We start from the raw sequence: 115,343 nt of genomic DNA, 5'->3' as shown, positions 1-115,343 counted from the left end.
TGTTCCTGTGGGCGATGGCGACCTTCGCCACCGTGCCGGGCTTGCAGATTAACGTGGTGCGCCACGGCAAAGATGCGCCTAATCTGGTCTCTACGCTGAATATCTCCGCCTTCAACGTCGGCAATGCGCTCGGCGCGTGGGTCGGTGGCGCGGTGATCGAGAAAGGTTACGGCCTGACGTCGGTGCCGGTTGCCGCTGCTGCGCTCGCCGCGGTCGGACTGGTGATCTGCCTGATCACCTTCCGCAAAGCGGGCGCGCAGGGCGAAGCGGTCAACGCTTAAGCCAGCCGCTCGGCAATACGTTGTGGAAACGCTGCCACGTGCCGTTGCAGGTGGTCGCAGAAGTGATCGACCAGCGCCGAAGCCGGTCGATGCTGCGGCCGCACCAGACTGACGGTGAAGGGCACGGCAATACTGAAGCGACGCATCACCACACCGCTGTCGGCGTAATCCAGCGCCGTCAGCGGATTCACAATCGAAATCCCCACGCCCGCGCGCACCATCGCGCACACTGACGCCGCGCTGTGCGTCTCCAGCACCAGACGACGCTCCACATTCTGCTCATGAAACAGGGAATCCAGCAGCTGGCGATAGCTATCGCTGCGCGACAGGCTGACGTAGTTTTCACCGTGGAAATCCTGCGGCGTCAGCACCTCGCGCTGACACAGCGGATGCTGTGGCGGCAGCACGCACACTTCGTCACAGGTCAGCAGCGGCAAGCGTTCGGTGCCCGCCGGTGCGTGTTGGGTTTCGGTCAGGCCGAGATCGTAACGCTGTGCCGACAGCCACTCTTCCAGCAACGGCGACTCCTGCGGAATGATATTCAGGCTGACCTGCGGATAGCGCTGAAGAAAGGGCTGCAGCAGCGGCGGCAACAGCGACTGCGAAAACACGGGCAGGCAGGCGATCGACAATTCACCCTGACGAAACTGACGCAATCCTTCGGCGGCATCCATGATGCGATCTAGCCCGTACCACGAGCGCTGCACCTCTTCGTACAGCCGCAAGCCCTGCACCGTGGGCTGCAGGCGGCCGCGCACCCGTTCGAACAGCTGCAGGCCGAGCTGCTGCTCGAGGCGCGCCAGTTCGCGGCTCACCGTAGGCTGCGAAGTGTGCAGCAGCGTCGCGGCCTGCGTCAGGTTGCCGCTGGTCATCACCGCGTGAAAAATTTCGATATGTCGCCAGTTAATTTTTGCCATTGTCTCCTCCAGATAACTCATATCATATTTGTATAGACGTCGCTAAAACAGATATTTTTCTGAATTGATGCGCTGTGGCTAAATAGCCTCAATGACACAGGAGAATTGACATGCCACGCCCACTCAACAACACCGAAACCGCGTTAACTGCCGCCAACTTACTGCCGCTGGCGCAGCGTTATGCCGGCCCATTCTGGGCTTATGATGCGGCGATTATTCAGCAGCGCATTGCGCAGCTCGGCGCCTTCGACGTGGTGCGTTTTGCGCAAAAAGCCTGCTCCAACATCCACATTTTGCGTCTGATGCGCGCGGCGGGTGTCAAAGTCGATTCGGTGTCGCTGGGTGAAATCGAGCGTGCCATTGCCGCCGGTTATCAGCCGGGCGGCGAAGATATTGTCTTCACCGCCGATGTGTTCGATCAGCCAACCCTGACGCGTATCGCCGAGCTGAACGTGCCGGTTAATGCCGGTTCGGTGGATATGCTGCATCAACTGGGCGAGCTGTCACCGGGCCACGCGGTGTGGCTGCGCATCAATCCGGGTTTTGGTCACGGTCACAGCCAGAAAACCAACACCGGCGGTGAGAACAGTAAACACGGCATCTGGCACAGCGATCTGCCGCTGGCGCTGGCGGCGATTCAGCAGCACGGCCTGCGTCTGGTCGGCCTGCATATGCACATCGGTTCCGGCGTGGATTATGGCCATCTGCAGCAGGTGTGTGACGCGATGGTCGATCAGGTGGTGGCGTTTGGGCAGGATTTGGAAGCGATTTCTGCCGGTGGCGGTTTGTCGATTCCGTATCGTTTTGACGAGGAAGCCATTGATACCCAGCACTATTACGGCTTGTGGAACGGCGCGCGCGAGCGTATCGCTGCGCACCTCGGTCACCCGGTGAAACTGGAGATTGAGCCAGGCCGCTTCCTGGTTGCTGAATCGGGCGTGCTGGTGTCACAGGTACGCGCGGTAAAAGAGATGGGCAGCCGTCACTTTGTGCTGGTCGATGCCGGTTTCAGCGATTTGATGCGTCCGTCAATGTACGGCAGCTATCACCACATTTCCTTGCTGCCGGTCGATGGCCGCGCGCTGGGCGACGCCACCGTGGAGAGCGTGGTGGCCGGTCCGCTGTGTGAATCGGGCGACGTGTTCACGCAGCTCGAAGGTGGCAAAGTGGAAACCCGTGCGCTGCCTGTGGCGCAGGTCGGCGATTATCTGGTGTTCCACGATACCGGCGCGTATGGCGCGTCGATGTCGTCGAACTACAACAGCCGTCCACTGATTCCGGAAGTGCTGTTCGAGAATGGCGCGGCGCGTGAAATTCGTCGTGCGCAGACCATTCAGGAGCTGCTGGCGCTGGAGCTGATTTGATGAAGATCGTCGCGCTCAGCGAGGTGCCGCATCACGCCACGCAGATCACCGACTGGCTGTGGCAGGCGTTTGGTGACGGTACGTCGCGTGAGTTTTACCACAGCATTGTGCGCAGCAGCCTCAACGGCGCCGACTTTCCGGTGACCTTCGTAGCGCTCGACGGCGACATACCGCTCGGCACGGTGGGATTCTGGCGCTGCGATTTGATCAGCCGTCAGGATCTCACGCCGTGGGTGGCGGCGCTGTTTGTTGAGGAGTCCGCGCGCGGCAAGGGATTGAGCAAAGCGCTGCAGCAGCATGTGATCGATTTCGCGCAGCAGCGCGGTCATGACAAGCTGTGGTTATGGTCCACCTTTGGCGGCTATTACGAACGTTTTGGCTGGCAGTATCAGTGCGACGCGCTGGAGTTTCCGGATGTGCGGGTGAAGGTGTATTCGCGGGATTTGTGATGGGTGCGCTTTGTCCCTCATCCCAGCCTTCTCCCGCAAGCGGGAGAAGGAGCCGCCCGAGCAAGCTGTAAATCCGAGGTTCACTCCACCTAATCATTCCCTCTCCCGCTTGCGGGAGAGGGTTAGGGTGAGGGAAAGCGCGCACCAGGATTTAACCCGGCCCACTCACCGAATGCCGTCTTACCAGCGTGGGGCTAAACATATTGGTCACTTCCGGCATCTCGCTGCCATTGGCTAACGCCAGCGCCAGTTGCGCGGCCTGTTGTGCCATGGTGACAATCGGATAACGCACCGTCGTCAAACGCGGGCGCACATAGCGCGACACCAGCACATCATCGAAGCCAATCAGCGACATCTCTTCCGGCACGCGAATGCCGTTATCACTCAGCACCGCCAGCGCACCGGCGGCCATCGAATCGTTGTAACAGGCCACCGCCGTGAACTGCTTGCCGCGTCCCATCAATTCGGTCATCGCCTGCTCGCCGCCCACTTCGTCCGGTTCGCCCCACGCCACCAAACGGTCATTACACGGCAAACCGTGCTCTTTCAGCGCGTCGTAATAGCCTTGCAGACGATCTTCGGCATCGGAAATGGTGTGCGTGGAGCAGATAAAGGCGATTTGCGTATGGCCTTGCTGAATCAGATGACGCGTTGCCAGCCAGGCGCCGTAGCGGTCATCCAGCGCGATGCAGCGATGTTCAAAGCCTTTCAGCAGGCGATTCAGCAGCACCATGCCCGGCACCTGCTTCATCAGCATCTCTAAATCGTCGTCGGGGATTTTCTTGGCGTGCACCACTAAGGCGGCGCAGCGATGGCGCATCAGTTGCTCAATCGCCTGACGCTCTTTTTGCTCATTGTGGTAACCGTTACCAATCAGCAAAAAGTTGCCGGTCTGGCCCGCAACTTCATCCACCGCTTTGACCATCGCGCCAAAAAACGGATCGGAAACATCGCCCACCACTAAACCTAGGGTTTCGGTGGATTGCTGCGCCAGGGCGCGTGCGTTGGCGTTCGGGTGATACTGCAACTGCTCCATTGCCGCCGTAACGGCGAGGCGAGAACTCTCGCTGGCTTTGGGCGAATTATTGATGACGCGGGAGACGGTCGCAACCGACACCCCAGCCATTCGGGCAACATCCTTAATGGTAGCCATGCGATTATCGACATCCGGGAAAACGTTTACACATGCCACCAGTGTTACGGAAAACCCACCCTGTAGCAACCCGGCAGAATGCCAGCGCTGTCGCAAAAGCACGGAAAATCAGGCGCTCACAGCCGCGCTTTAGCTCGGTTACAGGCTCATGTTATGCTGCCAGACATAATCACACCTGCCTGCCGGACCAAAAACCATGAAAACTCGCGTGCCACACCTGGCGCACTGGGGCGCATTCACTGCCGTCACCGAAAACGATCGCCTGATTGGCTGTGAACCCTTCTTCGCCGATGCCGATCCCTCGCCGATGCTCAACACCATTCCTGAACTGGTCTATTCGGATAAGCGTATTCGCCAGCCGATGGTGCGCCGTTCATGGTTGAAGTCGCGCGAGAACAGCGATCGCACCTTGCGCGGTCGGGAAGATTTCGTGGCGGTGGATTGGGATACCGCGCTGGATTTGGTGGCGGAAGAGAATCGCCGCGTGCGCGATCGCTACGGCGCAGCGGGCATTTTCAACGGCTCTTACGGCTGGTCATCGGCGGGACGCGTCAACCACGCGCGCACGCTGATTCGTCGCTTCTATTTTCAGGGCGGCGGCGGCGTCGATCAGCAAGGTAACTACAGCTGGGGCGCGGCGCAGTTCTTCCTGCCGTACGTGATTGGCACCTACATGCCGCTCACCGGCCGCGTCACCGACTGGCCGGAAGTGGTGCAACACGCCGACATCTTTATCGCCTTCGGCGGCCTGGCGCTGAAAAACGCGCAGGTGGCGTCCGGCGGCGCAGGGCAGCACAGCCTAAAACCAGCGCTGGAGCAGCTCAGTGCCAAAGGCACGCCAATCATTAACATCAGCCCAATGCGCGATGACTGCCCGGCGTTCGTCAATGCCGAGTGGATTCCGATTCGCCCGAACACCGACGTGGCGCTGATGCTGGCGCTGGGTTTTGAGATCACCAGGCGTAACGCGCTGGATGAAAGCTTCCTCGCCAGCCACTGCACCGGCTGGCCGCAGCTGCGCGGCTATCTGCTTGGTGAAAGCGATGGCATCGCCAAAACGCCTGAGTGGGCCAGCAGCATTACCGGCATTCCGGCGGCTCGCATTGCTTTGCTGGCGCAGCAGCTGATCGGCAAACGCAGCTTTATTACCTGCTCCTATTCGGTACAGCGCGCCCATCGCGGCGAGCAGCCGTACTGGATGATGATTGCGCTGTCGTCAATGCTCGGTCAGCCAGGCTTGCCGGGCGGCGGTTTCTCCTTTGGTCATGGCTCGATGAACAGCGTCGGCAATCCGCGTCAGGATGGCCCGGCACCCATGATGAGCACCGGCCCGAATCCGGGCAATTTGTCGATTCCGGTGGCGCGCATCAGCGACATGCTGCTCAATCCCGGCCAGGCGTACGCATTCCAGGGTGAAACCCAGCACTATCCGGATATCCATTTGGTGCACTGGGCGGGCGGCAATCCGTTCCATCATCATCAGCAGCTCAATCGTCTGGTGGAAGGCTGGCAGCGCCCGGATACCGTGATTGTGCAGGATATCGTCTGGACGCCGGCGGCGCAGATGGCGGATATCGTGTTGCCCGCGACCACCACGCTGGAGCGCAACGACATCGGCGGATCGTCGCGCGATCGCTTCGTGCTGGCGATGCATCAGGCGATCAAGCCGCAGCATCAGGCGCGCAATGATTTCGACATCTTCGCTGATATCGCCGATCGCCTCGGCTATCGTGATGTGTTCACCGAAGGGCGCAATGAGATGCAGTGGATTGAGCATCTGTATCAGCAGTGCGCGGTAGCGCATGCGCGCCGCGATATTCCGTTCCCGGAGTTCGGGGAATTCTGGGAGCGCGGTTTTGTCGAGATTCCCGAAGGCGGCAAGCCGTTCGTGTTTATGGATGATTTCCGCGCTAACCCAGAAACGCATCCGATTCAAACCGCCAGCGGTAAGATTGAGCTGTTCAGCCAGACTATCGCCGATTATCAGCTGGAGGATTTCGCCGGACATCCCGAGTGGCGCGAGCCGCAAGAGTGGCTGGGCGCGCCGCTTAGCGCGCAGTTCCCGCTGCATATGATCTCGATTCAGCCATCCGATCGACTGCACAGCCAGATGGATGCCACCGCCACGGTGCAAGCCAACAAAACCGCCGGACATGAAACGCTGTATATGCATCCGCAGGATGCGGCAACGCGTGATATTCAGGATGGCGATGAGATTGAGGTGAGCAACGCGCGCGGGCGCATGCTGGCAGGGGTGCGCCTGACCGACGGCTTAACGCCGGGCGTGGTGATCATCGCTACCGGCGCCTGGTTCGATCCTGGATTTGGTCGCGCCTGGCAGCCGTGGGATCGCGCCGGCAACCCGAATGTCCTGACATTGGATATCGGCACCTCGTCGTTAACGCAGGGTCCTAACGCCATGAGTTGCCTGGTGGAAATCAAAAAACATCTGATGTGAATGGGCAACGAATAATCTCATCGCTGGTTACATTTTGCCGGTAACTGTTGCGTTTAGGCGATGGTTTCCCAGCGTGCCACCTTGCTACAGTCAGGGTCCCAGAGGTATTGATGGGTGAACATCAAAAAGTTTTCTTGATTACACCGACCTGCGCAGATGCGCAGGTTTTTTTTTGCTTAACGAATCGAAACACAGTTTTCCTGTCAACTCGCTTTACGTTTCTTTATAACTGCAAGCAATAAGCTTCAGATTCACTTACAGCAGCGGATTGCCATGCCTCAAATAAAAAAATTTCTGGGAAAAGACCAGATAAAAGCGCCCTTTAACCCGTTTCGTTTTCGCCTGATCTGCCTTGGCGTGTTCTGCTGTCTGGTGCTGTTGCTGATTTGCGTCGGTGACCTGCAGTTGATCAAACATCCGATGCTGGAGCACGAAGCCGATCAGCGCTCGCTGCGTACCGTGACGCTGCCGACCAACCGCGGCACCTTGCTGGATCGCGACGGCCAGGCATTAGCGCTGAGCGTTCCGGCGCGTGACATCATCGCCGATCCAATGCGCGTGCTGGAGGCAAATCCCGATTTCACCAGCGCCAAATGGGCTTATCTGGCGGCCGCGCTCAATCAGCGTCCGGAAGATCTGCGCGCGGCCATCACCGCCAACCCGAAAAAACGCTTCCTCTATCTGGGCCGCAAAATCGAACTCGGCATCGCCAAAGATATCGCCGAGCTGAAACTCAAAGGTATCAGCTCGGTGTATAACGACAGCCGCTTCTATCCAATGAGTGAAGCAGCTGCGCCGCTGATTGGCATTGTAGGGGCCGACAGCAACGGCCTGAACGGCATCGAGAAGGGCTTCGACCATGTGCTGCAGGGCGATCCGGGCAAAGAAGTTTATCGTCAGGATGGTGAAGGCAACATCATTGCGATGATCGATTACCAGCCGCCACAGCAGCCGCCAACCGTGCAGCTCAGTATCGATAAGTTCGACCAATTCACGCTCTACAGCAAACTGCGCGACGGCGTGCTGCTTAACAAAGCGGATTCGGGTGCGGCGGTATTGGTGAAAATCGATACCGGCGAGATTCTGGCGATGGCCTCTTATCCGTCGTTCAACCCGAACAACTATGAAAATGCCACGCCGGCGCAGATGCGTAACTCGGCGATCAACGACAGCTACGAACCCGGCTCCACGGTGAAACCGCTGGTGGTGATGGAAGGGCTGGAGCGCCATCTGGTGCGCGCCGATTCGGTGATCGATACCACGCCGTACAGCGTCAACGGCCACTTAATTCGCGACGTTGGCCACTGGCCACGCCTCACCATGACCGGCATTTTGCAGAAATCGAGTGACATCGGCGTCTCGCACATTGCGCTGGCGATGCCCGCTGAAGCGCTGGTTAATACCTATCAGGCGTTTGGCCTGGGTAAACCTACCGGGCTGGGATTGACCGGTGAGAGCGTGGGTTACTTCCCGCTGCACCGCGAGCGCTGGGCTGATATCGAACGCGCCACTTTCGCCTTTGGCTACGGCCTGCGCGTCACGCCGCTGCAGATTGCGCGTGAATACGCCACGCTCGGTTCGTACGGCGTTTATCGTCCACTGTCGATCACCAAAGTGACGCCGCCGGTGTTAGGCAAACAGGTGGCGAATCCGCAGGTGGTGCAAACCGTGGTGCATATGCTGGAGAGCGACGTACTGCCGGGCGGCACCGGGGTAAGAGCGGCGGTGCCGGGTTATCGTCTGGCGACCAAAACCGGTACCGCAGAGAAGATGGGCACCAGCGGCAAGTACGATGGCGGTTATATCAACTACACCGCCGGCATCGCGCCCGCCAGCCATCCGGAAGTGGCGCTGGTGGTGATGATCAACCATCCCACCGCGGGCGATCACTTTGGTGGCTCGGTGGCAGCACCGATCTTCGGCAACATCATGGGCCCGGTACTCAAGCACATGAACGTGGCACCAGATGCGATCTACAGTAAACCTTCTTCAGACAAATCTTAGTTAAATCAAAAGTGTAAGTGAGGTGTGGAGAATATTCACACCTCGTTTCACTTCCCCAAACACCGTTGCTTTTTGCACCTGTCTTTCACCAGCTCATCGGTGCGAGTATGGAGATCCCAGAGGTATTGATGGGTGTGAAACAAACTGCTTTGGTAGTACCCTGTTATTACACCGACCCACGCAGATGCGTGGGTTTTTTTTGCCTGTAATTTAGCTCCGAACTGATCATCTTAATTACTCACTGCCCGTAATTTGTTCTTTTCTTTTTTAAAAGCCATGCGAAGATTGTGCCTTAAGGTTTTTCACAGGATTCAAACGAATCGGTGCCGCCTTACATCACAGGATGAACGACAGCTAAGGATGCGTTATGAAATTCTCCTATCCCATCAGAAACCTCAATGGCAGTGAATTCCAATCACATGATGAGGTGATGAGCCTTATTGCCAGTGAACCGCATGGATCCTGGGCTATTGGTGCCAACGGCTTCTGGCATGGCGGAATACATATCAGCGATGTCTCCCAGCCATTTTCGGCACTCATACCAGATGCACAGAACAGTGAAGATCCTGTGCCGCTGCAATTCATGACTGATGGCACAATCGTTGCCTATCGCTTAAATGACACCTACCCAACAGCGCGGCATTGCGGCACGACGCTTTGTCATAGTTCTTCGTTTGTGTTGGTGAAATCGCTTTGCAAACCAAATCCGGATAGAGAAGAAACCTGGTTAGAATTCTATTGCCTGTACATGCATCTTGCTGCACTCAACGATTATCCCTCATCGCAGTGTTACAAAGTTGCTGCTGATCGCCGTGGTATCACACTGCGGCGTTTCAAAAAGGGGCATTTTGGCGTGCCTGAAGGTGACGAAGCTAAAAGGCAATACGCGCTTTATCCTGCGCCACCAAGAAGCGGTCAGGTCATTAATGATGGCGACCGGATTGTAGTCTCACGGCAAGGTCGGTTTTATCTTCACAAGAATGGAAAAAGCGAACTTAATACTTTCGGCCTTGCCAGGTTGCTGAAGGCTGGCAAGCCGGGCAAAGAACAGTTTTGGGTAACATTAGATCCTGAGCTGCTGGAGCCTGATGGGGAGATGTATGATCTTATGCCAGACTGGATGGCAATTGCCGCCGATAAGGGCATCTCTAATGATGTAATAATTACGGATGAAGGTGATAAATGGAAAGTCAACGCCGGGACGCCATTAGGATTTATGGGCCTTACCGAAAGGCCAGATACGACTGAGTTAGTTAAAAAGGAATGGTTCATTCATTTGGAATGCCTGAGTGTTGATAGCAGAATGCCTCGCTTTCTTTCTAATCCAGGCCGCGTTCAAACCGATAAGCGTATGCTCAGAGCCGCAAAGGGTGAGCTGATTTATCTTCGAGATGATTTCCGTGAAACACCTGAATTTAGAGAGACGGGCGTTCCGCTAGGAGCACAGCAATTTTTGTCGCGTGATTCAGCCGTACCTCTCCTCGATGATGCCGAACGCTGGTGGTATAACGTCAGCGGTTCAGGCTGGTTGCCACAAGATAAGGTTTTAATAACGGAACAATTCGATCTTTTGAGCCAGGGTTTCACTCCACTTGAAGAAACCAGCAATAATGACATCTCAGAAACATTTAGAGAGCGTTGGATTACAACGGCGCTGGAGCTGATTGCCAGTAATGCCGAGCAACAAAACGATATGAAATTCAGTTTTGTTTTTGATAACTATCGCAGACTTATTGCTAAATTAGAGAATCCTCAATTCCATGGTGTTAATGAAGTGCGTGACGCTTTGCGTATTCGTCACTCGCTAGTACGTGATGTAATTAATCGATTGATAATCCGACATCACTGTGAATGGTTTGGTGGAATATCAAGTGGTCGTTGGAATGGTTTCTATAAGGATCTGGATAGGTTCGATAAGAAATATTGCGAAAAATGGCAATCCGATATGGAGTGGATGAGCCAGGTTGAGCCGTTTGATCAGGATGAACCAATATGGCATTTTCATCCCATCGAGTTTCTGAAAGCCATAAGTTTTTCGCGAATTACGCTTGAAGAAGCCAGGGTTCGGGCATTTATGCGAATGCTCAGAGTTGGGGAAGGTACTGTTGGTGAGGTCGGATATGAAACCCTATTTGGCGGGCAATCATTCATAAAAGATTACAATAAGGATTTTAGCGGTCATCCGCAAGTATCAATAACCCGAGGGAGTCTGACATCGTCAGCGGCGGGAGCTTATCAGGTTATGGGATATACATGGAATGATAAGCAGATGGTATCAGTCAGAAATAAGCATTCAATAAAAGACTTCAGCCCATCGTCACAGGATAAATTCTGCGTCATGCTTTTTAAGTACAAAAGAAAAGGGACTTTGAAAAGCATCATGGATGGAGATATTGATGGTGCGCTTGAAAAACTGAGCTATGAGTGGGCAAGTCTCCCACCAGGAAGGTATGGGCAACCGGCTAAAACTCAAAAAGAAGCTTTGTCATTGTATGAAAACTATCTTCTGGAAGAGTTGAAGGGGAAGTCAGACTTGCATATGGAATTAGGATATATTTTAAAATTACAGGATGAATTATGATTAAACTACTCGCTTCTATTCTTATGATTTTTGCCTTTCAAGTAGAGGCTGAGCTACCAAATGGTATTTGGTCTACAGAGTGTGGAGCAAGTGATGCATTTGACCTTAAGATCTCCAATTCTCCTTCAGATTTGGTCGTTAATGACAATCAAATCGTAGTGCAGTACGCATCCTTAATGGTTTTAGAAAATAAGGTGGATCTCTACTTTATCAAGCCTATCGACTTGGGACGTGGTGGAATGTCCATTAACTGGAGCAATGTCAGCGGAAAAATGAAAATTGCAGAGCTAACATTTTCTGGTGACAGCGGTGTCCTTAACTGGAATGGGTTTTATAACATCAGCGATAAGAAATATTTTTGGGTGGATGATCCCGACTTTGTTCAGAATTATTCTGAACATGGAGTCATCAAATTAAAACGCTGCTCGCAATAAGTTACTAATAATTCACTAACTCGCTGATGGTATTAGCGGGTTAGTTTCTTTCATTTTTTTAATCTAAAATTTAAGTAATATCTGTGGATGGATTGCCAATGATCTGGAATTATCTCACCAAAACTCATATTGTGTTTATTATAACGTTAACCTTTTCATCTGTGGTGTTTTGTGCTGTTACATTGCCTTCTTTATCATCCTTTCATACCCAAGATGTATATAGAAGCTCGGTGGTCCACAAAGAAGATATTGAAAACATGGCACCAAATTTTTCTCACGCATACATAAATGCTAATAAAGTTAACTTTGCAAGCCATTATGTTCTTTTTACCTTTGGCAGCGGTGGCGGTTCGTTGGGATACGGCTTAATCGATGCAATGTCAGGTAAATTAGTGGCAAATGAAATACCATATTATTATGCAGATGAATTAGAACATGATGAGTTTACTATCGACAGCTCATTACTCATCATCAAGGGTAAAGCCCTTGATGATGAAGAACAAACTGTTAAATATTTTGCGATAAACGATGGAGAGTTGAAGCTTCTGGAAACAACAGCAATTGATCCATCCGATCAATGAATTAATAGTAAAATATATTAACTTAATGCCTGCTCTAGTCTTAATTCAGCCTCTTTCTGGATTACTTAATCCGATCAGGGAAAAGGTGTGTGTTTTTTTACCTGTAATTTACTACTGTGCGAACTCGCTCACACCTCTTGTCTGAGTCTTAACACTTCCCCGGCAACATAAAAATATCGGGTTGTGTAACCTGTAGGTAACGCACCGCGATGTCGCATTCCATGGCGGTTCGCTAGCCCCTTACGGTGTTGGTAGCGCTTTAAGGGGCGATTTTTTATTGCGACTAGTTGAGGCCAACCCGCGATGCCAAAAACCAAAGACCGCACGCCAAAAGGCGAGGGCCGTTCTTCGGCGTTTCAGTTACGTATTCACCCGGAGCTGCACGAGCAGCTGCGCAGTGTGACCGACGACGACAACGTCACGCTGTCGTGCTGGTTAAAAGAGCTGGCGCGCCGCGAGCTGCGCCGCAGAGGCATTGAACCCAAAGGTTAAATCGGTGGTTATTGCGTGCACATAACCGTAGCGGCGCAATTCATTGCGCTCCGTTGACCTTTTTCCCGCTGTTATCTTGCGCAATAAATTGCGCCGCTACGAAAGGTGCGATTCTTTATCCCGCTGATCAATCCCGCAAAACGCTAAAAATCCCAACCCTTTATGGCACGAAAGGTTTACCATTTTCCTTTGGAAAATATATTTTACGCAACCTTAACAACCCCGCTTAACCCGCCTCCCTACAATGGCTTTCAAGTCATTACCTTCGTGACTATTCCCTTCCTATCTTTTAGAGAACAACTATGCGCCTGAAACTTCTTTCTGCCAGCGTGGTGTTTTTACTGGCAGCCTGTGACCAGGGCGGAGCAAAGCCCGCCGCATCCGCCACCCCGCAAGTGGGGGTGGTCAACCTGAAAGCGCAACCCGTTACGCTTGTCAGCCAATTGCCAGGCCGCACCACGGCGGTGAGAACTGCGCAGGTGCGTCCGCAGGTGAGCGGCGTAATTGAAAAAATCCTGTTTACCGAGGGCGGTGAAGTGAAAGCCGGCCAGCCGCTGTATCAAATCGATCCGGCCACCTATAAAGCCGCCTACGACAAAGCCATGGCGACCTGGCAGAACGATGCGATGGTGGTGAAGCGCTATCAGCCGCTGGCCAACGCGCACGCCATCAGCCAGCAAACCTACGACGATGCGGTTGCCGCCGCGCGTGAAGCGCAGGCCGACGTGGAAACCGCCAAAGTGAATCTCGACTACACGCTGGTGAAAGCACCGATTTCCGGCCACATTAGCCGCTCGCTGTACACCGCCGGTGCGCTGGTCACCAACGGGCAAACCGATTATCTCGCCACCATCACTCAGCTTGATCCGATCTATGTCGATGTCAGCGAATCCTCCACCGATCTGCTGCGCCTGCGCCGCGCGCTGGCCGACGGCAAAATCGCCAAAGTGGCCGACAACACCGCCGCCGTGGGCTTGTCGCTGGAAGATAACAGCCAGTACGCCGAGCAGGGCAAGCTGGCGTTCTCGGAAGTGAACGTCGATACCGCCACCGGCACCGTGGTGCTGCGCGCGGTATTCCCGAACCCGAATAACCAACTGCTGCCTGGCATGTACGTGCATGCCAGCTTCCCGCAGGGCATTCAGCAGCAAGGCATTCTGCTGCCGCAAGAGTCGATCATGCATGACACCAAAGGTCAGCCATATGTCTTTGTGGTGAAAAGCGACAACACCATCGAGCAGCGCAGCATCCACACCGGCGAGATGATCAACGGAGAATGGCTGGTCACCTCGGGCCTGCAGCAAGGGGAAAACGTGGTGGTGAACAACCTGCAAAGCGTGCGCAGCGGGGTGAAAGTCACCACCAGCGCCGCCAACACCAACGACACGCCATCCGCCAATGCGGTGAGTCTTTCGATGACTGACGCAGCGGCGCAATAAGGGGGCGGCATGTCGAAGTTTTTTATTGAACGTCCAATCTTCGCCTGGGTTATCGCCATTATCGTGATGCTGGTCGGCGCGATTGCCGCCATCAGTTTGCCGGTCAATCAATATCCCAATATCTCCGCGCCAGCGGTCTCCATCTCGGTGACCTATCCGGGTGCCAGCGCCGAAACCACACAAAACACCGTGGTGCAGGTCATTGAGCAGCAGTTGAATGGCCTGGATGGTTTGCGTTATCTGGAGTCGAGCAGCGCCTCGGACGGCAGCGCGCAGATCATCGCCACCTTTAATCAGGGCATCAATCCCGATATCGCCCAGGTTCAGGTGCAGGATCGCGTGTCGCTAGCGGAGTCGCAGCTGCCCACCGATGTCACGCAGCAAGGTATCCGCATCCGTAAGTACCAGAAAAACTTCATGATGGTCATCGGGCTGATCGCCAAAGACGGCAAGCTGACCAACGGCGATCTGGCCGACATGCTGGTGTCGAAACTGGAAGATCCGATCTCGCGTACGCCGGGCGTCGGCGACTTCATGGTGCTGGGATCCGAATACGCGATGCGCATCTGGCTCGATCCGGCCAAATTGTACAAATACAACCTGATGCCGAGCGATGTCACCACGGCGATTGATAACCAGAACGTGCAGGTGTCGTCCGGTTCACTCGGCGGTTTGCCGACCATTCAGGGCGCAAAAACCCAGGCGACGATCCTCGGCAAAACCCGTTTCACCACCGTGCAGCAGTTTGAGAATGTGCTGCTGAAGGTGAATAGCGACGGCTCGCAGGTGCGGCTGAAAGATGTGGCCAGCGTCGCGCTCGGGCCGCAAAGCTACGGCATCGATGCCACCATGAACGGCAAACCGGCCGCCGGTATCGCGCTGCGTCTGGCAACCGGTGCCAATGAACTGGATACCGCCAAGGCGGTGCGCCAAACCATCGCCGACCTGAAAGATTCGCTGCCGGATAACGTCGAGATTCAGTATCCGTACGACACCTCGCCGGTGGTCAGCGCCTCAATTGAAGAGGTGGTGAAAACGCTGATCGAAGCGGTGGTGCTGGTGTTCTTCGTGATGCTGATCTTCCTGCAAAACCTGCGCGCCACGCTGATCACCACGCTGGTGGTGCCGGTGGTGCTGCTGGGCACTTTTGGCATTCTTTCGGCGTTTGGTTACAGCATTAACACCCTCACCATGTTCGGCATGGTGCTGGCCATCGGGCTACTGGTGGATGACGCCATTGTGGTGGTGGAGAACGTTGAGCGCGTAATGCACGAAGAGCAGCTCGATCCGAAAGCCGCCACCATTAAATCGATGCAGCAGATTCAGGGCGCGCTGTTTGGCATTGCGCTGGTGCTGTCGGCGGTGCTGCTGCCGATGGCGTTCTTCTCCGGATCGACCGGTGTCATTTACCGCCAGTTCTCGGTCACCATCGTCTCGGCGATGGCGCTGTCGGTGATCATGGCGCTGATCTTCACGCCTGCGCTGTGCGCCACCTTGCTGAAACCGGCGGCGGCGGAGCACAAAACCACCGGATTCGCCGGTTGGTTTAACCGCAAGTTCGACAGCGGGGCGATGCACTACACCCACGGCGTCAGCAAAGTGATTTCCCGTCGCGGCCTGTTCCTGGTGATCTATCTGGTGATCGTCGGCGTGACGGGATTTTTGTTCACCCGCGTACCGACCACCTTCCTGCCGGGTGAAGATCAGGGCTTGATGATGGTGCAGATCACGCTGCCAGTGAACTCGTCGTCTCAGCGTACCCAGCAGGTGATTAACGATCTCAACGCCTATCTGCAACAGAACGAAGCGTCGGTGGTGACCACCACCTTTGGCGTGGCGGGCTTTAACTTTGCCGGTCGCGGCCAGAGCAACGCCATGGCCTTTGTGCGCCTGAAAGATTGGGGCGACCGCACGCACAGCGGGCAAAGCGTGCAGGATTTGGCGAACCGCGTGATGGCGCACTTCGCCAACTATCAGAACGCCAAAATCTTCGCCATGGTGCCGCCGGCGGTGATGGAGTTGGGCAACGCCACCGGTTTCGATCTCTATCTGCAGGATACCGGCGCGCACAGCCATCAGCAGATGATGGATGCCGTGCATCAGCTGATTACGTTGGCGAACAACGATCCACATCTGGCGCAGGTACGTCTTAACGGGCTGGAAGATGAGCCGCAGTATCAGCTGGAGATCAATGATGAGAAGGCCAGCGCGCTCGGCCTGAGCATGACCGACATCAACAACACCTTGTCGGTGGCGTGGGGCTCCAGCTACATCGATCAGTTCATGTATAACGGTCGCGTGAAAGAGGTCTATCTGATGGGTAAAGCGGACTCGCGCGTTACACCGTCGGATCTCGACAAATGGTACTTCCGCAACAGCAGCGGCACCATGGTGCCATTCTCCGCCTTCGCCTCGGGCAAATGGGTGTACGGCTCGCCGCACTTTGAACGCTTTAACGGCTTAACCGCCGAAGAGATTCTCGGATCGCCCGCGCCGGGCCAAAGTACCGGTGAAGCGATGAAGGCGGTGGAACAGCTGGCGAAGCAGCTGCCGCACGGTTTCCGCGTGCAGTGGTACGGCATTTCGTATGAGGAGCAGGCCTCCGGCAGCCAAACCACGCAGTTGTATCTGATCTCGATTCTGGTGGTGTTCCTGTGTCTGGCAGCGCTGTACGAGAGCTGGTCGATTCCGTTCTCGGTGATCATGGTGGTGCCGCTCGGCATCCTCGGCACCATCAGCGCGGTGCTGCTGCGCGGCCTGCAGAACGATGTGTTCTTCCAGGTCGGCTTGCTGACCACCGTGGGGCTGGCGGCGAAAAACGCCATCCTGATCGTTGAGTTCGCCAAAGAGCTGCATGAGCGCGAAGGCAAAACGCTGGTGGAAGCGACGGTAGAAGCGGCGCGGCTGCGTATCCGCCCCATCATCATGACCTCGATGGCGTTTATCCTCGGCGTGCTGCCGCTGACCATATCCAACGGCGCGGGCGCAGGCAGCCAGCATTCGATTGGTACGGCGGTGGCGGGCGGCATGATCACCGCGACTTTCCTCGCCATCTTCTTTGTGCCGATGTTCTACGTGGTGGTTTCGCAATTCTTTGCGCGTAAAAAACAAACATCCGCAAAGGTGGTTAAAAATGAACATGAATAACTTCCGTCTGGCGCTGTTGCCGCTCGCGCTGGCATTGGCCGGTTGTACGCTGGCTCCGCACTATCAGCGCCCGGCGCTGCCGGTGGACGCTAAATACGATCAGGCGACGCCCGTCGGCAACGTCGCCGATTTGCCGTGGCAGAACTTTTTCACTGACGCCACGCTGCGCAACCTGATTCAGCTGTCGCTGGATAACAACCGCGACCTGCGCGTGGCGGCGCTGAATGTACAAGAGGCGCAGCAGGGCGTCACGGTGCAGCGCGCGGCGCTGATGCCGTCGATCAACGCCACGGCCAGCCAGACTTCGGCGCATGAACCGGCCAATCTCTACAACACCAAAACCAGCGGCGCGGTGACCTATCACGAGCTGAACAGCGGCTTGAGCGTCACCTCGTGGGAGCTGGATTTCTTCGGCCGCCTGCAAAGCCTGAGCGATCAGGCGCAGGAAACCTATCTGTCGAGCGCCGCCACCGAACGCGCCACGCGCATTTCACTGATCGCGGAAGTGGCGACGGCGTGGCTGACGCTGAGTTCGGATAACGATCTGCTGCATCTGGCGCAACACACCGCGCAAAGCCAGCAGGAATCGTATCGCCTGACCAAGCTCAGCTACGACGGCGGTGCCAGCAGCGATCAGGATCTGGCGCAGGCCGAAAGCACGGTGCGGGCGGCGCAGGCGGACGTGGCGAGTTACACGCGGCAGGTGCGGCAGGATGTGGATGCGCTGCGCTTGCTGGTCGGCACCGATCTGCCCGCCACGCTGCTGTCACACGCCACGCTGGACGCCAACTGGCACTTCCCGGCCACGCCCGCTGGCTTACCGTCGGATCTGCTGACGCGTCGCCCGGATATCATGGCGGCGGAGCACACGCTGAAGGCGGCTAATGCCAATATCGGCGCGGCGCGTGCCGCCTTCTTCCCGAGCATCACGCTGACCGCGTCCGGCGGCTCCACCAGCAGCTCGCTTGGCAGCCTGCTGGGCGGCGGCACCGGCGCATGGTCATTCATGCCATCGATTAACCTGCCGATTTTTGACGGTGGTAAAAACCAGGCCAACCTAAATATCGCGCATATCGAGAAACGCATTGAGATTGCTGACTATGAGAAGGCGATCCAGACCGCGTTTAAAGAGGTGAACGATGCGCTGGCCGGTCAGGATACCTGGCAGGATCAGCTGACGGCGCTGCAACAGGAGGTTGGCGCCAATCAGCGCGACTACGATTACTCCACATTGCGCTTCAAGCAAGGCGTCGACAATTATCTCAATGTGTTAGTGGCCCAGCGATCGCTTTACAGTGCGCAGCAGTCGCTGATCAGTGCGCATCTCGGCCAATTGAGCCAGAAAATCACCCTGTACAAGGCGTTAGGCGGCGGCTGGAAATCTTAATCACCTTAACGAAACCCTTACGGTTCGCGTATGGAATTCGCGCGGGCATTCAACCGATAATGCGCGTAGTGATGATTTCCCCTTGAAATAGTCCCCTGTTTTACAGGGGATTTTCCGTTTTCTGGCTAACCTGAAGATCCTGATGACTAACAACGCTTCCCGCTCCCCGTTTTCCCGCTGGCTGAAATGGCTCCTGTTGTTGCTTGTGCTATTGATTGTGGCGGGCGTGATCTGGCGCGTGGTCGGCGGTCATGGCGGCATGCCGGGCGGCGGAAAGCCGCCGGGCGCACGCGGCGGTCATCGCGGTGGCGCGGGTGGCCCGCCGGGCATGGCGATGATGATGGGCGGTGCCACGCTGGTACACAGCGGCGTCGCCAGCAGCGCGGATGTGCCGGAATACCTCAACGCGCTCGGCACGGTGATCCCTAACGCCAGCGTCACCGTCACCAGCCGCGTCGCCGGACAGCTGGAAAAAGTGTTCTTTACCGAAGGGCAGAAGGTCAGCGCCGGCCAGCTGCTGGCGCAGATCGATCCGCGCAGCTATCAGGCGACGCTGGCACAGTATCAGGGCGATCTCAATCAGAATCAGGCGTTGCTGAAAAGCGCGCAGTTAACGCTGGTGCGTTATCAGAAACTGGCGGCGCAGGACTCGCTGTCGCGCCAGGATCTTGATACCCAAACCGCCACCGTCGGCCAGTACAAAGGTGCGGTCGCCGCTGATGAAGCGCAGATCGCCAGCGCCAAACTGGATATCGAGTATGCGCGCATCACCTCGCCAATCAGCGGACGCGTCGGTTTGCGTCTGGTCGATCCCGGTAATATGGTGCAAACCACCGATACTACCGGCATCGTGGTGGTGACGCAGATGCAGCCCGCTGCCGTGACCTTTAGCGTGCCGCAGGGCAACATTCCGCAGTTGACCAACGCGCTGCACGGCGGACAAAGCCTGCCCGCCACCGCCTTTGATCAGGACAACAGCCGCGCGCTGGCGCAGGGCGAGGTGAAGTTCATCAGCAACCAGATCGATACCGCGACCGGCACCATTGAGCTGAAAGCCACCTTCCCGAATGAAGACGAATCGCTGTTCGCTAACCAGTTCGTTAATCTGCGGCTGCAAACCAACATCCTGAAAAATGCCACGGTGATCCCGGCGCAGGCGCTGCAGCTGAGCAGCGACGGCAGCTTCGTGTTTGTTATCAATAAAGACAACACCGTGACGCGCAAAGCGGTCACCACCGGGCCAACGTTTGGTGAAGATCAGCAGGCGATTCTCAAAGGGGTGGAACCGGGCGATCGCCTGGTCACCGAAGGCATCGATCGCCTGACCAACGGCAGCAAAGTGCAGCTGGCGGATGAGCGCAAAACCACCGCGACCGCCGAGGCCAAATGAATCCGTCTCGCCTGTTTATCCAGCGTCCGGTCGCTACCATTTTGCTGATGGTCGGCGTGCTGATCGCCGGGATCTTCTCCTACCGTTTTCTCTCCACCTCGGCGCTGCCGCAGGTGGATTACCCAACCATTCAGGTCACCACGCTCTATCCCGGTGCCAGCCCGGATGTGATGGCGTCGTCCGTCACCTCGCCGCTGGAGCGCCAGCTGGGGCAAATGGCTGGGCTAAGCCAGATGACCTCCACCAGCTCAAGCGGATCGTCGATCGTCACGCTGAAGTTCAGCCTCGATCTGTCGCTGGATGTCGCCGAGCAGGAAGTGCAGGCGGCGATCAATGCCGCCAATAATTTGCTGCCGAGCGATCTGCCCAATCCGCCAACCTATAAAAAGGTCAATCCGGCTGATACGGCGGTGATTACGCTGGCGGTGAGTTCCGACACGCTGCCGCTGACGCAGGTGCAGGATCTGGTGAACACGCGCGTGGCGCTCAAGCTGTCGCAGATTAATGGCGTCGGCATGGTGACGCTGGCGGGCGGCCATCAACCGGCGATTCGTGTACAGATGGACCCGAAAGCGCTGGCGGCGCATCAGCTGTCGCTGGAGGACGTCAACACGCTGATCGGCAACAGCAACGTGAACGGCTCGAAAGGCGGCTTCGACGGCAAATATCACTCGGTGACCATTGACGCCAACGATCAGCTGCGCACCGCCGATGAGTACGGCAATTTGATCATCACTTACCAAAACGGTGCGGCGCTGCGGCTAAAAGATATCGCGCATATCGAGCAGGGACCGGAGAACAGCTTCCAGTCGGCGTGGGCCAACAACAGTCCGGCGATTGTGATCAGCGTGCAGCGCCAGCCGGGCGCCAACGTGATTCAGGTGGTGGACAGCATCAAAGCGCAGCTGCCGAAGCTGCAGGCGGCGCTGCCGGACGGCGTGAAGATGAGCATCTTGTCGGATCGCACGCAAACCATTCGCGCCTCGATCAGCGACGTGCAGTTTGAGCTGATGCTGTCGGTGGCGCTGGTGGTGATGGTGACGTTCCTGTTCCTGCGCAACGTGGCGGCGACGCTGATTCCCAGCGTGGCGGTGCCGCTGTCGCTGATTGGCACCTTCGGCGTGATGTATCTGGCCGACTTCAGCCTGAATAACCTATCACTGATGGCGCTGACCATCGCCACCGGCTTCGTCATTGACGATGCGATTGTGGTGGTGGAGAACATTTCGCGGCGGCTGGAAGAGGGCGAAACGCCGATGCAGGCGGCGCTGAAAGGCTCGCAGCAGATTGGCTTCACCATCATCTCGCTGACCTTCTCACTGATTGCCGTGCTGATCCCGCTGCTGTTTATGGGCGACGTGGTTGGGCGGTTGTTCCGCGAATTTGCCATCACGCTGGCGGTGTCGATTCTGGTGTCGATGGTGGTGTCACTAACCCTGACGCCGATGCTGTGCGCCTATCTGCTGCAGCACATTCCGTCGGAAAAACAGTCGCGCTTTTCGCGTAAAGGCGGCGAACTGTTCGACAAGCTGGTGCGCGGCTACGACCGCATGCTGACGGTGGTGCTGAATCATCAGAAGCTGACGCTGCTGGTGGCGCTGGCGACCTTTGTGCTCACCGCGCTGCTGTATATCGCCATCCCAAAAGGCTTCTTCCCGACGCAGGATACCGGGCTGATTCAGGGCGTCACCGTGGCGTCGCAGGATGTGTCGTTTAGCGAGATGTCGAAGCGACAGCAGGCGCTGGCGAAAGTGATTCTGCAAAATCCGTCGGTGGAGAGTTTGTCCTCAACCATCGGCATTGATGGCAGCAACACCAGCCTGAATAGCGGGCGCATCCAGATCAACCTCAAGTCGTTTGACGATCGCGACGACAAAGCCGACGTGGTGATCAAACAGCTGCAACAGGCGGCGCAGCAGGTGGCGGGCATTCAGCTCTATCTGCAACCGGCGCAGGATTTGACCGTTAACGATCAGGTGTCGCCGAGCCAGTATCAATTCACGCTGGATGATGCCGACAGCGAAAACCTGGTGCGCTGGACGCCAAAGATGGTCGCCGCCCTGCAGCAGCGTCCGGAGTTTAACGGCGTGGTGAGTAACCTGCAGGATCAGGGCCGCGTGGCCTATGTCGAGCTGAATCGCGATAAAGCGGCGCGCTACGGCATTACCGCCGCCGACGTCGATACCGCGCTGTACAACAGCTTCGGTCAGCGTCTGGTCTCCACCATCTTTACCCAGGCCAATCAATATCGCGTGGTGCTGGAAGTGGCGCCGCAGTATCAGCAATCGCCCGCTTCGTTTGATGATGTCTATTTGCCGGTGACCAGCGCGAGCAGCAGCACTTCCACCACGGATGGCACCACCACAACCACCACCGGCATGGTGAAGCTCACGTCCATCGCCACCATTCACCAGCGCACCGGTTCGCTGATGCACATGCGGCTCAATCAATTCCCGGCGGTGATGGTGTCGTTCAATCTCAACAAAGGCTATTCGCTGGAAGAGGGGCAGAAGGCGATTGCCACAGTAACGCAGCAGCTGAATTTGCCGTCGAGCATCACCTTGCGTTATCAGGGCGAAACCTCGGCATTCCAGAGCGCCACCGGCAACACGCTGTGGTTGATTCTGGCGGCATTAATCACCATGTACGTGGTGCTCGGCATTCTGTACGAAAGCTTTATCCATCCGGTGACCATTCTCTCGACGCTGCCGTCGGCGGCGGTCGGCGCGCTGTTGACGCTGCTGCTGGCGGGCAGCGAGTTCAGCCTGATCGCGCTGATTGGCGTGATTCTGCTGATCGGTATCGTCAAGAAGAACGCGATTATGATGATCGACTTCGCACTGGAGGCGGAAAACAAGCAGCACATGAGCGCGCGGGACGCGATTCATCAGGCCTGTTTGCTGCGCTTCCGCCCGATTCTGATGACCACCATGGCGGCGCTGCTCGGTGCGCTGCCGCTGATGCTGGCGTCCGGCTCCGGTGCCGAGCTGCGTCAGCCGCTCGGTCTGGTGATTGTTGGCGGTTTGATCGTCAGCCAGGTGCTGACGCTGTTCTCCACGCCGGTGATTTACCTGTGGTTTGATGGCATCGCGCAGCGCGGCAAGCGCTACATGCAGCGCAAGCAGCAGCAGGCGCGAGGCGAGCGATGAACCTCACCCGGCTGTTTATCTTCCGCCCGGTTGCCACGTTACTGCTGACGCTGGCGATCCTGCTGCTGGGCGCGTTGGGCTATCGGCTGCTGCCGGTGGCGCCGCTGCCGCAGGTGGATTTCCCCACCATTATGGTGAGCGCCAGCCTGGCCGGTGCCAGCCCGGAGACCATGGCGGCTACCGTCGCTACGCCGCTGGAGCGTTCGCTGGGGCAGATTGCCGGCGTCACCGAGATGACCTCGACCAGTTCGCAGGGATCGACCAGCGTGATTTTGCAGTTTGATCTCGATCGCGACATCAACGGCGCAGCGCGTGACGTGCAGGCGGCGATCAACGCCGCACGCAGTTTGCTGCCGAGCGCGATGGAGTCGCTGCCGACCTATCGCAAAGCCAATCCATCGGATGCACCGATTGTGATGCTGGCGCTGACGTCCGCCACGCGCACGCCGGGCGAACTCTACGATCTGGCCGAAAGCAAAATCGAGCAGGCGATGGGCCAGGTGAAAGGCGTGGGCGAAGTGTCGCTGATGGGCAGCGCCTTACCGGCGGTGCGCATCGATCTGCAGCCGCTGAAGCTGACGCAGTACGGCATTTCGCTGGATACGGTGCGCAGCGCCATCGCCAACAGCACCAGCAATAAGCCGAAAGGGATTTTGCAGGGCAGCAGCCAGTCGTGGGTGGTGGACAGCAACGGCCAGCTGGATAAAGCCGCGCAGTATCAGGATCTGATCGTTACGTATCAACAGGGCAAAGCGGTGCGGCTGCATGATGTCGCCACCGTGTATGACTCGGTTGAAGATCAGTATCAGGCCGGTTTCCTCAATGCCATGCCATCGGTGATGGTGGGCATTAAGCGCCAGGCCGGTGCCAACATGCTCGACACCATTGATGCCATCAAAGCGCAGCTGCCGGCGCTGGAAAAAAATCTGCCCGCCGATACGCAACTGAAAGTGGTGGTGGATCGCTCGCCGACGGTGCGCGCCTCGCTGTATGACACCGAAGAGACGCTGCTGGTGGCGATGCTGCTGGTGATCGCCGTGGTGTTTGCGTTTCTGCGTAACGTGCAGGCGGTGATTATCCCGGCGCTGGCGCTGCCGGTCTCGCTGATTGGCACCTGCGCTGTGATGTATCTGTTGGGTTACAGCCTCGATAACCTGTCGCTGATGGCGCTGATTATCGCCACCGGCTTTGTCGTCGATGACGCGATTGTGGTGCTGGAAAACATCACGCGCCATATCGAAGAAGGGCTCAGTCCGCTGCGCGCGGCGCTGCGTGGCGCGCAGGAAGTGAGTTTTACCGTGCTGTCGATGACCATGTCGCTGATTGCGGTGTTCATCCCGATTCTGCTGATGGGCAGTATCGTCGGACGCTTGTTCCGCGAATTTGCCGTCACGCTGACGGTATCGCTGCTGATTTCAATGTTTGTCTCGCTGAGCCTGACGCCGATGCTGTGCGCGCGCCTGCTGAAGCCAAAGCCCAAAGTCACGCAACGCCCGCATCCGCTGTATCAGTTTATCGAAAACCAACTTAACGCATTGCTGGCGGCTTATTCGCGCGGGTTAACCTGGGTGATGGCGCACCAAAAGCTGACGATGTTCAGCCTGGTGCTGACCGTGCTGCTCAACCTGTTCCTGTTTTCCGTGGTGCAGAAAGGCTTTTTCCCCAATCAGGATACTGGCCTGCTGATGGGCGCGCTGCGTGCCGATCAGAACATCTCCTTCCAGGCGATGAAGCCGAAAATGCTGCAGTTCACCCACATCATCCAGTCCGATCCGGCGGTGGAGAGCGTGATGTCGTCGATGGGCAGCGGCATGTTCGGCTCGCGCAACAGCGCCAACTTCTTTGTGCGCCTCAAGGATTTTGACAAGCGCGATGCCACCGCCACCGAAGTGGCGAACCGCCTGAGTATGAAAACCAGCCATATTGCCGGCGCGCAGATGTTCCTGATGGCGGCGCAGGATCTGCACATCGGCGGGCGCAGCGCCAACGCCACCTATCAATACAGTTTGCAGGCCGACGATCTCGATCTGCTACGTGAGTGGACGCCCAAAGTGCAGGCGGCGCTGGCGGCAATCCCGCAGCTGAATAGCGTCGATTCCGACTCGCAAACCGGCGGTCAGGAAGTGGTGATTAATATCGATCGTGACCGCGCGAAACGGTTGGGCGTGGATGTGCAGATGCTCGACACCCTGCTGAATAACGCCTTCAGCCAGCGTCAGGTCGCTACGCTCTATCACACGCTTAATCAGTATCATGTGGTGATGTCGCTGCAGAATAGCTACACGCGCGATCCGGCGATTTTGCAGCAGCTGTATGTGATTAACGACAGCGGCGATCGCGTGCCGCTCGCCGCATTCGCCAGCTTCAAGGGCGGCAACGCGCCGCTGTCGGTGGCGCATCAGGGCCAATCCGCCACCAGCACCGTGGCGTTTAACCTCAACGATGGCGTGTCGCTGGAGCAGGCGCAGGCGCTGATTAAGCAGGCGATGGCGCAGCTCGGTTTACCCTCCAGCATTCAGGCCGGTTTTGCCGGCACCGCCGCCGCCTTCGCCCAGCTTACCGCCACCATGCCGTGGCTGATTATCGCGGCGCTGGCGGCGGTGTATATCGTGCTCGGCGTGCTATATGAGAGTTACATCCATCCGCTCACCATTCTCTCAACGCTGCCGTCGGCGGGTGTGGGCGCGCTGTTGTTGCTGTTGCTGACCAACACGCAGCTGACGGTGATCGCGCTGATCGGCATCATCCTGCTGATTGGTATCGTGAAAAAGAACGCCATCATGATGATCGACTTTGCAATTCACGCCGAGCGCAGCCAAGGCATGACGCCGCAGCAGGCGATCACCCAAGCCTGTTTGATGCGCTTCCGGCCGATCATGATGACCACGCTGGCCGCCTTCTTTGGCGCGCTGCCGCTGGCGCTGGGCAGCGGCGGCGATGCCGACTTACGAAGCCCGCTCGGGCTGGCGATTGCCGGTGGTTTGGCGCTGAGCCAATTGTTAACGCTGTTTACTACGCCGGTGGTTTATCTCTGGCTCGACCGTTTAAGCCGCGCCACGCAACGTCAGTGGCTGCGGTTGCGTCATGTGGAATCCCGATAGATGAAAATGTCTCTGAAAATTACGCCGTTGCTCACCGTGATGTTGCTGGCGGGCTGCGCGGTTGGCCCCGATTATCAGCGCCCGAGCATGGCGATGCCGACCCATTTCAAAGAAGCCAAAGGTTGGACGCAGGCGATGCCGCAGGATGCAAACAGCAAAGGTGAATGGTGGCAGATATATCACGATGCCACGCTGGCTAGTCTGCTGAAGCAGGTGAGCATCTCCAACCAGAACGTTGCCAGCTATGCCGCGCAGTACCGCGAAGCACAGGCGCTGGTTGGGCAATCACGCGCGGAGTTGTTGCCGTCGGTAAGCTACGACGCCAGCAGCACGCGCAGCGGCAGCCGCGCCAGCGCCAGCGGACAACGTAGCGTCAGCAACAGCCATGCCGCCGATCTCAGCGCCAGCTGGGAGCTGGATGTGTGGGGCAAACTGCGACGCACGCTGGAGGAGAACCACGCCAGCGCCGAAGCCAGCAAAGCCGAGCTGGCGAATATCACCTTGAGCGCGCAGTCCGAACTGGCGCAGGACTATTTCCAGCTGCGCATCATCGACGAGAAAATCGCGCTCTATCAGCGCAGTATCGCGGCCTATCAACGCTATCTGACGGTGATTGAAAACAAATACGCGGCGGGCAGCGAATCACGCGCCACCTTAGCGCAGGCGCAGATGCAGCTGGAGAGCGCCCGCGCCTCGGCGCAGGATTACCAGTGGCAGCGTGCGCAGATGGAGCACGCCATTGCGCTGCTGCTGGGCCGCGCACCGGCGGATTTCTCCTTGCCGGTGGCGAAGCTGGAGGCCGCGCTGCCCGCGATACCGAACAGCGTGCCGTCGCAGCTGTTGCAGCGCCGTCCCGATATCGCCTACGCCGAGCGCAACGTGGCGGCGGCGAATGCGGCGGTCGGCGTGGCGATTGCCGGTTACTATCCCGATTTGACGCTGAGCGCCAGCGGAGGCGTGAGTTCATCGGCGATCAACAGTTTGTTCTCGCTGCCCAATCGCGTCTGGTCTTTGGGGCCGGAGCTGAGCGGTACGCTGTTAGATTTCGGCGCCACCTCAGCGAAAGTCGAACAGGCACGCGCCGCCTATGATGCCAGCGTTGCCAGCTATCGCCAGTCGGTGCTGACCGGCATGGGCGAAGTGGAAGATTATCTGGTGCAGCTGAATACTTTGCAGGGCGAAATCGCCGCACAGCAGCGCGCCACCGACGCGGCGCAGGAATCGGCACGCGTGACGCGCAATCAGTATGATGCCGGAATGATCGACTATCTCGACGTCGCCACCACCGAAAACAGCAGCCTGAGCGCGCAGCAGAGTTTGCTGTCGCTGCAGAGCACGCAGTGGGTCAGCAGCGTCGGCCTGATCGCCGCGCTGGGCGGTGGCTGGCAGGCGGATACGCGGTAAAACCAGGTCGCCATGAATGGCCCTTTGCCGCAGCTGACGCGCCAGCGCCTCTGGCAAATGAGCCCTTTTTAGCAGCACTCACTGAAGCTTCGGAGCAGGCCGGGGACGCTTTTGGGCCGGCAATCCGCAGCGCTGAACGAAGCGAGGAAGCCAGGAGAGCCCGCAGGACGCGGGCGAAATGCGGAGCCGGGACAAGGAAGTCCCGTCTCCGCCGGTCCGTCAGGCAAACGAGCGAAGTGAAGGCACCGCGCTAGCGGCGCGAGGACCGCCGGACCAAAAGTGGCCCCGGCCTGCGCACTCATCGTTGGCTTAACTGACAAGCATTACGCCATGAATGGCGGCCCTACGACCGCTATTGCGTTTAAATCACCACGCCACTTGTCGAAAATCCCCAGATCCTGCATCGTAAGAGCCATTTTTTACGATTGCTAAGGAGCTGGCATGCTACTCACTTTTTTCCGTTTCCTGTTCCGCCTGCTGTGGCGTGTGGAACTGCGCGGCGACCTCGCGGCACTGCATAAAGAGAAAGTGCTGATCACCCCCAATCACACGTCGTTTCTGGATGGGGTATTACTGGCGCTGTTTCTGCCGATCAAACCGGTGTTCGCGGTCTATTCCTCGATCAGCGATCAATGGTTTATGCGTCTGCTGAAGCCGATCATCGACTTCGTTCCGCTCGATCCCACCAAGCCGATGTCGATCAAACATCTGGTGCGCATGATCAATCAGGGCCGTCCGGTGGTGATCTTCCCCGAAGGGCGCATCACCGTGACCGGATCGCTGATGAAGATCTACAGCGGCGCCGGCTTTGTGGCGGCGAAATCCGGTGCCACCGTGGTGCCGATGCGTATCGAAGGCGCGGAATATACGCCGTTTGGTCGTCTGGCGGGCGTGTTTAAACGGCGCCTGTTCCCGCGCATCACCTTAACGGTGCTGCCGCCAACGGTAATCCCGATGCCTGAAGCCAGGCGCGCGCGCGATCGTCGCACGCTGGCGGGCGAGCACCTGCATCATGTGATGATGGAAGCCCGCATGGCGGTGCGTCCACGTGAGACGCTGTTCGAAGCTTTCCTCAATGCGCGTCAGCGTTATGGCGCGATGAAGCCGTGTATCGAAGACGTCAACTTCAAACCGGATAGCTACACCGGTTTGCTGAAGAAAGCGCTTGGCGTGGGCCGCATTCTGGAGCGCTACAGTCAGCAAGGTGAATACGTCGGTCTGCTGCTGCCGAACGCCACGGTGACGGCGGCGGCGATTCTCGGTGCCTCGCTGCGCGGGCGCATTCCGGCGATGCTCAACTACACCGCAGGCGTGAATGGCATGCGTGCGGCGTTGACCGCATCGCAGGTGAAAACCGTGTTTACCTCGCGGCAGTTCCTCGAAAAAGGCAACCTGTGGCACTTGCCGCAGGGACTGACCGAAGTGCAGTGGATCTATCTGGAAGATCTGAAAGATACCGTTACGCTGCAGGACAAATTGTGGATTGTGGCGCATCTGCTGATGCCGCGCCGTGCGCTGGTGGCGCAGCAGCCGGAAGATGCGGCGATGGTGCTGTTTACCTCCGGTTCGGAAGGCCATCCCAAAGGTGTGGTGCACTCGCATAAAAGTCTGTTGGCGAACGTTGAGCAGATTCGTACCGTGGCGGATTTTACCCCGCGTGACCGCTTTATGTCGGCGCTGCCGCTGTTCCATGCTTTCGGTTTAACCGTTGGCCTGTTTACCCCGTTGCTGACCGGTGCGCAGGTGTTTCTCTATCCGAGCCCGCTGCATTACCGCATCGTGCCGGAGCTGGTTTACGACCGTAACTGCACCGTGCTGTTTGGTACCTCAACCTTCCTTGGCAACTATGCGCGTTTCGCCAGCCCGTACGATTTTGCGCGTCTGCGCTATGTGGTGGCGGGCGCGGAAAAACTGCAGGAAGCGACGCGTCAGATCTACATGGAAAAATACGGCATCCGTATTCTCGAAGGCTACGGCGTGACGGAGTGCGCACCGGTGGTGGCGATCAACGTGCCGATGGCGGCGAAAAATCACACCGTGGGCCGCATTCTGCCGGGCATGGATTCGCGTCTGATTTCGGTGCCGGGCATTGAGCAGGGCGGTCGCCTGCAGCTGCGCGGTCCGAACGTGATGAACGGGTATCTGCGCGTGGAAAATCCAGGCGTGCTGGAAGTCCCGGTCGCCGATAACGGCGAAGGCGAGATGGAAGCGGGCTGGTACGACACCGGCGATATCGTCAGCTTTGATGAAGGCGGTTTCTGCCAGATTCAGGGCCGTGCGAAACGCTTCGCCAAAATTGCCGGTGAGATGGTGTCGCTGGAGATTGTGGAGCAGATTGCGCTGAAAGCCTCTAACGAGAAGCAACATGCGGCGTCGCTGCGTCCGGACGGTAATCGAGGTGAGGCCTTGGTGCTGTTTACTACCGACAGCGAGTTGGGCCGCGAAACGCTGCTGAAAGCGGCGCGTGAAATTGGCGCGCCGGAACTGGCGGTGCCGCGTGATATCCGCGTGATGAAACAGCTGCCGATGCTGGGCAGCGGCAAACCGGACTATGTCAGCCTGAAGCAGCTGGCGGAAGAGGAGCAGGCATGAGCCAGGCGTTAAATAAGGATGCACCGCTGTTATCGCGCAACATGCTGGCGGTGATTGTGGCGCAGTTCTTCTCGGCATTTGGCGACAACGCGCTGTTGTTTGTGACGCTGGCGGTGCTGAAAAATCAGTTCTATCCGGACTGGAGTCAGCCGATCCTGCAAATGCTGTTTGTGGCCACTTACATTCTGCTCGCGCCGTTCGTGGGGCAGATGGCGGATAGCTTTGCCAAAGGTCGGGTAATGATGTTCGCCAACAGTCTTAAGCTGCTCGGCGCGCTGGTTATCTGTTTCGGCTTCAATCCGTTCCTCGGCTATACGCTGGTGGGGATTGGCGCGGCATCCTATTCGCCGGCCAAGTACGGCATCCTGACGGAGATCACCAGCGGTGAACGGCTGGTAAAAGCCAACGGCTTAATGGAAGGTTCGACCATTGCGGCGATTCTGCTGGGTTCGGTGGCGGGCGGTATTCTGGCGGACTGGAACCTGGTCGCCGCGCTGGTGGTGTGTGCCATGACCTATGCGATGGCGGTGGTGGCGAACATCTTTATTCCGCGCCTGACGGCAGCGCGTCCCGGTCAGAGCTGGCATTTTGGCGCCATGCTGCGCAGTTTCATCGCGGCCACTAAGCTGCTGTGGCGCAACGGCGAAACGCGCTTCTCGCTGCTCGGCACCAGCTTGTTCTGGGGCGCGGGCGTGACGCTGCGTTTCCTGCTGGTGCTGTGGGTGCCGGTGGCGCTCGGCATCAGCGATAACAAAACCCCGACCACGCTGAATGCCATGGTGGCGATTGGCATCGTGATTGGTGCGGCAGCGGCAGCGAAGCTGGTGACGCTGCAAACCGTGCGTCGCTGCATGCCAGCCGGTGTGCTGATTGGCGTGATGGTGGTGGTGTTCGCGTTGCAAACCAGCTTGCTCAATGCCTATCTGGTTTTGATGCTGATTGGTGCGCTGGGTGGTTTCTTCGTGGTACCGCTCAATGCGCTGCTGCAGGAGCGTGGCAAGGCGTCCGTGGGTTCGGGCAACGCGATTGCGGTGCAAAATCTCGGTGAGAATACCGCGATGTTACTAATGCTGGGATTGTATACCGTGGCGATTAAGCTGGGCGCGCCTGCGGTGGCGACCGGCGTCGGATTCGGCGCGATTTTCGCCGTGGCGATTGCGGTGTTGTGGTGGAAAGCGCGGCGGTAGATGGTGAGGTAATTAATAAGGTCGCCATGAATGGCGACCTTACGGTTTTACGGGGCCGGATAGGTAAACTGGCGATGAATCGCTTCCAGTTCCTCTAACACATCGGCGTTCAGCGTCAGATTGAAACTCTCAACGTTAATCTTCAACTGCTCCAGCGTGGTGGCGCCCAGCAAGGTGCTGGCGACAAACGGCTGTTGACGCACATACGCCAGCGCCATCTGCGACGGATCCATATTGTGCTTCTGCGCCAGCGCAACATAGGCAGCAATCGCCTGCTGTGACTGATCGCCGCTGTAGCGGGTAAAGCGGCTAAACAGCGTATTGCGCGCACCGGCGGGTTTCGCACCGTTCAGGTATTTGCCACTCAACGTACCAAACGCCAGGCTGGAATACGCCAGCAACTCGACGCCTTCATGCTGGCTGATCTCCGCTAAACCAACCTCGAAGCTGCGGTTCAGCAGGCTGTACGGGTTCTGGATGGTGACAATACGCGGCAGCTCATGCTTTTCAGCCAACTGCAGATAACGCATCACGCCCCACGCAGTTTCGTTCGACACGCCAATGTAGCGAATCTTACCGGCGCGCACCTGTTCGGTCAGCGCTTCCAGCGTTTCCAGCAGCGTCACCGGCACGCTGGAATCGGTGTATTGATAGCCCAGCTTGCCGAAGTAGTTGGTCTGACGCTGCGGCCAGTGCAGCTGATAGAGATCGAGATAATCGGTGTTCAGACGTTTCAGGCTGGCATCCAGCGCTTCGCGGATGTTTTTGCGATCCAGCGCCTGGTTCGGGCGAATCGACGCATCCGCGCCGCGTACCGGACCGGCTACTTTGCTGGCGAGGATGATTTTGTCACGGCTGCCGCGCTTCTTCAGCCAGCTACCAATGTATTGTTCGGTTAATCCCTGGGTTTCCGGGCGCGGCGGCACCGGATACATTTCTGCGGTATCAATCAGGTTGATGCCACTGCTAACCGCGTAATCAAGTTGTGCGTGGGCGTCGGCTTCGCTGTTCTGCTCACCAAACGTCATGGTTCCAAGCCCCAGCTGACTCACTTCCAGCGTGCTATGGGGAATACGGTGATAGTGCATGTGCCGGCATCCTTTTTTCATTATGAAAGGGAATGTTGTGTCCTTTGGGACTATAGCGTGTGAAGCGGCGCGGAAGGAAGAGGGGAAAGTTCGGGAAATCGCCTGCACAAGGGGAAAACGCGTGCAGGCAGGGCAATTTGGCACTTAACGCTCAATGATGGTTGAAACCTCGTCACCATTGATCTGCATCTGATGGCCTTGCTCATCGGTGTACTGTACCAATCCGGTCTCTTTATCGATGGCGGGTTTGCCATCTGTCATGATCATGCGGCCATCTTTGGTCGCCATGACGTAATCACTGCTACAACCACTCAATAACAGCGTCACCAAGGTTAAACCTACTGCACTCACCAACCCTTTCATTCTTATCTCCTTCTCGCGACGTCAACAGCAAAAGTGTAGTAATAAATGCTTTCGTCGTTAGGAGTAATCGCATCATTCCTAAAATTATCGGCAGCAATATGCATTTACAGTAAAAAATGTCGCGCCAAAAGCGGACCGGTGAAGCTCTTCTTCAGATAAAAGCCGCGCGGCAGCGTCATGATCGGCTCGCCGTGTTCGCCAATCGCTTCGGTCAACGCTTTGCTGTTGGCGGCTTTAGGGCGGATTTGCAGCCAGGCACCGTGACGTGCGGTGATGCGCTCCACCTGACCGAGCACAATCATATCCATCAACTCTTCCCAGTCTTCGCGCAGCTGTTGCTCCTCTTCTGCACTCGGATGCCACAGCAGCGGCGAACCGACGCGGCGTTCGGCCAGCGGCAAAGCACGATCGCCTTCGATCGGGATCCACAGCACCCGCGCCAGTTTGTGCCGCACATGGCTGGTTTGCCAGGTTACGCCGCTATTGCCGGTTAACGGCGCGACGCACACGAAGGTGGTTTCCAGCGGTTTACCCTGCGCATCTACCGGAATCGTTTTCAGCTCAATGCCGAGATGGGCGAAATCCTGCTCGGCTTTGCTGCCAGCGCTGGCACCCAAATGCAGCTCTAACAGCATGCCAACCCAGCCTTTATCGCGTTTCAAATCTGCCGGAATCGGCAGGTTAATCTGCGCCGCCAGCGCGGCAAAGGTCTGTCCCGCCAGCTGCTGTGCGCGCTGCAGTAATTCCGCTTCGTTTTCAGGTGGCGATGGCAATAACGGTGAGAAGTGCATGCTAAAACCTACATTGTTTAAAGAGTGAACAGTAAACGCGAGCCGGGTTTGTCCACATGGCAGTTAGTTGAATAAAGGTGATAATAGCATGATTCAGCATGCTTTTTTATTTCAATAGAATGGGACGATCCAGTGATATGGCCCGGTTATCCCAGCTTGTTATCGACAATGAACAGGTGTTGAACCTGGTTATCCACAGAAAAGTGGGGTAACACCCTTTTGGCCATACCCCTGTTTCCATTTACAGCCTTGACTTTCGCGTTTTGAACGCTTTTTTTCCTTTCTTTGACCAGGTTTAGGGCATTCTCTGTGGATAAAAACGTCGGTGATGGATCTTTAACCGATCGAAAAAACTGAGCGGAGTATAACTACGGATCCTGGTAACGATTTAACGGTTAATAAGTCATATCCCGATGAATATGATGATTTTTTTGCGTATTGTTATGTTGGGTGATGAGATTTATCCGAAGGGGTTATTCAATTCATTCCCGTGTTCTGCACAAAGCTATCCACAGAAAAGGTGAATAAGATCGCCGATAAATGGGGGCATCTGTTTATAACTTGGCTAATCTCTGTGAGTTATCCTGTTTTTATTCCGCCTGCGGCCCGCTATCCAGTGGTTTACCGCCTGTAAGGAGTGTGAAACAATCAGGCTATTCAAATTTAGCTTTGAGGTAGTCCAGTGATCGATGATGATGGCTACCGCCCGAATGTTGGTATCGTAATCTGTAACAGGCAAGGACAAGTGTTGTGGGCCAGGCGCTTTGGACAGCACTCCTGGCAATTTCCTCAGGGAGGCATCAATCCGGGTGAAACTGCTGAACAGGCGATGTATCGCGAGCTGTTCGAAGAAGTGGGTTTACACCGCAAAGATGTTCGAATACTTGCTTCAACCCGAAACTGGTTACGCTACAAGTTGCCAAAACGTTTGGTGCGTTGGGACACAAAGCCGGTGTGTATCGGCCAGAAACAAAAGTGGTTTCTTCTGCAGTTGATGTGCAGTGACGCGGAAATCAATGTGCAGCACAGCAGCACGCCCGAGTTTGATGGTTGGCGCTGGGTTAGCTTCTGGTATCCGGTACGTCAGGTGGTCTCTTTCAAGCGCGATGTATATCGCCGCGTAATGAAAGAATTCGCGGGCGTAGTGATGTCTATGCAGGAGAGTGCGGGGCAGCGTAATAATGCCGCCCAACGACGTAAAAGAGGATAGGCCACGCCCTTTATGCTCACTCAGTTACGCGAAATAGTAGAGAAAGTGGCGAGTGCTCCACGTCTGAATGAAGCACTCGACATTCTGGTAAACGAAATTTGCCTTGCGATGGAAACCGAGGTTTGCTCGGTTTATCTCGCCGATCACGATCGTCGTTGCTACTACCTGATGGCGACACGCGGGCTAAAAAAGCCGCGTGGTCGTACGGTCACGCTGGCGTTTGACGAAGGCATTGTTGGCCTCGTTGGACGCTTAGCCGAGCCGATCAACCTCGCCGACGCGCAGAGCCATCCCAGCTTCAAATACATTCCTTCTGTTAAAGAGGAGCGTTATCGCTCCTTCCTCGGCGTGCCGATTATCAGCCGCCGCCAGCTGCTTGGCGTGTTGGTTATCCAGCAGCGCGAACACCGTCAGTTTGATGAAAGCGAAGAGTCATTCCTCGTCACGCTCGCCACGCAAATGGCGGGATTGCTGTCGCAGTCGCAGCTCGGTCAACTGTTTGGTCAATTCCGTCAGACGCGGGTAAAAGCGATTGCCGCTGCGCCGGGCGTGGCGGTCGCGCCGGGTTGGGTAGATGAAACCCAGCCGCTGCTCGATCAGGTTTCTGCTGCGTCCACGCTTGACGTGCAGCGCGAACGCGAGCGTCTGGTGCTGGCGATGGGCGAGGCCGGCAACGAATTCCGCCGCTTCAGTAAACGCTTTGCTGCCAGCGTGCAGAAAGAGAGCGCGGCGATCTTCGATCTCTATTCGCACCTGCTTACCGATGCGCGGCTGAAAAAGGATCTGTTTGATGAGATCGAGCGCGGATCGGTAGCGGAGTGGGCGGTAAAAACGGTGATCGAGAAGTTCGCCGAGCAATTCGCCAATTTGCAGGATCAATATCTACGCGAGCGCGCCGGCGATCTACGCGTGCTCGGTCAACGTCTGCTGTTCCACCTCGATGATTCGCTGGTCGGCACCAATGCCTGGCCGGAACGCTTCGTGTTAGTCGCGGATGAACTCACTGCCACCACGCTGGCTGAATTGCCGCAGGAGCGTCTGGCGGGCGTGGTGGTGCGCGACGGTGCCGCCAACTCGCATGCGGCGATTTTGACGCGCGCGATGGGCATTCCCACCGTGATGGGCGCCGATATCCTGCCGGCGCAGCTTAACAAGCGCTTGCTGATTGTTGATGGTTATCGCGGCGAAGTGCTGATCGATCCGGAACCGGTGCTGGTGCAGGAGTATCAGCGCTTAATCAGCGAAGAGAACGCGCTGAGCAAAATGGCCGAAGGCGTGGTCGAGCAGCCCGGCGAGCTGAAAAGCGGTGAGCGCGTTCAGGTGATGCTGAATGCCGGCCTCAGCCCGGAACACGAGCAGGCGCTGGATAACTGGGTGGATGGCATTGGCCTGTATCGTACTGAAATTCCGTTCATGCTGCATAACGGCTTCCCGTCCGAAGAGGAGCAGGTGGCGCAGTATCAGGGCATGCTGCAGCTGTTCTACGACAAACCGGTGACGCTGCGTACGCTGGATGTCGGCGCGGATAAACAGCTGCCGTATATGCCGATCAGCGAAGAGAATCCCTGCCTTGGCTGGCGTGGCATTCGCTTAACGCTCGATCAGCCGGAAATCTTCCTGGTGCAGGTGCGCGCCATGCTGCGTGCCAACGTGGCGTCCGGCAACCTGAGCATTCTGCTGCCGATGATCAGCCATATCGATGAGATCGATGATGCGCGTCGTCTGATTGATCGCGCTGGCCGCGAAGTGGAAGAGATGCTCGGCTATGTGATTCCCAAGCCGCGCATTGGCATCATGATTGAAGTACCGTCGATGTTGTTTATGATCCCGCATCTGGCGGATCGCGTCGATTTTGTCTCGGTTGGCACCAACGATTTGACGCAATATCTGCTGGCGGTTGATCGCAACAACACGCGCGTGGCGAACCTGTATGATTCGCTGCATCCGGCGATGCTGCGGGCGCTGCACACGATTGCCAGCGAAGCCCGCCAGGCCAAGCTGGAGCTCTGTTTGTGTGGTGAAATGGCTGGCGATCCAATGTGTGTCGCGCTGTTAGTGGGCATGGGATATCACCATCTCAGCATGAACGGCAAGAACGTGCCGCGGGTGAAATATCTGCTGCGCCATCTCGATTTTGAAGAGGCGCAGAAGCTCAGCGAGCATGGACTGGCCGCGCATACCGCCTCGGAAGTGCGCCATCTGGTCTCCACCTTTATGGAGCGCCGTGGTTTAGGCGGTTTGATTCGCGGCGGGCGTTAACGGTTACAACTTCACGACCTGTAAAAAAAAGTGGCTGTGCTATGATGCGCAGCCTTTTATTGTCCCGTTTCAGGGCAGAAAAATGATGGTGAAAGATGACTGACGGCTATATTTCGTTTCCCCAATTCGATCCGGTAATTTTCTCTATCGGACCGGTTTCGCTCCACTGGTACGGCTTGATGTATCTGGTGGGCTTTGTATTTGCTATGTGGCTGGCGACGCGACGCGCCAACAAACCTGGCAGCGGCTGGAAAAAAGAGGAAGTGGAAAACCTGCTGTATGCGGGCTTCCTCGGCGTATTCCTCGGTGGACGTATCGGCTATGTGTTGTTCTACAACCTGCCGTTGTTCCTGGAGAATCCGCTGTATCTGTTTAAGGTCTGGGATGGCGGCATGTCGTTCCACGGCGGCCTGATTGGTGTGATTGTGGTGATGCTGATTTTCGCACGCCGTACCAAGCGCACGTTCTTCCAGGTAGCGGATTTCATTGCACCGCTGATCCCGTTTGGTTTGGGTGCCGGTCGTCTCGGTAACTTCATCAACGGCGAACTGTGGGGCCGCGTGGCGCCTGATTTCAAATACGCGATGTTGTTCCCCGGTTCACGCAGCGAAGATATCGCGCTGGCAGCCAACAATCCGCAGTACCGGGAATTGCTGAACACCTACGGCGTGCTGCCGCGTCATGCGTCGCAGCTGTATGAGCTGTGCCTCGAAGGCATCGTGCTGTTCATCATTCTCAACCTGTTTATTCGCAAGCCGCGCCCCATGGGCAGCGTCTCGGGCCTGTTCCTGATCGGCTACGGCGCATTCCGCATCATCGTGGAGTTCTTCCGTCAGCCGGATGCGCAGCTTGGTCTGTTTGAAGGCGGCGTCAGCATGGGGCAGATTCTGTCGATCCCAATGATTCTGGCCGGTGTAATTATGATGATCTGGGCGTATCGTCGTCGCCCGCAGCAACAAACTCGTGAGGTAAAATGAAACAGTATCTGGACCTAATGCAACATGTGCTGAATGAAGGCGCAGAAAAGGCCGACCGTACCGGTACCGGCACGCTCTCCATCTTTGGCCACCAGATGCGTTTCAATTTGCAGGATGGTTTTCCGCTGGTCACCACCAAGAAAGTGCACCTGCGCTCGATCATTCATGAGCTGTTGTGGTTTCTGAAAGGTGAGACCAACATCGGTTACCTGAAAGAGAACAAGGTCACCATCTGGGACGAATGGGCCGATGAGAACGGCGATCTCGGCCCGGTCTACGGCAAGCAGTGGCGCAGCTGGGGCAGCGCCTCGGGTGAAGAGATTGATCAAATCAGTAAAGTGATTGAGCAGCTGAAGCGTGACCCCGATTCGCGTCGCATCATTGTCTCGGCGTGGAACGTGGGCGAGCTGGATCACATGGCTCTGGCGCCTTGCCACGCCTTCTTCCAGTTCTACGTGGCCAACGGCAAGCTCTCTTGCCAGCTCTATCAGCGCTCATGCGATATCTTCCTTGGTCTGCCATTCAACATCGCCAGCTACGCGCTGCTGGTGCATATGGTGGCGCAGCAGTGCGATCTTGAAGTGGGCGATTTTGTCTGGACCGGTGGCGATACGCATCTGTACAGCAACCATTTAGAGCAGGCGCGCCTGCAATTAACGCGTGAGCCGCGTCCGTTGCCTAAGCTGGTAATCAAGCGTAAACCGTCCTCTATCTTTGATTATCAGTTCGATGATTTCGAGATTGAAGGCTACGATCCGCACCCAGCGATTAAAGCGCCCGTCGCCATTTAACGCCACTCCCGCAAGGTCGCCATTCATGGCGACCACGCCCATATCGCACCACAATCCTGAATCCGTCTCACAAAACGCTTTATCTCTCTGCACCTCTCCACGATTTCCTGCGCAACGTTTCCCAACGTCGATTTCTCTCCCTTGTTGAACTTCATGATGCTGGGCACATTACCCGCCATGAACAGAAACGATAACCACGGCTTCACTTTGCCCGAACTGTTATTGGTGATGGTGATCGCCGGCATACTTAGCGTCGGCGCGCTGCAAGGTTGGCAGCGCTGGCAGCAATATCAACAGCTGCGCGACAGCGTACTGCAACTGCAGGGATTTCTTCTGCGCTTGCGCGCCCATGCTAACTGGCACAATCGCGATCTCACGCTGTGGGTACAGAGCGGTGAAAACGGCTGTCTTGGCGCAGGACCTAAACCTGCAGAAGGCTGCGCACTGCCCTCGCGCTGGTTATTTAAACCGCCGCACGACAGCGTGCGCCTTGTCGGCATCAATGGTGACGTCGGTTTTTACGGTCGGCGTGATGTCGCGCGTCCTGGCAGCATCGATCTCGCCAGTGCGGCGGGGCGCTGGCGCTTAATTATCTCCGCCAGAGCGCGCATCCGTGCCTGTCAGCCGGGAGAGAAAGGATGCGAATAACACAACGCGGATTCAGCCTGCTGGAGATGCTGATTGCCATGGCGATTGGCGCGGTACTGATGATCAGCGTCGGGCGATTTTTACCGCTGCTGCTGGAGCAGAATCTGCGCCTGCAACAGCGCGTAAAGTTACAGCAGGAGCTGCAGCAGATCGCCAATACGCTGCAAAAAGCGCTGCGCCGAGCCGGCTATTGCCACGGCCAGTGCAGCGGTTCGGCGCTAACGATTGCCGCCAGCGGCAGCTGCGTTTTACTGCGCTGGGATGAGAACAGCAACGGGCGCTGGGAAGGCATGGGCCATAGCGAAAGTGACTATTACGGCTATCGGCTGCGCAGCGGACAGCTTGAAATGCAGCGCGGCGTGGATGAGTGCAACAGCAGCGGCTGGGAGAAACTCTCCGATCCGGCATTTCTCACCATCGATGCCTTCAAGCTTGAACGGCAGGGATCGCGTCTGGTGCTGCAACTGGCGGGACACGCTAACAGCCAAAGCGTAGAGCTGGCAAGCTGGATAGAAGGAATCAATCTGTGAAGCAGCGCGGCAATAGCACGCTGGGTATGGTGCTGATGATGTTACTGATGGGCGGATTGACGCTACACGCCACGCGAACGCAGCTCTCGCAAGGCATGGTGTTAGTGGCTGATGAGCAGCTGCACAGTCAGGATTTCTGGCAGGCGCAGGCGGCGTTAATGTGGGGCAGCGTGCAAAACTGGCCGCAGGCCACCGGCTGGCAATGTCAGCAATGGACAGCAGAACAGTGGCAAAGCTGCCTGCTACGAATGGAGGATGACAATGCGTTGTTATCGGGACATGGAGAAGGGCGCGCGCTGTGGCTCTATCGTTGGGTATCCATCCCCAACACGCAACCCCAGCCGCAAGCGCATGGCTGGATCGATTACTGCCCGCTGTCGCAGCCGGCGCTGTGCCAGCCAGAAGCAGCAGGGCTTTAGCCTGGCGGAAACGCTGGTGGCGATGCTGTTGCTGGCGATGACCATCAGCACATTACTGCAATATCATCGCGCGCTGGCGCTGGGGTTTAGCCAGCAGTGGCAGCAGCGTCAGGCGTGGCGCGTTGCCGGCCAGGCGTTGCTTGGCCGTGACGTTGAGGGATGGCAGAGTCAGCGCCAGCAGCAGAGCCTGGCGGGCGGCTGCACGCTGGAGCGCGTCACGGTTACGGGGCCACAGCAGCGTTCCGCCTCACTGGCGCAGCTCAATTGCCACTAGCGGTAGGCATCGCAGGTGATAAACGGTAGAGTGGCTCGGCTGCGTTGTTGTCTTGTGTTTAGGAGAAATATGTTCCGGGTCTATCACTCTAATCAGCTTGATCTGTTGAAAAATCTGGCAGGTATTCTGATTGAAAATCAACCGCTGACCGATCCGCTGGCGGCTGAACAGGTGCTGGTACAAAGCCCAGGCATGGCGCAGTGGCTGCAAATGGAACTGGCTAACAGTTTCGGCATTGCCGCCAACATTGATTTCCCGCTGCCTGCGAGCTTCATCTGGAACATGTTCGTTAAGGTGCTGCCCGATATTCCTGAAGAGAGCGCCTTCACCAAGGCCAGCATGAGCTGGAAGCTGATGCATCGCTTGCCAACTTTGCTGGAGCAGGACGCTTTCCAGCCGCTGCGTCACTACCTCAATGATGACGACGACAAGCGCAAGCTGTATCAGCTCAGCGCCCGTGTTGCCGATCTGTTTGACCAATATCTGGTGTATCGCTCGGACTGGCTCAACAGCTGGGAGCGCGGTGAACGGATTGATGGCTTAGGCGAATCGCAGCAGTGGCAGGCGCTGCTGTGGTGCGATCTGGTTAACTTTACCGAAAGCCTGGGTCAGCCGATGTGGCATCGCGCTAACCTCTATGCGCGCTTTATCCAAAAGCTGGAACAGGCGCAAATGCCGCCGCCGGGCTTGCCGCAGCGCGTGTTTATTTGCGGTATCTCCGCGCTGCCGCCGGTTTATTTGCAGGCGTTGGAAGCGCTGGGCCGTCACATTGATATCCATCTGCTGTTCACCAATCCCTGCCGTCACTATTGGGGCGACATTCAGGATTATGCCTTTTTGGCGAAGCTGCAAAGCCGCCAGCGTCGCCGCATCCAGTCGGATGAGCTGCAGCCGCTGTTCCGCGATCCGGCTAGCGCGTCAGCATTGTTTAACGATATCGGCGAGCAGCAGTTGACCAATCCGCTGCTGGCGTCATGGGGCAAGCTGGGGCGCGATAACCTGTATCTGCTGAGCCAGATGGAATCCGCCGCCAACGACATTGATGCTTTCGTCGAGGTGCCTCAAGACAATCTGCTGCACAGCTTGCAAGCGGATCTGCTCAATCTGGACGATAAAGCGATCATTGGCCTCAACGCCGGTGAGCTGGCGAACAGCGCCGAAAAACGCCTGCTTGATCCTGAAGATCGCTCGATCACGCTGCAGGTGTGCCACAGTGCACAGCGTGAAGTTGAAGTGCTGCAGGATCATCTGCTCACGCTGATGGAAGCCCATCCCGAACTCAAGCCGCGCGACATCATCGTGATGGTGGCGGATATCGACAGCTACGCCCCTTTTATTCAGGCCGCTTTTGCCAGCGCGCCGAGCGAACGCTATTTGCCGTTCGCCATTTCCGACCGCCGCGCCAGTCAGGCGCACCCGGCAATTCTGGCGCTGCTCAGCTTGCTGTCGCTGCCTGAAAGTCGCTTTGCCTCCGAAGATGTGCTGGCGCTGCTTGAGGTTCCCGCATTAGCGCAGCGCTTCTCGGTGGATGAAAGCGGGCTGCGCCTGCTGCGCCGCTGGGTGATGGAATCCGGCATTCGCTGGGGACTGGACGATGCCAGCGTGGAAGCGCTGGCGCTGCCGGTAACCGGACAACACACCTGGCGCTTCGGCCTGCAGCGTATGCTGCTCGGCTATGCGCTGGAGAGCCGCAACGGCGACTGGCAAGGGATCCTGCCGTATGACGAATCCAGCGGTTTGATCGCTGAGCTGGCGGGGCATCTGGCGGAACTGCTATCGCGACTCGAAGAGTGGCGTGCGCGTCTGGCAGAAGAGCGCACGTTAGCGGAGTGGCAGCCGCTGTGTCGTGAGTTGATTGAGTGCTTCTTTAGCGGAGACGCCGAAAGTGAAGCCGCGCTGCTGCTGGTGGAAACACAGTGGAAACAGATTATCGAGCAGGGCATGCAGGCGGCCTATCAACAGCCGATTCCGGTTACGCTGCTGCGTGATGAGCTGCGTTCACGCCTCGATCAACAGCGTATCAGCCAGCGTTTCCTCGCCGGTCCCATCAACTTCTGTACGCTGATGCCGATGCGTTCGATTCCCTTCAAAGTGGTGTGTTTGCTGGGCATGAACGATGGCGTCTATCCGCGCACCTTAGCGCCGCTGGGTTTCGACCTGATGCAGCAACAGATGCGCAAAGGCGACCGTAGCCGCCGCGATGATGATCGCTATCTGTTCCTTGAAGCGCTGATCTCGGCGCAGCAGCAGCTCTATATCAGTTACATCGGCCGGGCGATTCAGGACAACACCGAGCGCTATCCATCGGTATTAGTGAGCGAGCTGGTTGATTACTTGGGGCAGAGCTTCTGTCTGCCGGGTGATGAAGCGCTCGAACCCGATATCAGCGAGCAGCGCGTGCGCGAACATCTGCAAAAGCTGCATAGCCGCATGCCGTTTGCCGCAGAGAACTTCCAGCCGGGCGCACACGGGCAAAGCTTTGCTGCGGAGTGGTTGCCCGCAGCCACCGGCAGCGGCGTGGCACAGCCGGATTTTGTACAGCCCTTGCTGCCTGCACCGATAGAAACCTTGTCGCTGGAGCAACTACTGCGTTTCTGGCGCCATCCGGTGCGCGCCTGGTTTCAGCAGCGCTTGGGGGTGGCTTTCTGGATGGAAGAGAGCGAGCTGCCCGACAGCGAACCGTTCGCGCCTGACAGCCTGGAACGCTACCAAATCAACGCCCAATTGCTGAATACGTTGGTCAACGGTGACGATCCGGCGCAGCTGTATGCGCGTCACCGCGCCGCTGGCAATCTGCCTTATGGCGCGTTCGGGGAACTTTTCTGGCAGAGCCAAACCGAAGAGATGCAGGAAGTGGCCGCCGAGGTGAGTGGTCAACGCCAGCCCGCTGAAAGTTGGGAAATCAATCTGACGATCGGCGCAGTGCAATTGACCGGCTGGCTGACGCAGGTGCAAGCTGATGGCCTGCTGCGCTGGCGTCCGGGCGTGCTGAACATGAACGATGGTCTGCTGCTATGGCTGGAACATCTGGTGTATTGCGCGTTGGGCGGCAGCGGTGAAAGCCGCATGTACGGCCGTAAACAGAGTCACTGGCGCTTCGCGGCGCTGCCTGCTGAACAGGCGCTGTCGTTTCTGCATGCGTATGTTGCGGGTTACCAGGCCGGATTAGTCGAGCCGCTGATGCTGCTGAATAAATCCGGCGGAGCCTGGCTGGAAGCGAGCTTTGATAGCAAGTCGCAGCAGTTGCTGGAAGACGAAGCCACGCAGAAAAAGGCACTTAACAAATTACTGCAAGCCTGGCAGGGTGGTTTCCAGGTGGAAGGCGAGGGCAGCGATCCCTATCTGCAACGCCTGAGTCGGTCTTTGGACGATGATGCCGTGCAGGCGATTACTGCCGCCGCACGCCAATGGTATTTGCCGGTGCGCCTGGCGCATCAAAATGATGAATAGCAAGGGGATACGGCCTCGTTTGAGGTTGTTCCTGACACGATAAGAAAGTTTGTCTATTTCACCGCTGGGCACACAGCCAGCGGAAAAGGGTAATGTAAGGGGTTTAAATGCGGATTTACGCACGCTGGATTGGAGCGCTGCTGCTGAGCACGTTAGCGCTGAATGCCTTTGCCGATACCGATCGCGGCTGGCAACCCATCAATGACACCATTCGTAAAAGCGATCACGATCCACGCCGTTATCAGGCGATTACGTTAAACAACGGTATGATCGTGCTGCTGGTCTGGGATGCCGAAGCGCCTAAATCGCTGGCGGCGCTGACCTTACCGATCGGTTCGCTGGATGATCCTAATCAGCAGCTGGGTCTGGCGCACTATCTCGAACACATGGTGTTAATGGGCTCAAAGCGTTATCCGCAGCCTGATAATCTCGCCGAATTCCTGAAAAAAAATGGTGGCAGCCACAATGCCAGCACCGCGTCGTATCGCACGGCGTTCTATCTGGAAGTGGAAAACAGCGCGTTGCAGCCCGCAGTTGATCGTCTGGCCGATGCGATTGCTGAACCGCTGCTCGATCCGGTTAATGCCGATCGTGAACGCCATGCGGTTAACGCAGAACTGACCATGGCTCGCTCACGCGATGGCTTGCGTATGGCACAGGTGGGTGCAGAAACTCTCAACCCTGCGCATCCCGGCTCGCGCTATTCCGGTGGCAACCTTGATACGTTGAGTGACAAGCCGGACAGCAAATTGCATCAGGCGCTGACCGATTTTTATCACAGCCACTACTCCGCCAATCTGATGAAGGCGGTGATTTACAGCAACAAACCGCTGCCAGAGATGGCCGACATTGCGGCAAAAACCTTTGGTCGTGTGGCTAATCATCAAACGACGGTGCCAGAGATTGACGTGCCGGTAGTGACCGACGCGCAGAAGGGCATCATTATCCATTACGTGCCCGCACAGCCGCGCAAGCAGTTGAAAATTGAGTTCCGCATCCCGAACAACAGCGGCCAGTTCCGTAGTAAAACCGATACGCTGATCAGCTACATTCTGGGCAACCGCAGCAAAAACACCCTCAACGACTGGCTGCAAAAGCAAGGGCTGGCGGATGGCGTCAGCGCCGGTGCAGACCCGATGACCGAGCGCAACAGCGGCGTCTTCGCTATCAGCGTGTCGTTAACCGACAAAGGTCTGGCGCAGCGCGATGAAGTGGTGGCTGCGGTGTTCAACTACCTTGATATGCTGCGCACCAAAGGCATCAGTAAAGAATACTTCGATGAAGTCTCCCACGTGCTGGCGCTGGATTTCCGCTACCCATCAATTACCCGTGATATGGATTACATCGAGTGGCTGGTAGATACCATGCTGCGGGTGCCGGTTGAACACACGCTGGATGCGCCTTATCTGGCCGATCAGTTCGATCCCGCGGCAATCAAAACGCGTCTCGACGAAATGACGCCGCAGAACGCGCGCATCTGGTACATCAGTCCGCAGGAGCCGCATAACAAAGAAGCCTACTTTGTGAATGCGCCCTATCAGGTGGACAAAATCAGCGACGCCCAAATTAGCGACTGGCAGCAACGTGCCGCGCAGCTTCAGCTGTCGATGCCCACGCTGAATCCCTACATTCCGTCGGATTTCGCCATCATCCCCTCCGATGGCAAAACCTACGATCATCCGGTCGCACTGACCAATGGCGACAGCATGCGTATTTACTGGATGCCAAGTCAGCAGTTTGCCAGCGAACCGAAAGCCGCTATTACCTTAGCGCTGCGCAACAAATCGGCGATCAGCGACGCGCGCCAGCAGGTGCTGTTTGGGTTGAATGACTATCTCTCCAGCCTGGCGCTGGATGAATTGAATTCGCAGGCTTCGGTTGGCGGCATCAGTTTCTCCACCGGGGAAGATGATGGCATCGTGTTTAGCGCCAGCGGGTTTACTCAACGTCTGCCGGAATTGCTGAAGAAGCTGGTGGAGGGTTACGCCACCTTTACGCCGGACCAGCAGCAGCTGGAACAGGCCAAATCCTGGTATCTGGATCGACTGGAAGCGGCAGAGAAGGGCAAAGCGTTTGAGCAGGCGATTCAGCCGATGCAGATGTTGTCGCAGCTGCCTTACACCCAACGTGAAACGCGCCGCAATCTGGTGAAAGACATCACACTGAAACAGGTCACCGATTACCGCGATGCGCTGATTCATCATGCAACCCCGGAGATGATGGTGGTGGGCAATCTCTCTGCAGAGCGCGTGAAACAGCTCGGCGATGAGCTGCAGCAACAGTTGCACAGCGATGGTCACGGCTACTGGCACAGTGATTATGTGGCGGTGGATAAAGCAATGAAGGCCAATCTGCAGAAAGCCGGCAGCAGTACTGATTCGGCGCTGGCCGCGCTGTATGTGCCGTTGGGCTACAGCGAATATCAAAGCATGGCCAACAGCACCATGCTGAGCCAGATCGTTCAACCCTGGTTCTACAACCAGTTGCGCACCGAAGAGCAGCTCGGCTATGCGGTGTTTGCTTACCAGATGCCGATCGGACGCCAGTGGGGCATCGGTTTCCTGCTGCAAAGTAACAGCAAGCAGCCAGCGTTTTTACTGCAACGCTTCCAGGCATTTTATCCGCAGGCTGAACAGCGTCTGCGCAGCATGAAAGCGGAAGATTTCGCCCAGTATCAGCAGGCGCTGATCAACGATATGAAGCAGCGTCCGCAAACGCTGGATGAAGAGGCGAACCGCTTTAACCGTGACTTTAAACGTCAGAACTTTGCCTTCGATACGCGTGAAAAAGCGATTGAGCAAATTCAGCAACTGACGCCAGCCGGCCTGGCCGACTTCTTCCATCAGGCGGTTTTAGCGCAGCAAGGCATGGCGATGATTTCGCAGATCGGTGGCAGCCATGATGGCGCGACCAAAGATGACTACGCCCAGCTGCCGGGCTGGACCACATGGGATGAGGTCCAGAAGCTGCAGCAGTCGTTGCCCGTGAAGAGTGATGCCCAATGAGTCTGCTACCTGAATCGCTCAATCCTCTGACGCTGCCGCTGCGCGGTGAGCGTCTGATTGAGGCCTCAGCCGGCACCGGCAAAACCTTCACCATCGGCCTGCTCTATCTAAGACTGCTACTGGGATTGGGCGGACAACATGCTTATTCGCGCCCGCTGTCGGTAGAAGAGATTCTGGTGGTGACCTTTACCGAGGCCGCGACCGCTGAACTGCGCGGGCGTATACGCGCCAACATTCACGAGCTGCGGCTGGCCTGCCTGCGCGGCGTCAGCGGCAACCCGATGCTGATGCAGCTGCTGCAGGAGATTCCACAGCCCGCCGATGCGGCTTCGCTGCTGCTCGCCGCTGAACGACAGATGGATGAAGCCGCCATCTTCACCATCCACGGCTTCTGCCAGCGCATGCTGAATCTCAACGCCTTTGAGTCCGGCATGCTGTTTGAACAGCAGCTGATTGAGGATGAACAGCTGCTGATGCGCCAGGCGACTGCCGATTTCTGGCGTCGTCACTGCTATCCGCTGACGCTGGATGTCGCGCGAGTGATTGTCAGCGAATGGAGCGGCCCGGAGCAGTTGCTTTCCACCTTGCGTCCGTGGTTGCAGGGCGAATCGCCCAGCCTGCGTCTGCCGCCTGCCGACAGTGAAACCCTGACTTCGCGCCACAGCGAAAACCTGGCGCGTATCGCCGCGATGAAAGCGCAATGGCTGACGGTGGGTGACGAAGTGCTGACGCTGGTGGGGCAATCTGACGTGGATAAGCGCAGCTACAGCAGCAAGAATTTGCCGGTTTGGGTCAATAAAGTCAGCTTTTGGGCGCAGAGCGAAACGCGTGATTATCAAGTGCCCGCCGAACTGGCGCGCTTCGGTCAGCGCATGCTTGAAGAGAAGACCAAAAAGGGCAGTCCGCCGCATCACAGTGTGTTTGACGCCATCGACACTTTCCTTGCTCAGCCGCTGTCGCTGCGCGATCTGGTGATTGCGCGTGCGCTGGTAGAGGTGCGCGCTGCGGTGCGCAAAGAGAAACGTCAGCAGGCACTGTTGGGTTTTGATGACCTGCTGAGCCGACTCGACGAAGCACTGCAGCAGCCGAGCGGTAAGCAACTGGCTCAGGCGATTCGCCAGCGTTTCCCGGTGGCGTTGATTGATGAGTTCCAGGATACCGATCCGCTGCAATACCGTATTTTCCGCACGCTTTATATCAATCAGCCAGCGCATGCGCTGCTGTTGATTGGCGATCCCAAACAGGCGATTTACGCCTTTCGTGGCGCGGATATTTTTACCTATATCCGCGCGCGCAGTGAAGTCAGTGCGCACTACACGCTGGATACCAACTGGCGCTCGTCGCCTGCGATGGTCAACAGCGTTAACCAGCTATTTGCGCGCCTCGACGCGCCCTTCCTGTTCGCTGAGATCCCGTTCCAGCCGGTGCAGTTTGCGCCTCCCAACCAGCAACTGTCGGTCAGTATCGATCAGGTTGAGCAAGCGGCGTTACGCTTCTGGCTGCAGCCGGGCGAAGGCTGCAGCGTTGGGGATTATCAACAACGTATGGCGCAGCAGTGTGCGGCCGATATCAGTCGCTGGTTGCAGGCCGGGCAGCAGCAGCGCGCGATGCTGGGCAAAACGCCCAATTTGCGGCCGGTACAAGCCTCTGACATCACAGTGTTAGTGCGCAGCCGTAACGAAGCTAACCTGATTCGCGAAGCGCTCAATCTGCTCGGTATTCCGTCGGTTTACCTGTCGAATCGCGACAGCGTTTACACCACGCCGGAAGCTCGAGAGCTGTTATGGCTGTTGCAGGCGGTACTGGCACCGGAGCAGGAGCGCATGCTGCGTACCGCGCTGGCAACCTCGCTCTTTGCCTTTGATGCCTCGCAGCTGGATGCGCTGGATCAGGATGCGCGCGGCTGGGATGAACTGGTGGATACCTTTGCCCGCTGGCAGCTGGTGTGGCAGCAGCGTGGCGTCTTGCCGATGCTGCGCGAGATGATGCTGGAGCGTCAGCTGGCGGAAAATCTACTGGCATCGGAGAACGGCGAGCGTCGTCTGACGGATTTACTGCATCTCGGCGAACTGCTGCAGGAAGCGGCTGCGCAGCTGGATAGCCCACACGCGCTGGTGCGTCATCTGGCACAGCAGATCGCCCGCCCGGATAGCCAGTCTGCCAGCCAGCAACTGCGTCTGGAGAGCGATCGTCATCTGGTACAGATTGTCACCATCCACAAATCTAAAGGGCTGCAATATCCGCTAGTGTGGCTGCCATTCGCCGCCGGTTTTCGCGAGGCGGATACCGCGCTTTATCACGATCGTGAGAGCTTTAACGCGGTCCTGGATCTGCAAGCCGATGAAGAGAGCCTGGCGCTGGCCGAACAGGAGCGTCTGGCGGAGGATTTGCGCCTGCTCTACGTGGCGTTGACCCGTTCGATCTATCACTGCAGCGTCGGCGTGGCACCGCTGTTTCGCGGCACGCGTAAGAAAGAGGGCGAGAGCGATTTGCATAAAAGCGCGCTCGGTTTTCTGTTGCAGCGCGGTGTAGCGGCAACAGCCGAACAGCTCGGCGCGTTGCTGCATAACATGGACGCGGCGGGCACCGAGGTGGTGCTGGCCGAAGTTATGCAAGCCGAGCGCTGGCAGGTTGAGGCGGTCGCCGATAGCGAGTTGGGGGCGCGAAACGTAACGCGTGTGCTGGCCGATCCGTGGCGCGTCACCAGTTATTCCGGTTTGCAGCAGCACAGTTCTCATCGTCTGCTTGAGGTGATGCCGAATTTCGATGTGGAAGCAGCCGGCGAAGAGGATCGGGAAGAGGAAGGGGAAGCGGCGCTCACGCCTCATCACTTCCCGCGCGGTGCCGCGCCGGGAACGTTTTTGCATGAGCTGTTCGAATCGCTGGATTTCCCGCAGCCGCCTTCCGAGGAGAAGCTGGCGCAACATCTGCAGCAAAACGGCTATCCGCTGCACTGGCAGCCGATGCTCAGTGCGTGGATCAGGCGTGTATTGAGCACGCCACTTAACGTGCAGGGTATTCATCTGGCGCAGGTGCAGAGCAGCGATCGTTTGGTGGAGATGGCATTCTATCTGCCAATTGACAATGTGCTGACCGCGCGTGAACTGAGCGCGTTGATTGCTCAGGATGCGTTATCGGCGCAGGCTCCGCCGCTCGATTTCCGTCAGGTGCAGGGCATGCTGAAAGGCTTTATCGACCTGGTGTTCCGCTGGCAGGGCAAATATTACCTGCTGGATTATAAATCCAACTGGCTCGGTGACAGCCATGAAGCTTATACGCCGCAGGCAATGGCGCAGGCGATGATCGACCACCGCTACGATTTGCAGTACCAGCTCTATACGCTGGCGCTGCACCGCTATTTACAACATCGCGTGCCGGATTACGATTATGAGCAGCATTTCGGCGGCGTATTTTATCTCTTCCTGCGTGGCATGGACGGCAGCTCGCCAGACAACGGCGTGTTTCATACCCGTCCCACCTTCGACTTCATTTCACAACTGGATAGCCTGTTTCGCGGGCCGGGAGCGACAGCATGAGCGGTATGACCGCGCTTTTAGCACAGGCGGCTGAGCTGCGTTTGCTGCGCTCGCTGGATGTCCAGTTCGCCCAACTGCTGGCGGATGATGATCAACCGGCGCGTTTGCTGCTGGCGGCCTGCCTGAGCGCGGAAGCGGGAGATGGGCATGTCTGTTTGCCGTTATCACAGCTGAGCCGCGACAACCTGTTTAAAGGACGCCATGCGGAGCTGGCCCAGGCCATCTGGCAAGCGGCAGGCGAACCGCAGGATTGGCCGGCAATTTTAGCCGGCTGGTCGGCACTGAGTAGCAGCGATTGCGCGGCACCCATCGTGCTGAGCGAAGGCCGTCTCTATCTGCATCGCCTTTGGCACAACGAAGGGCAGGTGGCGCGCTTCTTTCAGTCACAGTCGACAGCACAGCCTTTTGCGCCTGAACGGGTCAGGGAAGTGCTGGATCAGCTGTTTGGCAGCGAGCCGGATAACTGGCAGAAGATTGCGGCTGCGGTGGCGCTGACGCAGAAAACTGCGGTGATCTCGGGCGGTCCCGGAACCGGAAAAACCACCACGGTGGCAAAACTGCTGGCGGCACTGATCCGTCTTAGCGAAGGCGCGTTACGTATTCAGTTGGCTGCGCCGACCGGCAAAGCGGCGGCGCGTCTCACCGAATCGCTGGGCAAGGCGCTGCAAAAGTTGCCGGTGAGCGAGGCGGAGCGGCAACGCTTTCCGGCCGATGCCACCACGCTGCACCGCTTGTTAGGCGCGCAGCCGGAAACACAGCGCCTGCGCTATCACGCCGGAAATCCGCTGCATCTGGATGTGCTGGTGGTGGATGAAGCCTCAATGGTCGATCTCGGCATGATGGCGAATTTGATTGCCGCATTGCCAGCGCAGGCGCGCGTGGTGTTCCTCGGCGATCGCGATCAGCTGGCATCGGTGGAAGCGGGCGCGGTGCTCGGTGATATCTGTCGCTGTGCCGAAGCCGGTTACAGCCCGATGCGCGCTGCGCAGCTGAGCGAGCTCACCGGCAGCGGGGTGGCGGGCATCGATGACAGCAGCGCACCCGCGGTACGCGACGCGATTTGCCTGCTGCGTAAAAGCTACCGCTTTGACGCCAACTCCGGCATTGGCCAACTGGCCGCAGCGGTTAACGCCGGTGATGCAAAGGCGGTTGAAGCGGCATTCAAGGCTGGTTTCAGCGATATCACCCGTCAACCTTTGCAGGATGCAGATGCGTATCAGGCGATGCTGACGGAGATTGCCGCCGGTTATCAGCCGTTCCTGAAACTCATTCGCCAACGCGCTGATCCTGCTGAAATTATCGCGGCGTTTGGCCGATATCAGCTGCTGTGCGCACTGCGTGAAGGGCCGTTTGGCGTGCAGGGATTGAATCAACGTATTGAGCAGAAGCTGATGCAGCTGCAGCTGATTCGTCGTCCAACCGGCGGCAGTCGCTGGTATCAGGGACGTCCGGTGATGGTGACGCGTAACGACAGCGCATTGGGCCTGTTTAACGGCGATATCGGCATAACGTTGTTTGATGAGGAAGGTCTGCTGAAGGTGTTCTTCCCGTTGCCGGATGGCAGCATCAAGGCGGTGCAACCGAGCCGATTGCCAACGCACGATACCGCGTGGGCGATGACGGTGCATAAATCGCAGGGTTCGGAGTTTGACCACACGGCGTTGGTGATGCCGGCGCAGTTCCTGCCGGTGTTAACGCGCGAGCTGATTTATACCGCGATTACCCGCGCGCGTAAGCAGCTGACGTTGTACAGCGATGACGGCGTGTTCCGTCGTGCCGTGCAGTTGCGTACCCAGCGACGCAGCGGATTACTGGAGCGGTTGAGCGGGGAGTAATTAAGTATCGATTCCGCACCATCCGTCGCGGCGCGATGAATCGCGCATATCAATGGCGGCAGCTTGCCCATGCGGATATTGCGCAATAAATTGCGCCGCTACGGTATGTGCAACTACGCAACGGCACAGTTAAATGATGCGACTACCCCAAATCCGCCATCAGCACCTTTGAACGGCGCTGATAGTTATACATCTGCTTCTTGCTCTCGGGCAGGGACTCAATATCCACCGGCGTAAAACCGCGCTCCTGGAACCAGTGAATGCTGCGCGTGGTTAACACAAACAGCTTCTTTAGCCCCATCTGACGTGCCTGCAACGCCACGCGATCCAGCAACAGTTCGCCACGCGACGAGCTGCGATAATCCGGATGCACTGCCACACAAGCCATCTCACCAATCTGCTCGTCCGGGAACGGATAGAGCGCGGCACAGGCGATGGTTAAATTATCGCGCTGAATAATGGTGAACTTATCAATCTCCATCTCCAGCTGCTCGCGGGAACGACGTACCAGAATCCCTTGCTGCTCCAGCGGGCGAATCAGTTCGAGAATACCGCCGATATCGTTGATGTTGGCGCGCCGAATCTGCTCGGCCGACTCCATCACAATCTGGGTACCGATACCGTCGCGCGAGAACAGTTCTTGCAGCAACGCGCCATCTTCCTGATAGCTAATCAGGTGGCTGCGACGCACGCCGCTGCGGCAGGCTTTGACCGCACCACGCAAGAACCGCACGGTGCCAGAGAGGAAATCGCCATCGCTCTCCATTTCGTCGATGCGCGCCTGGGCTTCATTCGGGAACAGTTCAGAAATAATCGCGCCTTCGCGATTGGTCACCCCCTGTTCGGAGCAGAAACCAATCATCTTCTCGGCCTTCAATTTAATTGCCAGCTGCGTCGCCACTTCTTCTGACGTCAGGTTAAAACTCTCGCCGGTCACAGAAACCGCTACCGGACCGAGCAGCACAATCGCATCGTTATCCAGCTGACGATGGATCGCTTCCTCATCAATACGACGAATACGCCCGCTGTGGCAGTAATCAACGCCATCATCCACCCCCAGCGGCTGCGCAATGATGAAGTTGCCGCTCACTACGTTAATGTGCGCGCCTTGCAGCGGCGTGTTGTTGAGGCTCATCGACAGACGCGCGGTGATATCCAGCTGTAAGCGACCGGCGGCCTGCTTTACCAGCTCAAGCGATTGTGCATCGGTAACGCGCGTATGTTTGTGGTAAATCGGTTCCAGCTGTTGCTGGGCCATGCTGGCGTCAATCTGCGGACGCGCACCATAAACCACCACTAAGCGAATGCCGAGGCTATGCAGCAGACCGATGTCATTAACGATGCTTGAGAAGTTCTCATGCTCGATGGCTTCGCCACCCAACATGATGACAAACGTCTTGTCACGATGGGTATTTATATAGGGAACGGTGTGGCGAAAACCCTGAACCAGTTCTGTACTGCGTTCCTTCACGGCAAAGCCCTCTATGCATGTTTATTCGTAATTTTCGTATTTTTATGCTCTTTTGCTCTTTATTGCAAGCGCCGGGCCTGACGTTACTTTACGATTTTCATGATGCAACACGCGCTAACAGACTGCATTATCTGGTTTTTCCGGCAAGACAAGACAATTCTCATCGAGTAAAGTTTTCACTTTCTTGCCATCGAGTGATGATTTTTTAGACATAACACAGCAGTTGGAGCGGCATGTCCGAAGCTTTTACACGACGACGATTATTACAGGGCGCTGGCGCATTATTAATGCTAAGCGTGACGCGTACCGGGCTGGCTGCCAGCCAGCATATTGTGGCGGTGCGCATCTGGCCCTCATCGACTTACTCCCGCGTAACCCTGGAATCAAACGTTCCCCTCAAGTACAAACAGTTCACGCTGGGGAATCCCGATCGTCTGGTTATTGATATCGAAAATATGCACATCAACCCGGTCCTGAAAGGAGTCGATAAGCTGGTGCGCGTGGACGATCCCTATATCAAAACCGCACGCGTCGGTCAGTTTGACGCTAACACGGTGCGACTGGTGCTGGAACTCAAGCGTAGCATTGCGCCCAAGACATTTACTCTTGCGCCAGTGGCAGGTATCAAGCATCGCTTAGTGGTCGATCTCTATCCTAATCAGCAAGCACGGGAAGAGGATCCGCTACTGGCATTACTGCAGAATTACAATCAGGGCGATCTTGAACGCGATCAGCCGGTGCAGGCGGCGCTGCCGGGCAAAGCGGGGCGCGATCGACCGATTATCATCATGATCGATCCTGGCCATGGCGGTGAGGATCCCGGCGCGCATGGCAAATACAAAACGCGTGAGAAAGATATCGTGTTGAAGATCGGTCGCTATCTGAAGGCGCTGATCGACAAAGAGCGCAACATGAAAGCTTATATGACGCGCAATGAGGATGTGTTTATCCCGCTGCGTGTCCGCGTGGCGAAGGCGCGAAAGCAGCGTGCGGATCTGTTCATTTCGATCCATGCTGATGCCTTCACCAGTCGGGCCGCGCGCGGTTCGTCGGTGTTTGCCCTTTCGACCAGCGGCGCTACCTCAGCGGCGGCGCGCTTCCTCGCACAAACGCAGAATGAAGCCGATTTGATTGGCGGTGTCAGCATGAGCGGCGATCGTTATCTCGACCACACCATGTTCGACATGGTGCAGCGGCAAACCATCAGCGACAGCCTGAAGTTTGGTAAAGAGGTGCTGTCACGCATGGGACATATCAATCACCTGCACAAGCGCACCGTCGATCAGGCGGGATTTGCGGTGCTGAAAGCCCCGGATATTCCCTCGATTTTGGTGGAAACCGCGTTTATCAGTAATGTCGAAGAGGAGCGCAAGCTGCGCACGTCGCGCTATCAGCATCAGGTGGCTGAGGCGATTTTGCATGGGATTAAGGCGTATTTTGATAAGGGTGCGGCACTAGCGCATCGCTGAGGAGGGCGGCAGCAATGCCGCTTTTTTCCGGACGCCAGAAACAAAAAAACACCCGTTAAGGTGTTTAAATGATTGGTTGCGGGGGCCGGATTTGAACCGACGACCTTCGGGTTATGAGCCCGACGAGCTACCAGGCTGCTCCACCCCGCGTCCGTCTGTCGCATTAAGCGACTTTTCACATTGTATTCTTCTTAAGACAATTGGTTGCGGGGGCCGGATTTGAACCGACGACCTTCGGGTTATGAGCCCGACGAGCTACCAGGCTGCTCCACCCCGCGTCCGACTGACGCGTTACACGACACTTCACATTGTCTCTTCATTTAAGAAGAATTGGTTGCGGGGGCCGGATTTGAACCGACGACCTTCGGGTTATGAGCCCGACGAGCTACCAGGCTGCTCCACCCCGCGTCCGTGGATGCGCACTATACTCTGGACGCGCGGCGATGCAACCCCTTTTTGAGACAAAACGTCAAATTTACAGTCAGTTGATGAATAAACTCGCCATTGGGTGGATTATTGTACAGATGTGAGCGTGACCGCTGATGGCAGATTTCATTCTCTCTGCCCCTTTGCTATCGTCGCCGGGCAAACAATCGATAAAAAGAGAATGTTATGAAAGGACATTGGGCGAAGTATGCACTTACTGGCGCATTTATCACGCTGTTAGCGGGCTGTAGTTCCAAACCGACCGACCGCGGTCAACAGTATATCGATGGCAAGCTGGAGCAACCGCTTGGGCTGGTCAACCAACCGAATGCTAAAGGGCGTCCGGTGAACGGCAAAGACTTTAGCGATCAGGTAGTGCAGATTCAAACCGCCTCATCCGGCCTGTTCGGGCGCAACAACGGTACTTACAGCGCAGTGCAAAACTGGCTGCTGTCCGGCGCGGATACGCGCCAGCTCAACCAGTTTGGTTTGAATGCTTATCAGATGGAAGGCACTGACAATTACGGCAATGTGCAGTTCACCGGTTACTACACGCCGGTTGTGGAAGCGCGTTATACCCGTCAGGGCGAGTTCCAGTATCCGATTTATCGTATGCCACCGCGTCCGCGTGGACAGAAACTGCCGAGCCGCGCTTCTATCTATAATGGTGGGCTCGACGATCGCTACATCATTGCCTACAGCAATTCGCTGATCGATAACTTCATGATGGATGTGCAGGGCAGCGGCTACGTTGATTTTGGTGATGGTCGTCCGCTGCGCTTCTTTGGTTACGGCGGCAAAAATGGCTGGGCTTATCACAGTATTGGTAAAGAGCTGATCGATCGCGGTGAAGTGAAGCGCGAAGATATGTCGATGCAGGCGATTCGTCAGTGGGCGCAAGAGCATTCGCCACAGGAAGTGCGTTCGGTGCTGGAAACCAACCAATCCTTCGTCTTCTTCAAACCGGAAGAGTATGTGCCGGTGCGCGGTGCCAGCGCGGTGCCGCTGATTGCCAAGGCTTCCGTTGCCTCCGATCGTTCATTGATTCCGGCCGGAACCGTGCTGTTAGCCGAAGTGCCGCAGCTGAACGAGAAGGGCAAGTTTAATGGCAAATATGAGATGCGTCTGATGGTGGCGTTAGACGTGGGTGGCGCGATTAAAGGCCAGCACTTCGATATCTATCAGGGCGTTGGCCCGGATGCGGCGCATCTGGCCGGTTTCTACAACCATTATGGCCGCGTCTGGGTGCTAAAAGCCGCGCCGGGCACCGGTCAGCCGCTGTTTAGCAACCCACAAAATGGCAACAACGGTTCGCTGCTGTTAGGTTCTAATTAATGTCCCGTTTTCCCGGAAAGGTTTGGTTATGACAGTAGTAAGCGACGCCTGGCGACAACGTTTTGGCGGCACGGCGCGTCTCTATGGCCAGGACGCGCTGCAGCGTTTTGCCGACGCGCACTTTTGCGTGATTGGTATTGGCGGCGTGGGTTCGTGGGCAGCGGAAGCGCTAGCGCGCACCGGTATCGGTAAAATCACCCTGATTGATATGGACGATGTCTGCATCACCAATACCAACCGCCAGATTCACGCGCTGCAGGGCAAAGTGGGCCAGGCGAAAACCGAAGTGATGGCGGAACGTATGCGCGCCATCAATCCGGAATGCGAAGTGATCTGCATCGATGACTTCATCACGCCGGAGAATACCGCTGAACTGTTATCGGCGGGTTTTGACTACGTGATTGATGCGATTGACAGCGTGCGCCCCAAAGCCGCGTTGATCGCCTGGTGTCGTCGCAACAAGATCCCGCTAATAACCACCGGCGGCGCGGGCGGCCAGATCGATCCCACGCAGATCCAGGTGAGCGATCTGGCAAAAACCATTCAGGATCCGCTGGCGGCAAAGCTGCGTGAGAGATTGAAAGGGGATTTTGGCGTGGTGAAGAACAGTAAAGGCAAGCTCGGCATCGACTGCGTATTCTCGACGGAAGCGCTGATGTATCCGCAGCCGGACGGCAGCGTGTGCACTTCACGCTCCACCGCAGAAGGCCCGAAACGCATGGATTGTGCCGCCGGATTTGGCGCGGCGACCATGGTAACCGCCACGTTCGGGTTTGTGGCGGTTTCCCATGCATTGAAGAAGTTTCTGGCGAAGGCAGCGCGTCAAACGGCCTGAGCGTGCAGACGAGCAGCGCGTTGCACCGCATCCGCCAGCGCCTGTAAACCGCTGCTGCGCGACGCACTGAGCTGCGCGCGCAGACCTAACGTATCAAACAACGCCAGCGGATCTTGCTGCAGCAAGTCGGCTGGCGTTTTGCCTTCCACCGCCGTCAGTAACACCGCTAGCAATCCGCGCACGATGCGTCCTTCGCTGTCACCATAAAAGTGCAGCGTGCCGTTGTTCAGCAACTGGCTGCTCAGCCACACGCGATTTTCACAGCCCGTGAGTTCAATATCTGGCGTCTTAAACTCTTCTGCTAACGCAGGCAACTGGCGGCTGAGCTGGATCAGCTGACGATAGCGATCTTCCCACTGATGAAAATAGCTGAATTTTTCCGTCAGGCTGGCTGCGGTAATCAGATCGCCGAACGGATGCGGGGCGAGCAGGGTTGATGTCATGGGCTTATTCACTCAGTAAGTCGACGGCATGACGCATGGCGCGCACCAGCGCATCCACGTCCTGCAAATTATTATAGGGGGCGAACGAGACACGCAGCGTGCCGGTGACGCCCAGCGCCGCCATCAGCGGCTGCGCGCAGTGCTGCCCGGCGCGCAATGCGATGCCATGCTCGGCGAGCAGCGTAACGATATCGCTGTGGTGAATGCCGGCAATATCAAATGCCAGCAGGCTGGCATTGCCACAGCGGAAGCTGCGAAAACCGGGGATCTCGCTCAGTTGCTCCTCGGCGAGGCTCGCCAGTTGCTGGCTCCACATTTCGGCCTTTTTGCCATCATGTTGCGCCAGCCACTCTAGCGCGGCACTCAACCCCACCACGCCGGCAACATTAGGCGTTCCGGCTTCAAAACGCCACGGCACCGGCTGCGGTGTAAAACTGTCAAAATCGACCTGCGTCAGCATTTTGCCGCCGCCTTGCCATGGATCCATCGCTTCCAGCAGTTCCGCTTTGCCATACAGCACGCCAATGCCCATTGGGCCGTAAAGCTTATGGCCGGAAAAAGCATAGAAATCAATATCCAGCGCCTCTACATCCGGCGGACAATGCACCACACCTTGTGCGCCATCGACCATCACTTTGGCACCGACGTCATGGGCTAAACGGATCGCCTGCGCCAGATCCGGACAGCCGCCGGTGACGTTCGACATCTGACCAACGGCCAGCAATCGGGTACGTGAATTGAGCAGTGCTGGCAACAGCGTGATATCCGGCAAACGATCGTCGCCCAACGGCCATTTCACCACTTTTGCGCCCGCCGCTTTTGCCACCATCAGCCACGGCACCAGATTGGCATGGTGTTCGGCTTCGCTAACCACGATTTCATCGCCAGCCTGCAATCGCGGAGCCAGCCAACTGTTCGCCACCAGGTTGATCGCTTCGGTGGTGCCGCGCGTCCAGACAATCTGCCGATCGTCCGCAGCATTGAGCCAGCGCGCCACTAATCCGCGCGCCTGTTCGTATTTTTCCGTTAATGCGCGAGCGGCAGCGAACTGGCTGCGATGCACGGTGCCAGCGCTGAGGCTGTAGAACTGTGCGGTTGCGTCGATCACCGCCTGCGGCTTGAGCGCAGTAGCCGCGCTATCGAGGTAGATTCCGGCATCGCTCAGCGCGGGGAACTGCTGGCGGAAGGCGCCGGGAGAAAAAATGGTCATACTCAGCCCACTGTTAATCATGTTAGGACCAGGCTGAAAGCTGGCCCGTTGCCTGGCAAAGCTGGAAAAGCGCGTTATGCTAATTATTGCAAGGTTTGAACCGAAACCCGCATAACGCGTCGCTATTCATAGTCGATTTCACTGGCGCTACCCTTGGTGAGCGCATGCGGGTGGTTTAATGCAATTAATCTGCAAGGAGATAGAAGATGAATAAACTCACCGCAGTGCTGGCCGTGTGTACTCTGGCCTTTACCCTGTCCGCATGTTCCAGCAATTACGTAATGCACACTAACGATGGTCGCACCATCGTCGCCGATGGCAAACCTAAAGTTGATGACGAAACCGGTATGATCAGCTATCAGGATGCCAATGGCAACAAGCAGCAGATTAACCGCTCTGACGTCAAAGAGATGGTGGAGATGGGGCAGTAAGGCAAAAAAAAAGCACCGCAATTTGCGGTGCTATTTAAAATCACTATGGACAGACAGGGTAAATCTACAGGAATTAAAAGCTTGATCTGCAAGCGTCAGATCAAAATGCAAACACAACATCACGACCACAAGCCAAAAGCTCTCCAAAAGTCTGCGATCTCTCGCACGTTTCCAGAAATCTTTTCGTTCCGGCTCAGGAAGTGCGGCAACTATAGGTATTTGCTGGAGCTTCCTCAACGGACAAATTATAATGTCTCGGATTAAAAAAACTAATACGTAGCGACTTTGTATAAGTTGAAGTATTACCTTGTCAATCCGGATACGGAAAACCATGTCTAAACGCCTTCCGCCGCTTAATGCTTTACGCGTCTTCGATGCTGCTGCCCGTCATTTGAGCTTCACCAAAGCCGCTGAAGAGCTGTTTGTTACCCAGGCTGCTGTCAGCCATCAGATCAAATCTCTGGAAGATTTCCTCGGTCTAAAGCTGTTTCGCCGGAGGAATCGTTCGCTTTTACTGACGGAAGAAGGTCAAAGCTACTATTTAGATATTAAGGAGATTTTCTCCGCACTAAACGATGCGACGCGTAAATTACAGGCGCGCAGCGCTAAGGGTGCGCTGACCGTCAGTTTGCTGCCGAGTTTCGCCATTCAGTGGCTGGTTCCTCGCCTTTCCAGCTTTAATATGGCTTATCCGGGCATCGACGTGCGTATCCAGGCGGTGGACCGTGATGAGGAGAAATTGGCGGACGATGTCGACGTGGCGATTTTCTACGGTCGTGGCAATTGGCCAGGCCTGCGGGTTGAGAAATTGTATGCCGAATATTTGCTGCCAGTCTGCTCACCGATGTTGCTGACGGGTGATCATCCTCTCAAATCGCCGGCCGATTTGGCGCACTGCACGCTGCTGCATGATGCATCGCGCCGTGACTGGCAATCCTATACGCGTCAGCTGGGCGTGCAGCATATCAATGTGCAACAGGGCCCAATCTTCAGCCACAGCGCCATGGTGTTGCAGGCGGCGATTCATGGTCAGGGCGTGGCGCTGGCGAATAATGTGATGGCGCAGAGTGAAATTGAAGCCGGTCGTCTGGTGTGTCCTTTTAATGACGTGTTGGTCAGTAAAAATGCTTTTTATCTGGTTTGTCATGACAGCCAGGCAGAACTGGGTAAAATAGCCGCCTTTCGTCAGTGGATCCTGGAAAAAGCGGCCAATGAACAAGAAAAATTCCGTTTTCGCTACGATCACTAATGCGTTGCTGGCTGCACAATGATGTGCGCATTACCTTGAGGATTGTTTGATGTCCAGTCGTGCCATGTTTGTTTTTGCTGCCATTAGCGGATTTATGCTGGTGGCGTTTGGTGCTTTCGGCGCGCATGTGCTGAGCAAATCGCTCGGCCCAGCCGAAATGGCGTGGATACATACCGGCCTTGAATATCAGGCGTATCACACGCTGGCAGTGATCGGCCTGGGTGCCGCTATGCTGCGTCGTGCCAATATCTGGTTTTACTGGAGTAGCGCCGCGATGGCGCTCGGTACCGTGTTGTTCAGTGGCAGCCTCTATTGTCTGGCGCTGTCGCATATGAAGTTTTGGGTTTTTGTTACGCCGGTAGGAGGCTTATGCTTCCTTATTGGCTGGTTCTTGATGTTGATTGGCGCACTGCGTCTGAAACGAAAGGCAGATCGCCATGAATAAAGTTTTACTCTATTGCCGTCCAGGATTTGAGAAAGAGTGCGCGGCAGAAATCAGCGCGAAAGCGGCTGAGCGCGAGATTTACGGCTTCCCGCGCGTCAAAGATGACTCAGGTTACGTGCTGTATGAGTGCTATCAGCAGCAAGATGCTGAAAAGCTGATCCAAACGCTGCCGTTTGCCGAACTGATCTTTGCGCGGCAGATGCTGGTGGTGGGAGAGTTGCTGCGCGATCTGCCACCAGAAGACCGCATCACGCCAATTGTCGGCATGCTGACCGGTGTGGTGGAGAAGGGCGGTGAACTGCGGGTTGAAGTGCCGGATACCAATGAAGCGAAAGAGCTCACCAAGTTCTGCCGTAAATTAACCGTGCCGCTGCGTGCCAGCCTGCGTGAAAGCAAAATCCTGCTTAATTACGAAACGGCTAAGCGTCCGGTAGTGCACGTGTTCTTTATTGCGCCGGGCACCTGTTACGTCGGCTATTCGCTGCCGGAAAACAACTCGCCATTCTACATGGGCATTCCGCGCCTGAAATTCCCCTCCGATGCGCCGAGCCGTTCTACGCTCAAGCTGGAAGAGGCGTTTCACGTGTTTGTGCCTGCGGATGAGTGGGATGAGCGTTTAGCCAGCGGCATGTACGCCGTCGATCTCGGCGCTTGCCCCGGCGGCTGGACCTATCAACTGGTGAAACGCAGCATGTGGGTTTTTGCGGTAGATAACGGCCCGATGGCGCCAAGCCTGATGGACACCGGACAGGTGACGCACTGCCGCGAAGATGGTTTTAAATTCCGTCCGCCGCGTACCAATATCAGCTGGCTGGTGTGCGACATGGTGGAAAAACCGGTGCGCGTCGCAAGCCTGATGACCGAATGGCTGGTGAATGGCTGGTGCCGCGAGGCGATATTCAACCTCAAGCTGCCAATGAAAAAGCGCTACGAAGAAGTGACACAGAACCTGGCGATGATTGATGACGCGCTGAAAGCGCAGGGTATTAATGCCCAGATTCAGGCTCGTCAGCTTTATCACGACCGCGAAGAAGTGACCGTTCACGTACGTCGACTTTGGGCGGCTGTTGGCGGCCGTCGCGACGAACGCTAATCCTGCTTCATACTTTGCGCTACAGCGGTCCTGCTTCATACTTTGCACTACAGCGGCGTTGGCTGCGTTTGCTCGCCCCGGTCACATACTGATGTATGCTCCCGGGGACTCGCGCACTTGCCGCCTTGCTGTAGCACAAATTATTTCGCAGGAAATTGTTTTTTAGTGTCGCCATTGATGCCGTAATGATCGTCGGTTGAGGCATGAAAATCGCTAATTACCGAGAGCGCACATTGTAGCGGCGCAATTCATTGCGCGATAAATCGCGCCGCTACGGAAGGCGCGGTGATTTAATACGGCGCTTAACTGATTGGCATTACGCCATTTATGGCGACGGCTGTTTCGTTTGAAATCTCAATGTATTGAGATTGCCTTGCAGTACCAAATCACGCTTTAACGTCGATACTTTGCGGCAAATTTCTGCCATTTCCCGCTGTTCCTGCAATTTTCCCTGCCATTTGCTCGGTACCTGGTCCCATTGCTGATAGATCGCATCCAGCGATCCAAACTGCATCAACAACTCGCGGGCGCTTTTCGGGCCAATGCCGGGCACGCCGGGAATTTTACTGCTGCTGATACCACACAATCCCCAATAGGCGGGCAACTGCGCGGGCGTTACGCCAAACTCTTGTTCAATAAAAGGCACATCCAGCCAGCGCTTCTGGAAATAGTCGCGAATACGAATGTTAGGTGCCAGCAGCTGGCAATAACCTTTATCGGTAGAAACAATCGTTGCCTGATGACCAGCGTCCGCCATTTTCACCGCCAGCGTGGCGGCGAGATCGTCGGCTTCGTCTAAATCGGCCACCCAGCAGCTGACGCCTGCTGCGCGGAAGGCGTCCTGCAGCGCGGGCATCTCCAGATGCAAATCCTCTGGCATCGGCGGGCGACCCGCTTTGTAATCCGGTAATAGCTGATGGCGCCAACCGGGCTGACGCTCATGGCTATCAAACACCGCCACCACGTGCGTGGGTTGTGTATGTCCCAATAACTGATGCAAGGCGGCAACGCAGCTGTCGCGGCACGGCGAACCCTGAACTGCGTGCAGACGGCGAATCAGATTGAGTGCATCAATGATAAGAAGATGAAGCGACATAGCGATAGCGGCAGCCCGCAGGCTGCCTTCCTGATGGGTTATTTGATGATTTCGTAGCAAGGCGTGTAGGCGCTGCCCGGCAGCTTCATGCGCTGCTGTGCGACAAAACCTTGCAACAGTTCGTCCATGCGGTGCATGAGATTGGCATCGCCGTGCAGTTTGTACGGGCCTTTCTCGCGAATTTCACGGATCCCGATCTCTTTGACGTTACCCGCCACAATGCCGGAGAAGGCGCGACGCAGATCGGCTGCCAGCAGCTCGGCGGGCTGATCCGGGAACAGCTTCAGGTTTGCCATATTCTCGTGCGTCGGCAGGAAGGGCACCTGCAATTCGGGTGCGATACGAATTGACCAGTTGAAGCTGTAGGCATCGCCGGTTTCGCGGCGATACTCTTTCACCTGCGGCATGGCTTTCTTCATCAGACGCGCCACTTCAGCGGCATCATCAATGATAATTGTGTAGTGCTTGCGTGCGGCTTCGCCCAGCGTATTGACGATGAAATCATCCAGCACGCGGAAGTAGTCGGCGCTCTCTTTGGGTCCGGTCAGAATCAGCGGCAATACCTGATCGCTGTTGTGCGGATTCATTAAAATACCCAACAAATACAGCAGCTCTTCTGCTGTGCCCACGCCGCCAGGGAAGATCACGATACCGTGGGCGATACGCACAAAGGCTTCAAGGCGTTTTTCGATATCCGGCATGATGATCAGCTCATTGACCAGCGGATTCGGTGGTTCGGCGGCAATGATTGAGGGCTCAGTCAGGCCGATAAAACGGCTGTCATGATAGCGCTGCTGCGCATGTCCCACCGCCGCACCTTTCATCGGTGCTTCCATGACGCCAGGTCCGCAACCGGTACAGATGTTGAGTTCGCGCAGGCCCATTTGCGTGCCGACGTTGCGGCAATATTGGTATTCCACCGCATTGATTGAGTGGCCGCCCCAACACACCACGGTATTCGGATATTCGCCGATGTGCAGTGCACGCGCGTTACGCAGAATCGAAAACACCTGATTGGTGATATGCGCAGAGTCTTCCGGCTCCTCGTTCTGGTAGCGTTCTGTTGCCGCCAGTTGTCCGTTTACAAACAGAATGTCGCGCAGCACGGCAAACAAGTTTGCCTGCAGCGAACGAATAATCCGGCCATCAACAAATGCCTCTTCCGGCGGGTTAATCAGCTCCAGTTTCACACCGCGCTCACGGCGCAACACGTTGATGTCGAAGTTTTCAAAACGCGAAAGCAATTCCTGGCTGCTGTCGGTCTGGCTACCGGAGTTGAGTACCGCAAGAGAACAGTTACGAAACAGCTGATAAAGGTCGCTGCTAGCGGTGCGCTTCAGCATGTCGACTTCAAGCTGGGAGAGCAGATCCATCGAGCCAAGCGGGCTGATATGTGTAATCAAGAGAACTCCTTTACACGCAAATGCGTGGCTGATGACGCTGCGCTTAACTTATTAACGCAGCGACGAAAATCCCTGGTCGCGCATGCTTCGATCGCGCCTTCAACAGAGTAACGTTGTCCGCTGTGAATGCTCAAGGGGAACCGCGCATCCGTGCAGCGGCCTGCGAGGCGTCTCGCAAACTATTACTGGCGAACCAGGCGGGAAAATCCCGGAGAGAAGGGCACGTTACTGCGCCACGGATTGATATCCAGACCGCCGCGCCTGGTGTAACGTGCATAAACGCTCAGGGCTTCTGGCTGACAAAAGCGCTGAACGTCGTTGAAAATGCGCTCAACGCACTGCTCATGAAACTCATTATGCTGACGGAATGAGATGAGATAACGCAGCAGCGCTTCACGATTAATACGCGGGCCTTTGTAGCGAATCATCACCGAGCCCCAATCGGGCTGATTGGTAATTAAGCAGTTCGATTTCAGCAGATGGCTAACCAGCGTTTCTTCAACAATTTCACGGCCTGCAGCCTGCGCCAGATAATCTGCATTGAAGGCGTAATCGTGGATTTCGATATCCTGTTCATCAATCACTTCGCCACTGAAATGGCCGATCGGCTGGCCTTCCACTTCGCTGAGACGAAACAGCGCCACGCTGACCTGACCCTTCGCGCAGGCGCTGAGATCGCGCTCCAGCGTCTGACGCACTTCGCCCCAGTCGGCGAAAACGCTCTGATTAAAACTGTTAAGATAGAGCTTGAAACTCTTCGACTCGATCAGGTTTTGGCTATCGGCGCGCAGTACCACTTCGCCCACTGCGACCTGCGGAACGCCTTTGCTGTTGAGCCAGGAGAGTTCGTAGAGCGTCCAGATATCTGCGCCAGTAAACGGCAGATTATCGGGATACAGCCCCAGCGGCTCACGGTTAAGGCTGCGCGGCACGGATTGCAGCAGCGTGTTATCGTAGCGATCAACATAAGCCGTGGGCTTACCTAAGGTCAGGCCGCTTAATGCCTGATCCCGGTTTTCAGAAGACATAACGGTTACCACTAAATTTCATCAAAGTGGTTAAGTGTAACCTAACACTTGCGAGAATATGAATGATGCAGCAAACCGTAGATGCTCTGCGTGAGTTTACCGCCCGCTACGTGGAACATTGGCAGCAACAAACCGGACATTTTCCCGCCAGCGCCGATCTGCTTGGCGTTCCCTCCGACTGCATTATTAGCACGCTGGATGACCGCGTGTTGTGGCAGCCGCAGCCGTTTACGTTACCGGCCACGCTTGAAGCGGTAGAGCGTGCGCTGGATCTGCAACTGCAACCAGAAATCAGTGCGTTTTATACCAGCCAGTTTGCAGGTGATATGACGGCAACCTTTGAACAGCAGCCGATTACCCTGCTGCAGGTATGGAGTGAAGCGGATTTCACTCGCCTGCAGGAAAACCTGATTGGTCACTTGGTTATGAAGCGCCGCTTAAGACAAGCGCCAACGCTGTTTATTGCCACCACCAACTCAGAGAATGATGTGATTGCGCTGTGCAATCTTACCGGCGAGGTCATTATCGAGGAGCCTGGCACTAAAAAGCGTGAAGTCCTGGCGACATCGGTTAAGACATTTCTTAATGCTTTACAACCGGTTACTCAGTGATTTGCAGATTTTTAGGCTGCGCTTTGTGAGAGATCTCTTACGTTAGGTGTGAGAGATCGCTAGATCATTTCGCAGACTTGCGGAAGCCCTAAATGTAAAAATATTGTGAATCATGAACTTATGGCATCAATCTGAAAATTCAGACAGGACTTAATCCATTAACGCTTCTTACTGGCTTGTTATTGCGATGGTTTCTGGGAGAATAGTCACCACTGGCAGGATGCTGGGGATTAAGAGACGTTCAGGAGAATGTCAGCCATGAGGCGGGAACGTAACGGAATTTACGGCACACGGAAGGCTTTAGGACGAAGCAGGACACTCAGGATTGAGTATAAAGGACACCTCCAGGACGGAGAATGAGAGCCACGCGGAACGTGGCGGGCCAGGATGCTAAGGACCAATGTCATGATGACAAGCGACGGAAAGCGCAGGAAAAGTTGTCATGGATGAGCAGGGAGCACAGCAGTAGCTGGAATGCTGCAAACGAAAACCGGGAGCACTGTAATCACAGTGCTCCCTTTTTTTATGCCATTTTTACGCCGGGCGTGACTGATGGTATGCTTGCCGCCCAATTTTTCTCTGGAGGTGGCGCATGTCGTCGCAAATGATTTTTCAGCGCCTGCAGCAGGTCGAAGCGGTGATGCGCGAACACGGCCATTGGCAGTCACAATCGCCCGAGGCGCACGCCTTCGCCAGTACCGAACCTTTCTGTCTCGATACCATGGAGCCGCTGCAATGGCTGCAATGGGTGCTGATGCCGCGTTTTTATGCGCTGCTCGAAAGCGGCGCGCCGTTACCGCAGAATTTTGCCATCGCACCTTATTATGAAGTTGCATTGCCAACCGACACGCCGGGCTATGCGACGTTATTGCTGACGCTCAACAAGTTTGATGCGCTGTTCCAGGAACCCACCGCCTGATGCTCGAAATCCTTTATCAAGATGAGTGGCTGGTCGCCGTGAATAAACCTGCCGGTTGGCTGGTGCATCGTAGCTGGCTCGATCGCAACGAAAAAGTGGTGGTGATGCAAACGGTGCGCGATCAGATTGGCCAGCATGTGTTTACTGTGCACCGCCTCGATCGCCCAACGTCCGGCGTGTTGCTGATGGCCTTATCGAGTGAAGTCGCCCATTTACTGACGCAGCAGTTTGAACAGCATCAGATGCAGAAAACCTATCATGCGGTGCTGCGCGGCTGGCTGGAAGGCGGCGCGACGCTGGATTATCCGCTGGTGGAAGAGCTGGATAAGATTGCCGACAAATTTGCCACCCAGGAACCTGTTGCCCAACCGGCGGTAACGGATTACCAGGCGCTGGCACACGTTGAGATGCCGGTCGCCATCAGCCGCTATAACACCGCGCGCTATACGCTGGTGGAGATGGCGCCGCACACCGGGCGTAAACATCAGCTGCGTCGCCACATGGTGCATCTGCGTCATCCGATTATTGGCGACAGCGCGCACGGCGATCTGCGCCAGAATCGCGGTGCGGCGGCACATTTTGGCCTCAATCGCCTGATGCTGCACGCCAGCGCGCTCAGCTTTACCCATCCCGTTACCGGCGAGGCCATAGTGATTCGCGCCGGGTTGGATCGCGTCTGGCAGCAGATGCTTGAGCAGTTTGGCTGGCAGGATCAGATCCCTGATGTTCCCAGGGTTGAGTTTGCCAATGATGCAGTCCAGGATAAGCCGACAGAATAAAGGAGCGGCAAGATGGCAAAGATTGGCATTTTTACAGGTACGGTTTACGGCAATGCGCTGCTGGTAGCTGAAGAAGCACAGACGGTGCTGGAAGAGCAGGGCCACGACGTGAAGGTGTTTGAAGATCCGTCGATGGCGGATTGGCAGGCATACAGCCAGGATGTGGTGCTGATTGTCACCTCAACCACCGGTCAGGGCGACTTCCCGGATAACATTGCCCGCCTGTATGTTGCAGTGCGTGATCAGCTGGGTTATCAACCAGAATTGCGTTATGGCGTGATTGGCTTGGGTGACAGCAGCTATGACAATTTCTGCGGTGCAGCTAAAACCTTTGATGCCACCTTGCAGGAGCAGAGCGCGCAGCGCATCGGCGAGGTGCTGTTGGTGGATGCGACGGAAGATCCGGAGCCCGAATCAGTGACCTCACCGTGGGTGGAGAGCTGGGGTAAGTTGCTGTAAGGACTTTTCCCTCACCCTAACCCTCTCCCGCCAGCGGGAGAGGGAATATTTAGAGGGTGCAGCCCGCACGGTTTGTTCCCTCTCCCGCGAAGTGGGAGAGGGTCAGGGTGAGGGCAATAACCATCACGTCACCGGCGCCGGATTAAACACCGCGAGCTGATTACGAATCCCCCAACGATCCGACCATGTCTGCTTGCGCCCACTGGCAATATCCAGAATCAACTCAAACAGTCGCCAACCGACCTGTTCAATACTCTCTTCGCCCGTCGCAATAGTTCCGGCATTAATATCCATCAAATCATGCCAGCGTTCGGCCAGCGCATTGCGCGTTGCCATCTTGATCACCGGAATGGCCGCCAAACCGTAAGGCGTGCCGCGCCCGGTGGTGAACACCTGCAAGGTAATGCCCGATGCCATCTGCTGCGTGCCACACACGAAATCGCTGGCTGGCGTGGCCGCGTAAATCAGCCCGCGTTTGGTGGGGCGCTGTCCTGGCGATAACACTTCAACAATCGGGCTGCGTCCTGACTTGGCAATCGAACCCAGCGCTTTCTCCACCACATTCGCCAGCCCGCCTTTTTTATTGCCCGGCGAGGGATTGGCGCTGCGATCGGTTTGGCCCTGGCTGAGGTAATCGTCATACCACGCCATCTCTTCCAGCAGCCGTTTGCCGACCGCTTCATCCACCACGCGCGGCGTCAGCAGATGGATAGCATCCCGCACTTCGGTCACTTCCGAGAACATCACCGTTGCGCCGCAGCGCACCAGCAAATCAGAAGCAAATCCCACGGCGGGGTTCGCCGTTACGCCCGAGAAAGCGTCGCTGCCGCCGCACTGCGTGCCGATCACCAATTCCGATGCTGGACAGGTTTCGCGCTGACGTTGATTAAGCTTTTTCAGATGGCGTTCGGCGACCTGCAGGATTTCATCCACCATCGCGCCGAAGCCCACCAGCCGCTCATCCTGCAATCGCACAATGTCGTTGTCATCCAGCGAAATGGCCTGCACATCCGGTGTGCCGGTCAGCAGACGTTCGGGCTGTAACTTCTCGCAGCCGAGGCTGACGATCATCACTTCGCCACCAAAATTGGGATTCAGCGCCAGGTTATGAATGGTGCGAATCGGCACCACCGCGGCGGGCGCATTGATTGCCACGCCGCAACCGTACAGATGATTCAGCGCCACCACGCCATCGACATTGGGATAACGCGGCAGCAAATCACGCTCAATGATCTGCACTACATAATCCACCACGCCCGCCACGCAGTGAACGCTGGTGGTGATGCCGAGCAGGTTGCGCGTGCCCACGCTGCCATCTGCGTTGCGATAGCCTTCGAAGGTATAACCTTCCAGCGACGGCAGCGCGGGCGGCACATTGTTTGCCAACGGCAAACTGTTGAGTGGCGGCGCTTCGGGCAGCGCTACCAGTGATTCTTCAATCCAGCTACCTTGTGGGATGGGGCGCAGCGCGTAGCCAATCACTTCACCGTAGCGCAGGATCGCGCCTGCTTGCGGGATATCGCTGAGCGCGACTTTATGTCCCTGCGGCACATGCTCAGTCAGTTGCAGTCCGTCGTCGAACCGGGTGCCGGACGGTAACCCCTGATTGTTGACCACGATCGCCACGTTATCGGCATCGTGCACTTTGATATAGAGCGGTTTTTCTGTCAGAGGACGGTTCATTGCTCACCTTCCAGTTCGTCGCACCGTACGTAGCAGCGCGGTTTAAAATACGTCCATCACGTCATCGTTTTTTGCCAGCCTCAGTATATGCAGGGGTATTTGCCGTATGCATTGTGCAACTGACTGGCTTTAAGGAGATTTATCAGGGGAATTTGGTTCGTTTATCCAAACACAAGTGAAGGGACTCACAAACTGCCGTTATCCTGTACGTTAACCAGGCAAAATCAGGGAGCAAAAAAGCGTTCCGTGAGCCACGCCGCAGCGTTATGTGCAGATGCCATAAAATCATTCTCTTTCACCCTTAATCCTCATGCGTTCTTCCAGTGTTTCGCCGCCAGGCTGTTCCTATACTGATTCTCGTTCTTCAACGTTAGGTTATTCGTCACGACGCATCATCGTATTGCCAAATATAAAAATCGCCGTGTTTAACCCGACTTCATTCTGATACCCAACGCGATGTGTATGCAGTCAGAGTGGATGTAGCGTTCGCTATATTTCAGGAGTGCATCATGAATAGTTTCAGCCAGACAGCGGAAGCAGTGCAAAAGCGCACTAATGCCCGTTACTGGATTGTGGTGATGTTATTTATCGTCACCTCGTTCAACTACGGTGACCGCGCAACCATTTCGATTGCCGGTTCGGCGATGTCCAAAGAGATCGGCCTTGATTCGGTCGGCCTTGGCTATATCTTCTCCGCCTTTTCCTGGGCGTACGTGATTGGGCAGATTCCGGGCGGCTGGCTGCTCGACCGCTTCGGCTCAAAACGCGTCTACTTCTGGAGCATCTTCCTCTGGTCGCTGTTTACCTTGCTGCAAGGCTTCGTCGATCTGTTCAGCGGTTTTGGCATTATCATTTCGCTGTTCCTGTTGCGCTTCCTGGTCGGCCTGGCTGAAGCGCCATCCTTCCCCGGCAATAGCCGCATTGTTGCGGCCTGGTTCCCGGCGCAGGAGCGCGGCACCGCCGTCGCAATCTTTAACTCGGCGCAATACTTTGCCACGGTAATCTTCGCGCCGATCATGGGTTGGCTGGTCTCCGAAGTGGGCTGGGCGCACGTGTTCTGGTTCATGGGCGGATTGGGCATCATCCTCAGCTTTATCTGGCTGAAAGTGATCCACGATCCCACCGATCATCCGGGCGTCAACAAAGCCGAGCTGGAGTACATGGAGCAGGGCGGCGCGCTGATCAACATGGACGTCAAAAAGGATGACCGCAAAGTGAGCTGGAGCGAGAAGTGGTTCCAGATCAAACAGCTACTGACCTCACGCATGATGCTAGGCATCTATCTCGGCCAATACTGCGTCAACGCCTTAACCTACTTCTTTATTACCTGGTTCCCGGTGTATCTGGTGCAGGCGCGCGGCATGTCGATTCTGAAGGCCGGCTTTATTGCTTCGATCCCTGCGGTGTGTGGCTTCCTCGGCGGCGTATTGGGCGGCGTGATTTCTGATTACCTGATGCGTAAAACCGGTTCGCTGAACATCGCGCGTAAAACGCCCATTGTGCTCGGTATGCTGCTCTCCATCTCGATGGTGATGTGTAACTACACCGACACCGAATGGGTGGTGGTGTTCTTTATGGCGCTGGCATTCTTCGGCAAAGGCATTGGTGCGCTGGGTTGGGCAGTGATGGCAGATACCGCCCCGAAAGAGATCAGCGGTTTGAGCGGCGGCTTGTTCAACATGTTCGGTAACTTCTCCGGCATCGTCACGCCAATTGCCATCGGTTACATCATCGCCACCAGCGGATCCTTCGAGGGCGCGCTGATTTATGTCGGTATCCATGCCTTTGTCGCCGCATTTAGTTTCCTGGTGATTGCCGGCGATATCAAACGCGTTGAACTGAAAACCAGGCCATAAGGACGGAATATGACTACGCAAAGCACGCCGGTCATCACCGATATGCAGGTGATTCCGGTTGCCGGTTACGACAGCATGTTGCTCAACATCGGTGGCGCGCACAGCGCCTGCTTCACCCGCAATATCGTGGTGCTCACGGATAGCGCGGGACACACCGGCGTCGGTGAAGCGCCGGGCGGGGAAACCATCTACCAAACGCTGGTTGAGGCAATTCCGCAGGTAAAAGGTCAGCAGGTTGCCCGCATGAATCGTCTGGTGCAGCAGGTGCACAAAGGCAATCAGTCGGCGGATTTCGATACCTTCGGCAAGGGCGCGTGGACCTTCGAGCTGCGCGTCAATGCGGTGGCCGCGCTGGAAGCGGCGCTACTGGATTTACTCGGCCAATGTCTCGGCGTGCCGGTGGCGGAACTGCTCGGTCCGGGCCAGCAGCGCGATGAGGTCACGGTGCTCGGCTATCTGTTCTATCTCGGCGATCGTCGCAAAACCGATTTGCCGTATCTGACCGGCGAAAATGCTAGCCACGACTGGTATCACTTGCGTCATCAGGAGGCGCTGACGCCGGAATCTGTGGTGCGTCTGGCGGAAGCGGCGCAGGACAAATATGGCTTCAAAGATTTCAAACTCAAAGGCGGCGTGCTGCCGGGCGAGCAGGAGATTGAGTCGGCGGCGGCGCTAAAAAAATGCTTCCCCGATGCGCGCATCACCGTCGATCCCAACGGTGCCTGGACGCTGGATGAAGCCATTCGCTTGTGTAAAGGCATGGGCGATGTGCTGACCTACGCCGAAGATCCGTGCGGTGCCGAGCAGGGCTATTCCGGCCGCGAAGTGATGGCCGAATTCCGCCGTGCGACGGGGTTGCCGGTCGCCACCAACATGATCGCCACCAACTGGCGCGAGATGAACCACGCGGTGATGCTCAATTCCGTCGACATCCCGCTGGCCGATCCGCACTTCTGGACGCTGAGCGGCGCGGTACGCGTGGCGCAGCTGTGTGATGACTGGGGGCTGACGTGGGGCTGTCACTCCAATAACCACTTCGATATTTCACTGGCGATGTTCACCCACGTTGGCGCTGCTGCGCCGGGTAAACCGACCGCGATTGATACGCACTGGATTTGGCAGGAGGGCGATCAGCGCCTGACCAAAGAGCCGCTGCAGATCCGCAACGGCAAAATCGCCGTGCCGGATAAGCCGGGCCTCGGCGTCGAGCTGGATTGGGATCGCCTGCATCAGGCCAACGCGTTGTACAAATCACTGCCGGCGGGCGCACGTAATGACGCCACCGCGATGCAGTATCTGGTTCCCAATTGGGCATTCGACCGCAAGCGTCCAGCCTTTGGTCGCGGCTAATTTTAAGGAGCAGGAAATGAGTCAGACACCGAAAATAACATCGCTGCAGGTCATTCCGGTGGCCGGTCACGACAGCATGTTGCTTAACCTGAGTGGCGCGCATTCGCCGTTCTTTACCCGCAACATTGTCATCATTAAAGACAATGCCGGACACACCGGCGTCGGTGAGATTCCGGGCGGCGAAAAGATTCGTCAGACGCTGGAGGATGCGGCGGCGCTGGTGGTGCAGAAAACCGTTGGCGAATACAAGAACATCCTCAACCTGGTGCGCAGCACCTTTGCCGACCGCGATTCCAGCGGACGCGGCAACCAAACCTTTGATTTGCGTACCACCATTCACGTGGTTACTGGCATCGAAGCGGCGCTGCTCGATCTGCTGGGACAGCATTTAGGCGTGAACGTCGCCTCGTTGCTCGGCGATGGTCAGCAGCGCGACCGGGTAGAAATGCTCGGCTATCTGTTCTATGTCGGCGACCGCAAGAAAACCTCGCTGCCGTATCAGAGCCAGGAAAATGACAAATGTGATTGGTATCGCCTGCGCCACGAAGAAGCGCTGACGCCGGATACGGTGGTGCGCCTGGCGGAAGCGGCCTATGAAAAATATGGCTTTAACGATTTCAAACTGAAAGGCGGCGTGCTGCGCGGTGGCGAAGAGGCCGAAGCGGTGACGGCGCTGGCGAAGCGCTTCCCGCAGGCGCGCGTGACGCTTGATCCTAACGGCGCCTGGTCGCTCAACGAGGCGATTCTGCTCGGTAAGCAGCTGAAAGGTGTGCTGGCCTATGCGGAAGATCCGTGCGGCGCTGAGCAGGGCTATTCCGGGCGCGAAGTGATGGCGGAATTCCGCCGCGCCACCGGCATGCCGACCGCCACCAATATGATCGCCACCGACTGGCGTCAAATGGGCCACACGCTGTCGCTGCAGTCGGTCGATATCCCGCTGGCCGATCCGCACTTCTGGACGATGCAGGGTTCGGTACGCGTGGCGCAGATGTGTCACGACTTCGGCCTGACGTGGGGCTCGCACTCTAACAACCACTTCGACATTTCACTGGCGATGTTTACCCACGTTGCCGCCGCCGCACCAGGTGCGATTACCGCCATCGATACGCATTGGATTTGGCAGGAAGGCAATCAGCGCCTGACTAAAGAGCCGCTACAGATTAAAGGCGGCATGGTGCAGGTGCCGCAAAAACCGGGTCTCGGCGTCGAGCTGGATATGGATCAGGTGATGCAGGCCAACGCGCTGTATCAGAAACACGGTTTAGGCGCGCGCGACGATGCGCAAGCCATGCAGTTCCTCGTACCGAACTGGACCTTTGATAACAAGCGTCCGTGCCTGGTGCGCTAACTTTTCCGGCTCCCCGCGCGGGAGCCTGCTGTAACCGACAGGAGTGAAGACAATGAGCAATGCCTGGCCGAACCCTTTTCGTCGCCGTCTGCTGGCAGGAGAAACCCTGATTGGCAGCTGGTGCGCGCTGGCTAATCCCCTTACCACTGAAGTGCTGGGCCTGGCGGGCTTTGACTGGCTGGTGCTGGATGGCGAACACGCGCCGAATGACATCACCACCTTTGTGCCGCAGCTAATGGCACTGAAGGGCAGCCACAGCGCGCCGGTGGTGCGTCCGCCGTGCAACGAACCGATCATCATCAAGCGCTTGCTGGATATCGGCTTCTACAACTTCCTGGTGCCATTTGTGGAAACCGAGGAAGAAGCGATTCGCGCGGTGGCATCTACTCGCTATCCACCGGCGGGCATTCGCGGTGTGTCGGTTTCACACCGCAGCAACATGTACGGCACGCTGCCGGATTACAACAGCACCATTAACGACAACATCACGGTGCTGGTGCAGATCGAAACGCAACAGGCGGTGGACAACATCGATGCTATCGCCGCGGTGGAAGGTGTTGATGGCATCTTCGTTGGGCCGGGCGATCTCTCGGCCGCGCTCGGCTATCTGGGCCAGCCTGCGCATCCCGAAGTATTGAAAGTGATTAAACACGTCTTCGAACGCGCCAAAGCGGCGGGGAAACCGAGCGGCATTCTGGCGCCGGTGGAAGCCGATGCACGCCGCTATCTGGAGTGGGGCGCCAGCTTTGTAGCGGTAGGCAGCGATCTGGGTGTGTTCCGTAACGCCACGCAGGCGCTGTGTGACAAATTTAAAAAATAACTGACTGAGAGGAAAGGCAATGAAAATTGGATTTATCGGCCTCGGCATCATGGGCAAACCGATGAGTAAAAACCTGGTGAAAGCCGGTTATTCGCTGGTGGTGCGCGACCATAATGTTAGTAACGAAGCAGAGTTGGTGGAGCTGGGCGCCACCGTAGCCAAGACGCCAAAAGAGGTGGCTGAACAGGTGGATGTGTTGATCACCATGGTACCGAACTCGCCACAGGTTAAAGAGGTGTGCCTCGGTGCTAACGGCATCATCGAAGGCGCGAAGCCGGGCCTGATCGTTATCGACATGAGTTCCATTGCGCCGTTGGCCAGCCGCGAAGTGCATGATGCGCTGGCGGCGAAAGGCATCAAAATGCTCGATGCGCCAGTCAGCGGCGGCGAGCCGAAAGCGATTGAGGGCACGCTGTCGGTGATGGTGGGCGGTGATAAAGCGGTGTTTGATCAGTGCTACGACATCATGAAAGCGATGGCGGGTTCGGTGGTCCACACCGGTGACATTGGTGCGGGGAATGTGACTAAGCTGGCAAATCAGGTGATCGTGGCGCTTAACATCGCGGCGATGTCAGAAGCGCTGTCGCTGGCGACCAAAGCGGGCGTTAATCCTGAGCTGGTTTATCAGGCGATTCGTGGTGGTCTGGCAGGCAGCACCGTGCTGGATGCCAAAGCGCCGATGGTGCTGGATCGTAACTTCAAACCGGGCTTCCGCATCGATCTGCATATCAAAGATCTGGCCAATGCGCTGGATACCTCGCACGAGATCGGTGCGCATCTGCCGCTGACTGCCGCAGTGATGGAGATGATGCAGGCGCTGAAAGTGGATGGACAGGGCACTTCCGACCATAGCGCGCTGGCCTGCTATTATGAAAAATTAGCGAAAGTTGAGATCACCCGGTAGTGCAATCGTCCGGCGTCTACGGATGTCGGGCGGCTCGCTGCCTTCGCAGGACGGATGTCCGTCATCAACCGCGCTGGATTGCCTATGAAAATTGTCATCGCACCGGATTCATATAAAGAGAGTTTATCCGCCCTGGAAGTGGCTTCGGCGATTGAAGCGGGATTCCGCGAGATCTTTCCCGAAGCTGAGTACGTGAAAATACCGGTTGCCGACGGTGGTGAAGGCACGGTTGAAGCGATGGTGGCGGCAACGCAGGGAAACATTGTCCGGCTGACGGTTACTGGACCGCTCGGCAAGCCAGTGGAGGCGTTCTACGGTTTGTCAGGTGATGAGCGTACCGCATTTATCGAAATGGCGGCAGCCAGCGGGCTGGAGTTAGTGCCCGCGGCACAGCGCGATCCGCTGATTACCACCTCGTTCGGCACCGGCGAGCTGATCAAAGATGCGCTCGATCGCGGTGTCGATCACTTCATTATCGGCATTGGCGGCAGCGCCACCAATGATGGCGGTTCCGGCATGATGCAAGCGCTGGGCGCACAACTGCTGGATGAGCACGGCAAGCAAATCGCCTATGGCGGCGGCGCATTACCGCAGCTGGCGCGCATCGATATCGAACAGCTGGATGCGCGTATTAAGCAGTGTCGCTTTGAAGTCGCCTGCGATGTCAGCAATCCGCTCACCGGTGATAAGGGCGCTTCGGCGATCTTCGGTCCGCAGAAAGGTGCGACGCCGGAACTGGTGCAGCAGCTGGACAAAGCACTGGAACATTACGCCACCCTGATTCATCGCGATCTGGATATTGATGTTTTACACATTGATGGCGGCGGCGCGGCGGGCGGCATGGGCGCGGCGCTGCATGCGTTTTGTCAGGCCGAGTTACGCAGCGGCATTGAGATTGTCACTGAAGCCTTGGGCCTGGCCGAGCAGGTGAAAGATGCCGATCTGGTGATTACCGGCGAAGGGCGCATTGATAGTCAAAGCATTAACGGCAAGGTGCCGATTGGTGTGGCAAAGGTCGCGAAGCAGTTTGATAAACCGGTGATTGGCATTGCCGGAAGTTTAACCGCGGATGTCGGCGTGGTGCACCAACATGGGCTGGATGCGGTGTTCAGCGTGCTGTTTAGCATCTGCTCATTGGATGACGCGCTGGCCAACGCGGCGCAGAACGTGCGCCTGACGGCGCGCAATGTGGCGGCGGTGATAAAGCTGGGGAAAGGGAGATAGTTTTCCCTCACCCTAATCCTCTCCCAGAGGGAGAGGGAACCGATCGGAGCGATGGAATAAGTTTGCACGTAACTTCAGCATGCTCAGGGCAACTCCCTCGCCCGCTTGCGGGAGAGGGCTGGGGTGAGGGGAAAATCGCACCGCACTAACCCAACGCCAACAATTTCCTCGCTTCACGCGCCACGTTCGCCATCTCATCGCTCAACTCCAGCAGCTCCGGCTCCAGCGCGTCGATATCGCTCTCCTGATGCAAACTCTTCTCCAGCTGCTGACACAGCTGCTTCAGGCGCGGCACGCCGCTGTAGCTGGCGCTGCCGTGCAGCTTGTGGATAATCTCGCGCAATCCCACCACATCATTGCTCGCCATTGCACTCTCTACGCGCTCTTCCACTTCCGGCAGGAAATCGAGCAGCATTTGCAGCAAATCGCGGGCTAAATCGGGTTTATTGGCGGCCTGACGTAGCGCCAGCGTCCAGTCCAGCGACGGCGCCACGTGCGGCTGTTGCGGCTGTGGCATGACCCGGTTCGGCGCGTAACGCTGCAGCAGCTGGCTCAATTTGTCCTCATCAATCGGCTTCGCCAGATAGTCATTCATGCCAGCGTTGATGAGCTGCGCTCGTTCGCCATCCAGCGCATGCGCAGTAACGGCGACAATCGGTGTGGTGGCGTGCAGCGGCAGGCTGCGGATGATTTCGCTGGCGCGGATGCCATCGATATCCGGCATCTGAATGTCCATCAGAATCACGTCCAGCTTGTGCAGGCGCGCCTGGCGAATCGCCTGCTCGGCGTTATCACACAGAATGATGTGCTGCACCTGCTCCTCCAGCAGCGCGCCAATCAGTTTCAGGTTGGCGGGATTGTCATCCACCGCCATTACCGTCAGCGGCTGACGTGCACCACGCGGCAGCGCATCGCTTTGCCAGTCATGTAAGTCCAGCAGCATCGGCAGCAAGCGCGTCAACGAAACCGGTTTGGCGATACACCCGGCAATGCCGCGCGCCCGTAAGTCATCGGCAAACAGCATCATTTCACTCGGCAGCGCCAGCAGCACCGAATCGGCGCGCGCATGCAGACGTTTAATCAATGCATCCGGCAACGTCGCAGGATGCGGCTCGGTGACCGGCAAACCCATCAGCAGCAGCGGGAAGTGCGTCTCGGGCATCTCTTCCAGGCTGGAGAAGTGCTGCACCTGCAGCGGCGTGATGCTTAGCATCTCCTGCACCGCTTTTGCCACCGCTGGATGTGGCTCGATATACGCCAGCGGCGTGGCGCGCAAATCGTCCAACATGCGCGGAATGGCTGGTGCATTGGGATTGAGATCGAGATGAATATGCACCCAGAAGGTCGAACCCTGATTCGGACGGCTGTGGAAGGCAATTTCGCCGCCCATTTCGCTCACCAGTTTCTGCGTGATCACCAACCCTAAACCGGTGCCGCCATGACGGCGCGTAATGCTGGCATCGGCCTGACGAAACGCCTGGAATAGCTGCGACTGCTGCTGTTCAGAGATACCGATGCCGGTGTCATGCACCTGAATCTCCAGCTCGACGCGCGTAGTGTTGATGCTGCGCAGCTCAACGCGCAAGTCGATATGACCGTGCTCGGTGAATTTAATCGCGTTACCAATCAGGTTAATCATGATCTGCTGCAGGCGCAGCGGATCGCCAATCACATTATCCGGCACCTGTTTTTCCAGGCACACGGTAATTTCCAGCCCTTTGTCATGGGCGGACGGCGCCAGCAGCACCAACGTTTCATCCAGCGTGGCGCGCAGCGGGAACGGGATCGACTCCAGCACCAGCTTGCCGGCTTCCAGTTTCGAGAAATCGAGCACGTCATTAATGATGCTCAGCAGGTTATTCGCCGAACGCTCGATGGTGCTCATGTAGTCGCGCTGGTTGGTGCTCAGCCCGGTTTTTAGCATCTGACGGGTAAAGCCAATTACGCCGTTCAGCGGCGTACGCAGCTCATGCGACATGTTGGCGAGGAATTCCGATTTGATGCGCGCCGCTTCCTGCGCGCGCTTCTTCGCCAGATCCAGCTCGACGTTCTGAATCTCCAGCTGCTCCAGCGTTTCACGCAGATCGTAAGTCGCCTGATCGATGTTTTGCTGCATCTCTTCGTGATAGGCGGTGAGCGACATCGCCATGGCGTTGATGCCGTTTTTCAGAATGCTCAGCTCGCCCAGCATGTAACCATCGACGCGGCTGTCCAGCTGGCCACGACGAATGCGGTCCACGGTGGTAACCATATTGCGAATGGGACCGGTGACGTCGCGCATCAGGCGATAGGCAAACAGCATGGCGATGCACAGGCAGAACAGCAGCAGCAGCGTGGCGACAAATACTTCTTTGTACTGCTCCAGCCGCACTGATTGCAGATCCAGTTCGATCGCCACATAACCCAGCGGATTCCCGGCTGGTTTGGCATCTTCGCCCGGCAGCTCATCCACCGAATAGCGTTCAGAGATAATCGGCGTGCGCAGAATCATAATCGTGCCTTGCCGCTCCACCGAGACGCCATCTTCCAGCGTGGAGATGTCCTCTTTTTGCAGCAGCGCCAGATTCTGATTGTTATTCGAGGTGACGTAGACGTGATTGTTGTTGTCGAAAATGGTGATGGCACGGACAATATCGGAGTGGCGGCGATGCAGCAGACTGACTAACTCGCGAATCGCATCGCGGTTGTGCCACGTCATGCCGTATTCACTGGAGACCGCCAGCGGTTCGATGATGTTCGCTCCCGCGTCGTGCACCTGATGCTGTAATTCGTTGTAGCGGTGCACCACAAAGAAGGTACTGAGCAGCAGACCAATCATCAGCGTTGGCGCCAGTATCAGAATCATCATTCGCGCCCGCAGGCTGTATTTGGTCATAATTGTGGCCTGGCGACTCCTGGCATTTTTTCCCTGTGCAAGCACGGTTATTGGCTGCACACCCAATTAACGTAGAGATTTCACAATACTATGGCGCAATTTTACTCCGCAAAACAGCGTGTGACGACGAAGACTCGCATATCCGTCACCATTGAAGACCTCGATCCTTTCGGACAAGGTGTTGCGCGCCATAAAGGCAAGGCGATGTTTGTTAGCGGCGCGCTGCCCGGTGAACAGGCGGAAGTGACGGTGTTCGAGGATAAAAGCAAATACGCACGCGCCAAAGCCAACAAGATCATTAATCCCAGCCCACAGCGGGAAACACCGCGCTGCGTCCATTTTGGCGTGTGCGGCGGCTGCCAGCAGCAACATGCCTCGGTGGCTTTGCAGCAGGAGAGTAAAGCGCGCGCCTTAAGCCGCATGTTAAGCCGCGAAGCGCCGCTGCCGGTGAAGGTGGATGAGATCATCAGCGGCAGCGCGTGGGGTTATCGTCGCCGGGCGCGTTTAGGATTGCAGTGGCAGCCAAAACAGCAGCGTCTGCAAATGGGGTTCCGTCAGGCCGCCAGCAACGATCTGGTTGAACTGAAGCAATGCCCGGTTTTGGTGCCCGAACTTGAAGCGTTGCTGCAGCCGCTGCACCAGTGCCTCAGCGATTTACAGGCAGTTAAACGGTTAGGCCACGTAGAATTGGTGCTGGCGGATAATGGCCCGCTGATGGTACTGCGTCATCTTGATGCATTATCTGCCGGCGACCGCGCAAAACTGGAACGCTTTTCGCATGAGCAGCAACTGTCGCTCTATCTGGCTGATGGCAGTGAAAGTTTGCAGGCGCTGAATGCGCGCGAACCTTTTTATCACTCGTTGAATTTGCCGCTATCTTTTAGCCCGCAGAATTTTATTCAGGTCAACGATGGTGTGAATCAGCAGATGGTCGCCAAAGCCATTGAATGGCTGGATTTGCAGCCAGAGGATCGTGTGCTGGATTTGTTCTGCGGCATGGGAAACTTTACCTTGCCATTAGGAAAGTTCGTACAAAATGTTGTAGGTGTGGAGGGCGTTGCAGCATTAGTGCAGCAGGCAGCGTATAATGCTGAGCAGACTAATCTCAAGAATGTTCGCTTTTTCCAGCATAACCTGGAGGAAGATGTATCGCGTCAGCCGTGGGCGACGCAGGGATTTAACAAGGTGTTACTGGATCCAGCGCGTGCTGGGGCCGCGGGCGTAATGGCGCATGTGGTTAAACTTGCGCCGCAACGTGTGGTCTATGTTTCCTGTAACCCTACAACGCTGGCGCGTGACAGTCAGACATTGCTGTCAGCGGGCTACCATTTGGAAAGGGTCGCGATGCTGGATATGTTTCCCCATACCAGTCATCTCGAATCCATGGTGCTGTTTAGCAAAGCATAAGCGATGTCCACATCGCTGTGGCAGGAGAGGATATGGTTGCGGTTAGAAGTGCGCATTTAAATACGGCGGGCGAATTTGCCCTCGACCAGTGGATCGCCAGTTTGAGTATCAACAATCCGCAATCCTGTCAGCGACTGGCGGATGCGTGGCGCTACTGTGAAGCCGAAACGCACAACCATCCTGATCAAGCTCTGCTGCTGTGGCGCGGTATTGAGATGGTGGAAATTCTCACCATGCTCAGCATGGACATTGATAGCCTGCGCGCGGCGCTGCTGTTCCCGCTCGCCAACGCCGATGTGGTGAGCGAAGAGGATCTCGAAAAAGCCTTTGGCAAAGAGATTGTGATGTTGGTGCACGGCGTGCGCGACATGGATGCCATTCGCCAGCTGAAAGCGATTCACAACGATTCGATGGCCTCCGAGCAGGTGGATAACGTGCGCCGTATGCTGCTGGCGATGGTGGAAGATTTCCGCTGCGTGGTCATCAAGCTGGCAGAACGTATCGCCCATCTGCGTGAAATGAAAGACGCGCCAGAAGATGAGCGCGTGCTCGCGGCGAAAGAGAGCACCAATATCTACGCGCCGCTGGCCAATCGCTTGGGTATCGGCCAGCTCAAATGGGAGCTGGAAGATTACTGCTTCCGCTATCTGCATCCCGATGAATACAAACGCATTGCTAAGCTGCTGCATGAACGCCGTATTGACCGCGAAGGCTACATTGAAAGCTTCGTTGCCAATCTGCGCGCCGAGATGCAGAAAGAGGGCGTGCGTGCTGAAGTGTATGGCCGTCCGAAACACATCTACAGCATCTGGCGCAAGATGCAGAAGAAGTCGTTAGCGTTCGATGAGCTGTTTGACGTGCGCGCGGTGCGTATCGTGGCGGAACGGCTGCAGGATTGCTACGGCGCGCTTGGTACGGTGCATACGCTGTTTCGCCATCTGCCGAGTGAGTTTGACGACTACGTTGCCAACCCCAAGCCTAACGGCTATCAATCGATTCATACCGTGGTGCTGGGTCCGCAGGGCAAAACGGTGGAAATCCAGATTCGTACGCGCCAGATGCATGAAGATGCCGAGCTGGGCGTCGCCGCACACTGGAAGTACAAAGAAGGTCCAACCTCCAGCAACGCGCGCGGCGCGGCGGGACATGAAGGACGCATCGCCTGGCTGCGTAAGCTGATTAGCTGGCAGGAAGAGATGGCTGATTCCGGCGAGATGCTGGAAGAGGTGCGCAGCCAGGTATTCGACGACCGCGTGTATGTGTTTACCCCGAAAGGTGACGTGGTCGATCTGCCGGCGGGATCAACGCCGCTCGACTTCGCCTACCACATTCACAGCGATATCGGCCACCGCTGCATTGGCGCCAAAATCAGCGGGCGCATCGTGCCGTTTACCTATCAGTTGCAGATGGGCGATCAGATTGAAGTGATCACCCAGAAACAGCCAAACCCAAGCCGCGACTGGCTGAACCCGAATCTCGGCTATATCACCACCAGCCGCGGACGCTCGAAAATTCATGCCTGGTTCCGCAAACAGGATCGTGACAAAAATATCATTGCTGGCCGTCAGATCCTCGAAAGCGAGCTAAATCAGATGGATATCAGCATGCGCGAAGCGGAAAAACTGCTGCTGCCGCGCTATAACGTCAGTTCGCAGGATGAGCTGCTGGCGATGATTGGCGGCGGCGATATTCGCCTCAATCAGATGGTGAATTTCCTGCAGGGCAAGCTCAACAAGCCGAGCGCCGAAGAGGAAGATCGCGAGGCGCTGCGCCTGCTGACGCAGAAGTCACATGCGCCGTCCGCGCGCAAAGAGAGCGGTCGCGTGGTGGTGGAAGGCGTGGGCAATCTGCTGCACCACATCGCCCGCTGCTGCCAGCCGATTCCTGGCGACGATATCGTGGGCTTTATCACCCAGGGGCGCGGCATCTCGATTCACCGCGCCGACTGCGACCAGTTAACCGAGCTGATTTCGCACGCACCGGAACGTATCGTTGATGCGGTGTGGGGCGAGGATTACTCCAGCGGTTATTCGCTGGTGGTACGCGTTACCGCCAACGATCGTAGCGGCCTGCTACGCGATATCACCACCATTCTGGCTAACGAGAAGGTCAATGTGCTCGGCGTCTCCAGCCGCAGTGACACCAAAAAGCAGCTGGCAACCATTGATATGGATATTGAGATCTATAACCAGCAAGTGCTTGGCCGCGTGCTGGCACGTCTCAATCAGGTGCCGGATATTATCGACGCGCGCCGTTTGCATTGATTCAGAGCCGTTTGTCCCCCATCCCGACCTTCCCCCGTTCGCGGGGGAAGGAGACGCTGCCGTATGTGTAACCGGCGCAGTCTCTCCCAAAATTTTCCCAAAGGATCCTTTCATGACGCCCTTAAATCGCCTGCTCACCATCATGCAAACCTTGCGCGACCCGGAGCGCGGCTGCCCGTGGGATCGTCAGCAAACCTTCGCCTCGATCGCGCCTTACACGCTGGAAGAAACCTACGAAGTGATCGATGCCATCCAGCGTGAAGATTTTGCCGATCTGCGCGGTGAACTTGGCGATCTGCTGTTTCAGGTGGTGTTCTACGCGCAGATGGCCGATGAGCAGCAGCGCTTTAATTTCGATGACATCTGCAACACTATCAGCGACAAACTTGAGCGCCGTCATCCGCACATTTTTGGCGATGTTCAGGCTGCAACCAGCGAAGAAGTGCTGAAAAACTGGGAAGCCATCAAGCACAGCGAACGCGCGGAAAAATCGCAGCACTCGGCGCTGGACGATATTCCTAAAGCGCTGCCGGCATTGATGCGCGCGCACAAAATTCAGAAGCGTTGCAGCTCGGTGGGCTTCGACTGGAACAATCTCGGCCCGGTGCTGGATAAAGTGCATGAAGAGATCGATGAAGTGATGCACGAAGCGCAGCAAGCGGTGGTGGATAACGCCAGGCTGGAAGAGGAAATCGGTGATTTGCTGTTCGCGACCGTCAATTTGTCGCGCCATTTAGGCAGCAAAGCGGAAGTCGCGTTGCAAAAAGCCAACGATAAATTTGAGCGCCGCTTCCGTGAAGTTGAAGCCATCATCGCCTCACAAGGGTTAGCCATGAGCGATGCGACCCTGGATCAAATGGAAGCCGCCTGGCAGCAGGTGAAAGTGAGCGAGAACAAACAGTAAGCGAATCTGGCGATTATTCCAGCGCTGCGTATAAATTCGCCGCTTGAGCTTACTCGATTCAGCCTTGCGGCGACTTTGTGACGTACATCAACATTTCGCACCATGCTATCCGCTATGTTACCGGCTTACCTGTGGAGGACGATGGTGTGATTCATCAATTGTGGCTTAAGACGACTTCAAGTATACTATTTTCCCGTCTTGGTTATTCCACCGTCTTTAAACCTAAACTCTCAGGTTCAGCATGACAACGAATTATATTTTTGTGACCGGCGGGGTTGTTTCCTCTCTGGGCAAAGGCATTGCCGCAGCCTCCCTCGCAGCCATCCTTGAAGCACGTGGTCTGAATGTGACCATCATGAAACTCGATCCGTACATCAACGTCGATCCGGGTACCATGAGCCCAACGCAGCACGGTGAAGTATTTGTTACCGATGATGGGGCCGAAACCGATCTGGATTTAGGTCACTACGAGCGCTTCATCCGCACTAAAATGTCGCGCCGTAACAACTTTACTACCGGTCGTATCTACTCAGAAGTGCTGCGCAAAGAGCGTCGCGGTGACTATCTGGGCGCCACGATTCAGGTTATTCCACACATCACCAACGCCATCAAAGAACGCATTATTGAAGGCGGCGAAGGTCATGACGTGGTTCTGGTCGAGATCGGCGGTACCGTGGGTGATATCGAATCTCTGCCGTTCCTCGAAGCGATTCGCCAGATGGCGGTCGATGTCGGTCGTGAACACACCATGTACATGCACCTGACGCTGGTGCCGTATATGGCGGCCGCAGGCGAAGTGAAAACCAAGCCAACCCAGCATTCAGTGAAAGAGCTGCTGTCGATCGGGATTCAGCCAGACGTGCTGATCTGCCGTTCTGACCGCGCGGTGCCAGCGAACGAACGCGCTAAAATCGCGCTGTTCTGTAACGTGCCAGAAAAAGCGGTTATTTCCCTGAAAGATGTGGATTCCATCTACAAGATTCCAGGCATGCTGAAATCGCAAGGTCTGGATGATTACATCTGCAAGCGTTTCAATCTGAACGCGCCGGAAGCGAACCTGGCCGAATGGGAACAGGTTATTTACGAAGAAGCCAATCCGGGCGGCGAAGTGACCATCGGTATGGTCGGCAAATATGTCGAACTGCCGGATGCGTACAAGTCAGTGATTGAGGCCTTGAAACACGGTGGCCTGAAAAATCGCGTTACCGTGAATATCAAATTGATCGACTCGCAGGATGTTGAAACGCGCGGTGTCGAATTACTGAAAGATCTGGATGCTATTCTGATCCCTGGCGGCTTCGGCTACCGCGGTGTGGAAGGCAAAATGATGACGGCGCAATACGCCCGTGAGAACAACGTGCCTTACCTGGGAATTTGCCTGGGCATGCAGGTTGCGCTGATGGAATTCGCCCGCAACGTTGCCGGTATGGAAGGCGCGAACTCTACGGAATTTGTGCCAGACTGTAAGTATCCGGTGGTTGCGCTTATCACCGAATGGCGTGACGAAGAGGGCAACGTTGAACAGCGTACTGAGCAGAGCGATCTGGGCGGCACCATGCGTCTGGGCAGCCAGCAGTGCCAGTTGACGCCGGAAAGCAAAGTGCGTCAGTTGTACGGTTCTGAAATCATTACCGAACGCCACCGTCATCGTTACGAAGTAAACAATATGTTGCTGAAGCCGATTGAAGCGGCGGGTCTGCATATTGCCGGTCGTTCTGGCGACGATCAGCTGGTTGAGATCATTGAGATCCCGAACCACCCGTGGTTTGTTGCCTGTCAGTTCCACCCGGAATTCACGTCGACCCCACGCGATGGTCATCCGCTGTTCACTGGCTTTGTGAAAGCCGCGCAGGAACACCAGAAGCGTTTAGCGAAGTAAGTTTCACGAACAACGCGCGAACTTTTCGCGCGTTGTTTGTCTTAGGATTGACTAACTTGTACTGAGGAAAATCGAATGTCCAAAATCGTAAAAGTCATCGGTCGCGAAATCATCGACTCCCGTGGCAACCCAACTGTAGAAGCAGAAGTGCATCTGGAAGGCGGTTTCGTTGGTCTGGCTGCTGCGCCATCAGGTGCATCAACCGGTTCTCGCGAAGCTCTGGAGCTGCGTGACGGTGACAAATCTCGTTTCCTGGGCAAAGGCGTAACCAAAGCGGTTGCGGCTGTTAACGGTCCAATCGCTAACGCGGTAACCGGTAAAGATGCCAAAGACCAGGCGAACATCGATAAGATCATGATCGAGCTGGACGGTACTGAGAACAAATCTAACTTCGGTGCTAACGCCATTCTGGCGGTTTCACTGGCTGCTGCTAAAGCTGCTGCTGCCTCTAAAGGCCTGCCGCTGTACGCACACATCGCTGAACTGAACGGCACCCCAGGCAAATACTCTATGCCGCTGCCAATGATGAACATCATCAACGGTGGTGAGCACGCCGACAACAACGTCGACATCCAGGAATTCATGATTCAGCCGGTTGGCGCGCCAACCCTGAAAGAAGCGATTCGCATGGGTTCTGAAGTCTTCCATCACCTGGCAAAAGTGCTGAAGTCTAAAGGCATGAGCACTGCAGTTGGTGACGAAGGTGGCTACGCGCCAAACCTGGGTTCTAACGCCGAAGCGCTGGCTGTTATCGCTGAAGCGGTAAAAGCAGCAGGTTACGAACTGGGCAAAGACATCACCCTGGCGATGGACTGCGCAGCATCTGAATTCTACAAAGACGGCAAATATGTGCTGGCTGGCGAAGGCAACAAAGCCTTCTCTTCAGAAGAGTTCACCCACTTCCTGGAAGACCTGACCAAACAGTACCCAATCGTTTCTATCGAAGACGGTCTGGATGAATCTGACTGGACTGGTTTCGCCTACCAGACCAAAGTGCTGGGCGACAAAATCCAGCTGGTGGGTGACGATCTGTTCGTAACCAACACCAAGATCCTGAAAGAAGGTATCGATAAAGGCATCGCTAACTCCATCCTGATCAAATTCAACCAGATCGGTTCACTGACCGAAACTCTGGCTGCAATCAAGATGGCGAAAGATGCGGGTTATACCGCGGTGATTTCACACCGTTCAGGTGAAACCGAAGATGCAACCATCGCTGACCTGGCGGTAGGTACGGCGGCTGGCCAGATCAAAACCGGTTCTATGAGCCGTTCTGACCGTGTTGCTAAGTACAACCAGCTGATTCGTATCGAAGAAGCGCTGGGCAGCAAAGCACCGTTCAACGGTCTGAAAGAAGTTAAAGGCCAGGCGTAATCGCCTGAGTATGCTGCCTGCGGGCAGCATCGTCTGAATGAAGCCCCGCCTTGTGCGGGGCTTTTGCTTTTATTTGGCACGAAGCAGCTGTGACCTGGCGCATAAGATCTGCCATAATCTGCGCCTCAAATTTTAGACGTGAGTAAATAATGTTCTACCCGATTAACGAAATGTTCCAGACGCTGCAGGGCGAAGGTTTTTACACCGGTGTTCCGGCGCTGTTCATCCGCTTACAAGGATGTCCGGTGGGCTGTAGCTGGTGTGATACCAAACATACCTGGGAAAAGCGGGCGGATCGGGAGACCTCGCTGGGTGATATTCTGGTCAAAACCGTGGAAAGCGATGCGTGGGGCAGCGCCGATGCGGCCATGTTGATCGACACCATCCAACGTCAGGGCTGGACCGCACGTCATGTGGTGATCACCGGCGGCGAACCGGCGATTTTTGATCTGCGCCCTTTGACGGAACAATTAGAAGCGGCGGGTTTTGCCTGCCAGATCGAAACCAGCGGCACGCACGACGTTCAGTGTTCCGACGCAACATGGGTGACGGTTTCACCCAAGGTGAACATGCGCGGTGGCTATGATGTTTTGCCGCAGGCACTGCAGCGTGCCGATGAGATTAAACATCCGGTGGCGCGTGAGCGTGATGTGGAAGCGTTAGATGCGTTGCTGGCAGGATTACACGACGATAAAAAGCGCATTGTGGCGCTGCAACCGATCAGCCGGGGTGATGCGGCAACGAAACTCTGTATTGAAACCTGTATCGCCCGCAACTGGCGGCTTTCGATGCAGACGCACAAATACCTGAATATTGCCTGAGTTCTAAGGTCGCCATGTATGGCGACCTCACTCACGGTTACGGCTTCACTGACCTCAACCGCGATAAACGCAGCCAGCGGTGCAGGTCTCTTTAATCATTACCGCACTCAATTCCGGCAGAATCGGCTTCATCTGATCCCAAATCCATTTCGCCAGCACTTCACTGGTAGGATTCTCCAGGCCCGGAATGTCATTCAGATAGTGATGATCGAGGCGTTCATACAGCGGCTTAAACTTCGCCTTCAGTTCGGCAAAATCCATCACCCAACCGGTATGCGCATCCACTTCGCCGGTAATTTCTAATCGAACCAGGAATGAATGGCCGTGCAAACGCCCACATTTATGGCCTTCCGGCACGTGAGGTAAGCGGTGGGCAGATTCAAACTGGAACTCTTTAAATAACGTGGTAGACATAATGGCTCTCAGACTTAAAAACCGCTGAAGTCTACCTGAATTGCAGATTTTTCGCACCCGCTGGCAAAGAAAAGGGCATTTTGCGCCATGCCGACAGCAAAACGCCTAATTAACTCATTGAATCATATCGCCTTCATTTACCACTTTTGCTGGTTAACTTTACCCGAAAAACCACTTAGTCATTTTGGTTATTTAATATGTCGAAGGCGTATTTAATCGTTAATATACAGCCCGGTAACCTACGCACTCTTTCGCAACATATTGATCCGGACTTCTGACACTGGAATTTTTAACGCAATGACGACTCAGGCACCAGGTTCACTGCTTCCGTTATCACCGGAGCAACTCGCGCGCTTACAGGCGGCGACCACGGATTTCAACACCACTCAGATGGCCTGGCTCTCCGGCTATTTCTGGGGCATGGTCAATCAGACGCCGGGTGCGGCTGCCGCGCCAGCGCCTGTGCAAACAGAAACCCCGACCATTACGCTGATCTCCGCCTCGCAGACCGGTAACGCGCGTCGCCTGGCTGAGCAACTGCGTGATGACCTGCTGGCTGCCAAGCTGAGCGTCAATCTGGTTAACGCCGGCGATTATAAATTCAAGCAGATCGGTCAGGAAAAGCTGCTGGTGGTGGTGACTTCCACGCAAGGCGAGGGCGAGCCGCCGGAAGAGGCCGTGGCGCTGCATAAATTCCTGCTGTCGAAGAAAGCGCCGAAGTTCGCAGGCACAGCGTTTGCGGTGTTCGGTCTCGGCGATACCTCTTATGAGTTTTTCAGCAAAGCCGGTAAAGACTTTGATGAACGTCTGGCTGAGCTGGGTGCAGAACGTCTGCTGGATCGTGTGGATGCCGATGTTGAATACAAAGAGCAGGCGAACGCCTGGCGTCAGCAGATCACCGAGATTCTGAAAGCGCGTGTGCCGAGCGAATCGCCAGCACAGGCCGCCATCACCGCGGCGGGCAGCGTTAATCTGGTCGACAGCAGCCCGTACACCAAAGAAGAGCCGCTGGTGGCCAGCCTGGCGGCCAACCAGAAGATCACCGGACGCGATTCGGATAAAGATGTGCGTCACATTGAGATCGACCTTGGCGATTCTGGCCTGCGCTATCAGCCGGGCGACGCACTCGGCGTGTGGTTTGAAAACGATGACGAGCTGGTGCAGGAACTGCTGCAGCTGGTGTGGCTGAAAGGTGACGAGCAGGTCGACGTGCAGGGCAAAACCCTGCCGCTGGCCGAGGCGCTGAAAACCCATTTCGAACTGACGGTCAACACGCCACAAATCGTCGAACAGTATGCCACGCTGTCCCGCAATGACGCGCTGCTGGCGCTGGCCGGTGATAAGCCGAAGCTGCAGAGTTATGCGCAGAGCTTCCCGATTGTCGATATGGTGCGTCAGGCACCGACCGAACTGAATGCCGAACAATTAACCGGCCTGCTGCGTCCGCTGACGCCGCGCCTCTACTCCATCGCCTCATCGCAGGCGGAGAACGAAACCGAAGTGCACATCACCGTAGGTGCGGTGCGCTTTGAAATCGACGGTCGTCAGCGCGGCGGCGGCGCCTCAACCTGGTTGGCGGATCGTATTGAGGAAGAAGGCGAAATTCGCGTCTTCATCGAGCACAACGATAACTTCCGTTTACCGGCTAACCCGGAAACGCCAGTGATCATGATTGGTCCGGGCACCGGCATCGCGCCGTTCCGCGCCTTTATGCAGCAGCGCGATAACGATGGCGCAGGCGGTAAAAACTGGCTGTTCTTCGGTAACCCGCATTTCACCGATGATTTCCTCTATCAGGTGGAGTGGCAGAAGTATGTCAAAGATGGCCTGCTGACCCATATTGATCTGGCATGGTCGCGCGATCAGGCCGAGAAGGTTTACGTACAAGATAAAATCCGCGCCAAAGGTGCGGAGGTGTGGAGCTGGTTACAGGAAGGCGCACACCTTTACGTCTGCGGCGACGCCAATCGTATGGCGAAAGACGTTGAGCAGGCATTACTGGATGTGGTGGTCGAACACGGCGGCATGGATCGTGAAACGGCTGACGAATTTTTAAGTGAGCTGCGCATTGAGCGCCGTTATCAGCGAGACGTTTACTAATGAGCGAAAAACATCCTGGACCGCTGGTCGTTGAAGGCAAGCTGGTCGACGCTGAGCGTCTGAAAAAACAGAGCAACTACCTGCGCGGCACCATCCTCGACGATCTCGACGATGGCCTGACCGGCGGCTTCACTGGCGACAACTTCCTGCTGATCCGTTTCCACGGTATGTACCAGCAGGATGACCGCGACATTCGTGCCGAGCGTGTAGCGCAGAAACTCGAACCGCGTCACGCTATGATGCTGCGTTGCCGTCTGCCGGGCGGCATCATCACGCCAACGCAGTGGCTGGCGATTGACAAATTCGCCACCGATAAAACCATTTATGGCAGCATCCGGTTGACCAACCGCCAGACCTTCCAGTTTCACGGCATTCTGAAGAAGAACGTCAAGCCGACGCACCAGATGCTGCACGAAGTCGGGCTGGATGCGCTGGCGACCGCCAACGACGTGAACCGTAACGTGCTGTGCACCTCGAATCCGGTGGAATCAGAGCTGCATCAGGAAGCGTACGAGTGGGCGAAAAAGCTGTCAGAGCATCTGCTACCGCAAACCCGCGCTTACGCGGAAATCTGGTGGGACAAAGAGAAGGTCGCCACCACCGATAAAGAGCCGATTCTTGGCGAAACCTATCTGCCGCGTAAATTCAAAACCACGGTGGTGGTGCCGCCGCATAACGATGTCGATCTGCATGCCAATGACCTGAACTTCATCGCCATCGCCGAGCAGGGCAAGCTGATTGGTTTTAACCTGCTGGTGGGCGGGGGCTTGTCGATCGATCACGGCAACAAAGCGACTTATGCGCGCACCGCAAGCGAATTCGGCTTTCTGCCGGTCGAGAAGATCCTCGACGTGGCGGCTGCGGTGGTCACCACGCAGCGCGATTGGGGGAATCGTACCGATCGTAAAAATGCCAAGACCAAATACACGCTGGAACGCGTCGGTGTTGAAACCTTCAAAGCGGAAGTGGAAAAGCGTGCCGGTCTGACCTTCGAACCGATTCGTCCGTATGCGTTCACCTCGCGCGGCGATCGCGTTGGCTGGGTGAAAGGCATCGATGAGAAATGGCACCTGACGCTGTACATTGAGAACGGCCGTCTGCTGGATTATCCTGGCCGTCCGCTGAAACGCGGCATCGCCGAAATTGCCAAAATCCATCAGGGCGATTTCCGTCTGACGGCTAACCAGAACCTGATTGTGGCTGGCGTGCCGGAGAAGCAAAAAGCGCAGATCGAAGCCATCGCCCGTGAACACGGTTTGATGGAAGCGGTCACGCCGCAGCGTGAGAACTCGATGGCGTGTGTGGCGTTCCCGACCTGTCCGCTGGCGATGGCCGAAGCCGAGCGCTTCCTGCCGTCGTTCGTGACCAAAGTGGAAGAGATCATGCATAAGCATGGTGTCGGCGAAGAGCACATAGTGTTACGCGTTACCGGTTGCCCAAATGGTTGTGGCCGTGCTTTGCTGGCGGAGTTGGGTCTGGTGGGCAAAGCGCCGGGCCGTTACAACTTACACATTGGCGGCAACCGCGAAGGTACGCGCATTCCACGCATGTACCGCGAGAACATCAACGAAGGCGAAATCCTCGCCAGCATTGATGAGCTGGTGGCGCGCTGGGCAACCGAGCGTCAGGCCAACGAAGGCTTCGGCGACTTCGTGATTCGCACCGGCATTATTAAAGCCGTGGTTGATCCCGCCCGTGATTTCTGGGACTCGGAGGCAGTATGACGGTACTCGATCTCGCAGCACTGAATGGTTCATCAAAAGTTGACCGCATCATGGCGCTGGCGGAAAGCAACGTGCAGCTGGAGAAACTCTCCGCTGAACAACGCGTGGGCTGGGCATTAGAACAGCTGCCAGGCGCATTTGTGCTGTCATCCAGCTTTGGTATTCAGGCGGCGGTTTTGCTGCATATGGTGACGCAGCAGAAGCCGGACATTCCGGTGATCCTGACCGATACCGGTTATCTGTTCCCGGAAACTTACCGCTTTATTGATGAGCTGACCGACAAGCTCAATCTCAACCTGCAAATCTTCAGTGCGGAGACCTCAGCGGCATGGCAGGAAGCGCGTTACGGCAAACTGTGGGAGCAGGGCGTCGAAGGGATTGAGCAGTATAACCAGATCAACAAAGTGGAACCGATGAACCGCGCGCTGGAAACGCTGGGCGCGCAAACCTGGTTTGCTGGCCTGCGCCGCGATCAGTCTGGCAGTCGCGCCAGTTTGCCGGTGCTGGCGGTGCAGCGCGGCGTGTTCAAGATTCTGCCGATCATTGATTGGGATAACCGTCAGGTGCATCAGTATCTGACCCAACACGGATTGAAATACCATCCGCTGTGGGATGAAGGTTATCTGTCAGTGGGCGATACGCATACCACCAAAAAGTGGGAACCGGGCATGGCAGAGGAAGAGACACGCTTCTTCGGCCTGAAGCGCGAGTGCGGGTTGCATGAAGGTTGATTGGTAGGTGCTCGTTGTTCCCCATCCTTGGTTTGTGCTCGCTTTCCCCCTCCTCGGTCCTCCCCCATGAATGGGGGAGGAAGATGCTGCCAGTTGGTGCTCGCTTTCCCCCTCCTCGGTCCTCCCCCATGAATGGGGGAGGAAGATGCTGCCATATGTGAGTTCTGAGAAGCTGCATGTGGCAGCGTCTCCTTCCCCCGCTTGCGGGGGAAGGCCGGGATGGGGGACAGCCAGCACAATCGAGTATGAGGACTGCCAGCACAATCAAACCCCCTGCAACCTCGCAAACTCTTCCGCCGCACGCGTCACATTCACTTTCGTCACTTCATAATGCGCCACCGCCACAAACGGATCTTCCGCCAGGATGGTATCTAATCGCGCACGATCAATATCCTTCACCAACAGCACGCCGCCGGTGCGTGGATCTTTGCGTCCCGCCGCGATAAACACGCCGTTAGCGAAATAGCGATCCAGCCAGCTAATGTGCGGTTCCAGTAACGCTTCCACTTCTTCTACCGGACGAAAATAGTTCAGATATACCACGTACATAGGGAATCCTCAGGTTGTCGGATTAGCAAGCTCGGTCAGCAGCGGCAGCAGAATCTTCACGCTGTCATGCGTGCGCTGGGTGATGCGGCCAGGCAGCCAGTGATCGAGGTAGTTGAGGTTATCGCGCTCGGTTTGATGGCGCACATTGCCTTCCGGGAAGTGGCTGGAACGCGCGCGCTGCTGCTGCCCATCTTTGTTGCCCAGCGTCCAGTTGGCGGCGGTGACATCCATCAGTGGCATGCCGGCTTTGTCGAACGGATTGACGCCAGGATAATCGCGTGCGGTCATCGCGTGGCTGGCGGCGGAGATACCGTAACGGTGCGCCAGCTGCACGGCACGCGTGCTGGTCTGTTTGCGCACTGCCGCTGGCGTATTCATGCCGCTATTAAAGTAGAGATGATCGCCGACAATCAGGCTATTCAGATCGATCACCAGCAGCGTGTTCTTCTTCTCCTGCGCGCTCATGCGCGCCAGATAATCATCCATGCCGTGCAAACCCGCTTCACCGGCGCTCAGCGCTACAAAGCGCACGCCGTAGTGCAGCGGCGTTTTGCTTAGCGCCTGCGCCAGCTCCAGCATCACGCCAAGCCCGGAGGCATTGTCATCCACGCCCTGCAAACGCAGGCCGCCGAGATTGTTATCGGCTTCATGGCGGCTGAGCGGCGTCCAGGTATCCAGATGCGTAACGATCAGGATCTCCTGCGGTACTTCACCGGCCCGCGCGGCAATCACCGACGTGGCCGTAACTTTGTGGGTGCGGCTCTCGCCCTTTTTCTCCAGCCAGCTATAGCTGGTTTTAAACTGGCGGGTATTACTCTGATATCCCAACTGGCTGAACTGCTGCTGCAGATAATCGGCAGTCAGCAACTCGGCGGGACTGCCGCTCATGCGGCCGGGGAAATAGGTGGCGATATGGCGAAGCTGCTGTTCGGCAAAATGCCCTGGCGCGCTGTTGCTCGCAGCCTGAACAAAGAAAGGCAAACCGCCCGCGAGCAGTGCAGCCAGCACAGTGCGGCGGAGAGTGGCAAACATAGTTAGCGTCCTTTTCTGACATCCGGTCATGCTAAAAAAATTCCGACTTAGTATGAAACTGTGACGACGCTTGCACAATTTGATTTGCACCGAAACACCAGCAATATCATTTGTTAAGCACAAAATGTTATCAGCAATCCTGGGTCGTTATTCCATTCGGTAACTACTCATTCCAATTCGTAATTTCATCTGCTGGAAGGCCGGGACGTATAGTCGCGTTAACTTAATGTAAAACTAGCAAGGTTAACGTGGATTATCTGCCTCTCTTTGCCGATCTCAAAAGCCGTCCGGTGCTGGTTGTCGGCGGTGGCGACATCGCGGCGCGCAAAATAGAACTGCTGCGGCGTGCCGGTGCGCGCGTGCTGGTCGCCGCGCGCGAACTCGGTCATGAGCTGCAGGCGCTGCTGGAAATTGAGGCGATTGAATGGATCGCTGAACGCTTTGATCCGGCGCAGCTGGATGGCGTGTTCCTCGTGATTGCCGCTACCGATGACAACGCGCTTAACGCGCATGTGTTCGATGCCGCCAATGCGCGCCACAAGCTGGTGAACGTGGTGGACGATCAGCCGAAGTGCAGCTTTATCTTCCCGTCGATTGTCGATCGTTCACCGCTGGTGGTGGCGATCTCCTCCAGTGGCACCGCGCCGGTGTTGGCGCGTCTGCTGCGTGAAAAAATTGAAGCGTTACTGCCGGCCAATCTCGGACAGATGGCGGAAGTGGCTGGGCAGTGGCGCGACAAGGTGAAGCAGCGCTATCACCGCATGTCTGACCGCCGTCGCTTCTGGGAGCGCGCCTTTAACGGTCTGTTCGCCAGCCAGATGGCGGCGGGTAACGTCCATGAAGCGCGGCGCACGCTGGATCACGAACTGGAAAACGATAGCGACAATCAGGGCGAAATTACGCTGGTAGGCGCCGGTCCAGGCGACAGCGGTTTGCTGACGTTGCGTGGCTTGCAGGTGATGCAGCTGGCCGATGTGGTGCTGTATGACCATCTGGTCAGCGACGAAGTGCTTGAGCTGGTGCGGCGCGATGCCGACCGCATCTGCGTCGGTAAACGCGCTGGTGCGCATTCGGTGCCGCAGGAAGAGACCAATCAGATGCTGGTGACGCTGGCGCAACAGGGTAAACGCGTAGTGCGCCTGAAAGGCGGCGATCCGTTTATTTTTGGCCGCGGTGGCGAAGAGCTGCAGGCGGCGCAGGCCGCGGGCATTCCGTTCCAGGTGGTGCCGGGCATCACCGCTGCAGCAGGCGCAACCGCCTATGCCGGTATTCCACTGACCCATCGCGACCACGCGCAGAGCGTGCTGTTTATTACCGGTCACTGTCGCGCGGATGGCGACGGCATTGATTGGCCGTCGCTGGCGCGCGCACGTCAAACCTTAGCGATTTATATGGGCACGGTGAAAGCGGCGGAAATCGCTGCCGGGCTTATCGAACATGGCCGCGCCGCCTCCACGCCGGTGGCGGTGATTGGGCGCGGCACGCGTCAGGATCAGCAGGTGCTGACCGGCACATTGGATCAACTGGAGGCGCTGGCTGCGGCCGCGCCCACGCCAGCACTGTTAGTGATTGGCGAAGTCGTAAATTTGCACGGGCAATTGGCCTGGTTCCAACATTCGGCACAGCAGGGGGCTCGCGAGTCCGCCGTTGTCAATTTGGCTTGAGGAAAAATTATGGACCAAAATCGACTTACTCATCTGCGCCAGCTGGAGGCAGAGAGTATCCATATCATCCGCGAGGTGGCGGCCGAGTTCAGCAATCCGGTGATGATGTACTCCATCGGTAAAGACTCCTCGGTAATGCTGCATCTGGCGCGTAAAGCCTTCTATCCGGGCACGCTGCCGTTTCCGCTGCTGCATGTTGATACCGGCTGGAAATTCCGTGAAATGTACGAGTTCCGCGATCGCACCGTGAAAGCGATGGGCGCTGAGCTGCTGGTGCATCGCAACCCGGAAGGCGTGGCGATGGGCATCAACCCATTCGTGCACGGCAGCGCCAAGCACACCGACATCATGAAAACCGAAGGCCTGAAGCAGGCGCTGAACAAATACGGTTTTGATGCGGCATTTGGCGGCGCACGTCGTGATGAAGAGAAGTCGCGCGCGAAAGAGCGTATCTACTCCTTCCGCGATCGCTTCCACCGCTGGGACCCGAAAAACCAGCGTCCTGAGCTGTGGCACAACTACAACGGCCAGATTAACAAAGGCGAAAGCATCCGCGTGTTCCCGCTCTCCAACTGGACCGAGCTGGATATCTGGCAGTACATCTTCCTCGAGAATATCGAGATCGTGCCGCTCTACCTCGCCGCACCGCGTCCGGTGCTGGAGCGTGATGGCATGCTGATGATGATCGATGACGACCGTATCGATCTGCAGCCAGGTGAAGTGATCAAGCAGCGCATGGTGCGTTTCCGTACGCTCGGCTGCTGGCCGTTGACCGGCGCGGTGGAATCAGAGGCGCAGACGCTGCCGGAAATTATTGAAGAGATGCTGGTCTCCACCACCAGTGAACGCCAGGGACGCGTGATTGACCGCGACCAGGCCGGTTCGATGGAAATGAAGAAACGTCAGGGTTATTTCTAAGGAGACGCAGATGAATACCGTTATTGCACAACAGATTGCCGATCAGGGCGGCGTAGAAGCCTGGCTGACCGCGCAACAACATAAAAGCCTGCTGCGTTTCCTGACCTGCGGTAGCGTCGACGACGGCAAAAGTACGCTGATTGGTCGCCTGCTGCACGACACGCGTCAAATTTATGAAGACCAGCTCTCCTCGCTGCACAACGACAGCAAACGTCACGGGACGCAGGGTGAGAAGCTGGATCTCGCGTTACTGGTTGATGGCTTGCAGGCCGAGCGCGAGCAGGGCATCACCATTGATGTGGCGTATCGCTATTTCTCCACTGAGAAGCGCAAATTTATTATTGCCGACACGCCGGGACACGAGCAGTACACCCGCAACATGGCGACCGGTGCATCGACCTGCGATTTGGCGATCCTGCTGATCGATGCGCGTAAAGGCGTGCTGGATCAGACGCGTCGTCACAGCTTTATCTCCACGCTGCTGGGCATCAAGCATCTGGTGGTCGCCATCAACAAGATGGATCTGGTGGAGTACAAGCAAGAGACCTTCGAGCAGATCAAACAGGATTACCTCGATTTCGCCGCGCAGCTGCCGGAAGACCTTGATATTCGCTTTGTGCCGATGTCGGCGCTGGAAGGCGATAACGTGGCAACGCCCAGCGTCACCATGCCGTGGTACAGCGGCCCAACGCTGCTCGACGTATTAGAAACCGTTGAATTGAACCGCGTGGTGGATCATCAGCCAATGCGTTTCCCGGTGCAGTATGTGAACCGTCCTAACCTCGATTTCCGTGGTTATGCCGGTACGCTGGCTTCGGGCGTTGTCAACGTCGGTCAGCGCGTGAAAGTGCTGCCATCGGGCGTGGAATCGACCATCTCGCGCATCGTCACCTTCGATGGCGACCTGCCTGAAGCGGGTGCCGGTGAAGCGATTACGCTGGTGCTGAAAGATGAGATCGACATCAGTCGTGGCGATCTGCTGGTGGATGCGGAAGCCGAGCTGCAAGCGGTGCAATCCGCCACCATTGACGTAGTGTGGATGGCGGAACAACCGCTGCAGCCGGGCCAAAGTTACGAAGTGAAGATCGCCGGTAAGAAAACCCGCGCGCGCGTCGAGAAAGTGATCCATCAGGTGGAGATCAACTCGCTGGAGAAGCGCACCGTGGAAAGCCTGCCGCTTAACGGGATCGGCCTGGTCGAACTGACCTTTGACGAACCGATGGTGCTGGACGCGTATCGCCAGAATCCGGTGACTGGCGGCATGATCTTTATCGATCGTCTGAGCAACGTGACGGTTGGCGCGGGCATGATTAATCAGCCGCTGACCGATGTGCGTACGCAATCAGGTCAGTTCAGCGATTTCGAGCTGGAGCTGAACGCGCTGGTGCGTCGTCACTTCCCACACTGGAACGCGCGCGATCTGCTGGGTGGCAAGTAATGGCGCAACACGATGAAAACGTGGTGTGGCACGATCATCCGGTAACGCGCGAGGAGCGCGAACAGCAGCACGGCCATCAAGGCGTGGTGCTGTGGTTCACCGGGCTTTCCGGTTCGGGGAAATCCACCGTAGCCGGCGCGCTGGAGCAGGCGCTGCATCGGGCCGGTGTGAACACCTATCTGCTGGATGGCGACAACGTGCGTCACGGTTTGTGCCGTGACCTCGGCTTTAGCGATGACGATCGTAAAGAGAACATTCGTCGCGTCGGCGAAGTGGCGAAACTGATGGTCGATGCCGGTTTAGTGGTGCTGACCGCATTTATCTCGCCACATCGCGCGGAACGCAACATGGTGCGCGATCTGCTGGCTGAAGGGCAGTTTATCGAAGTGTTTGTCGATACGCCGTTGGCCGTGTGCGAAGCGCGCGATCCCAAAGGTTTGTACAAAAAAGCCCGAGCCGGTGAGCTGCGTAATTTCACCGGTATCGATAGCGTTTACGAGGCGCCAGACGCCCCGGAAATCCACCTTGATGGCGAACAATTGGTTACAAAACTCGCCGGCCAATTGTTAGACCTGCTGCGTCACCGCGATATCATCAGATCCTGAACCGACAGCGGCAAATCCCTTTGGGTTTGCCGCGCTTAGCGTCAACAGGATCTCTATGCAGAACGTAACGCCCATGCTAGCCCGTAAAGATGAACGCACCCCGGATGAGTCTCGCTCATCACTGCCGGGCGGCGTGTTTGGCTTTCTCTCGTACTGGTGCGCACTGGCGATTCCGTTCATGCTCTACGGCTCCAACACGCTGTTCTTCTTCCTCTACACCTGGCCATTCTTCCTCGCGCTGCTGCCGGTTTCGGTACTGATTGGCATCGTGCTCAGCCTGATGATCCGCACTCACTTATTCTGGAGCGGGATCGCCACGGCGATTGTGGTGGTGTGCTTGTTCTGGCTGCTGTTCTCATTTCTCTCCGGTTGGTAACGCCCAGCTGATGTGCAAACGCATCGGCAGGTTACAAAACTTTACCTGCCGTCTCGCCTCCCACTCTGGCATTATTTGCACGGCTAAACGCCCGTGCGCGGCATTTTCGCCGTCGCAGTGGAGTCCAGCGTCAAGTTATGGGATGATTGGGACGTTTTTCAGGGGGCGGGGATGGGAAAACTAACGTTACTGCTACTCGTGCTGCTGGGATGGCTTCAATATTCCCTGTGGCTGGGTAAGAACGGTATTCATGACTATACGCGCGTCAACGAAGACGTCGCGACACAACAGGCGAATAACGCCAAGCTTAAAGCGCGTAACGATCAGCTATTCGCCGAAATTGACGATCTCAATGGCGGCTCTGAAGCGATCGAAGAACGCGCACGTAATGAACTGGGCATGATTAAGCCCGGTGAGACTTTCTATCGTCTGGTGCCAGACCAGAACAAACGTAACGCGCAACAAGCTGCGCAAAATCAACAACGATAAGCCATGAACAAGCGCCCGATCCTTGCGGATGTGATTGCCGTGGTGCCCGCCGCAGGTGTGGGCAGCCGAATGCAGGCTGCCTGCCCAAAACAGTATCTGACCATTGGTCAATTCACCCTTCTTGAACACAGCGTCGCACGTCTGCTGGCACATCCTGCGGTAAAACAGGTAATTGTGCCGGTCAGCAATGACGATGGCTGGTTCGATTCACTACCGCTGGCGCAGGATTCCCGTATTCTCCGCGTGACCGGTGGCGACACGCGCGCCGAATCAGTGCTGGCGGGCTTAAACGCCATTCACCACAGCGAATGGGTGCTGGTGCATGACGCTGCGCGTCCTTGCCTGCATCCGGACGATTTAGCACGTCTACTGGCGGTACGTGAGTACAGCAAGGTTGGCGGAATTCTGGCGGCGCCGGTGCGCGACACCATGAAACGCGCCGAACCGGGCAAAACCGCCATCGCCCACACCGTTGAACGCGAAGATTTATGGCACGCGTTAACGCCGCAATTTTTCCCGCATCAACTGCTCACCGCTTGCCTGACGCGCGCACTCCATGAAGGCGCTACCATTACCGATGAAGCGTCGGCGCTGGAGTATTGCGGTTATCACCCGGAATTGGTGAGTGGACGCAGCGACAATATTAAGGTGACGCGGCCAGAAGATCTGGCGCTGGCGGCCTTCTATCTTACCCAGATTCAGTTACAGGAGAGCGCATGATGCGTATCGGTCACGGTTTTGACGTTCACGCTTTTGGCGGCGAAGGTCCGTTAGTGATTGGTGGGGTGCGTATTCCCTTCGAACACGGTTTTATTGCCCATTCTGATGGTGATGTGGCGCTGCATGCGTTGACGGATGCCTTGCTCGGCGCGGTGGCAATGGGCGATATCGGCAAGTTGTTCCCGGATACCGATCCGGCGTTTAAAGGCGCTGACAGCCGCGGTTTGCTGCGCGAAGCCTGGCGTCGGATTCAGCTGAAAGGCTATCGCATCGGTAACGTTGATGTGACCATCATTGCGCAGGCACCGAAAATGTTGCCGCATGTGCCGCAGATGCGCGTCAATATCGCCGAAGATCTCGGTTGCCATATGGATGACGTCAACGTCAAAGCCACCACCACCGAAAAGCTGGGCTTTACCGGGCGTGGCGAAGGCATTGCCTGTGAAGCGGTTGCGCTGCTGATAAAGGCCGATCAGGCATGAGTGAACTGCATTACCTGCACGGCGTGCCGACTGCCACCGGCGTCATCAAAGCCAATCCCGAAGATTTCGTGGTGATTGAAGATCTTGGCTATCCCTACGATGGCGAAGGTGAACAGCTGTTGGTGCGCATCCGCAAAATTGGCTGCAATACGCGCTTTGTCGCTGAAGCCATCGCCAAATTTCTCGGCGTGCCGGTGCGCGACCTTAGCTATGCCGGCATGAAAGATCGTCATGCCGTCACCGAGCAAACGCTCTGTTTCCGCGTACCGGGCAATGGCATGCCGAATCTGGCCGGATTCCAGCTGGAGGGCGTTGAAATCCTGCAGGTGATTCGCCACAAACGCAAACTGCGTACCGGCGCGCTGGCGGGCAATGCGTTCCGCTTAGTGGTGCGTCAGATCTCCGATCGCCGTGAAGTCGACGCACGTTTACAGCAGATTCAACAGCGCGGCGTGCCGAACTACTTTGGTGAGCAGCGCTTTGGTCGTGGCGGCAACAACCTGACGCAGGCGAAACAGTGGGCGAAAGAGACATTCCGTCCGCGCGATCGCAATATGAAAGGTTTGCTGTTGTCAGCGACCCGCAGCCATCTGTTTAATCAGGTGACCAGCGCGCGTTTGCAGCGTGATGGCGCACTGGATGTGGTGCAGGTGGGCGATGCGGTACAGCTGGCCGGTCGCGGCAGCTGGTTCGTGGCGCAGGCGGAAGAATTGCCTGACGTGCAGCAGCGCATCGATAATCATCAACTGCGCATCACTGCGCCGCTGCCGGGTCGCGGTGATGCGGGTCCGCAAGGCGACGCGCTGCTTTTTGAGCAGCAAAGCCTGGCAGGCGCAGAAGAATTGATTACACTGCTTGAGCGCGAGCGGGTTGATGCCGCGCGTCGTGCAATGCTGGTGGTGCCAAAGGATCTGCGCTGGGAATGGTGGGACGATGTGACGCTGGAGATGCAGTTCTGGCTGCCCGCCGGCAGTTTTGCCACCAGCGTGGTGCGTGAGCTTCTCCAACAAGAAGGTAACGATGCGGATATTGCTGAGTAACGATGATGGAATCCATGCGCCGGGTATTCAGACGCTGGCGCGTGCTTTACGTGAGTTTGCCGAGGTGCAGGTTGTCGCGCCCGATCGCAATCGTAGCGGCGCATCAAACTCGCTCACGCTGGAGACGCCGCTGCGTACCTTTACACATGAAAACGGCGATATCGCGTTGCAGATGGGCACGCCGACCGACTGCGTGTTCCTCGGCGTGAACAAGCTGATGCAGCCGCGTCCCGATATCGTAGTGTCCGGCATCAACGCCGGTCCCAACCTTGGCGACGATGTGATTTACTCCGGTACCGTCGCTGCGGCAATGGAAGGGCGCCATCTTGGCTTGCCTGCGCTCGCTGTTTCACTCAATGGACATCAGCATTACGACACCGCCGCATCCATCACCTGTACGCTGTTACGTGCGCTGTCGCGCGCTCCGCTGCGTACCGGCCGTATTCTCAATATCAACGTGCCTGATTTGCCGTTAGCGGAGATCAAAGGTTTCCGCGTGACCCGCTGCGGCAGCCGCCATCCCGCCGATCAGGTTATCTGCACCGAAGACCCGCGCGGCCAGCCGCTTTACTGGATTGGCCCGCCGGGGCAAAAGCTGGATGCAGGCCCGGATACCGATTTCGCTGCGGTGGATGCGGGCTACGTTTCGTTGACCGCGCTGCATGTGGATTTGACCGCGCATGCGGCACAAGAAGTATTGAGTGACTGGCTGATCCAGGCAGAGGTAAAACTCGCATGGTGAATCGCCGCATCGAAACGCTTTTGGAGCAGCTGCGCGCGCAGGGCATTCATGATGAACACCTGCTGAAAGCCATTGCCGATGTGCCTCGTGAGCGTTTTATCGATGAGGCGTTTGAGCATAAAGCGTGGGAAAACGTTGCGCTGCCGATTGGCAACGGCCAGACCATCTCTCAGCCTTACATGGTGGCGCGCATGACCGCCTTGTTAGAGCTCACGCCGGAATCGCGCGTGCTGGAAATCGGCACCGGCTCTGGCTATCAGACCGCGATTCTGGCGCATCTGGTTAATCATGTTTATTCCGTCGAACGCATCAAGGGCTTGCAGTGGCAGGCTAAGCGTCGCCTCAAGCAACTCGATCTGCACAATATCTCTACCCGGCATGGCGATGGCTGGCAGGGCTGGGCGACGCGCGGTCCGTTTGATGCCATTATCGTGACCGCCGCACCGCCTGAAATTCCGACTTTGCTGATAGCGCAATTAGGTGACGGCGGCAAAATGGTGCTGCCGGTTGGCGAGGATCAGCAGGTGTTGAAGCGTTTGCGTCGTCAGGGCGATGAATTGATTGAAGAAATCATCGAACCTGTGCGCTTTGTGCCGTTGGTTCAGGGCGATCTGGCCTAGGACATCATTACGCAATTCTTCACAACTGTTACATGGCACGGCACAGTTGATATTGTTACTATCCTTGTTTATCAATGCTAAAAACCGTTTTTAACGTTACGCGCAGTGGATAATGCGGTTAACGCCGTTACACATTTATATTCAGGGTTGCCATCACGGGGGATCAGTGAGCATGGGAAGCACAGCATTTCAATTACGCCGTTTGGCGGCACTTTCTTTGGTAGGTTTTTGGCTGGCGGGCTGTAGTTCTGGCGATAATACACAGGCACCCATTAGCCAGATTGGTGGCAATAGCGGCGATAGCGGTATGGCTTCAGCCCCAGTCGGCGGCATGATCTCTTCGCAAAACAGCGCTGTGCCCGCGATGCCACGTGGCGGAATGTTAAGCGGCGGCACACCATCGGCACAACCGTCAGGTGGAATGGTAAGTGACAATAACAATGTAGCCACGGAAAATGGTCGCATTGTGTACAATCGCAATTATGGGAATATTCCTAAAGGTAGCTACGGTGGTGAAACCTATACCGTAAAACGTGGCGATACCCTGTTCTACATTGCCTGGATTACCGGCAACGATTTTCGCGATCTGGCACAGCGTAACAATATTGCAGCCCCGTATGGCTTGAACGCCGGGCAAACGCTGCAGGTTGGTAATGGTAACGGCCAGACCATTACCGGTGGAAACGCGATTACTGCCGCCGATGCAACGCAGGGCGGCGTGCCAGTTACACCGAGCCAGACGCAAATTAAATCCACCCCTGTTGCACAGCAACCTGTTATTACGTATTCTGATGATTCGGGTAATTCGTCGGGTAGCAAATTGCTGCCGTCGAAAGGAGCAAATAATGTGGCAACGACCACAGCTCCGGTTGTCGCACCACCTACAGTCAGCAGCACGACTAATAGCACAACTCCAGTGGGAAGCTGGCGTTGGCCGACTGATGGGAAGATCATCGATAACTTCTCCGCTGCGGAAGGCGGAAATAAAGGGGTCGATATCGCCGGTTCGCGTGGACAACCTGTTGTCGCCACAGCTTCGGGAAGAGTGGTGTACGCAGGCAACGCGCTCCGTGGGTACGGTAATTTAATCATCATCAAACACAATGATGACTACCTGAGCGCCTACGCCCATAACGACTCTATGCTGGTCCGGGAACAACAGGAAGTTAAGGCGGGGCAAAAAATCGCTACCATGGGTAGCACCGGTACCAGTTCAGTACGATTGCACTTTGAAATTCGTTACAAGGGGAAATCCGTAAACCCGTTGCGTTATTTACCGCAGCGATAATCCGGCAGAACCTTGGTTCTGCCCTTGGATCACGGGTAGGAGCCGCTAATGAACCAGAATACGCTGAAAGTTAACGATTTACATGAAGATGCGGAATTCGAGGAAAACAACGGAGCTGAGGTTTTTGATGAGAAGGCTCTCGTTGAGAACGAACCTGGTGATAACAACGACGTAGCGGAAGAAGAGCTGTTGTCACAGGGTGCGACGCAACGCGTTTTGGATGCGACGCAGCTTTACCTCGGAGAGATTGGTTATTCACCGCTGCTGACGGCAGAAGAAGAAGTCTTCTTTGCGCGCCGTGCACTGCGGGGTGACATTCCATCTCGCCGCCGCATGATTGAAAGTAACTTACGTTTGGTAGTAAAGATTGCCCGTCGTTATAGCAATCGTGGTCTGGCGCTGCTGGATCTGATTGAAGAGGGTAATCTCGGCTTGATTCGCGCCGTAGAGAAGTTTGACCCAGAACGTGGGTTCCGTTTCTCAACTTACGCCACGTGGTGGATTCGTCAGACAATTGAACGGGCGATTATGAATCAAACCCGTACCATCCGTCTGCCAATCCACATCGTTAAAGAGTTAAATGTTTACCTGCGTACCGCGCGTGAACTTTCGCACAAGCTTGATCATGAGCCAAGTGCTGAAGAGATTGCCGAGCAGCTAGACAAGCCTGTTGATGACGTGAGCCGTATGCTGCGTCTCAATGAGCGCATTACCTCGGTCGATACACCTTTGGGTGGCGATTCCGAAAAAGCGCTGCTGGATATCCTGGCCGATGAGAAAGACAACGGTCCGGAAGACACCACGCAAGACGATGATATGAAACAGAGCATCGTTAAGTGGTTGTTTGAACTGAATGCCAAGCAGCGTGAAGTGCTGGCGCGTCGTTTCGGCCTGTTAGGCTACGAAGCGGCAACGCTTGAAGATGTCGGTCGTGAAATCGGGTTGACCCGTGAACGCGTACGTCAGATTCAGGTGGAAGGACTACGTCGTCTGCGTGAGATTCTGCAGACGCAAGGTTTGAACATCGAAGCACTGTTTCGTGAATAACAGAATACGTGGTTAATACAAGAAGCGGTGGTGAAAACCACCGCTTTTTTATTGGTTAAAATAAACAGACAGCACTTTGTTAATTCATCGAAGTAAAATCTTTTAACGCTATCACTTAAATCCTCACCTAAATAGATAAACGTAAACTAAATCTATTAGATGTTAATTAAACATCTAATAAATGCTCAATTTATCTTGCTCTCATTTAGAGAATTGTAATGCTGCGCACGACTTTCTTTGCAATTTTGCCTTATTTCCTTTCTCCGTGTCACTCTGATAAAAGTTTTTAACACGGTGCTATGCCATTTTCTTGCTCGCTGTATCACCAGGATATTCAAGCAATGAATAACTAAAAGGGAGTGAGAAGAACAATGCGTGTGCAAAGCAGCAGTACAAAGTCACAATACTCCAGAGTGGTTTTTGGGATGCCAATATCTCTGCTATGGGGATATATTGCGATGGCCATCTTCATGACCGGCGATGGCATCGAACTGGCTCATCTCTCCCGATATCTCTACGATCTCGGCTATGGAGAAAAACAAGTTTCATTAGTTTTCACCGTTTATGCGTTAACGGCAGCAGTTTCAAGTTGGCTTTCCGGTGCCGTCAGTGAAATTTATGGTCCGAAGAAAATTATGCTCACCGGCGCTATTTGGTGGATGGTGTTACATGCCGTATTTGTTTATTTTGGCGTAAGTGAAAATAACTTTACCTTGATGTTGGTGAGTTATACGTTGCGCGGCTTCGCTTATCCGCTGTTTTTTTATGGATTCTATGTATTAGTGGTGCAGCGCACGCCTGAGCATCGACTTGCCTCCGCAACCGGCTGGATATGGTCGATGTTTACCATTGGTTATGGCATTACAGCTTCCTTCCTCTCCGGCCTTCTGGTGCCTGAAATTGGGTTCATCAATACGCTTTGGCTTTCACTGCTGTTTGCTGCGGTGGGCGGTGTAATTATATTGCTCATGGTAAAAAATAAGAATGAACATAATCTAAATAGTGACGGCGTCAGTCACAAAGAAAAATTACGCGAAATATCGCGTGGAATAACCTTGATCTTCGAAGACCGCAGTATGTTCTTTGCGCTGATAACACGCATCTTATGTAATGTGGCATTATTTGGCCTGCCGGTATTTATGCCGATCTATTTCACCCGTGAATTAGGATTTTCTACTAAAGAGTGGGCGACTATCTGGGGCGTATTTTTCCTGGTTCAACCAATAACCAATGTGCTTTGGGGCATTATTGGCGATCGTATTGGCTGGATTTTTCAGATGCGCTGGTTTGGTTTCTTCGGATGCACGATTACCACTGCCGCTTTCTATTTTTTACCCTCATTTTTCCCAGGTAATCTGGCGTTAGCCATTGTCTGCGCGCTGTTATTAGCCTTAACGCTCACCTCCTTTGTGCCAATGGGGGCAATTTTCCCGATGCTGGCGCCGCAGCATAAAGGCGCTGCGGTTTCGGTGCAAAATCTGGGGGGTGGTTTCGGTAATCTAATTGGTCCGGCGGTTGCCGCACTAATGTTCGGCCTGTCATTTGAAATCAAGCACGTGATTATTACTTTCTCCGTTCTCTATTTTGCTGGCGGCGTCATGACATTCTTTATTCGTGATCCCCAACCAAAAATAGAGCGTAACGCTCCTTTCAAGACCACGGCCAGCGAATCCGAATAAATACCCTCAATGAAAAGGACCACAACATGACAACACCATTTTCACTGCAAAATAAGGTCGCCATCGTCACCGGCGCCGCATCGGGAATTGGTTACGCCATTGCCCGCTGTTTAAGTGCTGCGGGTGCCCAAGTGGCGATGATCGATCGCGCAGAAGAGGTAAAAACGGTTGCCAGCAAGATGGACAACCCTGCGCGAGGTTACGTTTTCGATCTGGCTAATGTCGAAGCGCTTGGCGAACTGGTTGAGCAGATTCACCATGATTTTGGCCGCATTGACATCCTGGTCAATAACGCCGGTATTGGCATGCTGGAATCCGTGGGCGAAGTGCAACTCGCCAGCTGGAATACCACGATGTTGATTAACATGACCGCGCCATTCTTCCTCGCTCAGCATTGTGCCCGTTATATGAAAGAACACGGTTTTGGTCGCCTGATTAACATCGCCTCACAGGCCAGCGTCATTGCACTCAATGAGCACGCGGCATATTGCACCAGCAAATCAGGCATGGTGTCTTTCACGCGAGTGTTGGCAGCGGAGTTGGGACCGTTTGGTATTACCGCTAATGCCATTTCACCAACGGTGGTTGAGACGGAATTAGGTAAGCGTTACTGGCATGGGGAGAGAGCGGAGCAGATGAAATCAAAAATCCCATCACGACGTTTTGCCACACCAGACGAAGTCGCGAGTACGGTGCTGTATCTCAGCAGCAATGAAGCGGCAATGGTCAATGGCGAGAATTTAGTGATCGATGGGGGATATAGTGTGATTTAAAGCCGGGCGAGTTGATTAGTATGAGCCCGCTGAAATTGCTTAACACCAGGGAATTGTAAGAAAGAAAAAATGGCCCGCACAGAACGTTGCTTCTGGGCGGGCGAATAACTACACCAGCGTTTTCAAGCGATAGATCCATTCCAGCGCTTGCTTCGGCGTTAAGCTGTCTGGGTCCAGTGCCTCAAGCGCATCAACCGCCGGTGAGGTTTCTGCCACCAGCAACTGCATTTGCGAACCTTCCACTGTGGATGCGGCGGAGCTGCCAGATAACGCTTCCAGCTCCTTCAGCTTGTTACGCGCGCGCTTAATCACTTCCTTCGGCACGCCCGCCAGCGCCGCCACCGCGAGACCATAACTTTTGCTTGCTGCACCATCCTGCACGCTGTGCATAAAGGCGATGGTGTCTCCGTGTTCGACCGCATCCAGATGCACATTCACGACACCTTCCATTTTTTCCGGCAGCGTGGTCAGCTCGAAATAGTGGGTGGCAAAGAGCGTCATGGCCTTAATGCGATTCGCCAAACTTTCAGCGCAGGCCCATGCCAGCGACAAACCATCATAAGTTGAGGTGCCGCGCCCGATTTCATCCATCAGTACCAGACTGTTTTCGGTAGCGTTATGCAGAATGTTGGCGGTTTCCGTCATCTCCACCATAAAGGTTGAGCGTCCGGAAGCCAGATCATCAGCAGCCCCGACGCGCGTGAAGATGCGATCGATAGGGCCGATGACGGTCTCTTCTGCTGGCACATAGCTGCCTATCCACGCCATCAGCGCGATCAACGCTGTCTGGCGCATGTAGGTACTTTTACCGCCCATATTGGGGCCGGTAATGATCAGCATGCGACGCTGCGGTGAGAGTGACAGCGGATTCGCGATAAACGGCTCTTTCAATACCTGCTCGACCACCGGATGGCGGCCTGCAGTAATACGGATGCCGGCTTTTTCTTGCAGCACCGGGCGGCAATAATTCAGCGTCCATGCACGTTCGGCCAGGTTCGCTAGCACGTCCAGCTCAGAGAGTGCAGCCGCACTGATTTGCAGGGCTTCAAGATGCGGTAGCAAGCGATCAAACAGCTCATCGTAGAGACCTTTCTCCAGCGCCAGCGCTTTGCCCTTCGACGTCAGGACCTTATCTTCATACTCTTTTAGTTCAGGAATGATATAGCGTTCAGCATTCTTCAGCGTCTGGCGGCGAACGTAATGAATCGGCACCAGATGGCTTTGACCACGGCTGACCTGAATGTAGTAGCCGTGAATCGCGTTAAAGCCGACTTTCAGCGTATCCAGCCCGACTTTCTCGCGTTCTCGGATTTCCAGACGATCAAGATAATCGGTGGCACCATCGGCTAGCGCACGCCACTCGTCGAGTTCAGCGTTGTATCCCGGAGCGATCACGCCACCGTCGCGCACCAGCACTGGCGGCGATTCAATGATCGCCTGTTCCAGCAACTCACGCAGTTCGGTAAATTCGCCCATCTGAGAGCGCAGATTAATTAACTGCGTGGCCTCAACGCCCTCGAGTTGTTGGTTTAACTCGGGCAACTGCTGGAAGGCATGGCGCATACGTGCCAAATCGCGTGGGCGCGCGGTGCGCAGTGCCAGTCGCGCCAGAATACGCTCCAGATCGCCCACCTGGCGCAGCACCGGCTGCAGCTCCTGACTAAGTGATTGCAGTTCTGCGATAGACTCCTGACGCCGGGCAATGGTAGTGACATCGCGCAGCGGCATATGCAGCCAGCGTTTCAGCATACGGCTGCCCATCGGCGTGACGGTTTTATCCAGTATCGCCGCCAGCGTGTTCTCGATGCCGCCGGCCAGGTTTTGCGTTATCTCCAGGTTGCGGCGCGTAGCAGCATCCATGATCACGCTATCCTGCTGACGCTCCATGCTCAGCGAGCGAATATGCGGTAACGACGTGCGTTGCGTGTCTTTAACATATTGCAGCAGACATCCTGCAGCGCGTAGCGCCAGATGCGCCTGCTCAACGCCAAAACCACTTAAGTCGCGGGTGCCAAATTGCAGATTGAGCTGCTGGCGCGCCGTATCGATTTCATATTCCCACAGCGGGCGGCGACGCAGGCCACGGCGTTGATCGATCAACGTCATTGCCTGGAAATCTTCGGGATAGAGCAGTTCAGCCGGATTGGTGCGCTGCAGTTCTGCTGCCATCGTCTCCAGATCGCCGGGTTCACTCAGGCGGAAGCGGCCAGAACTGATGTCCAGCGTTGCATAACCAAAACCGCGCTGGCTCTGGAAGATGGCGGCGAGCAGGTTATCCTGGCGCTCTTGCAGCAACGCTTCATCGCTGATGGTGCCGGGTGTAACGATGCGCACCACTTTTCGCTCAACCGGGCCTTTGCTCAAGGCTGGGTCGCCAATCTGCTCACAGATCGCCACCGATTCGCCGAGCTGGATCAGTTTCGCCAGATAGCCTTCAACCGCATGGTAAGGCACGCCCGCCATCGGAATCGGTTCCCCAGCAGAGGCGCCGCGTTTAGTCAGAGAGATTTCCAGCAGTTGCGAGGCGCGTTTCGCGTCATCGTAAAACAGCTCGTAAAAATCGCCCATGCGATAAAACAGCAGGATGTCAGGATGATCGGCCTTCAGGCGCAGGTATTGCTGCATCATCGGCGTATGGCCACTAAAGTCCATTTGCTCTGCTCCTTTCATCTCATTCTCACTCAACATTCATTCTTTTAATTACCTGAGGCTGGGTCAATGCAGCCCGGAAGTGTCGTTATCACTTGGGCGGATAACGAAAGCGGGATATTACCATTTTTGCCGCGTAACCTTCATCCGCCAGCAGGGCTTTATGGCTGCCGACCATAACAAATTGCCGCAAACGGTAAAAAGCAAAATTTAATGAAAAAGGTAAAGTGTGGAGCGGTTTCGCAAATTCGCGTTGCAACCGGCTGAAACGGGCGGGAAACGGCTAAATTTTAAGATATTGCTCTGTATGTCACCCCGATGAACGATTACCATGAGTGCTTCCGGTTTCACCTGGCTTATGGATATCCAATGCGTTTTAAGGTTGCTCTTCTTCCGCTTATTACTCTGCTTGCTGCCTGCAGCAGTAAGCCTGCATCCCATCAGCAGCCCGCCGTTGTGCCTGCACCGAAAGGCGGTTTTTTGCTGGAACCTTCGCACGCGGTTCAACCGATGTTTGGCGATTTTGCGGGTAACCCCGCCGCTGAACAGTTCATTGATCAAATGGTGGCAAAACACGGTTTTAACCGTGAGCAATTGCATGCGGTTATCGGCCAGGCGAAGCGTCTGGATTACGTGCTGCGTCTGATGGACCAGCAAGCCCCGAGCTATACGCCGCCAACCGGACCGAATGGCGCGTGGATTCGCTATCGCAACAAGTTTATTACGCCGGATAACGTGCAGAACGGCGTGGCATTCTGGAATCAGTATCAGGATGCGCTACAGCGTGCGCAGCAGGTTTACGGCGTGCCGCCGGAAATCATTGTTGGCATTATCGGCGTTGAGACGCGCTGGGGCAGGGTAATGGGCAAAACGCGCTTGCTGGATGCGCTGGCAACCTTGTCATTTAGCTATCCGCGTCGTGCAGCTTACTTCAGCGGTGAGTTGGAGACCTTCCTGCTGATGGCGCGAACAGAGCAAGACGATCCGCTGGATCTGCGCGGCTCCTTTGCCGGTGCGATGGGTTATGGACAGTTCATGCCATCCTCTTATAAGCAATACGCAGTCGATTTTAATGGCGATGGTCATATCAACCTTTGGGATCCGGTTGATGCGATTGGTAGCGTTGCCAACTACTTCAAAGAACATGGCTGGCGTGCGGGCGAGAACGTTGCGGTGCCGGCCAGCGGGCAGGCTCCGGCATTGGAGAATGGCTTTAAAACCAAGTACCCGGTCAGCACCTTAGCCGCGAGTGGGTTAACGCCGCAGGGATCGCTGGACGGCAATACTCAGGTCAGTTTGCTGCGTTTGGATCTCGGCACCAGCTATCAATATTGGTATGGTCTGCCCAACTTCTATGCCATTACGCGCTATAACCACAGCACCCACTATGCAATGGCGGTGTGGCAGTTGGGTGAAGCCGTGGCTAAAGCACGTCAGGGCAGCCTGTTTTAATGCTGTCCATATAAAGTGTGAGGGTATAAGATGGCGCCCCATTTGCGGTGCCATCTTCACCGCATCCGACTTCTGAGGAGCGCTTATGAGTACCTTACCTGCCTGTCCTGTCTGCCACGCCGATTACACCTGGCAAGATGGCGAGAATCTGAATTGCCCATCTTGCGGCCATATCTGGACGGCAAACGCCGATGATGCATCGGACGGTTTGGTGGTACGCGATGCCAACGGCAACCTGTTAGCCGATGGCGACAGCGTCACTGTCGTTAAAGATCTTAAGGTTAAAGGCAGCTCTTCGACGTTGAAAATTGGTACCAAAGTCAAAAGCATTCGCCTGGTCGAAGGCGATCACAACATTGATTGCAAAATTGATGGTTTTGGCCAGATGAAACTCAAATCTGAGTTCGTCAAAAAGAATTAATTATGGGACGGCTTTGCGCCGTCCTGTTTGTTTCAACTCAGTAAACGATCCACTTCCTCGCACTGTTCCGCTGTTAGCTCGCCACCATAATTGCGCGAGTCGCTGCGCATTGAATCAAATCGACGTGCAACAGCCGTTTTTATGGTGGTAACAAAATCATCGCCGATAGTGTAAATCGCCATCAGTTTACCAATACGTTGCTGAATCTCACTGAGCTGCGCTACATCGCCCGCCCGCCAGGCCTGCATCGCACGGGCAAATAGCTCCGGTACAATATTGTTCAAGCCGGAAAT

At 56.3% G+C, this 115,343-nt stretch carries 91 protein-coding genes and 3 tRNA genes (2 of these 94 cut by a window edge); 73 read left to right on the top strand and 21 right to left on the bottom strand.

Translation table 11 applies throughout. From position 1 onward, the window contains the following. Nucleotides 1-281, top strand: partial view of an MFS transporter gene (locus tag ACYAC5_RS15525; RefSeq protein WP_462061989.1) — the end only. The gene continues 883 nt to the left of window position 1, outside the view; 281 of the gene's 1,164 nt are visible here — the last part of the coding sequence; its start codon lies beyond the left edge, outside the window; its stop codon occupies nucleotides 279-281. Here ACYAC5_RS15525 and ACYAC5_RS15520 read toward each other — a convergent pair. Further along, nucleotides 278-1,198, bottom strand: a complete 921-nt coding sequence (locus ACYAC5_RS15520) for a LysR family transcriptional regulator (RefSeq protein WP_192236479.1) — start codon at nucleotides 1,196-1,198, stop codon at nucleotides 278-280. The genes ACYAC5_RS15525 and ACYAC5_RS15520 overlap by 4 nt on opposite strands. Before the next feature lie 110 nt (nucleotides 1,199-1,308). On the opposite strand from ACYAC5_RS15520, the gene lysA reads away from it, so the two are divergent. Both lysA and ACYAC5_RS15510 read left to right on the top strand, forming a co-directional pair. Continuing rightward, the gene (gene lysA / locus ACYAC5_RS15515; protein ID WP_462061988.1) at nucleotides 1,309-2,562 is read left to right on the top strand and encodes a diaminopimelate decarboxylase; all 1,254 of its coding nucleotides are present in this window, start codon (nucleotides 1,309-1,311) and stop codon (nucleotides 2,560-2,562) included. Next, on the top strand, nucleotides 2,562-3,011 hold the full coding sequence (locus ACYAC5_RS15510) for a GNAT family N-acetyltransferase (RefSeq protein ID WP_101761976.1): 450 nt from the start codon (nucleotides 2,562-2,564) through the stop codon (nucleotides 3,009-3,011). The genes lysA and ACYAC5_RS15510 overlap by 1 nt, the downstream gene beginning before the upstream one ends. A gap of 151 nt (nucleotides 3,012-3,162) precedes the next feature. On the opposite strand, the gene galR is transcribed toward ACYAC5_RS15510, so the two are convergent. Then, the gene (gene galR / locus ACYAC5_RS15505) at nucleotides 3,163-4,164 is read right to left on the bottom strand and encodes an HTH-type transcriptional regulator GalR (RefSeq protein ID WP_036649453.1); all 1,002 of its coding nucleotides are present in this window, start codon (nucleotides 4,162-4,164) and stop codon (nucleotides 3,163-3,165) included. 196 nt (nucleotides 4,165-4,360) lie between these two features. Between galR and ACYAC5_RS15500 the strand changes: the two genes are divergently transcribed. The 15 genes from ACYAC5_RS15500 to lplT all read left to right on the top strand — a co-directional run bounded on the left by ACYAC5_RS15500 (nucleotide 4,361) and on the right by lplT (nucleotide 31,510). Continuing rightward, nucleotides 4,361-6,622: a molybdopterin-dependent oxidoreductase gene (locus ACYAC5_RS15500; protein WP_462061987.1), complete on the top strand. Its 2,262-nt coding sequence runs from the start codon at nucleotides 4,361-4,363 to the stop codon at nucleotides 6,620-6,622. Between the two features lie 273 nt (nucleotides 6,623-6,895). Beyond that, complete coding sequence (locus tag ACYAC5_RS15495; protein ID WP_101761978.1) at nucleotides 6,896-8,626, top strand: penicillin-binding transpeptidase domain-containing protein; 1,731 nt, start codon at nucleotides 6,896-6,898, stop codon at nucleotides 8,624-8,626. Between the two features lie 367 nt (nucleotides 8,627-8,993). Further along, the gene (locus ACYAC5_RS15490; RefSeq protein WP_462061986.1) at nucleotides 8,994-11,207 is read left to right on the top strand and encodes a glycoside hydrolase family 24 protein; all 2,214 of its coding nucleotides are present in this window, start codon (nucleotides 8,994-8,996) and stop codon (nucleotides 11,205-11,207) included. Then, complete coding sequence (locus ACYAC5_RS15485) at nucleotides 11,204-11,641, top strand: hypothetical protein (RefSeq protein WP_462061985.1); 438 nt, start codon at nucleotides 11,204-11,206, stop codon at nucleotides 11,639-11,641. The genes ACYAC5_RS15490 and ACYAC5_RS15485 overlap by 4 nt, the downstream gene beginning before the upstream one ends. Before the next feature lie 98 nt (nucleotides 11,642-11,739). After that, nucleotides 11,740-12,222: a hypothetical protein gene (locus ACYAC5_RS15480; protein ID WP_462061984.1), complete on the top strand. Its 483-nt coding sequence runs from the start codon at nucleotides 11,740-11,742 to the stop codon at nucleotides 12,220-12,222. Nucleotides 12,223-12,525: 303 nt separating this feature from the next. Further along, nucleotides 12,526-12,714 (top strand): hypothetical protein, encoded by a 189-nt coding sequence (locus ACYAC5_RS15475; protein ID WP_061719884.1) that lies wholly within the window; start codon nucleotides 12,526-12,528, stop codon nucleotides 12,712-12,714. Nucleotides 12,715-13,016: 302 nt separating this feature from the next. Beyond that, nucleotides 13,017-14,153, top strand: coding sequence for an efflux RND transporter periplasmic adaptor subunit (locus ACYAC5_RS15470; protein WP_462061983.1), 1,137 nt, complete (start codon nucleotides 13,017-13,019; stop codon nucleotides 14,151-14,153). Between the two features lie 9 nt (nucleotides 14,154-14,162). Further along, complete coding sequence (locus ACYAC5_RS15465) at nucleotides 14,163-17,300, top strand: efflux RND transporter permease subunit (protein WP_462061982.1); 3,138 nt, start codon at nucleotides 14,163-14,165, stop codon at nucleotides 17,298-17,300. Next, nucleotides 17,287-18,687, top strand: coding sequence for an efflux transporter outer membrane subunit (locus tag ACYAC5_RS15460; RefSeq protein WP_280172028.1), 1,401 nt, complete (start codon nucleotides 17,287-17,289; stop codon nucleotides 18,685-18,687). Before ACYAC5_RS15465 ends, ACYAC5_RS15460 begins: the two co-directional genes overlap by 14 nt. A 142-nt stretch (nucleotides 18,688-18,829) precedes the next feature. Then, entirely contained in the window at nucleotides 18,830-20,077 is a 1,248-nt protein-coding gene (locus ACYAC5_RS15455) for an MdtA/MuxA family multidrug efflux RND transporter periplasmic adaptor subunit (protein WP_462061981.1), read from the top strand. Then, a complete protein-coding gene (locus ACYAC5_RS15450) occupies nucleotides 20,074-23,226 on the top strand; it encodes an MdtB/MuxB family multidrug efflux RND transporter permease subunit (protein WP_462061980.1) in 3,153 nt (1,050 codons plus the stop codon). The genes ACYAC5_RS15455 and ACYAC5_RS15450 overlap by 4 nt, the downstream gene beginning before the upstream one ends. Continuing rightward, entirely contained in the window at nucleotides 23,223-26,327 is a 3,105-nt protein-coding gene (locus ACYAC5_RS15445) for an efflux RND transporter permease subunit (protein ID WP_462061979.1), read from the top strand. The genes ACYAC5_RS15450 and ACYAC5_RS15445 overlap by 4 nt, the downstream gene beginning before the upstream one ends. Continuing rightward, nucleotides 26,328-27,731 (top strand): efflux transporter outer membrane subunit, encoded by a 1,404-nt coding sequence (locus ACYAC5_RS15440; protein ID WP_462061978.1) that lies wholly within the window; start codon nucleotides 26,328-26,330, stop codon nucleotides 27,729-27,731. Nucleotides 27,732-28,172: 441 nt separating this feature from the next. Then, nucleotides 28,173-30,323: a bifunctional acyl-ACP--phospholipid O-acyltransferase/long-chain-fatty-acid--ACP ligase gene (aas, locus tag ACYAC5_RS15435; protein WP_462061977.1), complete on the top strand. Its 2,151-nt coding sequence runs from the start codon at nucleotides 28,173-28,175 to the stop codon at nucleotides 30,321-30,323. Next, the gene (gene lplT, locus ACYAC5_RS15430; RefSeq protein ID WP_192412026.1) at nucleotides 30,320-31,510 is read left to right on the top strand and encodes a lysophospholipid transporter LplT; all 1,191 of its coding nucleotides are present in this window, start codon (nucleotides 30,320-30,322) and stop codon (nucleotides 31,508-31,510) included. The genes aas and lplT overlap by 4 nt, the downstream gene beginning before the upstream one ends. Nucleotides 31,511-31,557: 47 nt before the next feature. Here the strand turns inward: lplT and ACYAC5_RS15425 are convergent, their stop codons facing one another. The 3 genes from ACYAC5_RS15425 to mutH all read right to left on the bottom strand — a co-directional run bounded on the left by ACYAC5_RS15425 (nucleotide 31,558) and on the right by mutH (nucleotide 33,752). Continuing rightward, complete coding sequence (locus tag ACYAC5_RS15425; protein WP_176973574.1) at nucleotides 31,558-32,598, bottom strand: NADP(H)-dependent aldo-keto reductase; 1,041 nt, start codon at nucleotides 32,596-32,598, stop codon at nucleotides 31,558-31,560. Between the two features lie 144 nt (nucleotides 32,599-32,742). Continuing rightward, nucleotides 32,743-32,961 (bottom strand): YgdI/YgdR family lipoprotein, encoded by a 219-nt coding sequence (locus tag ACYAC5_RS15420; RefSeq protein WP_101761992.1) that lies wholly within the window; start codon nucleotides 32,959-32,961, stop codon nucleotides 32,743-32,745. Nucleotides 32,962-33,065: 104 nt separating this feature from the next. Further along, complete coding sequence (gene mutH / locus ACYAC5_RS15415) at nucleotides 33,066-33,752, bottom strand: DNA mismatch repair endonuclease MutH (protein WP_110867967.1); 687 nt, start codon at nucleotides 33,750-33,752, stop codon at nucleotides 33,066-33,068. A gap of 682 nt (nucleotides 33,753-34,434) precedes the next feature. Here mutH and rppH point away from each other — a divergent pair. From rppH to recD, 12 genes are all read left to right on the top strand, one after another. After that, nucleotides 34,435-34,962, top strand: a complete 528-nt coding sequence (gene rppH / locus ACYAC5_RS15410) for an RNA pyrophosphohydrolase (RefSeq protein WP_007890933.1) — start codon at nucleotides 34,435-34,437, stop codon at nucleotides 34,960-34,962. Between the two features lie 12 nt (nucleotides 34,963-34,974). After that, nucleotides 34,975-37,221 (top strand): phosphoenolpyruvate--protein phosphotransferase, encoded by a 2,247-nt coding sequence (gene ptsP, locus ACYAC5_RS15405; protein ID WP_110867966.1) that lies wholly within the window; start codon nucleotides 34,975-34,977, stop codon nucleotides 37,219-37,221. Nucleotides 37,222-37,316: 95 nt separating this feature from the next. Then, nucleotides 37,317-38,198 (top strand): prolipoprotein diacylglyceryl transferase, encoded by an 882-nt coding sequence (lgt, locus tag ACYAC5_RS15400; RefSeq protein ID WP_462061976.1) that lies wholly within the window; start codon nucleotides 37,317-37,319, stop codon nucleotides 38,196-38,198. After that, nucleotides 38,195-38,989, top strand: a complete 795-nt coding sequence (gene thyA / locus ACYAC5_RS15395; RefSeq protein ID WP_110867965.1) for a thymidylate synthase — start codon at nucleotides 38,195-38,197, stop codon at nucleotides 38,987-38,989. The genes lgt and thyA overlap by 4 nt, the downstream gene beginning before the upstream one ends. A gap of 177 nt (nucleotides 38,990-39,166) precedes the next feature. Continuing rightward, on the top strand, nucleotides 39,167-39,637 hold the full coding sequence (locus ACYAC5_RS15390; RefSeq protein ID WP_192236490.1) for a prepilin-type N-terminal cleavage/methylation domain-containing protein: 471 nt from the start codon (nucleotides 39,167-39,169) through the stop codon (nucleotides 39,635-39,637). Further along, nucleotides 39,628-40,167, top strand: coding sequence for a prepilin peptidase-dependent protein (locus ACYAC5_RS15385; RefSeq protein WP_462061975.1), 540 nt, complete (start codon nucleotides 39,628-39,630; stop codon nucleotides 40,165-40,167). The genes ACYAC5_RS15390 and ACYAC5_RS15385 overlap by 10 nt, the downstream gene beginning before the upstream one ends. Next, nucleotides 40,164-40,586, top strand: coding sequence for a DUF2509 family protein (locus ACYAC5_RS15380; RefSeq protein ID WP_192236492.1), 423 nt, complete (start codon nucleotides 40,164-40,166; stop codon nucleotides 40,584-40,586). The genes ACYAC5_RS15385 and ACYAC5_RS15380 overlap by 4 nt, the downstream gene beginning before the upstream one ends. Beyond that, nucleotides 40,519-40,860 carry a prepilin-type N-terminal cleavage/methylation domain-containing protein gene (locus tag ACYAC5_RS15375; RefSeq protein ID WP_110867962.1) on the top strand — a complete coding sequence of 114 codons (342 nt, stop codon included), beginning with the start codon at nucleotides 40,519-40,521 and terminating at the stop codon, nucleotides 40,858-40,860. Before ACYAC5_RS15380 ends, ACYAC5_RS15375 begins: the two co-directional genes overlap by 68 nt. A gap of 69 nt (nucleotides 40,861-40,929) precedes the next feature. Next, a complete protein-coding gene (recC, locus tag ACYAC5_RS15370; RefSeq protein WP_462061974.1) occupies nucleotides 40,930-44,310 on the top strand; it encodes an exodeoxyribonuclease V subunit gamma in 3,381 nt (1,126 codons plus the stop codon). A gap of 107 nt (nucleotides 44,311-44,417) precedes the next feature. Beyond that, nucleotides 44,418-47,315 carry a pitrilysin gene (ptrA, locus tag ACYAC5_RS15365; RefSeq protein WP_462061973.1) on the top strand — a complete coding sequence of 966 codons (2,898 nt, stop codon included), beginning with the start codon at nucleotides 44,418-44,420 and terminating at the stop codon, nucleotides 47,313-47,315. Next, complete coding sequence (gene recB / locus ACYAC5_RS15360) at nucleotides 47,312-50,851, top strand: exodeoxyribonuclease V subunit beta (protein ID WP_462061972.1); 3,540 nt, start codon at nucleotides 47,312-47,314, stop codon at nucleotides 50,849-50,851. Before ptrA ends, recB begins: the two co-directional genes overlap by 4 nt. After that, the gene (recD, locus tag ACYAC5_RS15355; RefSeq protein ID WP_137386360.1) at nucleotides 50,848-52,686 is read left to right on the top strand and encodes an exodeoxyribonuclease V subunit alpha; all 1,839 of its coding nucleotides are present in this window, start codon (nucleotides 50,848-50,850) and stop codon (nucleotides 52,684-52,686) included. The genes recB and recD overlap by 4 nt, the downstream gene beginning before the upstream one ends. A gap of 142 nt (nucleotides 52,687-52,828) precedes the next feature. On the opposite strand, the gene argA is transcribed toward recD, so the two are convergent. Then, nucleotides 52,829-54,157, bottom strand: a complete 1,329-nt coding sequence (argA, locus tag ACYAC5_RS15350) for an amino-acid N-acetyltransferase (RefSeq protein WP_007891884.1) — start codon at nucleotides 54,155-54,157, stop codon at nucleotides 52,829-52,831. A gap of 233 nt (nucleotides 54,158-54,390) precedes the next feature. Between argA and amiC the strand changes: the two genes are divergently transcribed. Further along, nucleotides 54,391-55,626, top strand: coding sequence for an N-acetylmuramoyl-L-alanine amidase AmiC (gene amiC, locus ACYAC5_RS15345; RefSeq protein WP_192412017.1), 1,236 nt, complete (start codon nucleotides 54,391-54,393; stop codon nucleotides 55,624-55,626). Nucleotides 55,627-55,699: 73 nt separating this feature from the next. Here the strand turns inward: amiC and ACYAC5_RS15340 are convergent. The 3 genes from ACYAC5_RS15340 to ACYAC5_RS15330 all read right to left on the bottom strand — a co-directional run bounded on the left by ACYAC5_RS15340 (nucleotide 55,700) and on the right by ACYAC5_RS15330 (nucleotide 56,034). After that, a tRNA-Met gene (locus ACYAC5_RS15340) sits at nucleotides 55,700-55,776 on the bottom strand. 51 nt (nucleotides 55,777-55,827) lie between these two features. Next, nucleotides 55,828-55,904, bottom strand: a tRNA-Met gene (locus ACYAC5_RS15335). Between the two features lie 53 nt (nucleotides 55,905-55,957). Further along, a tRNA-Met gene (locus ACYAC5_RS15330) sits at nucleotides 55,958-56,034 on the bottom strand. 204 nt (nucleotides 56,035-56,238) lie between these two features. On the opposite strand from ACYAC5_RS15330, the gene mltA reads away from it, so the two are divergent. Beyond that, entirely contained in the window at nucleotides 56,239-57,387 is a 1,149-nt protein-coding gene (gene mltA / locus ACYAC5_RS15325; protein ID WP_192412016.1) for a murein transglycosylase A, read from the top strand. A gap of 28 nt (nucleotides 57,388-57,415) precedes the next feature. Further along, nucleotides 57,416-58,222: a tRNA cyclic N6-threonylcarbamoyladenosine(37) synthase TcdA gene (gene tcdA, locus ACYAC5_RS15320; protein WP_101762004.1), complete on the top strand. Its 807-nt coding sequence runs from the start codon at nucleotides 57,416-57,418 to the stop codon at nucleotides 58,220-58,222. Here tcdA and csdE read toward each other — a convergent pair. Both csdE and csdA read right to left on the bottom strand, forming a co-directional pair. Next, nucleotides 58,210-58,665, bottom strand: a complete 456-nt coding sequence (gene csdE / locus ACYAC5_RS15315; protein WP_192412015.1) for a cysteine desulfurase sulfur acceptor subunit CsdE — start codon at nucleotides 58,663-58,665, stop codon at nucleotides 58,210-58,212. The genes tcdA and csdE overlap by 13 nt on opposite strands. A 4-nt stretch (nucleotides 58,666-58,669) precedes the next feature. After that, nucleotides 58,670-59,875, bottom strand: a complete 1,206-nt coding sequence (gene csdA, locus ACYAC5_RS15310) for a cysteine desulfurase CsdA (protein WP_110868037.1) — start codon at nucleotides 59,873-59,875, stop codon at nucleotides 58,670-58,672. Nucleotides 59,876-60,081: 206 nt separating this feature from the next. On the opposite strand from csdA, the gene ACYAC5_RS15305 reads away from it, so the two are divergent. From ACYAC5_RS15305 to rlmM, 4 genes are all read left to right on the top strand, one after another. After that, entirely contained in the window at nucleotides 60,082-60,306 is a 225-nt protein-coding gene (locus ACYAC5_RS15305; RefSeq protein WP_008109575.1) for a YgdI/YgdR family lipoprotein, read from the top strand. A 331-nt stretch (nucleotides 60,307-60,637) separates the two neighbouring features. Then, the gene (locus ACYAC5_RS15300; RefSeq protein WP_101762006.1) at nucleotides 60,638-61,555 is read left to right on the top strand and encodes a transcriptional regulator GcvA; all 918 of its coding nucleotides are present in this window, start codon (nucleotides 60,638-60,640) and stop codon (nucleotides 61,553-61,555) included. 49 nt (nucleotides 61,556-61,604) lie between these two features. Continuing rightward, a complete protein-coding gene (locus ACYAC5_RS15295; RefSeq protein ID WP_192412013.1) occupies nucleotides 61,605-62,000 on the top strand; it encodes a DUF423 domain-containing protein in 396 nt (131 codons plus the stop codon). Further along, nucleotides 61,993-63,093 (top strand): 23S rRNA (cytidine(2498)-2'-O)-methyltransferase RlmM, encoded by a 1,101-nt coding sequence (gene rlmM, locus ACYAC5_RS15290; protein WP_101762008.1) that lies wholly within the window; start codon nucleotides 61,993-61,995, stop codon nucleotides 63,091-63,093. Before ACYAC5_RS15295 ends, rlmM begins: the two co-directional genes overlap by 8 nt. Before the next feature lie 325 nt (nucleotides 63,094-63,418). Here the strand turns inward: rlmM and xni are convergent, their stop codons facing one another. The 3 genes from xni to queF all read right to left on the bottom strand — a co-directional run bounded on the left by xni (nucleotide 63,419) and on the right by queF (nucleotide 66,620). Then, the gene (gene xni, locus ACYAC5_RS15285) at nucleotides 63,419-64,189 is read right to left on the bottom strand and encodes a flap endonuclease Xni (protein ID WP_309833502.1); all 771 of its coding nucleotides are present in this window, start codon (nucleotides 64,187-64,189) and stop codon (nucleotides 63,419-63,421) included. 38 nt (nucleotides 64,190-64,227) lie between these two features. After that, nucleotides 64,228-65,592, bottom strand: a complete 1,365-nt coding sequence (gene ppnN, locus ACYAC5_RS15280; RefSeq protein WP_192412011.1) for a nucleotide 5'-monophosphate nucleosidase PpnN — start codon at nucleotides 65,590-65,592, stop codon at nucleotides 64,228-64,230. Between the two features lie 182 nt (nucleotides 65,593-65,774). Further along, nucleotides 65,775-66,620, bottom strand: coding sequence for an NADPH-dependent 7-cyano-7-deazaguanine reductase QueF (gene queF, locus ACYAC5_RS15275; RefSeq protein ID WP_110867951.1), 846 nt, complete (start codon nucleotides 66,618-66,620; stop codon nucleotides 65,775-65,777). A gap of 62 nt (nucleotides 66,621-66,682) precedes the next feature. On the opposite strand from queF, the gene syd reads away from it, so the two are divergent. The 4 genes from syd (at nucleotide 66,683) to ACYAC5_RS15255 (ending at nucleotide 69,388) form a co-directional block, all read left to right on the top strand. Further along, nucleotides 66,683-67,231, top strand: a complete 549-nt coding sequence (syd, locus tag ACYAC5_RS15270; RefSeq protein ID WP_110867950.1) for a SecY-interacting protein — start codon at nucleotides 66,683-66,685, stop codon at nucleotides 67,229-67,231. A 592-nt stretch (nucleotides 67,232-67,823) separates the two neighbouring features. Beyond that, the gene (locus ACYAC5_RS15265) at nucleotides 67,824-68,150 is read left to right on the top strand and encodes a YqcC family protein (protein WP_309833509.1); all 327 of its coding nucleotides are present in this window, start codon (nucleotides 67,824-67,826) and stop codon (nucleotides 68,148-68,150) included. Beyond that, complete coding sequence (gene truC / locus ACYAC5_RS15260; RefSeq protein WP_309833511.1) at nucleotides 68,150-68,929, top strand: tRNA pseudouridine(65) synthase TruC; 780 nt, start codon at nucleotides 68,150-68,152, stop codon at nucleotides 68,927-68,929. Before ACYAC5_RS15265 ends, truC begins: the two co-directional genes overlap by 1 nt. Before the next feature lie 12 nt (nucleotides 68,930-68,941). Beyond that, on the top strand, nucleotides 68,942-69,388 hold the full coding sequence (locus tag ACYAC5_RS15255; protein ID WP_110867948.1) for a flavodoxin: 447 nt from the start codon (nucleotides 68,942-68,944) through the stop codon (nucleotides 69,386-69,388). 123 nt (nucleotides 69,389-69,511) lie between these two features. On the opposite strand, the gene garD is transcribed toward ACYAC5_RS15255, so the two are convergent. Then, entirely contained in the window at nucleotides 69,512-71,071 is a 1,560-nt protein-coding gene (gene garD / locus ACYAC5_RS15250) for a galactarate dehydratase (RefSeq protein WP_309833514.1), read from the bottom strand. Between the two features lie 509 nt (nucleotides 71,072-71,580). On the opposite strand from garD, the gene ACYAC5_RS15245 reads away from it, so the two are divergent. From ACYAC5_RS15245 to ACYAC5_RS15220, 6 genes are all read left to right on the top strand, one after another. Next, the gene (locus ACYAC5_RS15245; protein WP_101762584.1) at nucleotides 71,581-72,927 is read left to right on the top strand and encodes an MFS transporter; all 1,347 of its coding nucleotides are present in this window, start codon (nucleotides 71,581-71,583) and stop codon (nucleotides 72,925-72,927) included. A 9-nt stretch (nucleotides 72,928-72,936) separates the two neighbouring features. Beyond that, complete coding sequence (locus tag ACYAC5_RS15240; protein ID WP_462061971.1) at nucleotides 72,937-74,277, top strand: enolase C-terminal domain-like protein; 1,341 nt, start codon at nucleotides 72,937-72,939, stop codon at nucleotides 74,275-74,277. A gap of 16 nt (nucleotides 74,278-74,293) precedes the next feature. Then, complete coding sequence (gudD, locus tag ACYAC5_RS15235) at nucleotides 74,294-75,625, top strand: glucarate dehydratase (RefSeq protein WP_192412005.1); 1,332 nt, start codon at nucleotides 74,294-74,296, stop codon at nucleotides 75,623-75,625. A 52-nt stretch (nucleotides 75,626-75,677) separates the two neighbouring features. Then, a complete protein-coding gene (gene garL, locus ACYAC5_RS15230; RefSeq protein WP_101762587.1) occupies nucleotides 75,678-76,445 on the top strand; it encodes a 2-dehydro-3-deoxyglucarate aldolase in 768 nt (255 codons plus the stop codon). A gap of 19 nt (nucleotides 76,446-76,464) precedes the next feature. Then, nucleotides 76,465-77,349 (top strand): 2-hydroxy-3-oxopropionate reductase, encoded by an 885-nt coding sequence (gene garR, locus ACYAC5_RS15225; protein WP_064738030.1) that lies wholly within the window; start codon nucleotides 76,465-76,467, stop codon nucleotides 77,347-77,349. 84 nt (nucleotides 77,350-77,433) lie between these two features. Then, the gene (locus tag ACYAC5_RS15220) at nucleotides 77,434-78,573 is read left to right on the top strand and encodes a glycerate kinase (protein WP_192412003.1); all 1,140 of its coding nucleotides are present in this window, start codon (nucleotides 77,434-77,436) and stop codon (nucleotides 78,571-78,573) included. 145 nt (nucleotides 78,574-78,718) lie between these two features. Here the strand turns inward: ACYAC5_RS15220 and barA are convergent, their stop codons facing one another. Beyond that, nucleotides 78,719-81,448: a two-component sensor histidine kinase BarA gene (gene barA / locus ACYAC5_RS15215; protein ID WP_271461260.1), complete on the bottom strand. Its 2,730-nt coding sequence runs from the start codon at nucleotides 81,446-81,448 to the stop codon at nucleotides 78,719-78,721. A gap of 90 nt (nucleotides 81,449-81,538) precedes the next feature. Between barA and rlmD the strand changes: the two genes are divergently transcribed. From rlmD to queE, 6 genes are all read left to right on the top strand, one after another. After that, nucleotides 81,539-82,855 (top strand): 23S rRNA (uracil(1939)-C(5))-methyltransferase RlmD, encoded by a 1,317-nt coding sequence (gene rlmD / locus ACYAC5_RS15210; protein ID WP_462061970.1) that lies wholly within the window; start codon nucleotides 81,539-81,541, stop codon nucleotides 82,853-82,855. 32 nt (nucleotides 82,856-82,887) lie between these two features. Next, nucleotides 82,888-85,119 carry a GTP diphosphokinase gene (gene relA, locus ACYAC5_RS15205; RefSeq protein ID WP_101762592.1) on the top strand — a complete coding sequence of 744 codons (2,232 nt, stop codon included), beginning with the start codon at nucleotides 82,888-82,890 and terminating at the stop codon, nucleotides 85,117-85,119. Nucleotides 85,120-85,231: 112 nt separating this feature from the next. Beyond that, nucleotides 85,232-86,023, top strand: coding sequence for a nucleoside triphosphate pyrophosphohydrolase (mazG, locus tag ACYAC5_RS15200; RefSeq protein WP_462061969.1), 792 nt, complete (start codon nucleotides 85,232-85,234; stop codon nucleotides 86,021-86,023). 241 nt (nucleotides 86,024-86,264) lie between these two features. Then, a complete protein-coding gene (gene pyrG / locus ACYAC5_RS15195) occupies nucleotides 86,265-87,902 on the top strand; it encodes a glutamine hydrolyzing CTP synthase (protein WP_309833526.1) in 1,638 nt (545 codons plus the stop codon). A 75-nt stretch (nucleotides 87,903-87,977) separates the two neighbouring features. Further along, nucleotides 87,978-89,276, top strand: a complete 1,299-nt coding sequence (eno, locus tag ACYAC5_RS15190; protein WP_101762594.1) for a phosphopyruvate hydratase — start codon at nucleotides 87,978-87,980, stop codon at nucleotides 89,274-89,276. 149 nt (nucleotides 89,277-89,425) lie between these two features. After that, nucleotides 89,426-90,097, top strand: a complete 672-nt coding sequence (gene queE, locus ACYAC5_RS15185) for a 7-carboxy-7-deazaguanine synthase QueE (RefSeq protein ID WP_110868307.1) — start codon at nucleotides 89,426-89,428, stop codon at nucleotides 90,095-90,097. Between the two features lie 54 nt (nucleotides 90,098-90,151). On the opposite strand, the gene queD is transcribed toward queE, so the two are convergent. After that, complete coding sequence (gene queD / locus ACYAC5_RS15180) at nucleotides 90,152-90,511, bottom strand: 6-carboxytetrahydropterin synthase QueD (RefSeq protein ID WP_167391191.1); 360 nt, start codon at nucleotides 90,509-90,511, stop codon at nucleotides 90,152-90,154. A gap of 297 nt (nucleotides 90,512-90,808) precedes the next feature. On the opposite strand from queD, the gene cysJ reads away from it, so the two are divergent. From cysJ to ACYAC5_RS15165, 3 genes are read left to right on the top strand one after another with little or no spacing between them, the layout of a single operon-like run. Continuing rightward, a complete protein-coding gene (gene cysJ / locus ACYAC5_RS15175) occupies nucleotides 90,809-92,611 on the top strand; it encodes an NADPH-dependent assimilatory sulfite reductase flavoprotein subunit (protein WP_280172011.1) in 1,803 nt (600 codons plus the stop codon). Continuing rightward, nucleotides 92,611-94,335 carry an assimilatory sulfite reductase (NADPH) hemoprotein subunit gene (cysI, locus tag ACYAC5_RS15170; protein ID WP_462061968.1) on the top strand — a complete coding sequence of 575 codons (1,725 nt, stop codon included), beginning with the start codon at nucleotides 92,611-92,613 and terminating at the stop codon, nucleotides 94,333-94,335. Before cysJ ends, cysI begins: the two co-directional genes overlap by 1 nt. Beyond that, nucleotides 94,332-95,066, top strand: a complete 735-nt coding sequence (locus tag ACYAC5_RS15165; RefSeq protein ID WP_192236506.1) for a phosphoadenylyl-sulfate reductase — start codon at nucleotides 94,332-94,334, stop codon at nucleotides 95,064-95,066. Before cysI ends, ACYAC5_RS15165 begins: the two co-directional genes overlap by 4 nt. 264 nt (nucleotides 95,067-95,330) lie before the next feature. On the opposite strand, the gene ACYAC5_RS15160 is transcribed toward ACYAC5_RS15165, so the two are convergent. Together ACYAC5_RS15160 and ACYAC5_RS15155 are read right to left on the bottom strand one after the other, a co-directional pair. Beyond that, nucleotides 95,331-95,615, bottom strand: a complete 285-nt coding sequence (locus ACYAC5_RS15160) for a YciI family protein (protein ID WP_222234647.1) — start codon at nucleotides 95,613-95,615, stop codon at nucleotides 95,331-95,333. A gap of 9 nt (nucleotides 95,616-95,624) precedes the next feature. After that, nucleotides 95,625-96,647, bottom strand: coding sequence for an aminopeptidase (locus ACYAC5_RS15155; protein WP_462061967.1), 1,023 nt, complete (start codon nucleotides 96,645-96,647; stop codon nucleotides 95,625-95,627). Between the two features lie 248 nt (nucleotides 96,648-96,895). Here ACYAC5_RS15155 and cysG point away from each other — a divergent pair, with 248 nt between their 5' ends. The 15 genes from cysG (at nucleotide 96,896) to ACYAC5_RS15080 (ending at nucleotide 110,528) form a co-directional block, all read left to right on the top strand. Further along, nucleotides 96,896-98,311 (top strand): siroheme synthase CysG, encoded by a 1,416-nt coding sequence (gene cysG, locus ACYAC5_RS15150; RefSeq protein WP_280172008.1) that lies wholly within the window; start codon nucleotides 96,896-96,898, stop codon nucleotides 98,309-98,311. A gap of 9 nt (nucleotides 98,312-98,320) precedes the next feature. Further along, a complete protein-coding gene (gene cysD / locus ACYAC5_RS15145; RefSeq protein ID WP_007893231.1) occupies nucleotides 98,321-99,229 on the top strand; it encodes a sulfate adenylyltransferase subunit CysD in 909 nt (302 codons plus the stop codon). Between the two features lie 10 nt (nucleotides 99,230-99,239). Further along, nucleotides 99,240-100,667: a sulfate adenylyltransferase subunit CysN gene (gene cysN, locus ACYAC5_RS15140; protein WP_280172007.1), complete on the top strand. Its 1,428-nt coding sequence runs from the start codon at nucleotides 99,240-99,242 to the stop codon at nucleotides 100,665-100,667. Beyond that, a complete protein-coding gene (gene cysC, locus ACYAC5_RS15135) occupies nucleotides 100,667-101,272 on the top strand; it encodes an adenylyl-sulfate kinase (protein WP_008104549.1) in 606 nt (201 codons plus the stop codon). The genes cysN and cysC overlap by 1 nt, the downstream gene beginning before the upstream one ends. Nucleotides 101,273-101,327: 55 nt before the next feature. Further along, complete coding sequence (locus tag ACYAC5_RS15130) at nucleotides 101,328-101,648, top strand: DUF3561 family protein (RefSeq protein WP_101762603.1); 321 nt, start codon at nucleotides 101,328-101,330, stop codon at nucleotides 101,646-101,648. A gap of 171 nt (nucleotides 101,649-101,819) precedes the next feature. Next, entirely contained in the window at nucleotides 101,820-102,137 is a 318-nt protein-coding gene (ftsB, locus tag ACYAC5_RS15125; protein WP_101762604.1) for a cell division protein FtsB, read from the top strand. 3 nt (nucleotides 102,138-102,140) lie between these two features. Beyond that, entirely contained in the window at nucleotides 102,141-102,857 is a 717-nt protein-coding gene (gene ispD, locus ACYAC5_RS15120) for a 2-C-methyl-D-erythritol 4-phosphate cytidylyltransferase (protein WP_137386339.1), read from the top strand. Further along, complete coding sequence (gene ispF, locus ACYAC5_RS15115; protein WP_061719965.1) at nucleotides 102,857-103,339, top strand: 2-C-methyl-D-erythritol 2,4-cyclodiphosphate synthase; 483 nt, start codon at nucleotides 102,857-102,859, stop codon at nucleotides 103,337-103,339. The genes ispD and ispF overlap by 1 nt, the downstream gene beginning before the upstream one ends. Continuing rightward, entirely contained in the window at nucleotides 103,336-104,379 is a 1,044-nt protein-coding gene (truD, locus tag ACYAC5_RS15110) for a tRNA pseudouridine(13) synthase TruD (RefSeq protein WP_110868316.1), read from the top strand. Before ispF ends, truD begins: the two co-directional genes overlap by 4 nt. Next, nucleotides 104,360-105,121: a 5'/3'-nucleotidase SurE gene (gene surE, locus ACYAC5_RS15105; protein WP_309833546.1), complete on the top strand. Its 762-nt coding sequence runs from the start codon at nucleotides 104,360-104,362 to the stop codon at nucleotides 105,119-105,121. Before truD ends, surE begins: the two co-directional genes overlap by 20 nt. Beyond that, nucleotides 105,115-105,741 carry a protein-L-isoaspartate(D-aspartate) O-methyltransferase gene (locus ACYAC5_RS15100; protein WP_008104533.1) on the top strand — a complete coding sequence of 209 codons (627 nt, stop codon included), beginning with the start codon at nucleotides 105,115-105,117 and terminating at the stop codon, nucleotides 105,739-105,741. The genes surE and ACYAC5_RS15100 overlap by 7 nt, the downstream gene beginning before the upstream one ends. Before the next feature lie 172 nt (nucleotides 105,742-105,913). Beyond that, the gene (gene nlpD / locus ACYAC5_RS15095; RefSeq protein WP_309833548.1) at nucleotides 105,914-107,029 is read left to right on the top strand and encodes a murein hydrolase activator NlpD; all 1,116 of its coding nucleotides are present in this window, start codon (nucleotides 105,914-105,916) and stop codon (nucleotides 107,027-107,029) included. A gap of 48 nt (nucleotides 107,030-107,077) precedes the next feature. Beyond that, nucleotides 107,078-108,076, top strand: coding sequence for an RNA polymerase sigma factor RpoS (rpoS, locus tag ACYAC5_RS15090; RefSeq protein WP_007893257.1), 999 nt, complete (start codon nucleotides 107,078-107,080; stop codon nucleotides 108,074-108,076). A 371-nt stretch (nucleotides 108,077-108,447) separates the two neighbouring features. After that, nucleotides 108,448-109,755 carry an MFS transporter gene (locus tag ACYAC5_RS15085; protein ID WP_192411992.1) on the top strand — a complete coding sequence of 436 codons (1,308 nt, stop codon included), beginning with the start codon at nucleotides 108,448-108,450 and terminating at the stop codon, nucleotides 109,753-109,755. 26 nt (nucleotides 109,756-109,781) lie between these two features. Then, a complete protein-coding gene (locus ACYAC5_RS15080) occupies nucleotides 109,782-110,528 on the top strand; it encodes a GolD/DthD family dehydrogenase (RefSeq protein ID WP_101762610.1) in 747 nt (248 codons plus the stop codon). Nucleotides 110,529-110,636: 108 nt separating this feature from the next. Here the strand turns inward: ACYAC5_RS15080 and mutS are convergent, their stop codons facing one another. Further along, nucleotides 110,637-113,180, bottom strand: coding sequence for a DNA mismatch repair protein MutS (gene mutS, locus ACYAC5_RS15075; protein ID WP_462061966.1), 2,544 nt, complete (start codon nucleotides 113,178-113,180; stop codon nucleotides 110,637-110,639). A gap of 366 nt (nucleotides 113,181-113,546) precedes the next feature. Between mutS and mltB the strand changes: the two genes are divergently transcribed. Together mltB and ACYAC5_RS15065 are read left to right on the top strand one after the other, a co-directional pair. Then, on the top strand, nucleotides 113,547-114,629 hold the full coding sequence (gene mltB, locus ACYAC5_RS15070; RefSeq protein WP_101762612.1) for a lytic murein transglycosylase B: 1,083 nt from the start codon (nucleotides 113,547-113,549) through the stop codon (nucleotides 114,627-114,629). 85 nt (nucleotides 114,630-114,714) lie between these two features. Further along, complete coding sequence (locus tag ACYAC5_RS15065) at nucleotides 114,715-115,050, top strand: zinc ribbon domain-containing protein YjdM (RefSeq protein ID WP_192236517.1); 336 nt, start codon at nucleotides 114,715-114,717, stop codon at nucleotides 115,048-115,050. Between the two features lie 32 nt (nucleotides 115,051-115,082). Here ACYAC5_RS15065 and ACYAC5_RS15060 read toward each other — a convergent pair whose 3' ends face one another. Further along, nucleotides 115,083-115,343, bottom strand: the 3' portion of a protein-coding gene (locus ACYAC5_RS15060; RefSeq protein WP_110868322.1) for a dihydrodipicolinate synthase family protein. 627 nt of this gene lie beyond the right edge of the window; the window shows 261 of its 888 coding nt (coding positions 628-888); its start codon lies off the right edge, out of view; its stop codon occupies nucleotides 115,083-115,085.

Source organism: Pantoea sp. y20 (assembly GCF_054903455.1).
This window is presented reverse-complemented; position numbering and strand designations above follow the sequence as displayed.

Excerpts from the sequence above, each read along its gene's own strand:
- garD (WP_309833514.1), bottom strand. The coding sequence starts at position 71,071 with ATGAACCGTCCTCTGACAGAAAAACCGCTCTATATCAAAGTGCACGAT.
- cysD (WP_007893231.1), top strand. The coding sequence starts at position 98,321 with ATGGACCAAAATCGACTTACTCATCTGCGCCAGCTGGAGGCAGAGAGT.
- ACYAC5_RS15480 (WP_462061984.1), top strand. The coding sequence starts at position 11,740 with ATGATCTGGAATTATCTCACCAAAACTCATATTGTGTTTATTATAACG.
- ACYAC5_RS15440 (WP_462061978.1), top strand. The coding sequence starts at position 26,328 with ATGAAAATGTCTCTGAAAATTACGCCGTTGCTCACCGTGATGTTGCTG.
- pyrG (WP_309833526.1), top strand. The coding sequence starts at position 86,265 with ATGACAACGAATTATATTTTTGTGACCGGCGGGGTTGTTTCCTCTCTG.
- ACYAC5_RS15240 (WP_462061971.1), top strand. The coding sequence starts at position 72,937 with ATGACTACGCAAAGCACGCCGGTCATCACCGATATGCAGGTGATTCCG.
- ACYAC5_RS15495 (WP_101761978.1), top strand. The coding sequence starts at position 6,896 with ATGCCTCAAATAAAAAAATTTCTGGGAAAAGACCAGATAAAAGCGCCC.
- tcdA (WP_101762004.1), top strand. The coding sequence starts at position 57,416 with ATGACAGTAGTAAGCGACGCCTGGCGACAACGTTTTGGCGGCACGGCG.
- ACYAC5_RS15460 (WP_280172028.1), top strand. The coding sequence starts at position 17,287 with ATGAACATGAATAACTTCCGTCTGGCGCTGTTGCCGCTCGCGCTGGCA.
- ACYAC5_RS15485 (WP_462061985.1), top strand. The coding sequence starts at position 11,204 with ATGATTAAACTACTCGCTTCTATTCTTATGATTTTTGCCTTTCAAGTA.
- ACYAC5_RS15245 (WP_101762584.1), top strand. The coding sequence starts at position 71,581 with ATGAATAGTTTCAGCCAGACAGCGGAAGCAGTGCAAAAGCGCACTAAT.
- queD (WP_167391191.1), bottom strand. The coding sequence starts at position 90,511 with ATGTCTACCACGTTATTTAAAGAGTTCCAGTTTGAATCTGCCCACCGC.
- mutS (WP_462061966.1), bottom strand. The coding sequence starts at position 113,180 with ATGGACTTTAGTGGCCATACGCCGATGATGCAGCAATACCTGCGCCTG.
- ACYAC5_RS15425 (WP_176973574.1), bottom strand. The coding sequence starts at position 32,598 with ATGCACTATCACCGTATTCCCCATAGCACGCTGGAAGTGAGTCAGCTG.
- ACYAC5_RS15265 (WP_309833509.1), top strand. The coding sequence starts at position 67,824 with ATGTCGTCGCAAATGATTTTTCAGCGCCTGCAGCAGGTCGAAGCGGTG.
- xni (WP_309833502.1), bottom strand. The coding sequence starts at position 64,189 with ATGTCGCTTCATCTTCTTATCATTGATGCACTCAATCTGATTCGCCGT.
- ACYAC5_RS15420 (WP_101761992.1), bottom strand. The coding sequence starts at position 32,961 with ATGAAAGGGTTGGTGAGTGCAGTAGGTTTAACCTTGGTGACGCTGTTA.
- ACYAC5_RS15080 (WP_101762610.1), top strand. The coding sequence starts at position 109,782 with ATGACAACACCATTTTCACTGCAAAATAAGGTCGCCATCGTCACCGGC.
- ACYAC5_RS15085 (WP_192411992.1), top strand. The coding sequence starts at position 108,448 with ATGCGTGTGCAAAGCAGCAGTACAAAGTCACAATACTCCAGAGTGGTT.
- ACYAC5_RS15100 (WP_008104533.1), top strand. The coding sequence starts at position 105,115 with ATGGTGAATCGCCGCATCGAAACGCTTTTGGAGCAGCTGCGCGCGCAG.
- ACYAC5_RS15165 (WP_192236506.1), top strand. The coding sequence starts at position 94,332 with ATGACGGTACTCGATCTCGCAGCACTGAATGGTTCATCAAAAGTTGAC.
- eno (WP_101762594.1), top strand. The coding sequence starts at position 87,978 with ATGTCCAAAATCGTAAAAGTCATCGGTCGCGAAATCATCGACTCCCGT.
- thyA (WP_110867965.1), top strand. The coding sequence starts at position 38,195 with ATGAAACAGTATCTGGACCTAATGCAACATGTGCTGAATGAAGGCGCA.
- mltB (WP_101762612.1), top strand. The coding sequence starts at position 113,547 with ATGCGTTTTAAGGTTGCTCTTCTTCCGCTTATTACTCTGCTTGCTGCC.
- ACYAC5_RS15160 (WP_222234647.1), bottom strand. The coding sequence starts at position 95,615 with ATGTACGTGGTATATCTGAACTATTTTCGTCCGGTAGAAGAAGTGGAA.
- truD (WP_110868316.1), top strand. The coding sequence starts at position 103,336 with ATGAGTGAACTGCATTACCTGCACGGCGTGCCGACTGCCACCGGCGTC.
- ACYAC5_RS15520 (WP_192236479.1), bottom strand. The coding sequence starts at position 1,198 with ATGGCAAAAATTAACTGGCGACATATCGAAATTTTTCACGCGGTGATG.
- barA (WP_271461260.1), bottom strand. The coding sequence starts at position 81,448 with ATGACCAAATACAGCCTGCGGGCGCGAATGATGATTCTGATACTGGCG.
- csdE (WP_192412015.1), bottom strand. The coding sequence starts at position 58,665 with ATGACATCAACCCTGCTCGCCCCGCATCCGTTCGGCGATCTGATTACC.
- ACYAC5_RS15375 (WP_110867962.1), top strand. The coding sequence starts at position 40,519 with ATGGCTGGATCGATTACTGCCCGCTGTCGCAGCCGGCGCTGTGCCAGC.
- nlpD (WP_309833548.1), top strand. The coding sequence starts at position 105,914 with ATGGGAAGCACAGCATTTCAATTACGCCGTTTGGCGGCACTTTCTTTG.
- lplT (WP_192412026.1), top strand. The coding sequence starts at position 30,320 with ATGAGCCAGGCGTTAAATAAGGATGCACCGCTGTTATCGCGCAACATG.
- truC (WP_309833511.1), top strand. The coding sequence starts at position 68,150 with ATGCTCGAAATCCTTTATCAAGATGAGTGGCTGGTCGCCGTGAATAAA.
- amiC (WP_192412017.1), top strand. The coding sequence starts at position 54,391 with ATGTCCGAAGCTTTTACACGACGACGATTATTACAGGGCGCTGGCGCA.
- ACYAC5_RS15255 (WP_110867948.1), top strand. The coding sequence starts at position 68,942 with ATGGCAAAGATTGGCATTTTTACAGGTACGGTTTACGGCAATGCGCTG.
- ACYAC5_RS15065 (WP_192236517.1), top strand. The coding sequence starts at position 114,715 with ATGAGTACCTTACCTGCCTGTCCTGTCTGCCACGCCGATTACACCTGG.
- queF (WP_110867951.1), bottom strand. The coding sequence starts at position 66,620 with ATGTCTTCTGAAAACCGGGATCAGGCATTAAGCGGCCTGACCTTAGGT.
- recC (WP_462061974.1), top strand. The coding sequence starts at position 40,930 with ATGTTCCGGGTCTATCACTCTAATCAGCTTGATCTGTTGAAAAATCTG.
- surE (WP_309833546.1), top strand. The coding sequence starts at position 104,360 with ATGCGGATATTGCTGAGTAACGATGATGGAATCCATGCGCCGGGTATT.
- gudD (WP_192412005.1), top strand. The coding sequence starts at position 74,294 with ATGAGTCAGACACCGAAAATAACATCGCTGCAGGTCATTCCGGTGGCC.
- ACYAC5_RS15465 (WP_462061982.1), top strand. The coding sequence starts at position 14,163 with ATGTCGAAGTTTTTTATTGAACGTCCAATCTTCGCCTGGGTTATCGCC.
- lgt (WP_462061976.1), top strand. The coding sequence starts at position 37,317 with ATGACTGACGGCTATATTTCGTTTCCCCAATTCGATCCGGTAATTTTC.
- ptsP (WP_110867966.1), top strand. The coding sequence starts at position 34,975 with ATGCTCACTCAGTTACGCGAAATAGTAGAGAAAGTGGCGAGTGCTCCA.
- rlmD (WP_462061970.1), top strand. The coding sequence starts at position 81,539 with ATGGCGCAATTTTACTCCGCAAAACAGCGTGTGACGACGAAGACTCGC.
- ACYAC5_RS15385 (WP_462061975.1), top strand. The coding sequence starts at position 39,628 with ATGCGAATAACACAACGCGGATTCAGCCTGCTGGAGATGCTGATTGCC.
- ACYAC5_RS15470 (WP_462061983.1), top strand. The coding sequence starts at position 13,017 with ATGCGCCTGAAACTTCTTTCTGCCAGCGTGGTGTTTTTACTGGCAGCC.
- csdA (WP_110868037.1), bottom strand. The coding sequence starts at position 59,875 with ATGACCATTTTTTCTCCCGGCGCCTTCCGCCAGCAGTTCCCCGCGCTG.
- cysI (WP_462061968.1), top strand. The coding sequence starts at position 92,611 with ATGAGCGAAAAACATCCTGGACCGCTGGTCGTTGAAGGCAAGCTGGTC.
- mutH (WP_110867967.1), bottom strand. The coding sequence starts at position 33,752 with ATGCACTTCTCACCGTTATTGCCATCGCCACCTGAAAACGAAGCGGAA.
- queE (WP_110868307.1), top strand. The coding sequence starts at position 89,426 with ATGTTCTACCCGATTAACGAAATGTTCCAGACGCTGCAGGGCGAAGGT.
- ispD (WP_137386339.1), top strand. The coding sequence starts at position 102,141 with ATGAACAAGCGCCCGATCCTTGCGGATGTGATTGCCGTGGTGCCCGCC.
- ACYAC5_RS15475 (WP_061719884.1), top strand. The coding sequence starts at position 12,526 with ATGCCAAAAACCAAAGACCGCACGCCAAAAGGCGAGGGCCGTTCTTCG.
- recB (WP_462061972.1), top strand. The coding sequence starts at position 47,312 with ATGAGTCTGCTACCTGAATCGCTCAATCCTCTGACGCTGCCGCTGCGC.
- ACYAC5_RS15155 (WP_462061967.1), bottom strand. The coding sequence starts at position 96,647 with ATGTTTGCCACTCTCCGCCGCACTGTGCTGGCTGCACTGCTCGCGGGC.
- mltA (WP_192412016.1), top strand. The coding sequence starts at position 56,239 with ATGAAAGGACATTGGGCGAAGTATGCACTTACTGGCGCATTTATCACG.
- cysN (WP_280172007.1), top strand. The coding sequence starts at position 99,240 with ATGAATACCGTTATTGCACAACAGATTGCCGATCAGGGCGGCGTAGAA.
- syd (WP_110867950.1), top strand. The coding sequence starts at position 66,683 with ATGATGCAGCAAACCGTAGATGCTCTGCGTGAGTTTACCGCCCGCTAC.
- ftsB (WP_101762604.1), top strand. The coding sequence starts at position 101,820 with ATGGGAAAACTAACGTTACTGCTACTCGTGCTGCTGGGATGGCTTCAA.
- recD (WP_137386360.1), top strand. The coding sequence starts at position 50,848 with ATGAGCGGTATGACCGCGCTTTTAGCACAGGCGGCTGAGCTGCGTTTG.
- ACYAC5_RS15450 (WP_462061980.1), top strand. The coding sequence starts at position 20,074 with ATGAATCCGTCTCGCCTGTTTATCCAGCGTCCGGTCGCTACCATTTTG.
- ACYAC5_RS15455 (WP_462061981.1), top strand. The coding sequence starts at position 18,830 with ATGACTAACAACGCTTCCCGCTCCCCGTTTTCCCGCTGGCTGAAATGG.
- ACYAC5_RS15510 (WP_101761976.1), top strand. The coding sequence starts at position 2,562 with ATGAAGATCGTCGCGCTCAGCGAGGTGCCGCATCACGCCACGCAGATC.
- ptrA (WP_462061973.1), top strand. The coding sequence starts at position 44,418 with ATGCGGATTTACGCACGCTGGATTGGAGCGCTGCTGCTGAGCACGTTA.
- ACYAC5_RS15490 (WP_462061986.1), top strand. The coding sequence starts at position 8,994 with ATGAAATTCTCCTATCCCATCAGAAACCTCAATGGCAGTGAATTCCAA.
- relA (WP_101762592.1), top strand. The coding sequence starts at position 82,888 with ATGGTTGCGGTTAGAAGTGCGCATTTAAATACGGCGGGCGAATTTGCC.
- garR (WP_064738030.1), top strand. The coding sequence starts at position 76,465 with ATGAAAATTGGATTTATCGGCCTCGGCATCATGGGCAAACCGATGAGT.
- aas (WP_462061977.1), top strand. The coding sequence starts at position 28,173 with ATGCTACTCACTTTTTTCCGTTTCCTGTTCCGCCTGCTGTGGCGTGTG.
- garL (WP_101762587.1), top strand. The coding sequence starts at position 75,678 with ATGAGCAATGCCTGGCCGAACCCTTTTCGTCGCCGTCTGCTGGCAGGA.
- ACYAC5_RS15300 (WP_101762006.1), top strand. The coding sequence starts at position 60,638 with ATGTCTAAACGCCTTCCGCCGCTTAATGCTTTACGCGTCTTCGATGCT.
- cysC (WP_008104549.1), top strand. The coding sequence starts at position 100,667 with ATGGCGCAACACGATGAAAACGTGGTGTGGCACGATCATCCGGTAACG.
- ACYAC5_RS15500 (WP_462061987.1), top strand. The coding sequence starts at position 4,361 with ATGAAAACTCGCGTGCCACACCTGGCGCACTGGGGCGCATTCACTGCC.
- rlmM (WP_101762008.1), top strand. The coding sequence starts at position 61,993 with ATGAATAAAGTTTTACTCTATTGCCGTCCAGGATTTGAGAAAGAGTGC.
- ACYAC5_RS15295 (WP_192412013.1), top strand. The coding sequence starts at position 61,605 with ATGTCCAGTCGTGCCATGTTTGTTTTTGCTGCCATTAGCGGATTTATG.
- ACYAC5_RS15445 (WP_462061979.1), top strand. The coding sequence starts at position 23,223 with ATGAACCTCACCCGGCTGTTTATCTTCCGCCCGGTTGCCACGTTACTG.
- ACYAC5_RS15390 (WP_192236490.1), top strand. The coding sequence starts at position 39,167 with ATGAACAGAAACGATAACCACGGCTTCACTTTGCCCGAACTGTTATTG.
- cysJ (WP_280172011.1), top strand. The coding sequence starts at position 90,809 with ATGACGACTCAGGCACCAGGTTCACTGCTTCCGTTATCACCGGAGCAA.
- galR (WP_036649453.1), bottom strand. The coding sequence starts at position 4,164 with ATGGCTACCATTAAGGATGTTGCCCGAATGGCTGGGGTGTCGGTTGCG.
- mazG (WP_462061969.1), top strand. The coding sequence starts at position 85,232 with ATGACGCCCTTAAATCGCCTGCTCACCATCATGCAAACCTTGCGCGAC.
- ispF (WP_061719965.1), top strand. The coding sequence starts at position 102,857 with ATGCGTATCGGTCACGGTTTTGACGTTCACGCTTTTGGCGGCGAAGGT.
- lysA (WP_462061988.1), top strand. The coding sequence starts at position 1,309 with ATGCCACGCCCACTCAACAACACCGAAACCGCGTTAACTGCCGCCAAC.
- rpoS (WP_007893257.1), top strand. The coding sequence starts at position 107,078 with ATGAACCAGAATACGCTGAAAGTTAACGATTTACATGAAGATGCGGAA.
- ACYAC5_RS15130 (WP_101762603.1), top strand. The coding sequence starts at position 101,328 with ATGCAGAACGTAACGCCCATGCTAGCCCGTAAAGATGAACGCACCCCG.
- ACYAC5_RS15305 (WP_008109575.1), top strand. The coding sequence starts at position 60,082 with ATGAATAAACTCACCGCAGTGCTGGCCGTGTGTACTCTGGCCTTTACC.
- ACYAC5_RS15220 (WP_192412003.1), top strand. The coding sequence starts at position 77,434 with ATGAAAATTGTCATCGCACCGGATTCATATAAAGAGAGTTTATCCGCC.